The sequence below is a fragment of the Streptomyces sp. MBT53 genome (genome assembly GCF_016654115.1).
GTDB lineage: Bacteria > Actinomycetota > Actinomycetes > Streptomycetales > Streptomycetaceae > Streptomyces.
Genome location: NZ_JAEQAZ010000002.1, coordinates 55932 through 155124, shown reverse-complemented (window position 1 = coordinate 155124; position 99193 = coordinate 55932). Strand labels below are relative to the sequence as shown.

Sequence of the window (99193 nt, the reverse complement as noted above, 5' to 3'; positions counted from 1 at the left end):
CGGGGTGGGCTTCTTGCCTATCTTGATCGAGACCGAGGACCCGGTGGGCAGTACGGTGCCCGCGGTCGGAGACTGCCGACTGACCGTCTTGACGTGGTCGCAGTCGACGACGCTGCCGACGGCGCCCAGGACGTATCCGGCAGCCGAGAGATCCTGCCCGGCCTGCGTCTGCGATTCACCCACCACGTCGGGCACGGTCGTCACACCGACCACCGAGGCCGACACGGACGCCAGGCCCCGGCTGTATCCGGTGTCCGACGACATGTCGACGACCGTCACACTCCAGCCCACGGTCCCGGTCTGGTTGATGAACACCGACTGCGATCCGCCGCCGACCGGGAAGATGGTGGTCGTCGGGTCGAAGCCCGGCCCGACGATCTGCAGCGCGTCCTCGGCGGTATTGGACACGCAGTCCGCGCTCCACTGCACCAGCGCGTTGTGACCGTAGACCACGGGAGTGGGCGTCACCGTGATGCCGGCGGTCGCGGTGATCGCGCAGTTCAGCCCGGGATCGTCCGCGTAGGCGGGTGTCACGGCGAACGCGGTCGCCACCAGCGCCGCCACGACGAGCACCACCGCCTTCGGCGAGCGCGCCACCCGGACCGCCCACCTCCGCAACCCCGCACTTGCCCCGGCGAGCACGCGACGACGCGCCGGTTTCGATGCTTCTCTCACAACTCCCCCTAGGTGGTTGCACTCCACACACCGAGCGGCCCGGAGCCGTCGGCGACCGATGGCCAGCGTGCTGCACCCGCACCCGGAAGTCGCCCACGGATCCGCTCAGCGGAACGGCCACGGCCCCACCCTTTCCTCTTGACGCCCGTCACCACCGCACCTAGCCTCGAATGAACACGTCTAGACAGGTAGGTCGACGATGGCGGACTCCCAGACTTCCCAGTCCCGGCAACTTCAGGTCGAGACCCACGGCCTCGATGTGATCGGCGACGACGAACGCAAAGGCACCCCTCGCACGCTGTTCTGGCCCTGGTTCGGGGCCAACGTCTCGATCCTGGGCCTGAGCTACGGCGCCTTCGCGCTCGGCTTCGGGATCTCGTTCTGGCAGGCGCTGATCGCCGGTGTGATCGGCATTGTGTTCTCCTTCCTGCTCTGCGGTTTCATCGCGGTCGCGGGCAAGCGCGGCTCGGCGCCCACGATGGTGCTCAGCCGCGCCGCCTACGGCGTGCGCGGCAACCGGCTGCCGTCGGCGATCTCCTGGATCCTCACCGTCGGCTGGGAGACCGTCCTCACCGCCCTCGCGACCATGGCCACCGCGACCGTCTTCAGCAGACTCAGCTGGGGCGGCGGCACCGAGACCAAGGTGGTCGCGCTGATCATCGTCGGTGCGCTCATCGTCGTCGGCGGAGTCATGGGCTTCGACCTGATCATGCGGCTCCAGACGGTCATCACCGTGGTGACCGCCGTACTCACCGTCGTCTACATCGCCCTCGTCGCCGACCACATCCACTGGAGCACGGTCAGCGCCGTACCGGCGGGCTCCGCCCAGGAGTTCATCGGCGCGCTGGTGTTCATGATGACCGGCTTCGGCCTCGGCTGGGTCAACGCCGCCGCCGACTACTCCCGCTATCTGCCCCGGAGTTCGTCCAGCAGAGGCGTGATCGGCTGGACCACGTTCGGCGCCTCCGTCGCCCCGCTGCTCCTGCTGGTCTTCGGGCTGCTGCTCGCCGGATCCTCCAGCACGCTCAACAAGGCGGTCGCCGCCGACCCGATCGGCGCGCTGACGACGATCCTGCCCACCTGGTTCCTGGTCCCCTTCGTAGTGGTCGCGGTGCTCGGCCTGGTCGGCGGCGCGGTCCTCGACATCTACTCCTCCGGCCTCGCCCTCCTCTCCGCGGGCCTGCCGGTGCCGCGCTACCTCGCCGCACTCGTCGACGGCGTCCTGATGATCGCGGGCTCCATCTACATCGTGTTCTTCGCCGACAACTTCCTCGGCCAGTTCATGGGCTTCCTCACCACCCTCGGCGTCCCCATCGCCGCCTGGTGCGGCATCATGCTCGCCGACCTCGCCCTGCGCCGCCGCGACTACGACGAGGGCGACCTCTTCCGCCCGACCGGCCGCTACGGCGACATCCAGCTCACGCCGCTCCTCCTCACCCTCGGCGCCACCGCGATCGGCTGGGGCCTGGTCACCAACACGGCCGCCAGCTGGCTGACTTGGCAGGGCTACCTCCTCGACCCGCTCGGTCTCGGCGGCAAGTCCGGCGCCTGGGCCTACGCCAACCTCGGCGTCCTGGCCGCCCTCGCGATCGGCTTCCTCGGCACCCTCGCGCTGGGCCGCGCCCGCATCCGGCACCAGGAGCAGCAGGCCGCCAGCCCCGAGGCGGTGGCCGCCGTATGACCACCGCACCCGGCCACCTCGCCGTCATCGACATGCAGCGCGTCTTCGCCGAACCCGACAGCCCCTGGGCCACCCCCCGGTTCGAGGACGCGGCGGCAGGCGTACGACGACTGCTGCCGGCCTTCGGGGACGACGTCACCTTCACCCGCTTCATCGCCCCCGACAAACCCGAGGGCAGCTGGCGCGCCTACTACGACCAGTGGCCCTTCGCCCTCCAGCCGCCGGACGCCCCGCTCTGGCACCTGACCGACGAATTCGCCCTCCAGGCAAGGCACTTCGTGGACGCACCCACCTTCGGCAAGTGGACCCCGGAACTCGCCGAACGCGTCGCCCCCACCGGCCGCCTCGTCCTCGCGGGCGTCAGCACCGACTGCTGCGTCCTGTCCACGGCCCTCGCCGCCGCCGACGCCGGAGCAGAGGTCTTGGTCGTCGCCGACGCCTGCGCGGGTGTGGACGACGACTCCCACGCCAAGGCGTTGCACGTCATGGACCTCTACCGCCCCCTGATCCGGGTGGTCACCGCCGCCGAGGTGGTCGGGGAGGCGTCATGACCGGAGTCCGGCTCAAACACCAGCGCATCACCGAAGTCCTCGCCAAGGAGATCCGCAGCGGCCACCGCCCCGCCGGCGAGCAACTGCCCGGCGAACACGCCCTGGCCCAACGCTTCGGCGTCAGCCGTACGACCGTCCGCGCGGCCCTCGCCGAACTCAGCGAGGCCGGCCTGATCGCCACCCGCACCGGCAAGGGCTCCTACGTCCTCTTCGACGGCCGCCCACTGGACGACAGCCTCGGCTGGGCCCACGCGCTCGCCACCCAGGGCATCGACACCCGGGTCAGGACACTCGCGGTCGACGCTCGGCGGGACGAGGAACTGGCCCGTCAACTCACCCTGAACACCACCGAGTTCGTCTGCGTCGAGCGGATACGTGAACTGGTCGCGGACGCGGTCGTCGTGTCGTACGAACGCAGCTTCCTGCCGCCCGTGCCCGGAGTGCGGGACCTGCCGTCGCGCGGGCTCGGCCAGGACTCCCTGACCGATGTGATGCTGCGGGCCGGACTACGGCCCGACCACGGCGAACAGCGGGTCGGCGGGCGGCGGATCGACGGCCGGGAGGCTGAGCTGCTGCGCCGCGAACCGGGTGACTGGTTCCTCGACACGCGCCGCACCAGCCGGGCCGCCGACGGCTCCTTCGTCGAACACGTCGTGAGCCTCCTCGACCCCGACCACTTCCAACTCACCCTCGCCTTCGGCTGAACCGCCGAACCGCCGAACCCGCACCGGAAAGTACCCATGACCCTCCAGAGCCGCGCCACCGGAGCCCTCCACGGGCTCGCCCTCGGCGACGCCCTCGGCATGCCCACCCAAATGCTGTCCCGCCCACAGATCACCGCCCGCTACGGCCCCGTCCTCACCGGCTTCCACCCGGCCGACGCCGACCATCCGCTGGCCGCGGGCATGCCGGCCGGAGCCGTCACCGACGACACCGAACAGGCCCTGCTGCTCGCCAAGTTGCTGCTCGACAGCAAGGGGCGCGTGGACCCGGCGGAACTCGCCCGCCGCCTGGTCGCCTGGGAGGACGACATGCGGGCCCGCGGCTCCCTCGACCTCCTCGGCCCGTCCACCAAGCGCGCCGTGGAGCAGGTCCTCGCGGGCACCCCCGTCGACGAGGTGGGACGCTACGGCACCACCAACGGCGCGGCGATGCGCATCGCCCCCGTGGGCATCGCGGTCTCGGTCGCGGACCCGGCCGCGCTGGTGGACCGGGTGGTGGAGGCGAGCAGCCTCACCCACAACACCGGGGTCGCGCTCGCCGGTGCCGCGGCCGTGGCCGCCGCCGTGAGCGCGGGAGTTGACGGGGCGTCGGTTCCCGAGGCGGTCGAAGTGGCCGTGTCGGCGGCCCGGTTGGCGGCGGGGCGGGGCCACTGGGTGGCCGCCGCCGATGTCGCCGAGCGGATCGTGTGGGCGACCGGCCTGGTGCGGGGCCTCACCCTGGCCCAAGTCCCTGAGCGGGTCTACGGGTTGGTCGGGACGAGCCTGGCCACACAGGAGTCGGTCCCGGCCGCCTTCGCCGTCCTGGCGGCCTGCCCCGACGACCCCTGGCAGGCCGCGCTGCTCGCGGCATCCGTCGGCGGCGACTGCGACACGATCGCCGCGATCGCGGGAGCCGTCGGCGGCGCCTGCCACGGAGTGGACGCCTTCCCGGCCGACGCGCGGGAAACGCTCGTACGCGTCAACCCGGCGCTCGACCTGGACGCCACGGCGGCAGCACTGCTCGGCCTGCGGGAGGGGGCGTGAGCGGGCGGGTGTGGTGCTTCGGCAGCGTGGTCGTCGGCCCGGATGCCATGATCGCGGCTCTGCTCGGGCCTGCGGCAGTGGTCGTGAGCGGGGGGCTCCGGCACCTCGGCACTGTCGAGGTCGGCCTGGATGCCACGGCCATGGCCCCGCTCGGCTTGCGGGAGCGGACATGACCGTACGGCTCTGGCACCTCGGCAACGTCGTCGTCGACCTCGTCCTGGAGGTCCCCGCCCTCCCCGAGCGCGGCGGCGACGTCCTCGCCACCCGCACCGAACGCACCCCCGGCGGCGGCTTCAACGTCATGGCCGCCGCCGCCCGCCAAGGCCTGCCCGTGACCTACGCCGGAGCCCACGGCACCGGAGCCTTCGGTGACCGGGCCCGTGCCGCGCTGCGCGCCGAGTGCATCGACGTCCTCCTCGCCCCGCGCCCGGAACCGGACACCGGCTTCGTGGTCTGCCTGGTCGACGCCGACGGCGAGCGCACCTTCGTCACAAGCCCCGGCGCCGAGGCCACCCTCGCCGCCGCCGACCTTGTCGAACTCCGGCCCGGCGCAGGCGACTTGGTGTACGTCACCGGATACAGCCTGCTGTACGACAGCAACCGGGCCGCCCTGCTCGACCTCCTGCCCCGGCTGGACCCGGCCGTCACGCTGGTCGCCGACCCGGGCCCGTTGGTGGCCGAAATCCCGGGCGACGCCCTGGAGTCGCTGCTCGCCCGCGCCGACTGGTGGAGCTGCAACGCCCGTGAGGCCGCGCTGCTCACCGGCGTCGACGACCCGGCCGAGGCCGCCCGCGCCCTCCAATCCCGGCTGGGACGCGGCTCGGTGCTGGTCCGCACCGGTCCCGGCGGCTGTCTTGTGCACCAGGACGGACGGCTCGTCGAAGTCCCCGGATTCGCCGTGGAAGCCGTCGATCTCAACGGCGCGGGCGATGCGCACACCGGTGTCTTCATGGCCGCCCTGGCCCGGGGGCTCGACCCGGTGGCCGCCGCCCGCCGGGCCAACGCGGGTGCCGCTCTGGCGGTCACCGCGCCGGGCCCGGCGACCGCGCCGGACGCGGCACGACTGGACGCGTTCCTGAACTAGCCGTCCACAAAGGTCAGTTGCCGTCCCGGCGGGAGACCTCGACGTTCTCCAGGATGCCGATCGCGTCCGGCACCAGGACCGCCGCCGAGAAGTAGGTGCTCACCAGGTAGGAGATGATCGCCTGCTCGTTGATGCCCATGAACCGTACGTTGAGGCCCGGTTCGAGCTCGTCCGGGATGCCGGTCTGGTACAGCCCGATCACGCCCTGGTCGTCCTCGCCGGTGCGCATCGCGATGATGGACGACGTACGGGACGCGCTGACCGGGATCTTGCCGCACGGCAGCAGCGGTACCCCGCGCCAGGCCGGCAGATGGTGGCCGCCGACGTCGATGCCGCTGAAGTAGACGCCCCGCTTGTTGCACTCGCGGCCGAACGCGGCGATCGCCCGTGGATGCGCGAACAGGAACCGGGTGTCGCGCCGCATGCTGAGCAGCTCGTCCAGGTCGTCGGGGGTAGGCGGCCCGGAGTGGGTGGAGATCCGCTGGTCGTAGTCGGCGTTGTGCAGCAGCCCGAAGTCCCGGTTGTTGACCAGCTCGTTCTCCTGCCGCTCGCGCAACGCCTCCACTGTCAGCCGGAGTTGCTGCTGGGTCTGGTTCATCGGCTGGTTGTAGAGGTCGGTGACCCGGGAGTGCACCTTCAACACGGTCTGGGCGACGCTCAGTTCGTACTCTCGCGGCGCGAGGTCGTAGTCCACGAACGTGCCCGGCAGGTCCGGCTCGCCCACATGCCCGGCGCTGAGCGCGATCGCCGCCTCGCCGAAGGTGTTGAGCGGACCGGGCTCGTCCCCGGCGCGCGCCTCGACATGCGCGCGCAGCTCCGCGTGCCGGTCCGCGACGGCCTGGTAGGCCGCGTGCGGCAGCGTCAGCACCGTCGTGGCCGTCGCCGCGCGGGCCGTGAACTCCCAGGAACCGTCCGGTTCGGCGAGCACCTGGCCGCCGAAGGTGTCGCCGTTGGCCAGCAGCCCGACGACCGCCTCGTCACCGTAGGGACCCTCCCCGAGCTGCTCCACTTTGCCGTGCGCGACCAGGAACACCGAGTCGGCGGGCTGACCTGCTTGGACGATCAACTGCCCCGGGGCGTAGTCCCGTTGCTCGAACCGCTCGGCCAGCGCGCCGAGCGCGTCGTCGTCTTCGAAGCCGCGCAGCAGAGGGAGTTCCGTCAACTCGGCGGGGACGACCCGTACTTGCGCTCCGGTCTGCACGAACGTCACCCGTCCGTCGCCGCGCGTGTACGACAGCCGGCGGTTGACGCGATAGGTGCCGCCGGGCACGTTCACCCAGGGCAGCATGCGGGTCAGCCACCGGGAGCTGATGCCCTGCATCTGGGGTTCGGACTTGGTCGTGGTCGCCAGGGTGCGTGCCGCGGCGGTTCCGAGGCTCTGCTGTTCCCGCTCCTCGGCGCCCGCCTCGGGCGCGGTACCGGTCTCGACCGACATGGTGCCTTCTCTCCTGTCGCACGGATGACGGAATGCCTGCGTCCCGTCACGTTCCGTGCGTACAGCTACCCGTCTTCGGTCACGACGAGTGATGATCCCGGACGGCGGTCGAGGCACATGCCGATCGCACGTGCCTCCGCACGACCCCCGGTTGACCCGGCGTCACCCTTTCGGGGTATCCGCTCCACCGCTGTTCACAGCGTCTTGCCGGGATTGAGGATCCCGTGCGGATCGAAGGCGTCCTTGAGCCGCCGCTGCAACGCGTGGGCGGTGGGCCCGAGTTCGTCCGCCACCCACTGCCGCTTGAGTACGCCCACGCCGTGCTCGCCGGTCAGTGTCCCGCCGAGCCGCAGCGCCAGGGCGAAGATCTCGCCGGCCGCCTCCCAGGCCGCGTCCGGCAGCCGGTCCAGAGCGGGATCGACCACGATGATCGGATGCAGATTGCCGTCCGCCGCGTGCGCGAGCGTGTAGACCGGCACGGCATGGCGGGCCGAGATCGCGCGGATCTCGCGGACCGCCTCCGCGAGCCGGGAGCGCGGCACCGCGATGTCCTCGATCAGCGGCCGGCCCAGCCGCTCCAGCGCAGGCAGGGCGAGCCGGCGGGCGGCGAGCAGCGCCTCCGCCTCCACCGGATCCGCCGTCGTCTCCACGGTCGTGGCCGTCGCCGCGAGCACCCGCGCGACCTGCTCCGCCTCGGCGCCCGCCCCCGCCCCGTCACACTGCACCAGCAGCAGCGCCGCACCCCGCGCGCCCAGCGCCGGGTCCACGGCGTGCAGCACCGGCCCGTCGAGCAGCTCCGCGAGCGCCGGTACGACCCCGGCCCGCCCGATCGCGTACGACGCCTCGGCCGCCGCCTCGAACGAGTCGAAGTAGGCGGCGATCGTGGCCGTCGCCACCGGCACCGGCCGCAGCCGCAGAGTCGCCGAGGTGATGACGGCGAGCGTGCCCTCCGAACCGGTCAGCAGCGCGGTGAGGTCATAACCGGTGACCCCTTTGACGGTACGGCGGCCGGTCGTGACCACCGTCCCGTCGGCGAGGACGGCCTCCAGACCGAGCACGCTGTCCCGCGTCACCCCGTACTTCGCGCACCGCAGCCCGCCCGCGTTGGTCGCGATGTTCCCGCCGATCGTCGAGATCGCCGCACTCGCCGGATCGGGCGCGTACCGCAGCCCGTGCTCGGCCGCCGCCCGGTCCAACTCGGCGGTGATCACGCCCGGTTCGACCACGGCCAGCTGGTCGTCGACCGAGAGTTCCAGGATGCGGTTCATCCCGGACAGGTCGAGTACGAGCACGCCCTCACCGGCCGACGCTCCGCCCGACAGGCCGGTGCCCGCGCCGCGCGGCACCACCGGCACCCGCAGCGCGTTCGCGTGCCGGAGCGTGACGGTCACATCCTCGGTACGCCGGGCGTGCACCACGGCCAGCGGGACACCGTCCGGACGGGTGCCCGAACGGTCCGTGGCGTGCGCGGCCAACGTCCGTGGATCCGTGGCCAGTTGGTCGGGCGGCAGATCCCGGGCGAGCAGACCGAGGAGCCGGGCGGCGGCGGTGGGAGTGGTCGGGGGAGCTGTGGTCACGGGTTCCGTACCCTCACTGTGCGTGCCTTCACGGATTCAGCGCCTTCGTTCCGATCGCGAGCAGGGAGATGTCCTCCTGGGGCGCGTGCACGGGCGCGCACTGGATGTCCCGGAAGTGCCGCTCCAGCGGATTGCCGCGCGCGAGACCGGGATTCCCGAGCAGTCGTACCGCCAGCTCCACCGCACGCACACCGTGCCGGTCTGCCAACACCCTTGCCCCCAGGGCCTGTTCAGGGGCGTATGAGGTATCGCCTGCGTCGACGCGCGCCGCCCCGCCGAACACCAGCTCCTCGGCGGCGGTCAGCAGCACCTCGATCTCCCCGGCGGCCCTGCGGAACCGCTCCGTACGGGCCACCGGATGACCGAGGTTGGCGGGGACGCGCTCGTGGGCGAACGTGTGGAAGAAGGACTGCGCGGCCCGAGCGACCCCCAAGTACAGCGCCGCGAGGGGGAGATGGAGGGCCGCGCCCGCCCGGTTGTCCTGTTCGGCCGCCGCGCCGTACGGGCCGATGCCGATGACGTGCTCGTAGGGGATCTCCACGTCCCGGAACGTCACGTCGTGGCTGCCGCTGGCCCGCAGCCCCAACTGGTCCCAGCGACCCGTGACTTCGATACCGGGGGAGCCGCCCGGGACCAGGAAGGTGCCGACGCGCGGCTCCGGTTCGTCGGTGGTGGCCCACACCAGGAACCAGTCCAGGCCCTCCGCCCCGGTCACGAAGCGCTTGGTGCCGCTCAGCGACCAGCCGTCCGGCGTGCGCCGGGCGAGGGTGGAGGGGAGTCCGCCGCGTGCGGGGGAGCCCAACTCGGGTTCCACGCGAGCGTGGTTGACGAGCACCGGCCGTTCGAAGGACTCCTTGACGAGCCGCGCGTACAACTCCTCGGGCCAGTGCGGCTGTACGGCCTGCCGGGCGTGTGTGTTCAGGGTCATCGCCGCGATCAGGGCGACGGACGGGTCGCCCTGCCCGATCCGGTGCAGGATGCGCGCGCTCTCCTCGACCCGGGCGCCCTGGCCGCCGTACTGCTTCCCGATGGTCGCGGTGAGGAGTCCGGCCTCGTGGGCGGTGCGGAGGGACTCGGCGGGGAAGGCGCCCGACTGGTCGTAGCCTGCGGCCAGTTCGGCGATGCGGGCGGTCACAGGGCCTTCTTCAGGTCGGAGTTCAGTGCGGTGGTCCAGAAGGACTTCACGTCCAAGTGCTCCTTCAGCGCGCCGAGTTCGGTGAAGGCGTCGGCCACCTTCTGCTGCGAGGCGATCGTGTCGTCGCCGACCGTCCTGGCCTGGGTCGGGCGCTGCTTCTGCGCGGCGACCAGGTCCGACTTCGCCTGCGCCACCGGCTGGTGGGTGGCGTCGGCGGTGACCTTCGCGAAGCCGTCCACATGGCCGTCGCGGACGTAGGCGTACGCCTTGGTGATCCGGGCGATCAGATCGGCCGCGGCGGCCTTCTGGGCCGGGCTCTTCAGGACGCTGTCGCGCGCCGACCAGAGGAAGTTGCCGGACAGGATGTCCGCGCCGGAGCCGACCGTGCGGGCGCCCTGCTGGTGGGCCGTGATGATCGACGTGCCGTAGGAGGCGAAAGCGTCGATGGAGCCGCCGTTCAGGGCCGCGAGGCCGTCGTTGGGCAGCAGCGGCTTGGCGTCGATGTCCGACCACGTGAGGCCGGCCTGCTTCAGCAGTTCGTAGAGGAAGTAGTGGGCGGTGGTGTTCTGGACGTAGCCGACCTTCTTGCCCTTCAGACCGGCGATGTCCGTCACCTTCGAGCCCTTGGGGACGACGACTTCCTGGTTGAGGGTGGTGCCGCGCTGGACGGCGACGACCTTGAAGTTGGGCTTGCCGTCGGCGGCCGAGAAGATGGGCGGGATCTCGCTGGAGGAGGCGAGGTCCAGTGCTCCGGCGCGGACGGCCTGGAGCTGCTTGTCGCCGCCCGGGAAGAGGTTCCACTTCACCTTGTACGGGGTGTCGTCGAGGTGGGCGTACTTGAGGACGGCCTCGTCGACCTTCCAGCCGGTGTCACCGACCCGCAGGGTCACGGAGGAGACGTCGGAGGAGGCGGAGTCTGCCGTCGCGCTGCCTCCGCAGGCCGCGGCGAAGGGCAGGAGGAGGGCGAGGGCGGCGGTGGACGTGCGCAGGGCGCGGGGGAACAACACGGAGTCTCCATAGGGGTGTTCGCAATCAGCAGGTGAGGGACGGGTCAGGCGGCGTGCGAGGTGGTCGCCCGGTGGGCGAGTTCCTGGCGGACCAGGGGCAGGACGTGACGGGCGTAGTCGATCGCGTCGTTGAGCGGGTCGTAGCCGCGGATCGAGAGCAGGTCGCAGCCGATGTCGACGTAGTCGAGGAGCGCCTGGGCGACCGTTTCGGGCGTGCCCACAAGGGCGGTTGAGGCGCCGGCCGCGTTGGTGGCGACGGCGGGCGCGGTCCACAGGCAGCGGTCCTGGACCTCGCCGCGCTCGGCGATGTCGAGGAGGCGCTGCGATCCGACGTTCGCCGGGCGGCCGGTGGTGCGGTAGTGGCGGAGCAACTCGGTGTTCTTCGCCTGGTCCTTGAGGACACCGAGGGTGCGGTGGGCCTTCTCCCAGGCCAGTTCCTCGGTGGGCGCGATGATCGGCCGGAACGACACCCAGATACGGGGATGCGGGCGCCCGGCGGCGTCCGCGACCGCGTTGACGGCGGCGATCTGCTCGGCCGTCTCCTTCAGCGGCTCGCCCCACAGCCCGAAGATGTCGCCCTGCCGGCCGCCCACCCGGTACGCGTCCTGCGAGGAGCCGCCGACGGAGATCGGGACCAGGCCGGTCACCGGCTTCGCGTCGGAGTAGTAACCCTCGAACCTGAAGTACTTGCCCTCGTGCGAGACGGGTCCCTCCGCCTGCCACACCTTCCGCAGGATCTGGATGTACTCGTCCGAACGCTCGTACCGTTCCTCCTTGTTGAGGTAGTCGCCCTCCCGGCGCTGCTCCTCGTCGCTGCCCCCGGAGATGATGTGCAGGGTGAGCCGGCCGTTGCTGATCTGGTCCAGCGTGGCCAGGGCGCGGGCCGCGTGCGTCGGGAAGATCACGCCGGGCCGGTGGGCGAGGATCGGGCCGATCCGCTCGGTGTGGGTGGCGACGAACTGGGCGATCTGGAACGCGTCCGGCGAGGCCGAGTGGTAGGCGACCAGGGTGTGGTCGAAACCGCCGTCGTCCAGCGCGCGGGCGTACTTGCGGAGGTGGTCGACGTCGAGACCGGTACGGCTCGACGCGGCGGGACCCGAGGCCCCGGAGTCGGTGTGGACGGCGCTGATGAACTCGACAGGCATGAGCGAACTCCTAAGACGTGAAGGTCACTTGATCAGGGAGGCGTCGGTGGACTTGGCCACGTCCACGTTCGGGTCGAGGACGCCGATGCTGTTCATGAGGTCGGCGACCTGCTGGACGGTGGCGTTGACGTCCGAGGTGATCGGCAGCACCTGGCTGTAGGCGGCCGAGGCGAGGGCCTTCGCCACCGAGGCGTCGGCGCCGTTGCGCTGCTCGATGGCCTTGGCGTACGCGTCCTGGTGGGTGCTGGTCCACTTCAGCGCCGTGCTCAGGCGGTTGAGGAAGTCGCTCAGGGCGGACTTCTTCGCCGAGTTGGCGAGGGCCTTCTCGGAGGCGTTGACGAAGCCGATGCCGCTGACGCGGCCGTCCCCGCCGTCGACGAGCAGCCTGCCGCCCTGTTCCAGGCCGACGGCCTGGTAGACGCCGAAGGTCGCCCAGATCTTGATCTTCCCGGAGGCGAACGCGGCCTGCGCGTCGGTAGGCAGCAGGTACTGCACCTTGACGTCCTTGTAGCTGAGCCCGTTCTGCTTGAGGACGTTGGCCAGCAGATACTCCGAGACGCTGCCCTTCGCCGAGGACACCACGACCTTCTGGCCCTTGAGGTCCTTCACGCTGTCGATGCCGGAGTCCTTGCGGACGACGATCCCGACGTGCGTGCCGTCGTTCTTGAGAGCGGCGATGTTCTTGATCTTCACTCCGCCGCTGAGCGCCTGGAGCGCGGGCAGGTCGGCGGAGAACCCGGTGTCGGCGGCGTCCGCCTGCACGGCCTGGTAGAGCGGGGCCGCGCCCTGGAACTCGGCCCACTTCACCTTGTACTTGGCGCCCTTGAGCGCGTCGGAGGCGGCGATGATCGTCTGGAGGGTCTTGGCCTGGTCGCCGATGGTGAGGGTGACCTGTCCACCGGAGGCGGTGTCCGCCGAGGAGTTGCCGCCGCAGGCGCTCAGCGCCAGCAGGGCGGTCAGGCTCAGGGAGGCGGCGGCGATTCTGCGGATCACGAGGGGGTTCCTTCCAGGGTGCGGGTCACGCCGAGCCAGTTCAGGAGGCGGGCGCGCAGGGTCACGAACTCGGGGGCGGTCAGATCACGGGGGCGGGGCAGGTCGACGGTCAACTCGTGGGCGATACGCCCCTCGTCCATCACCAGCACGCGGTCGGCGAGCAGCAGCGCCTCCTCCACGTCATGGGTGACCAGGAGGATCGCGCACCCGTGCAGCCGCCACAGCTCGGCGACGAGCGCCTGCACCTTGCCCCGGGTCAGCGCGTCCAGGGCGCCGAACGGCTCGTCCAGAAGCAGCAGTTCGGGCTCACGGACCAGGGCGCGGGCCAGCGAGACCCGCTGTGCCTGACCGCCGGACAGCGTCTTCGGCCAGACGGTCGCGCGCTCCGCGATGCCGACCTCGTCGAGCGCCTTGAGCGCGAGCGCCCGGTCCGGGCGGCCCGGCAGCCCGAGCACGACATTGCGCCACACCTTCAACCAGGGGAGTAGGCGCGGCGATTGGAAGGCCGCGCTGCGCCGCGCGGGCACGGTCACCTCGCCGCCGATCTCTTCGTCGAGCCCCGCGAGGATCCGCAGCAGCGTCGACTTGCCGCAGCCGCTGTGCCCGAGCAGGGCCACGAACTCGCCCTCACGGATGTCCAGATCCAGCTCGTGCAGCACGGTGTTGCCGTCGAAGGCCCGCGAAAGGCCCCGTATCTCAACGGAGTTGGCCATGGCTACGCCTCGCCCTCGAAGTTGGCCCGCCAGGTCAGCAGGCGGCGCGACAGGATCCGTACGGCGAAGTCGCAGGCCAGCCCGAGCAGCGCGTACACGACGAGGCACAGCACGATGACGTCCGTGCGGAAGTACTGCTGGGCGTTGCTCATCAGATAGCCGAGCCCCGCGTCCGCGTTGATCTGCTCGGCGAAGACCAGCGCCAGCCAGGCGGTGGACAGCGCGTACCGCAGGCCCACGAGTGCCCCGGGCAGCGCGCTCGGCAGGATGACGTACTTGATCAGACCGAGCCGGCCGAGGCCCATCATCCGGGCGGCCTCGACGAGTTGGGCGTCGGTGGAGCGGATGCCGCCGTAGATGTTGAAGTACAGCGGGTAGGTCACACCGAGCGCGACCAGGGCGATCTTCGGGGTCTCCTCGATGCCGAACCAGACGATGAACAGCGGGATCAGACCCACCCAGGGGATCGCCCGGAACATGCCCATCGAGGAGTCGATGACGTCCTCGCCGAGCCGGAACAGCCCGGCCACCAGTGACAGGACGAGCGCGACGCTCGCGCCGATGAGGAATCCGATGGCGGCTCGGCGGCCCGACGCGGCGATGGCGCGCGGGAGTTCGCCGTCCTTCGTCAGGTCCACGGCCTGTCGGATGACGTCGACGGGGGAGGCCAGCACGGATTCGGGCAGCACTCCGGTGGCGGAGGTGATGAACCAGAGCAGCACGAGCCCGACCGGTCCGGCGGCCCGCCGCACGGAGCGCGGGACGGTGAAGCGGCGGGCGGTCTTCGCCGTGCCCCGGATGGTGACGCGGGCGGACTGCTCGGGAGCGCGTTCCGTCTGCTGCGGGAGCAGCGCCGCGTCCAGGGGTTTCGTCGTCATGGCTTGCCTCCCGTCGCCGCCGGGCGGGCGGGGTCGGCGGACCAGGCGGACCAGGAACCGGGGAAGAGCGTCGCCTCGAACCCGGCGATCTCCAGTGCCGCGATCTGATGGGCGGCGGTGACCCCGGACCCGCAGTACACGCCGATGCGTGACGCGGCCCCGGCACCCCGCTCCTCGAACCGCTTGCGCAGTTCCTCGGGCGAGCGGAACGTCCCGTCCGCCGTCAGGTTCTCGCCGGTCGGCGCGGACACCGCCCCCGGGATGTGCCCCGCGCGCGGGTCCACCGGCTCGACCTCGCCCCGGTACCGCTCTCCGGCGCGGGCGTCCAACAGCAACCCGGACACGGCGAGTTCGGCGGCACCATCGGCATCGGTGATCGGCAGCGCACCCGCCCGGAGTACGACGTCACCCGGTTCCGGATCGGCTGGGATCCCGGACTCCAGCGGCAGCCCCGCCGTGCGCCAGGCGCCCAACGCCCCGTCCAGCAGCGTCACTTCGCCGACATCGGCGTAGCGCAGCAGCCACCAGGCGCGGGCCGCCGCCGTGTTGCCCAGGTCGTCGTAGACCACGACGGGTCGCCCGCTCCCGATGCCCCAGCGGCGCGCCGATTCCTGGAGTTCCGCGAGGTCGGGCAGCGGATGCCGGCCGCCCTCCGGGCTTGCCGGTGCGGCCAGTTCGGTGTCCAGGTCGACATAGACCGCGCCGGGGATGTGTCCGTCGGCGTAGTGGTCGCGGCCGTAGGGATCGCCGAGGGCCCAGCGGACGTCGAGGAGCACCGGCGGCTGCTCGGAGCGGAGGAGTTCGGCCAGTTCGGGGACTGTGGTGGTCACGCGGCGGCTCATGTCAACTCCTCGGCGATCGCGGGGAGTTCGGGGGAGAGGCGGAGCCGTTCGAGGAAGAGGACGACCGTGGCGGCGACGGTCCGGTGCAGGGCGTCGTTGAGGACGTCGTGCCGGCCGTCCACGAAGGTCACGGTGTGCACGTTCGAATGACCGTCGTAGATGTTCAGTGCCCGGTCGAGCGGGCTGATCGTGTCGGTCTTGCCGTGCAGGGCCAGCACCGGGACCCGCACCAGATCCAGGCGCGGCTCAGGCAGTTCAGGGGTGTCGTCGATGGCGCCCCGGCGGAACTCGGAGTCGTTGGTGAGGCGCCCCTGATGGGTGGGGCAGGCGGTGCGCGCCGATGCCTCCTCCTCCCAACTCCCCGAAGTCCAGGCGCCGGTGGGCAGCCCGGCCAGGATCAGCGCGTCGATGCCCGCGGTCTGCTCGGCGGCGAGCTGGAGGGCGTAGCGCGCGCCGGTGTCGGAGCCGACCAGCACCTTCGGGCCCGGCAGCGACTCGTCGGCGAGCAGTTTGGCGGCTTGCTCCAGTACGGCGGGATCGGCGGCCGGGTCGCCGAGGGCACGGACGCGGTAGGCGTCGTAGCCGAGCCGGCGGCCGAACCGTTCGTAGACACCGCCGTGTTCGCCCCGCCCGGCCAGCACGATCAACGTGCCGCGCGCGGCGAGGCCTTCGGGTTCGTCCCAGGACGAGACGGAGTGAGAGGGCATGGGGTGACAACTCCCAACGAGGGGAAAGGGGAGGGGAATCCGGCGAGGGGGGCGGAAGCGAGCAGGCCGGAGCTGCCGTCACGTGTCAGTGCGCAGGGCGGACGTGATCAGCGAGAACTCGGGAAGGGTGCCGCGGAGAGGCGGTTGGTCAACGACAGCGCGCGCTGCACGCCACGCCGAAGTCGATGACTCGGCGCTGCGTCAGAAAGGCAGCGAAAGCGGTCGTGTGCAGCATGCGCTCATCATGACCGGCCCCGACCGATCGCGTCCAACGATGATTCCGCATCGAAATCGATCAGTTATCGCGATCGATGACCGGAACGGATACCGTCACCGGCATGCCCCAACCTGTCCTCGACATCGTGGCCCTGCGCAGCCTGACCGCGATAGCCGACTGCGGCGGCTTCCATCGCGCGGCCCGGGCCCTCGCCCTGAGCCAGTCCGCGGTCAGCCAGCATGTGCGCAGGCTGGAGAAGACGCTCGGGCTGCCGATCGTCGAGCGGGAGGGACGCGGCACCCGGTTCACGCCCGAGGGGCGACTGCTCCTCGAACAGGCCCGGCGGATCCTCGCCGTGCACGACGAGGCCGTACGCACCCTGCTCGACGTGGACGGCGACACCATCACCATCGGCTCCACCGAACACGCGGCCGACCAGTTTCTGCCACGGCTGACCGCGGCCGTCCAGGAGGTGCGGCCCGGCTGCCGGGTCCGCTTCCGCATCGACCGCTCGGCCCGCCTCGTCGAGGCCGTGGAACGCGGCAGCGTCGACGTCGCCGTGTACGTCACCGAGGCCGCCGCCACCGAGGGCACACCGGTCGGCGGCCTCCCGCTGACCTGGCACGCCACACCCGGCTGGCGGCCACCGGCCGCGCCCGCACCGGTCCCGCTGGTCGCCATCGAGGACCCGTGCGCGATCCGCCGCCGCGCCATCTCGACCCTCGCCGCGCACGGCGTACCCGCCGCGGTCGTCGGCGACGCCGGCTATCTCGCGGGTGTTCTCGACATCGCCCGCACCGGACAGGGCGTCGCCCTGCTCGCCGCCGTCGGCACCGCCCCGGACGGCCTGACCCCGTACGACGGACTGCCCTCGGTCACCCCGATCCCCATGAGCGCGCTGGCCCGCCCGGGCACCGACCCGGCGACGGTCGACGCGGCCTTCGCCGCCGTACGGGATCTGCTGCGCTGAGCCGGCCGGGAGCCGCGGACGGAGATCGGCCGGAACTGTCCCCCGCGGTGGGATAGTCCGGCCCGTTTCGGAGGAAAGATCCCCCGGGGAGATTCCGTGAGTCGGCGTCGATGCCGATTCCGATGCTGCAAGGGGGCGCGATCGTCGTGAGGGTCGTCCTGCTCGGTACCGCCGCCGGTGGCGGTTTCCCGCAGTGGAACTGCGCCTGCGCGCTGTGCGCCGCCGCCCGCGACGGGAAACTGCCCCCGCGCACCCAGGACTGCGTGGCCGTCACCGGCAACGCGCGCGACTGGTGGTTGCTCAACGCCTCACCCGACGTCCGCACCCAGCTCGCCGCCACCTCCGCGCTCTGGCCCGGCCCTGGCCCGCGCGACACCCCCGTGCGCGGCGTGCTCCTCACCGACGCCGAGCCCCATCACGTGGCGGGTCTGACCGCGCTGCGCGGGGCGACGGGCCTCAAGGTGTACGCCCCGCGGCCCGTCCTCGCCGCGCTCACCCCGGCCCGGACCGTCCTGGACCGCTACGCCCCCTGGGAGTGGGCCGACAGCCTTGCCGAGGACGGGTTCGTGCTCGCCGGAGGGCTGGTCGTCACGGCCCATGCGGTGGGCGAGAGGCCACCCGAGTACGTGCCGCCGGCCCGCCGTCCGGACGATCGCTGGGCGGTCGCGTACCGCGTCGAGGATCTGGCGACCGGCGGGGCGTTCGTCTACGCACCGCGCCTCGCCGCCTGGACGGCCGCCCTCGACGACCTGCTGGAGACGGCGGACTGCGCGGTGCTGGACGGCACCTTCTTCGAGGCCGACGAGGCGGGCACCGCACAACTGCCCGTCACCGGCCCCGACGGCAGCCTCACCGCCCTCGCCCGTCACCCCGGGGTCCGCCGGATCTACACCCACCTCGGCAACACGAACCCGCTGCTCGACCCCGGCTCGACGGCGCGGGCGCAGGTGAACGGAGCGGGGGTCGAAGTCCTCATGGACGGAGCCGAGTTCGTGGTGTGAGGCGGGTGGCGCCTAATCCTGCGTGTCGTCCAACATCCGTGCCAGGACGTCCCGTTGGAGCGGCAGCACCCGCGTGTGCAGATCGCGGCCCTTGCGGGTCAGCGCGACCCACACCCCGCGCCGGTCCTCGACGCACACGGAGCGTTCCACGAGACCGTCCTTCTCCAGCCGGCCGATGAGGCGGGAGAGCGCGCTCTGGCTGAGATGGACCCGACCGACCAGGTTCTGCACCCGGCACTGGTCGCCGTCCCGGGGCGCCTCGGACGCGAGCATGTCCAGCACCTCGAAGTCGCTCGCGCCCAGCCCGTGCGGGTGCAGCACGCGGTCGATCTCGCACATCGTGCGCGCGTGCACGGACAGGATGTCCCGCCACTGGTCCTCTAGCTGCCGGGCACCGGCCGACTTCACTGCCATACCTGCACGGTAACACCGATCCGGCCAATCGTTGAGTCTGCAACTAGTGCGCGTGCAAGTAGCGCGTACGGGTCGCCGGGCCGGTACGGCGACGGGGTCAGGCGGCCGGATTCTGGGTCAGCCCGACGAAGTTCCCGTCCGCGTCCTTCACGAAGGCGATCAGCTTGCCGCCGCCGACGTCCTGGACGTCCTGGACCAGCTCGGCCCCCGCCTCGACCAGCGCCGCCACCCGCGTCCGGATGTCGTCCACGGTCCAGTACGGCACCGGTCCGGTCATGCCCCGGGAGTGCCCGTTCGGGTCGAGACCGACGTCCTGGCCCGCGGCCTTGTAGCCGACGTAGTACGGCTCGTCCGCGTACGGCTCGACCCCCAGCAGGGCGCCGAACAGGGCCTTCGCGCGGTCCAGGTCCTTGACGGGGTAGATGATCGTGTTCAGACCGTCGGTCATGGCGAGCTCCTCCGTGAAGCGTGCTCCGGCGGATTTCGCCGGTGAATTCAGGCTAGGCCGGGGGAGCGGGCGGAGGCTTCTCCAATCCTGACCGGCTGCCGCGCGGGGCGGGTCCGGCACCTGATGCCCCGCCCGGCACGCCCGTCGGTGATTCCGGCCAATCCGCCGCCCGACCTGTTCCGGATTACGCGCGGACCCCCGATCCCGAGGGGGCGCGACGGGAGGCAGGCGATGGAGCGGACGGCTGGGACTTCGGGGCGGCGGACGGCCGTGGTGGGCTCCGGGGTGGCGGGACTGACCGCCGCGTACATCCTGGGCGGCGCCGGTCACGTCACCCTCTACGAGGCCGACGACCGGCTCGGCGGGCACGCGCACACCCACGAGCTGACCTCCCCGTACGACGGGCGGGTGCACCGCGTCGACTCCGGGTTCATCGTGCACAACCGGCGCACCTACCCGCGGCTGCTGCGGCTCTTCGACGAACTCGGCGTCGCCACACAGGAGTCGGAGATGAGCATGTCGGTGCGGTGCGAGGGCTGCGGTCTGGAGTACGCCGGTGCGCGCGGCCCGACCGGACTGTTCGCGCGGCCCCGCAACCTCGTGCGCGGCCCCTATCTGCGGCTGCTTGCCGAGGTGCCCGCCTTCCACCGCGCCGCCCGGCGACTGCTCGCCGAGGGCGGTGAACAGGGGCTCACCCTGGGCGAGTTCATGGACCGCGAGGGCTACTCCGCCTATTTCCGGAGCCACTTCATGACACCGGTGGTGTCGGCCGTGTGGTCCTGCGACGCCGTCACCGCCCAACGCTACCCGGCGGCCTACCTGTTCAGGTTCCTGGAGCACCACGGGATGCTGTCGGTGCGCGACTCGCCGGTGTGGCGGACGGTCACCGGCGGCTCCCGCGCCTACGTCGACCGGATCGCCAAGCACCTCGGCGGGACCGGCGAGATCCGCACCGGCACCCCCGTCCGCGCCGTGCGCCGCCACGCGGACGGCGCCGACATCACCGCCGAGGACGGCACCACCGAGTCGTACGACGCCGTGGTCGTCGCCGTGCACCCGGACCAGGCGCTCCGACTGCTCGCCGACCCGACCGCGCGCGAGCGCGAAGTGCTCGGCGCGTTCCGCTACTCCCGCAACACCACGCTCCTGCACACCGACACCCGGCTGCTGCCCCGCGCGTCCGGCGCCCGCGCCTCCTGGAACTACCTGATGCCGTCCTGCACGGCCGACTCCGGCCAGGTGCAGGTGAGTTACGACATGAACCGGCTGCAACGCCTCGACGCCGCCGAGACCTTCGTGGTCACCCTGGGCGGCGAGGACCGCGTCGATCCCGGCCGGGTCCTTGCCCGCATGGTCTACGAACACCCCGTCTACACGCCCGAGTCGGTGGCCGCGCAGCAGCGCCTGCCCGAACTGGCCCGTGACGTCTGCGTGTTCGCGGGCGCCTACCACGGCTGGGGATTCCACGAGGACGGCTGCCGGTCGGGCGTCGAGGCCGCCGCGGCACTGGGGGTGCGCTGGTGAACACCGAACCCGCCCTCTACGCCTGCACGATCGGCCATGTGCGGACCACACCCCGGCGGTACACGCTGCGCCACCGCACGTACATGTGGCTCGTCGACCCCGACCACCCGCCCCGACTGCCTTACCTGCTGCGCCCGTTGGCCCGCTTCGACCCGCGCGACCACTTCACCGGCGACCGGCCCTCGATCCGGGCCGGCCTCGACGACTTCCTCGCGGCGCACGGTGTGCACCTGGACGGCGGCCGGGTGCTGATGCTCACCCACGCGCGGGTGCTCGGGTACGTCTTCAACCCGCTGACCCTGTACTGGTGTCACGGCTCGGACGGCCAACCACGCTGTGTGGTGGCGGAAGTTCACAACACCTACGGCGGACGGCACTGCTACCTGCTGCACCCGGACGCCTCCGGCACCGCCCGCGCAGACAAGACGTTCTACGTCTCCCCGTTCTTCCCCGTCGACGGCGGCTACCGCATGCGGGTGCCGCAGCCCGGGGCCCGTCTCGACCTGGCCGTGCACCTGGACCGCGAGGGCGGCCGTGCCTTCACCGCGACCGTCCGCGGCACCCGGCGCCCCGTGAGCACCACGGCCCTGCTGCGGCTGGCGCTGCGCCACCCCTGGTCCACCCTCGCCGTGTCGGCCGCGATCCGCGCCCACGGCATCCGCCTCTACCTGCGGGGACTGCCCGTCCAGCCCCGCCCCGACCACCGCACCCCGGAGAAAGCCACATGAGGACAGCAGAACCCCGCGACGGCACCGACCGGCAGGCCACCCACAGCGACCCCACCCCCTGGCCGGACATCGTCGCCGTACCGTCCGCCTCCCGCCCCCGTACCGCCGTCACCGCCGCCCTCGTCCAACGGGCCCTCGGGCGGCTGCCGTTGCGGGCCCGGTTCGCCGGTTCCGGGGACATCGGGCTGGGCGGACCGCTGATCGAGGTGCGGGACCCCGCCGCCTTCCACGCCCGCATCGGGACCGGTGGCCTGGTCGGGTTCGGCGAGTCGTACATGGCCGGAGAGTGGGACGCCCCCGACCTGGTGGCCGCGCTCACCGTGCTCGCCGGGCACGCGGCCGAGCTGATCCCGGCCCCGCTGCAACGGCTGCGCGCCCTGTGGGCGCCACGCCATCCGCACGCCGAGCGCAACACCCCCGACGGCTCGCGCGCCAACATCAGCCGCCACTACGACCTCTCCAACGACCTGTTCGCCCTCTTCCTCGACGACACACTCAGCTACTCCTCCGCGGTCTTCCGGGGCTTCCCGGCGCACCGGGACCTGCTCGCCGCCGCCCAGCACCGCAAGATCGACCGACTGCTCGACCTGGCCGACGTCGGCGAGGGCACCCGGCTGCTGGAGATCGGCACCGGCTGGGGCGAACTCGCCCTGCGCGCCGGTGCCCGAGGCGCCCGGGTCACCTCGCTCACCCTCTCCGCGGAGCAACGGGAGTTGGCGCTGGAGCGGGTGCGCGCGGCGGGACTCGAAGACCGCGTCTCCGTCGAACTGTGCGACTACCGCGAGGCCCGGGGGACGTACGACGCGGTCGTCAGCGTGGAGATGATCGAGGCGGTCGGCGCCGAGTTCTGGCCGGTGTACTTCCGCGGGCTGGACCAACTGCTGGCTCCGGGCGGCCGGTTGGCGCTCCAGGCCATCACCATGCCGCACGACCGGATGCTCGCCAGCCGGGACACCTTCACCTGGATCCACAAGTACGTCTTCCCCGGCGGCCTGATCCCGTCCACCCGCGCGATCGAGGAGACCGCCCGCGACCACACCTCGCTGCGACTCGCCCGCCGTGACGCCTTCGGTGCCCACTACGCCGAGACACTGCGGCTGTGGCGCGAGCGGTTCACCGAGCGCGCCGACGAGGTCGAGGCGCTCGGATTCGACGCCGTCTTCCGCCGCCTCTGGACCTTCTATCTGGCCTACTCCGAGGCCGGGTTCAGGTCCGGCTACCTCGACGTGCACCAGTACCTGTTCACCAAGGAGAACCTCGCCGGAAGGGCCCGGCCATGAGCGGGTTCCCCTGGAGCGCCTTCGCGCTCAACCTCGCGTGGACCGCCGCCGCTGCCCTCGCGGTCATGCTCGTCACCTTCGTGGTCGCGGTCCGCACGGGCGTCCACCGGATCGTGGACGTGGCCTGGGGGATCGCCTTCACGGCGGTGGCCGTCGTGACCCTCGCGGCCTCCGCCGGGCACGGCGATGTCGTACGACGACTGCTGGTGACCGTACTGACGGCGGTCTGGGGGCTGCGGCTCGCCGCGCACATCGCCCGCCGGGGCCGGGGCCACGGCGAGGACCCGCGCTACGAGGCGCTGCTCGACAGAGCGCCGGGCGGCCGGAACGCGTACGCGTTCCGCGTCGTCTACCTGCTGCAGGGCGCGCTCGTCTGGCTGGTGTCGCTGCCCGTGCAGGCCGCGCAGTACGTGCCCGGCCCGCCGTCGGCCCCCGTCCTGGCGGCCGGTACGGCGCTGTGGGCGGTCGGGGTCGGCTTCGAGGCGGTGGGGGACGCCCAGTTGGCCCGGTTCCGGGCCGATCCCGCCAACCGGGGACGGATCATGGACCGTGGACTGTGGGCATGGACCCGGCACCCCAACTACTTCGGGGACTTCTGCGTGTGGTGGGGCCTGTTCCTGCTCGTCTGCGACTCCCCGGCAGCGGCGACCGTGTCCCTCGTCTCGCCGCTGGTGATGAGCGCGCTGCTGATCCGGGGCAGCGGGAAGCGGCTCCTGGAGCGGCACATGGCCGACCGGCCCGGGTACGCCGAGTACACGGCCCGTACGAGCGGCTTCTTCCCCCGCCCGCCCCGGAGGCCGGCCGGGAGAGGATCATGTCCGTGACCCGCGCGACGCGGGACGCAGAGGCAGGAACGTGGGACAGGGGGCACACCGTGGTGCAGCGGGACGAGACCGAACTTCCGCCGCCCGCGCTGCTGATCCGGCACCGTCCGGTCCGGCCACGGGCGGCTGTCCTCGTCCTGCACGGCGGCCAGGAGACGAGCCGGCGTCCCGCCAGGCCCTGGCAGCTCGCCGCGCTGCGGATGGCACCGTTCGCACGGGCGGTGTCCGGCGAGGACATCCTCGTCGCCCGGGCCCGCTACCGCGTGCGCGGCTGGAACGGCGAGCGTGCCGACCCCGTGCGGGACACCCACCGCGCGCTGGACGAACTCGCCGAACTGGCGGGCCCCGTACCGACCGTGCTGCTCGGCCACTCGATGGGCGGCCGGGCCGCCCTGCACGCCGCCGGTCACCCACAGGTGAGCGGTGTGGTCGCGCTCGCACCGTGGTGGCCGCCCGGCGAACCGGTGGAACAGACGGCCGGCCGACACATCCTCTGCCTGCACGGCGACCAGGACCGCGTCACCTCACCCACCGAGTCGGCGGACTGCGTGCGCAGGGCGCGGGCCACGGCGACCCGTGCCGGAATGGCCCTCATCGGTGGCGGCGACCACGCCATGCTCCGCCGCCACCGCCTCTGGCACGACACCGCAGCGGCCCTCGTCGCCCACCTCCTCGACCCCACCGGCACACCGGATCCACTGCCCGAGGAGTCCTACGGGACGGCCGGCTTCCCCGTGCTGTGACCGGACGGCCGAGCGACCGGCCCGGCCAGTTCGGCGGCGAACTGCGCCCCCGTGAGCAGCGCCAGGTTCGACAGCCACAGCCAGACGAGGAAGACGACGATGCCGGAGAGCGAGCCGTAGAGCCTGCTGTAGGCGCCGAGTGTCGAGGCGTACGACGAGAAGCCCGCCGAGACGGCCAGCCACAGCGCGGCGGCCAGGGCGCCGCCGGGCAGGGTGTGCCCGCGTCGGCGCGCCGAGGCCGGGCCGGTGTGGAAGACGACCACGACCAGCAGGACCACCAGGCACAGCAGCACCGGCCAGCGCAGCAGGTTCCACGCCACGGCCGCGGTGCTGCCCATGCCGAACATCCGGCCGACGACCTCCGCGAGCGGTCCGGTCAGCAGCAGGGTGAGTGAGCCGACCAGGAGCAGACCGAGCAGCACCAGCGCGGTGAGCACGATCCGGGGCGCCTTGCGCCAGGTCGAACGCCGGTCCTCCGTGCCGTGCATCCGGTGCAGGGCGCGGCGGAACACGGCGAGATAGCTGGACGCCGACCACAGCGCGCTGCCCGCACCGGTCACGAGCAGCGGCCAGGCCGTGCCGTCCGCCTTCAGCGCGTGGGACAGGACGGTGTGCAGGTCGGCGCCCGAGTCGGCCGGGGCGTAGGCGGCGACATGGCTGATGAACTCCTCCGCCGTGTCCGGGCTGATCATCCCGAACCCCAGGACCGTCGCCAGCATCGCGGGCAGCACGGCCAGGATCGCGTAGTACGTCAGCGCCGCCGCGTAGTCCGTGATGTCGTCGTTCCACAGCGCGACCGGCGTCCGCCGCAGCGCGGGCCACCAGCCGGCGGGCGGCCGGAACCCGACGACCCGGCGGGCCCGGCCCACGTACGGCCCCGCCGCCAACGCCGCGGCCGGCGGCTGGGGGCGCACCGCGCAGTCGGCGGGGGCGGGCAGGGCGAGGCGCCGGGCAGAGCCGAAGCGCAGCCGCCCGCGCTGTGGGGCGGCGCTCATCGGCGGTTTCGCTCGAACGCGTTCCGTACGTCCCGGACGCTGCCGCCGCCCTCGACCCAACGGCCCGCCGCCCAGCCCAGCGCGCCCAGCGCGGCGACCAGCAGGAAGGCGCCGAACCCGCCGAACCAGCCGGCGAACGCCAGGGCCATGCCCGCGATCATCCCAACGAACGATGTGCTCATGCCCATCCACCTCTCACCCGGATCCCCTTCTGCCCGTGACCGGCCGTACTAGTCCAGGGCCGGGAAACTCAGCAGGGCGACCGGGGCGGAGGTGGGCTCCGTCGAGCCGCCGTCCGGTTCGACGGTGACGCCCATGCCCGAGGCGCCGTCGACCGCGCCGCGCAGCAGGACGGCCTGGTCGGCGCGGCCGGGGTCCATCAGGCCGGCCGACCGCATGGTCCCGGCGTCGTCGAACCACAGCTGGTAGACCTTGCCGCCGGGCGGCCGGGCCATCCCCGAGACGACGAACACGGCCCGGTCCCGTTCCCGCGAGACGACGACGGTCCCGGTGGCGCCGCCGGCCAGGGCGGCGGCCCGGGTTCTGGCGTCCGGCGCGGCCAGCACTGCGGCGATCCCGTCCGTCGTCTGGCGCGAACTCCGCGCCTGGGCACGGGCGTTGTCGGCCTCCTGGTGCTGCCAGAGGGCCGTCCCGCCGAGCGCGGTGGCCGCCGCGAGGCAGACGGCGAGCGCCCAGCGGGACCGTGTGCGGGCACGCAGGCGGGCCCTTGCGGGCAGCGCCCGGACCGACGTCCTGCCGGGTGTGTCCTGGCGGACGGTGGTGATCCGGCGCAGTACCCGTTCGCGCAGTTCCGGAGCGGGCGTCGTGGTGACGGCGAGCGCCAACCGGGCGGCGGTGGCGGAGAGTTCGGCGGCCTCCTGGGCGCAGGCCTCGCAGCCCGGCAGATGACGTTCGAAGGCCGCGTTCTCCTCGTCGGACAGGGCGTGCAGGGCGTAGGCGCCGGTCAGCCGGTGCGGATCGATGGTCGTCACGCGGTCACCCCCAGGCAGTCGCGCAGCCGGATGAGTCCGTCGCGCAGTCGGGTCTTCACGGTCCCCAGCGGAAGCGCCAGCGCCTCCGCCACCTCGCGGTAGGTCAGCCCGCGGTAGTACGCCAGGGTCACGGCCTGGCGCTGCAGCTCGGTCAGCGTGCGCACACAGCGCCGCACCTGCTCCCGTTCGAGCCGGGCCTCGACGTGCTCGGCCACCTCGTCGTACTCGGGCAGCCGGTCCAGCAGCGCGGCCTTGTGATCGCGGGCCGCGGCGGCGTCCGCCGAACGCACCCGGTCGATGGCACGCCGGTGGGCCAGCGTGAGGATCCAGTTGATCGCCGTACCGCGATCGGACCGGTAACGGGGAGCGGTCCGCCACACCTCCACCAGCACCTCCTGCGTCACCTCCTCCGACTGCGCCTGATCGCGCAGCACGGCCCGTACGACGCCCAGCACCGGCCCCGCCACGACGTCGTAGACACCGGCGAACGCGTCCTCGTCGCCGAGCGCGACCCGGCCCACCAACTCCGCCAGGTCGGGACCCGTCGGCTCGCTTCTTCCGATACGTACTGCTTCTTTCACCGAGGGCCTCCGCGGTCGGGACATGTCCGGGCGTAATCCGTTCCTGCCGGGACCCCGGATTGGTTGCGGCGAGGACGAAATCGCCTGTTCCACGACTGTTCTGCGGCGGCGGAAAAGTCAAGGACTGTTAAAGAAGCGTCAAGAACATGTAAGGTTCACGAAGATCTTCGAGGAACAGGGGGACACGTCATGGGCACTCCACGCGTGAGCAGTACACCGTTGCCGGGGATCGGCGTCCGCTACGACCTGACGACACGTGAGCAGCGCGTTGTGTCGGTGGTCGCGCACCGGGACGGCGAGCGGACCCTGAACGCGTACCGGTCCGACGACCCGGACGCCTGCGCCCTGTCCGTACGGCTGACCACGGCGGAGACGGCCGCGCTCGTCGACGCCCTGCTGCCCGAGCACCACAGCCCGAACCTGCTGTCCACCACCGAACTGGGCCTGGTCGCCGAGCGCATCCAGCTGTCGGCGCTCTCCTACTGGAACGGGCGGGTCCTCGGCGAGACCAGGATGCGCACCGAGACCGGCGTCTCGATCGTGGCCGTGCTGCGCCGGGCCGAGGCCGTCCCCTCCCCGACACCGGAGTTCCGGCTGGCCGGCGGGGACACCCTGATCGTGATCGGCACCCGCGAGGGCGTCGAGTCGGCCGCCGCGATACTCGGGCGGGAGTGAGCGCGATGCACTCCTCCGCGAGGTTCCTGATCGAGTTCGGCGCGATCATCCTGGCCCTGGGCCTGCTGGGCCGGTTCGCCGCACGCTTCCAGTTCTCCCCGATACCGCTCTACCTCCTGGCCGGGCTCGCGTTCGGCGAGGGCGGGCTGCTGCCGCTGGGCACCAGCGAGGAGTTCGTCGCCATCGGCGCCGAGATCGGTGTCATCCTGCTGCTGTTGATGCTCGGTCTGGAGTACACGGCCAGCGATCTCGTCTCCAACCTCAAGACCCAGTACAGCGCGGGTCTCGTCGACGCCGCCCTGAACGCGCTCCCCGGCGCCGCCATGGCCCTGCTGCTCGGCTGGGGACCGGTCGCCGCGGTGGTGCTGGCCGGGGTCACCTGGATCTCCTCCTCCGGCGTCATCGCCAAGGTCCTCGGCGACCTGGGTCGCCTCGGCAACCGCGAGACCCCCGTCATCCTGAGCATCCTCGTCCTCGAAGACCTCTCGATGGCCGTCTACCTCCCGATCATCACCGCACTCCTCGCCGGCACGGGCCTCGCCTCGGGCAGCCTCACACTCGTCGTCGCCCTCGGCGCCGCCGCCCTGGTCCTGCTCGTCGCGGTCCGCTACGGCCGCCACATATCCCGCTTCGTCTCCAGCGACGACCCCGAGAAACTGCTCCTGGTCGTCCTGGGCCTGACCCTCCTGGTCGCCGGACTCGCCCAGCAGCTCCAAGTCTCCGCCGCCGTCGGCGCGTTCCTCGTCGGCATCGCCCTGTCCGGAGAGGCCGCGGAGGGCGCGCACAGCCTGCTCTCCCCGCTGCGGGACCTGTTCGCCGCCGTGTTCTTCGTCTTCTTCGGCCTGCACACCGACCCGGCGAGCATCCCGCCCGTCCTGCTGCCCGCGCTCGCCCTGGCGGTCGTCACCGCGGGCACGAAGATCGCCACGGGGTACTGGGCGGCCCGGCGCGCGGGCATCTCCGCCAAGGGCCGCTGGCGGGCGGGCGGCACCCTGGTCGCCCGCGGCGAGTTCTCCATCGTCATCGCGGGGCTCGCCGTCACCGCCGGCATCGAACCCTCGCTGGGCCCGCTGGCGACGGCGTACGTGCTGATCCTGGTGATCGTCGGCCCGCTCAGCGCCCGCTACACCGAGCCGCTGGCCACCCGCCTGACCGGGCGCCGACGGGACAAGGCCGCCCCCGTGGCCGACGCGAAGAGCACCGCGCCGGAGCCCCACGAGGTGGCGTAGGCCTGTGTGGGCGCCTCACCAGCCCGTCAGCAACAGGTGGTTGAGGAGCAGCGCCAGAGCGGCCTGCGCGGTCAGCCAGGCGCGGGGCCGGGGGAGGAACGCGCAGGCGGGCAGCAGCCACATCGCGAACGGCAGCCAGATGCGCTCCGTCTCCGCCTTGCTCATGCCGGAGAGATCCGCGACGAGCAGCGCGAGCAGCGCGGCGAACACCAGCAGGGCGAGCCGGGGTCGGGGCGCCGCCGTGCGCAAAGCGCCTCGCAGCTCCGGGAGTTGGGGCCGCACGGAAGCGGTGCCCGCCCGCCGCAGCCCCGCCACCGTCGCCGGGCCCACGATCAGCACGGTGCAGGCCAGGTTGGCCCACACCCAGTAGCCGTACGGCCGGGTCCCGCCGACCCCTTCGTAGTAGCGGGTAATCAACAGGCGGTACGCCTCCCACCAGTTGAAGCCCAGCAGCGTGAACACCACTGGTACGACGACGAGTCCGGCGACGACGTACGGGAGCGGGCGGAGCCGCCGCTGCCCGAGCAGCAGTGCGGCGCCCGCGATCACCGCGAACAGCGTCAGCCCGTACGACAGATACGCGGTGAGGCCGAGGAACAGCCCGGCGGCGAAACCGGTCGAGCGCGGCCGGTGTCCGGTCACCGCGAGGGCGAGGAACGCGACGGCCCAGGCGGCGACCGCCGCGAAGTAGCCGTCCGCCGAGGTGCCCACCCACACGGCGGCCGGGGCGAGGACGAGGAACGGGGCGGCGCGGCGGGCGAGTTGCTCACCGGCGAGCACGCGCACGGCGACGAGGACCGCCGCGCCCGCAGTCGCCCCGACGGTGATGCACCAGACGCCCGCCCAGGCCCCGCCGCCCAGCCCGATCCGGTCCAGGAGGACGAAGGTGACGGTGGCCGCCGGGGGATGCCCGGCGATGTGCGCGGGCCAGGGTGCGGGGGAGTGGCTGAGGATGTGGTGGGTGAAGTCGCGCAGGGTGGCGGGGATGTCGTGGAAGCGGCCGATGACCGTCAGGTACTCGTTCGTGGTCGTCAGCCGTCCCGCGATGCCTCGCTGCCAGCCGTCGACCAGGGCCAGCGAGAACGTCCACGCCATGGCGGTGCCCCAGGCGCTGAACAGCAGGGCCCGCCATGGCAGTTGGGCGGCGAGCACGGGACCGTAGGCCACCACGGCGACCGCGACGGCGAGCGCCGCCGGGGTGCCGGGACCGACGTGCGGTTCCCATTGGGCGAACACGGGCGGCCAGGCGACGAAGAGCGAGTGGTGGCGGTCCTGGATCGCGGTGCCGACGAGCACCGCCACCAGGACGAGCAGGGCGGCGGCGAGGGCGGCCGACAGATCGCGGACGCGGTCGCGCGGGCGGTCGCCCGGAGCGTCATGGGGACGGTCGGCGGGGCGGGCGCCGTGGTGGCGCTCGCGGTCGACGAGAAGATCGCGGTTCACATCGACACGCTAGGTCGGGGTGCGTCCTGCGGAGCCGCCGCCGAGGCAGACGTCAGGGTTTCGTCATGGTTTGCGAACCCGTTCGGGGGGTGTCCCCGGCCTACGGTCGGGGCATGCCACGCTCCCCCTCCTCGCCCGCCTTCTGGCGCAGCCCGCTGCGCGGCCCCTGGTTCACCTCAGTGCTGGGCATCGTGCTGCTCGTCGGGATCACCGTGCTGTTCGTGACGGGTCTGCTGTCGTACGCGGCCTACAACCCGGACCTCTCGCCGGTGAACGACCAGACCCCCGACAAGGGCCTCCTGGGCTTCTATCTCTTCGCCTGGCCGACCGACCCGTCCTGGCTGTACCGCCTCACCCAGGGCACGCACGTCACCCTCGGCATCGCACTGATCCCCGTCCTGCTGGCGAAGCTGTGGTCGGTCGTCCCCAAGCTCTTCGCCCTGCCGCCGGCCCGCTCCCTCACCCACGCGCTGGAACGCCTCTCGCTGCTGCTCCTCGTGGGCGGCGGCCTGTTCGAGTTCACCACGGGCGTCCTCAACGTCCAGCTCGACTACGTCTTCCCCGGCTCCTTCTACCCCCTGCACTTCTACGGCGCCTGGGTCTTCTTCGCCGCCTTCCTCGCCCACGCCGTCCTGAAGACACCGGCGGCCCTGCGCAACCTGCGCCACATCAGGGGCGAACACCCGGCAGAGGAAGGTGAGTTGGTGTCCCCGAACCCCGCCGAACGCACCGTCTCGCGACGTGGTGCCCTCGGCGTGGTCGGCGGCGGATCGCTGCTGCTGTTCGGCACGACAGTGGGCCGAGGCTTCGACGGACCACTGCGGGAGACCGCCCTCTTCGCACCGCACGGCGGACCCGAACCGGGCTCAGGACCCGGCGCCTTCCAGATCAACAAGACGGCGACGGCGGTCGGCATCGACGCCAGGGAGACGTCCGAGGACGCGTGGCGACTGGTCGTCGAGGGCAACGGCCGCACGGTCAGGCTGGACCGCGCCGCACTGCTCCAACTCCCGCTGCACAGCGCCGCGTTGCCCATCGCCTGCGTGGAGGGCTGGTCGACCTCCGACCAGTGGTGGCGAGGCGTACGGCTGCGGGATCTCGCGGCACTCGTCGGCTACGACACCGACACCGCCCCCGACGTCCTGGTGGAGTCCCTGCAACGGCACGGGGCGTTCCGCCGGTCCGCCCTGCGCGACAACCAGGTCCGCGACCCGCGCTCGCTGCTCGCCCTGTTCGTCAACGGCGCGGACCTCACCCCCGACCACGGCTACCCCGCCCGCGTGATCGTCCCCGCGGCACCCGGCGTGCTCAACACCAAATGGGTGGCCCGTATGACCTTCGGAGACCTGTGATGCGCGTTCCGTTCAGGAGGCCGTCCCTCGGCAGCCCGCTGCAACTCCTTCTGCTGGCCTGCTCGTTCGCGCTCGCGGCTTATGCGGGGGTGCGGCTGCTCGCGGACGACTGGTTCGGGGTGGCCCTGTGGTTGGTGGGCGCGGCGGTGCTGCACGACCTGGTGCTGGTGCCGTTGTACGCGGGCGCGGACAAGGCTCTCGCACGGGTGCTGGGCGCCGCAGGACACCGGGAGTGGACGAGGTACGTCCGGGTCCCGGCGCTGCTCTCCGGTCTTCTGCTGCTGGTGTGGTTCCCGCTGATCAGCGGGGAGGTCGCGGACCGCTACAGGTCCGCCACCACGCTCTCCGGCGACGGGTTCCTGTCCCGCTGGCTGTTGGTCACGGCGGCGCTGTTCGGCGGTTCGGCCGTGCTGCTCGTCCTGCGGTCGCTGCGGCTGCTGCGGTTGCGCAGGGCGAGGAAGGAGCGGTCGTCGGCCGTCCACTGACCCTCCGGGCGCCACCCGGCCCAGCCGGCGTGGCGCAACAGGGCCGGGGTGCCGAGACGGGCCCACGGGAAGGACGTACCGGAGGCTCCACGGCCGTCGGCGACCCGCACCCGTACCCGTTCGTCGACGTCGACCGGAGCGGTCTCGACAATCAACAGCCCTTTATCGGCGAGGAGTTGGGACATCCGCCGCAGCAGGGCGTGCGGGTCGCCGCCGATGCCGACGTTGCCGTCGATGAGGAGGGCGGTGTCCCAGCGGCCCTCGCCGGGGACGGCTTCGAAGACGGACCGGCGCAGTGCCTGCCCGCCCAGCCGGACGGTGTGCGCGACGGCGGCATCGCTGACGTCGATGCCCAGCACCGGCCGCCCCTGCGCGGCGAGCGCCGCGACGAGCCGCCCAGGCCCGCAGCCCACGTCGAGCACGGCCCCCTCGCACCGGCGCAGCACCTCCCGGTCCGCCGCGTCCGCCTCCGCGCACCAGCGCTCCACCTCCAGGGGCAGCAGCCAGCCGTCGGTACGGCGGAGGAAGAGCGGGCCGCGACCGGTGCGCAGGGCGTCGGTGTACGGGTCGGCGGACCAGGGGCGTGCGGGGGAGTCCGAGGGCGCACAGTCGACGAGGGTGGTTACGGGGCGCGCGCCCTCACCGGTCGGCACCGGACGCGCCGCCCTCACCTGCCGACTCCCGTCCTCAGCCGCGCCAGTTCCCTCGCGAACCGCCCCTCCGGCGCCTCGGCGGCGACCAGCTCGGCGTCGTACGCCGTGTCGACGTCCCGCAGAGGCGGAAGGTCGCGGACGCGCAGGCCCGCGGCGGTCAGCCGGGCGCGTTGTACGGCGCCGGTGGTCGGTGTCGACATCGGTACGCCCCGCAGGAGCGCCGGATCGGGGTCGGCGAGGCCGAGCGCCCAGAAGCCGCCGTCCTCGGCCGGGCCGAAGTACGCGTCGCAGTCGGCGAAGTCGACGGTGAGGAGCGCGGGCGTCACCTGCGGGGTGTCCATGCCGATCAGCAGCGCGGGCCCGTCACAGCCCGCGAAGGCGGCGGCGAGCCGTTCGTCGAGCCCGCCTCCGCACTGCGGTACGACGTCGAAGCCCGGCGGCAGCCAGGGGCCCGGCGTTCCGTCGAGCACCAGCACCCGGCGCCGTGCGGGCGTCGCCAGCAGTACGTGCAGGGTGTCGGCGAGCGAGGCCTCGGCGAGCGCGGCGGCCTCCTCGGGCGAGAACGGCGGAGTCAGCCGGGTCTTCACCCGTCCTGGGCGCGGTTCCTTGGCGATGACGAGAAGGGTGGTCACCGGGAATGGGCTCCTTGAGGTGAGGGGACGGCTGTCGGCGCTGTCGCGGGTTCGGCCAGTACCCGGCGCATGTCCCGTACCGCGTGCCAGGTGCCGCGCCAGGTCCCGGTGACCTTGGAGGCGCCGGTGCGCGGCAGATACGGCACGTCGTGCTCGGCGACGCGCAGACCGGCGTCGGCGGCGCGCACCACCATCTGGAGCGGATAGCCGCTGCGGCGGTCGGTGAGGCCGAGGGCGAGCAGCTCCGTGCGGCGGGCGGCCCGCAGCGGGCCCAGGTCGTGCAGCCGCAGTCCGGTGCGGCGGCGCAGCATCCGGGCCAGTGCGAGGTTGCCCGCCCGGGCGTGCGCGGGCCAGGCCCCGCGCCCCTGCGGGCGGCGCCGCCCGAGCACGAGATCGGCCTCGCCGTCGCGTACCTCGCGCACGAAGTCCACCAGCAGGGACGGGTCGAGCGAGGCGTCGCAGTCGCAGAAACACACGATGTCCGCGGTGGCGGCCAGCAGCCCGGCGTGGCAGGCGGCGCCGAACCCGCGGCGCTCCTCGCGCACGACGGTGGCGCCGAGGCTGTGGGCGAGGGCCGCCGAACCGTCCGTGGACCCGTTGTCCACGACCAGCGCGCGCCAGCCCCGCGGAATGCGGGCCAGTACCCAGGGCAGGGCCTCGGCCTCGTCGAGGCAGGGGAGGACCACGTCGACGGGCGCCGGGTCCGGATCTGGTGGGGGAGGTGTCGTCACGGCTTTCACCCTACGAGCGTGAATCCGGCATAACGGGCTTCGGTTCCTTACGAAACACGGACGTCGGGGCAGCGGATTCGGAAGGCGGGCGCGGCCGGTGGGACCCTTGATGACATGCAGCAGCCGTACGAATCCCCAGGTGCCGTGCCCGTCGAGAGCGGGCAGGCCCACCCGACGCGCGTCCTCGTGGTCGACGACGACCCGACCGTCGCCGAGGTCGTCTCCGGATACCTCGACCGCGCCGGATACGTCGTGGACCGCGCCGAGGACGGGCCGGGCGCGCTCGCCCGCGCCGCCGCGCACTGGCCGGACCTGGTGGTCCTCGACCTGATGCTGCCGGGCATGGACGGCCTGGAGGTGTGCCGTCGGCTGCGCGGCCACGGACCTGTGCCGGTCATCATGCTCACCGCGCGCGGCGACGAGGACGACCGGATCCTGGGCCTGGAGGTCGGCGCCGACGACTACGTGACCAAGCCGTTCAGCCCACGCGAACTCGTCCTCCGCGTGGAGTCCGTCCTGCGCCGCAGCGGCCCCCCGGCCGTGACCCGTCCCCTGCGCTCGGCGGGACTCACCGCCGACCCCGCCGCCCGCCGCGCCACCAAGAACGGCACCGAACTCGCCCTCACCCTCCGGGAGTTCGACCTCCTCGCCTTCTTCCTACGGCACCCCGGGCGCGCCTTCAGCCGGGAGGACCTGATGCGGGAGGTCTGGGGATGGGACTTCGGCGACCTGTCGACCGTCACCGTGCATGTGCGACGGCTGCGCGGCAAGGTCGAGGACGACCCCGCCAGACCCCGCCTGATCCAGACGGTGTGGGGCGTCGGCTACCGCTTCGAGCCCGCCCGCACCGGCTCCGTAGAGGAAGGCTGATCATGCGCGACATGGTCCTCATCGCCCTGTTCGCCTTTCTGGGCGCCGCCGGGGCCGGGGTGCTCGGCGCGGGCGCGCTCTGGCTGCTGCGCCGGCGGTCGCTCACCGCGTCCGTGTCCGTGGTCGCCGCGGTCGCGGTGACGGCGATGTTCGCGGGCACGCTGGCGGTGGCCCAGGCGATGTTCCTGTCCTCGCACGACCTGTCCGTCGTCACCACCGTCGTCGCCATGGCGGCCGTGGTCTCCCTGCTCACGGCGCTGCTGCTCGGCCGCTGGGTCGTCGCCGGCAGCCGTGAACTCACGCGCGCCGCACGGGACTTCGGCGACGGCGGCGACTTCTCGGCACCCGAGGGCGCGGCGACGGCCGAACTGGCCGACCTGAGCCGGGAGTTGGCCGCGACCAGCGCCAAGCTCGCCGAATCCCGGGACCGCGAACGCGCGTTGGAGTCCTCGCGCCGCGAACTCGTCGCCTGGATCTCCCACGATCTGCGCACCCCGCTCGCCGGACTGCGCGCGATGTCCGAGGCCCTGGAGGACGGCGTCGCCGCCGACCCCGACCGCTATCTGCGCCAGATCCGCACCGAGGTCGAACGCCTCAACGACATGGTCGGCGACCTCTTCGAACTCTCCCGCATACACGCCGGGACCCTCACGCTCTCCCCGTCGCGGATGTCGCTCTACGACCTGATCGGCGACGCCCTCGCCGGCGCGGACCCCCTCGCCCGCGAGCACGGGGTACGGCTGGTCGGCGACCGGATCGTGGCGGTGCCGGTCGAGGTGGACGGCCGCGAGATGAGCCGGGTGCTGGGAAACCTGCTGGTCAACGCGATCCGGCGGACACCGGCCGACGGCACGGTCGCGGTCGCCGCCGAGCGGTCCGCCGAGGGCGTGGTGCTGTCCGTGACGGACGGCTGCGGCGGTATCCCGGAGGAGGATCTGCCCCGAGTCTTCGACACGGGCTGGCGCGGCACCCACGCGCGGACGCCTCCGGCGGGGGCGGGCCTGGGCCTGGCGATCGTGCGCGGCATCGTCGAGGCCCACCAGGGCCGGGCCGCCGTACGGAACGTGTCCGGCGGCTGCCGCTTCGAGGTGACACTGCCGATGGCCGAGGGCTGAACACCGCAGGCTCCCTCGGCCGCCCGGCCGGACCGAGGGACAGCGCCAGGCCGGACCGGGAGCAGGCGTCGGATCGGACCGAGGGACAGCCGCCGGGCCGGACCGAGGGCCGGCGCCAGGTCAGGGCGGGGGCAGGCGTCGGATCGGACCGGAGACAGGCGTGGGATCGGACCGAGGGACGGCGCCAGGTCGGGCCGGGGACAGCCGCTGGCCAGGCCGAGGGGGCAGCCGCCCGGCAGGGCCGCGAGCGACAGTCGCCGGGCCGAGCCGAAAGACAGGCCGAGGGGCGGCCGCCGGGCGGCGAACGCAGGAGCGCCCCGGCCGCCCAGCCGCTACCGCTCCCCGCGCAGCTTCGACACCGCGAACTCCCGCATCCCCTCCGGGAATCCGACCTCCGCCTTCCAGCCCAGCTCGGCCCGCAGCCGGGACGAGTCCGCCGTGATGTGGCGGACGTCGCCGAGCCGGTACTCCCCGGTGACCACGGGCTCGGGCCCGCCGTACGCGGCGGCCAGCGCGTGCGCCATCTCGCCGACCGTGTGCGGGTCCCCGCTGCCGGTGTTGTACGCGGTCAGCGCCCCCGCCCGGGACTCGGACTCCAGCGCCGTCACGTTGGCCCCCGCGACGTCCCGTACATGTACGAAGTCCCGCCGCTGGCCGCCGTCCTCGAACACCTTCGGGGCCTCGCCACGGGCGAGTGCGGACCGGAAGAAGGAGGCGACCCCGGCGTACGGGGTGTCGCGCGGCATCCTCGGGCCGTACACGTTGTGGTAGCGCAGCGAGACGGCCGAACCACCCGTGGCGCGCGCCCAGTTCGCCGCCAGATGCTCCTGGGTCAGCTTGGTCGTCGCGTACACGTTGCGGGGATCGACCGGAGCGTCCTCGCCCACCAGTCCCGGCGTCAACTCCTCGCCGCAGCGCGGACATCGGGGCTCGAAGCACCCGGCGTCCAGGTCGGCCGCGGCTCGGGGCCCCGGCCGTACGGGGCCGTGCCGCTCGCAGGTGTAGGCGCCCTCGCCGTAGACGACCATCGACCCGGCGAGCACCAGTCGGCGCACCCCCGCCTCGGCCATCGCGCTGAGCAGCACGGCCGTGCCGAGGTCGTTGTGGGAGACATAGTCGGGCGCGTCGCCGAATCCCGTGCCCAGTCCGACCTTCGCCGCCTGATGGCATACGGCGTCGACGCCCGGCAGCGCGGACGCGACCGCCTGGGGATTGCGCACCTCGTGGCCGTCGCGCAGGTCGAAGACGACCGCTTCGTGCCCGCGTGCGGTCAGCGCCTCGACGACATGGGACCCGATGAACCCGGCACCGCCGGTGACCAGTACTCGCATGGGTCAGACGCTAGGACCGCGGACCCGGCGGGCGGCAGTGTCACGGCCGCCGTGTCATCGGTCCGTAAGACCTGCTCACGGGGTTCCCGTGAGGCCCGCGCGCTGCGCGATCAGGGCGGCCTGCACCCGGTTGTCGAGGCCGAGGCGGGTGAGGATGCGGTTGACGCGGCTCTTCACGTTCGCCTCGCTGAGCCCGAGGTCGGAGGCGATCCGGGAGTTGGAGAGGCCGCGCGCGACCAGGACGAGGACCTGCAGTTCGCGCTCGGTGAGCAGTTCCGTCAGCGCGGGCTCGCCGGGTGCCGGTGGCGTGTCCGGGGTGCCGGGGAGGAGCGCGGTGGGCACCGCGGTCAGGGTGTCGATGAGCCGACGCGTGACGCTCGGCGCGAGCACGGGCTCCCCGTCGACCGCCGCGTGGAGGGCGCGGGCGAGGTCGTCGGGACGGCTGTTCTTCAGCAGGAAGCCGGCCGCGCCCGCGCGAAGCGCCGCGTGCACGTACTCGTCCAGGTCGAACGTGGTGAGGACGACGACCCGCGGCGCGGGCCCCGGCCCGGGCCAGTCGCGGACGATGCGCCGGGTGGCCTCGACGCCGGTCGTGCCGGGCATGCGTACGTCCATCAGCACGACGTCGGGCCGGAGTTCGACCGCCCGCGCCACGGCCTGTTCACCGTCCGCCGCCTCGCCGACGACAGACAGGCCCTCCCGGCGGTCGATGACCAGCCGCAGCGCGGTCCGGACGATCTCCTGGTCGTCGACGACGAGCACACGTACGGTCATCCGGCCGCCTCCGCGGTTCGTGGCGCCGTCCCGCACAGGACGGCGCGCAGCCCCCAGCCGCCGTCCGCGCGCGGCCCTGCCGCCAGCTCACCGTCGAAGGCCGCCACGCGTTCCCGCATGCCGACGAGCCCCCGGCCGGATCCGGTGACGGACCGGTGCCCCGGAGCGGCCGGGTCGTTGCGCACCTCGATGACGAGGCCGCTGTCGTCGCCGCACACGCTGACCAGCACATCCACGGGCCCCGCGTGCTTGACCACGTTGGTCAGCGCCTCCTGCACGATCCGGTACGCCGAGACCCGCATCCCCGCGGACGGCGCCGCCCCCGCCCGGATCTCCGGCGCGTACGTCACCCGGCACCCCGCCGACCGGGCGGCGTCGATGAGGGTGTCGAGGTGGTCGAGGGACGGTTCGGGCGCGAGTTCCCGCTCCCGGAACGACAGCAGCCCGAGCAGGCGCCGCATCTCGACGAGCGCGGTGTCGGCGGTGGTGGCGATCAACTCGACCCCCTGAGCCGCGAGGGGCGGATCGTCGTCCATGACGTCCTGCGCGGCCCGGGCCTGTACGGCGATGGCGCTGACGTGGTGGGCGACGACGTCGTGCAGATCGCGGGCGATACGCGCCCGCTCGGCGATCGCCGCCTGCCGGGCGTTGAGCTCCTGCTCGGCCCTGAGCCGGCGGTTGAGGTCGCGCAGCCGGTCGGCGTCGGCGCCGATCCTGCGTCTGCCGTGTCCCAGGGTCCAGGCGAGGGCGAAGAAGAAGACGAACGTGGTGGCGCTGATCGGCTCGAGCGACCCGAGGTGCGGTGTCTGCCAGTGCCCGCTGAGAGCGTCGGCGGTCATGGCGGAGGCGAGGCACAGCAGAGTCCCCGGCACGCTGGCCGCGACCGGTTCGTACCGGGCGAGGGCGTACACCCCGATCATCAGCAGGAACGGGCCGGGGATCTTCCCCGGGATCGGCCCGAGCACCTGGAAGGCGACGTAGAGGACGGTCATCGCGGCCAGGACGGTACGGGGACGGGTCCGCCGCCACAGCAGCGGGACGGTCTGCGCTCCCCACAGGGCCACGGCCCATGCGCTCGGCGTGGGGCTGCGGCCGAGCACGGTGGCCATGTCGAACAGCGTCAGGCCGCCGCCGAGCGCGACATCCGTCAGTCGCGGCCGGGCGGCGAACCAGCGCTGTGCGGCCCGTGGCAGGGCCCTCGTCTCCATGACCATCTCAGTTCATCAGGCTAGGGCAGCGGCAGTTCGGCCGGATCCTCCGCCGGTCGCGCATCGATGGTTGCGCGGTCCCGCAGGAGATCGCCGCGGGGACGGAGGCGCCATGGGGTCCCGCACTCCTAGCGTCGTTCCCCATGACGAACCTCCCCGGAGAACAGACCCGCCCTTCTCCCGCCACGGCTGAGGTGACCAAGTCCCGTGACAGGAAAGGGAGTTCACGCCCAGCCGCGAGGTGGACCCTGCTCCTGCTCGGCACCGGGACCTCGCTGTTCGCGGTGGGCGGCCGGTGGGACGTCCCGGCCGCCGCCTGGATCTCCCTGGTGCTCCTGCTGCGCTTCACGCGGATCGGCCGTGCCTGGTCCGGGGCCCTGTGGATCTGGGCGGCGCACGCGGTGGCCGCCGTCTTCTGGGTCCAGGAGTCGGCGATCGGTTTCGGCCCGGTGGTGGTCGCGGGCGCCGTCGCGCTGGCCGCCCTGCAGACGCTGCCGTTCCTGGCCGACCGACTGCTGACCGGCCGACTGCGCCCGGGCGTCGCGGCCCTCGCCTTCCCGGCCGCCGTCGCCGCCACGGAGTTCCTGATCACGGTGGTGTCCCCGTTCGGCACGGCCTACGGCTCGCTCGCGGTCACCCAGTACGGCGACCTTCCGCTCCTCCAGGTCGTCTCCGTCACCGGCCCGTGGGGGATCGGTTTCCTGATCGCCTACTTCGCCAGCACCGTCAACCGCCTCTGGGAACGGCCCGGTTGGCGGGGCGGCCTGGTCTACGTGGCCGTACTGCTGACCGTCGTACTCGCCGGTGGCGCGCGCCTCGCCCTCGCCCCCTCCACGGCCTCCACCGTCCGTGTCGCCGGAATCAGCCCCGCCCGGGCCGTGACCGACGCCCAGCAGGCGGTGTTCTCCAAGGTCCTGGACATCGCCACCGCGCCCGCCGCGACGGTCGAACCCGCCATGACCGCCGTCGAGAACGACCTGCTGGTCGCCACCCGGCGCGAGGCCGCCGCCGGAGCGAAGATCGTCATCTGGCCCGAGGAGGCCGTCAAGGTCCAGGAGGCCCACGAGCCGGCCGCCGTCGCCGCCGCCCAGGACCGGGCCCGCCGGTCGGGCATCTACCTGGAGATCGGCGTCCGCGTCTACAGCCGGAGCGGACCCGCCCACGACAAGGACGAGGCGCTCCTCATCGACCCGCGCGGAAAGGTGCTGTGGACCTACCAGAAGGCCCACCCCATCCCCGGCTCCGAGAAGTTCACGCCGGGCGACGGCCGCGTGCCCGTCGCCGACACCCCGTACGGCCGGATCGCCAATGTCATCTGCTACGACGCCGACTTCCCCGCCATGATGCGGACCCGGGCCGACATCATGCTCGTCCCCTCCCACGACTGGCGGGAGTACGGAGCCGCACACACCGAGAAGGCGAGCCTGCGGGCCGTCGAGGGCGGCTACTCACTGATCCGCCAGGACGCGGAGGGCGTCTCGGCCGCCTACGACCACGAGGGCCATGTCCTCGCCACCACCGACTACTTCACGACCGAACAGCAGACCATGGTGGCCTACGTGCCCGTCCGCGGCGTCACCACGATCTACGACCGGATCGGCGACACCTTCGCCTGGCTCTGCCTGGCCTGCGTCCTCGCGCTCGCCGTCACCGCCCTCGCCCGGCCCCAGTGCCGGACCGTCCCCGCCGAAGAAGAAGCTCAGCACGACCGCGACGGTCGAGGCGGCCGCGAGCCGCAGACCCCAAGCGGCCGCTGAACCGTCCACGAGCACGGACGAGACGGCGGGCAGGCCGAGCAGGACACCGCTCAGGGGCAGCGAGCCCGCACCGCTCAACAGATAGACCCACAGCGGGGGTTCGTTGGAGACGACGAGGACCGAGGCGGCGAGGACCACGATCACACTGAGTACGACGGTGAGCGAAGTGATGTCCATGGCCACGAGCATTCCGGCCGACGGCCGGTGAATCGTCGGCGCGGCGGAGGATCGGCGTCTCTACCAAAGGGTATAGACACGCCTCCCACTACAACCTTCCGTATCGGCAGATCGTCTAACTCCCGCCCGGCACCGAGCACTTGCCGGGGTCACTGCTGTACCAACAATGGGGGATGTCATGAGATCTGTCTCCGTCCGGCGTCGCTTGCGTCGCGGAGCCTGTGCCGGCGCCGTGGGGGTGCTGGTCCTCACCGGTCTCGGGAGCGGGTCCGCCTTCGCCGACGACGAGCCGCAGACCGACAACCTGTGGATCCAGGCGCCGTACGACCAGTCGGTCACCGTGGCCCCGGCCGACGGCACGGCGATGTACCGGACGCTGAAGCTCGGGCTGTACCACGACAACGACAACTTCACCGTGACGGACGGTCACTTGACCGTCGACGTGTCCGGGCTCGCCGGGGTCGCGGAGGTGGCCTGGCCCGACAACTGCACGCCGAACGGCGCGGGCACCGTCGCGGTCTGCGACACCGGGGACGTGCCCACGCGCTACAGCGCGGAGGTGCAGCTCCAGGTGCGGGCCGTCGCGGGCGCCGCCGTGGGAGCGCAGGGCACGATCGAGTACTCCGCCGAGGCCACCGGCGGACCCGACGGCACCCTCACCGCTTCGGAGGGCAACGAGACCCCCGTCACCGTCCGCACCGGCCCGGACCTCGGCATCGAGGCCCAGCAGGACAGGGCCGGCGTCCCGGTCGGCACCGACATCACCGTGCCCTTCGCCGTCACCAACACCGGCAACGAGACCGCCCACGGCTTCACGGTCCAGCTGTACGCGACGTACGGCCTCGACGTCGTCACCCGCTACCCGCAGTGCACCTACACCGAGCCGGACGCCACTGGCACCTACATGCCCATGACGCACGCGACCTGCGCCTTCGACACCGACATCGCACCCGGCGCCACCGTCGAACTGCCCGCGCCGCTGCAACTCACCGTCAACGACCACGCGCTCTTCGAGCGGTTCGACTACGGCATCGAGCCCGTCGACGGCGTCACCGACCTGGACAGCTCGGACAACGGCCGCGCCTGGAACATCGACGCCGACAACACCGCCGACTTCGCCGCGCACGGCACCGAGGTGAGCGGCGCGGCCGGCGACACCGTCACCGCCGCCATCCGGTTCACCAACGACGGCCCGGCCTGGGTCGCCAACGCCGGCTCGGGCGACCCGGTCGCCACGGTCGACTTCTACCTCCCGGAAGGCACCACCGCCACGTCCATGCCCAGCACCTGCCACGGCGCCCGGTCGGCGGGCGACGACTCGACCGTCCCGCACTACGCCTGCGACCTGCCCATCTGGGCCGGACCCGGCGCGGACGTCAGCTTCCCGTTCCGGCTGCGCATCGACCGGGTCGTCCCCGACGCGACCGGCCACGTCATCGTCCACGCCCACGCCGACAGGCCCGCCGCCTTCGACCCGAACAGCGCGAACAACACGGCCGAGGTGACCGTCAACCCGACCGCCTGACGGCGGTGCGGAAGTGAGGAGGGGGGCGCGCCGACGGCTCGCCCCCCTCCTACGTCGACTCCCGCTTCACCAACTCCGTCGGCAGGATCACCGCCGACGTGTCCTCGCCGCCGATCTGCGCCAGCAGCACCCGCACCATCTCCGCGCTGATCCGGTCGAACGGCTGCCGCATCGTGGTGAGTTCGGGGCTGGACGCGAGCGCGGCGGGGGAGTCGTCGAAACCGCCGACCGCCACGTCCTCCGGCACCCGCCGCCCGGCCCGCTCCAGCGTGGTCAGCACACCCCGCGCCATCAGGTCCGAGGCGACGAACACCGCGTCCAGGTCCGGGACCTGGGCCAGCAGCCGCTCGGCGCCGCGCTCGCCGCTGAGCCGGCTGTAGTCGCCGGAGACGACGAGCCGGTCGTCCACCTCGACGCCCGCCTCGGCGAGCACCTCCTTGTAGCCGGCGAGGCGCTCGACACCGCCCGGGGTGTCCAGCGGCCCGGTGACCGTGCCGATGCGGCGACGGCCCAGGGAGAGCAGATGCCGGGTCATGTCCCGGGCACCATCCCGGTCGTCGGCGGCCACATAGCTGATCTTGGAGCCGAGCCCGATCGGCTTGCCGCACGCGACCAGCGGCACGCCCGCCTCGCTCAGCTCCTCCGCCACCGGGTTCCCGGAGTGGCTGGACACCAGCAGCACCCCGTCGACATGCCCGGAGGTGATGTACCGGGTGATGCGCCGCCGCTCGTCCTCGGTGCCGGCCAGCATCAGCAGCAGCGGGATGTCGTGCGCGGCCAGCGCCTGGGTGCAGCCGCGCAGCAGGATGTTGAAGTTGGGGTCCTCGAAGAACTTCTCCTGCGGCTCCGTCAGCAGGAAACCGACCGAGTCCGAGCGCCCGGTGATCAGCGAGCGGGCGTGCCGGTTCACGACGTAGCCCGTCCTGCGGATGGCCGCGTTGACGGCCTCCTGCGCGGCCGGGCTCACATAGTGCCCGCCGTTGAGGACCCGCGACACCGTGCCCCGTGAGACACCCGCCTCGCGTGCCACGTCATGGATCGTCGGTGGTCTGCGCCGACCCCCCGTATTGCTCATGGTCACGACTCTACGGCTCCCGGGCCCGGAGCCCGAAGCACCGCTGGAGGAGCACTATGGGAGCGTTCACAGCATTCACGGCAGAGAAACATCGGGGACACTTGTCAGCGGTCACGGACGTGCGGTTATGTTGGGGCAGCGCCTCAAGGCGTGCTGTGTGCACGTTCCCAAATGATCGACTACGGGAGAGATCCATGCCGGAGACCACACCCAAGGGGCTCACCAGGCTCGCCTTCGGTGGGGACTACAACCCCGAGCAGTGGCCGGAGAGCGTCTGGCAGGAGGACGTCCGGCTGATGCGGGAGGCCGGCGTCACCATGGTGAGCGTCGGGATCTTCTCCTGGGCCCTGCTGGAACCCGAGTCCGGTGTGTACGACTTCGGCTGGCTCGACCGCCTCCTCGACCTCCTGCACGAGCACGGCATCCGCGCCGACCTCGGCACCCCCACGGTCGCGCCGCCCGCCTGGTTCTACCGCGCCCACCCCGAGGCCCTCCCCGTCACCGCCGACGGCACCCGCTACGAGTTCGGCTCACGCGGCGCGATCTGCCACAGCAACGCCGACTACCGCGCCGCCGCCGCGAACATCACCACCCGCCTCGCCGAGCGCTACGGCACCCACCCCGCCCTCGCGCTGTGGCACGTCTTCAACGAGTACGGCGTCCCCGTCTCCGCCTGCTACTGCGACTCCTGCGCCGCCCACTTCCGCCGCTGGCTGACGACGACGTACGGAAGCGTCGACGGCGTCAACGAGGCCTGGGGTACGGCCTTTTGGGGCCAGCGCTACGCGACCCTCGACCAGATCAACCCGCCCCGCCTCACCCCGACCGCCGTCAACCCGGCCCAGGCGCTGGACTACACGCGGTTCGCGGACGCCACCATGCGCGAGAACTTCGTCGCGGAACGGGACATCCTGCACCGCCTCGCGCCCGGCATCCCGGTGACCACCAACTTCATGGCCGCCCTCAGCCAGTGCGAGTCCGTCGACTACTGGGCCTGGGGCCGCGAGGTCGACCTCGTCACCAACGACCACTACCTGATCACCGACGGACGCCGCACCCACGTCAATCTCGCGATGGCCGCCGACCTCACCCGCTCGGTGGCGGGCGGCGCCCCCTGGCTGCTCCTCGAACACTCCACCTCGGGCGTCAACTGGCAGCCCCGCAACCCCGCCAAGGCCCCCGGCCAGATGGCCCGCAACGCCCTCTCCCACGTGGCGCGCGGCTCGGACGGCGCGATGTTCTTCCAGTGGCGGCAGTCCCGGCGCGGCGCCGAGAAGTTCCACTCCGCGATGCTCCCGCACGGTGGCACGGAGACGCGCGTCTGGCGTGAGGTCGTCGAACTCGGCGCGTCCGTCGAGGAGTTGAGCGCTGTGCGCGGGACGCGCACACAGGCCGACGTGGCCGTCGTATGGGACTGGCAGTCGTGGTGGGCGCAGAAACTGGAGTGGCGCCCCAGCCAGGACCACGACGCCCGCGAGCGCGCGGACGCCTTCTACGAAGCCCTCTACGACCGCCACCTCACCGTCGACTTCTCCCACCCGGAAGCCGACTTGTCGGCCTATCCCCTTGTCGTCGTACCCGCCCTGTACCTGACGACGGAGGCGGCCGGCCGCAACCTTCAGCGGTACGTCGAGCAGGGCGGCACCCTCGTCGTCTCCTACTTCTCCGGCATCGTCGACGAGCACGACGCCGTCCACGAGGGCGCGTATCCCGGCGCGCTGCGGGACGTACTCGGCCTGACGGTCGAGGAGTTCTCGCCGCTGCTGGAAGGCGACCGGGTGCGCGTCACCGGCCCCGACGGCTCCGAACTCACCGGCGACGTATGGACCGAGTTCGTCGTCCCGCGCGGCGCCGAGACCGTGTGGACGTACGCCGAGGGCCTCACCGCCGACCACCCGGCCGTCACCCGGCACCGCCTCGGCGAGGGCACCGCGTGGTACGTGTCCACGCGGCTCGACGCGCACGGTCTCGACGCCCTGCTCGGCTGGGCCGCCGAGGACGCCCGGATCGCCCCGCGCGCCGAGCTGCCGTACGACGTGGAAGTCGTGCGCAGGGAAGGGGAGTCGGGGAGTTTCCTCTTCGCGATCAACCACAGTGCCTCGGACGTCAAAGTGCCGCTGGGCACCGACGGCACCGAACTGCTGACCGGCGAGCGGGCGGCGGGCGGTCTCGCGGTTTCCGCCGGTGCCGTGCGGGTCGTACGACTCGACGGCTGAGCCGACTCCCCTCCGCCCGCGAGAGCCGTGAGCCGCGGGCGGAGGGGGACGTCCGACGCCCGGCGCGCGTGCGTTCTTGTGCGGCTGTGGCAGTGTGGGTCAGTCAACTCCTGTTCTGGAGGCGGGAGTTCGTTCCCTGGCGGGTTACCGCGTCCCGTCCGTTGCGCTGCGCCTCGGCGTCGACGGCACCGAGCCGCTGGCCGGTGAACGTGCCGCGGGCGCGCGGCTCGATGGCGTTCGGCGCGCGTGCGTTCTTGTGCGGCTGCGACGGTGTGGTTCGGCCAACTTCGGTTGCGGAAGCCGGAGTTCGGTCCCGGCGGTCTCCGCGCGTCCCGCACGTAGCCCCATGCCCCAGCGGCGACCGCCGCGTCGAACAGGAACGGTCGGTCCCGGACAAGGGGCACCGAGTCCGGGACGCGGTGGACCGTGCTGCGGGAGAGTGGGGGGACGCGGCAAGCGGCGCGCAGGACGGAGGGGCACGAGATGCTGAGGACTCCGGCAAGTCAGCGGCGATTGGACATCCTGGAGTGGCTGAGAGATCCGGCCGCCCACTTCCCGGCGCACCGGTATCTCGCCGAGGCCGGGGTCAGCGCGGAGGCGGTGGCGGCCAAGCTGGGGGTGTCCCGCCAGGTGGCCGACACCCACCTCGAACTCCTCGCGTCCCTGGGCCTGTTGCGCACCCGGCGGATCCGGCTGCGTACCTACTACCAGCGCGACGAGGTCCGGATCGCCGAGGTGGCCCGGATGTTCGAGAAGGGCTGGTAGGCCGAGCGTCACGCCGTGTCCCGGCCGACGTCCGCTCCCTCCGGTGGTTCCGGTTGCGTGCGGAACGACGCGTCCGGGTCCCCGAACCGCTCGCACAGCAGCCTGCCCACCAGCGCGCCGCCGTAGAGCACGAACCCCACGCCGACCAGCCAGGACTCCACCACCAGCACCGTGCCGACCGGGCCGTAGCTGACCGCGTTGGTGACCAGGAGCGGGGTGAACACCAGGTACGAGAACCAGCGCAGGCCGACCAGGCCCGCCATCGTGGCGAGCGCGCCCGGCAGCAGATAGCGCCAGTGGACCTGGCGGCTGAGCAGGAAGTGCGGGCCCCACCAGAAGAACAGCAGACCGGCCGCCATGCTGAGCAGGATGCGGGGCGTGCCCGCGAGGACGTTGCGGGTCTGCACCTGCGCGTACAGATAGCCCATCAGCATGACCAGCCAGATCAGTTGGCGCCAGATGCGGTGCCAGGGCGCACCGGTCGGGCGCCACACGTGCTCGTATCCGCTCTGCACACTCGACGCGAAGGACAGCCCGAACAGCGCGAGCAGCGCCACGCTCCAGGCGCTGGTGGTGCCGATGACCTTGCGGGGCGGGGTGAAGACATCGGTGAGCGCACGGGCCGAGCGGCCGGACAGGTCCATGCCGTCAACCAGCCACAGCGCGAACCCGCCGTGCCCGATCGGGTCGGCCGCGGCCACCACGATCAGCAGCGGCGCCAGTGTCACGAGGGCGAGCGTCGCGAATCCCATGGCCCGGTGCAGCAGCTCCAACTCCCGCCCGCGCCGGTTGAGTTCGGCCAGGCCCAGGCGCTGCCACGCGGTGCGGACACGGTTCACCGGGGCGTTCCCGCGTGGCGGGCGGCCGACCACGTCATGCGAGGCCCCCTTCTCACTTCTCGCCTGTCGGCAGCGCGATCCGGGTCACCGGGAATACGCTCGGCAAACGTGACCGGGTGCGGCGATGACCGGGAAGAACAGCAAGCGTACGCGCGCCGGTCCCAACCGTGGAGGTGTTCGTGGACCGACCCGAGGCGCTGCTCGCCCGCCGCTACGTCGCGATCGGCGGCGTGGGTCCCGAGGACGTGGTGGCCGACGCCCGCGGCCGGGTGCTGACCGGCGTCGAGGACGGCCGCATCCTCCGTCTCGACGGGCTGATCGACCCCGAGGCGGTGCGGGTGGAGACCCTCGCCGACACCGGCGGACGGCCGCTCGGCCTCGAACTCCTCCCGGACGACGCCCTGTTGGTGGCCGATTCGGAACGCGGGCTGCTGCGCGTGGACTTGGGGGACGGAAGCGTACGCGTCCTCGCCGACTCGGTGGCGGGGGAGCCGCTGCGGGGCTGCAGCAACGTGGTCGCACTGTCGGACGGCAGCGCGTACTTCACCGTCTTCAGCCTCCGCTACCCGATCGATCAGTGGATCGGCGACATCGTCGAACACACCGGCACGGGACGGCTGTTGCGCCTCGCACCCGGCGCCGACAGCCCCGAAGTCCTCCTGGACGGACTCCAGTTCGCCAACGGACTCGCCGCGAGCGCCGACGAGTCCTTCCTGGTCGTCGCGGAGACCGGCGCCCGCCGGCTGACCCGCTACTGGCTCACCGGGCCGAAGACGGGCCTGAGCGAGTCCTTCGCCGACGACCTCCCCGGAATGCCCGACAACCTCTGGCGCGGCGGCCCGGACGGGCCGATCTGGGTGGCGCTGGCCGGCCCGCGCGTCCCGCCACTCGAACTCCTCCACCAGGCACCGCCCGCCGCGCGGCAGGCCGTAGCCCGGGTCGCCGTACGCGTGCCCTTCCGCCCCACCGGCATGATCGGAGCCATGGCGTTCGACGACGACGGAGCCGTCGTCCACCACCTCGTCGCGCACGGCTCGCCCTACCGGATGGCCACCAGCGTCTGCGAGGCGGCCGGGCACCTGGTGCTCGGCAGCGTGCGGGAGCGCGGGATCGCGCTGTGCGAGCCGCCCGCCCCGAAGTGACCCCGGCACGTCACCGGCGTTACCCTGATGCCCGGCCGCGAGCACTCCTCGCGGCGCGGCGGTGGGGCCCGCCGTACCCGAACCGCGGCAGAGGTGCCGCCAACGGTCCCTACTTGTAGAGGCGTGTGCCCCCAGGGCCCCCGACGAGTAGGAGACGTACGGCCATGACAGCTCCCGAGGCCGAGAGCGTCCGCGCCCGGCCACAGGCCCCACGCCCGTCCGTCTGGCGCGGTCAGGGACCCGTGGTCGCGGTGGTCGCGCTCGGCGGCGCCATCGGGGCCACGGGGCGCTACGCGGCCTCCCTGTGGTGGCCCGCGCAGAGCGGCGGATTCCCCTGGACGACGTTCTGGATCAATGTCGTCGGGTGTGCCGTGATCGGCGTGTTCATGGTGGTCATCACCGATGTGTGGGCCGCCCACCGGCTGGTGCGGCCGTTCTTCGGCACCGGTGTGCTCGGCGGCTTCACCACCTTCTCGACGTACGCCGTCGACATCCAGAAACTGGTCGACGCGGGCCATCCCCGCACCGCGCTGGCCTATCTCGCCGCGACCCTGCTCGCGGCCCTCGCGGCGGTGTGGCTCGCGGTGACGGCGGCCCGGCGCGTCCTGAAGTGGAGGCAGCGATGACCAGGCTGACCGGCAGCGCCCTGCGCGTGACCGTCTTCATCGGCGAGAACGACACCTGGCACCACAAGCCCCTCTACACGGAGATCGTCCACCGCGCGCACACCGCCGGGCTGGCCGGCGCCAGCGTCTTCCGGGGCATCGAGGGCTTCGGCGCCTCCTCCCTGATCCACACCACCCGGCTGCTGTCGCTCAGCGAGGACCTGCCGGTGGCCATCGTGATCGTGGACACCGAGGAGCGCGTACGGGACTTCCTGCCGCAGCTCGACGAACTCGTCACCGGGGGACTCGTGATCCTCGACGACTGCGAGGTCATCCGGTACGCGGGCCGTACGGATGCGTCCCGCACATCGGACGCGAAGGGTAAGAAGTCGTTGTGAACTGGCTGTTGGTCGTCGCGGGAGCCGTCGTCGGCGCCCCGCTCCGCTATCTCACCGACCGTGCCGTGCAGACCAGACACGACTCCGTCTTCCCCTGGGGCACCTTCGCGGTGAACGTCACCGGCTGTCTGATCCTGGGCACCCTCACCGGCGCCGTGTCCGCCGGTGCGGCGGGCTCGCATCTCCAACTCCTCGTCGGGACAGGCCTTTGCGGGGCCCTGACGACGTACTCCACCTTCTCGTACGAGACACTGCGACTGACCGAGACAGGGGCGGGGCTCTACGCTGCCGCCAACGTCGTCGGCAGCGTGATGGCGGGCCTCGGTGCGGCATTTGTCGGGGTGTCGATCGCGCAGGCCCTGTGGGCGTAAGAAATCGGGCGGATCCCGCGCCCGTACAGGACCGCCTCCAGCGCTATTGTCTACAGCACTGTCGACCAATCCCGAAGAACTGGATCTCATGAGCGTCATCAGCGTCGGTCAGGCCGCCGTCCTCGGAGTCGTCGAGGGGGTGACCGAGTTCCTGCCCGTCTCCTCCACCGGCCATCTGAAGATCGTCGAGGGGCTGATGAACATCCCCGTGGACGACGATTCCGTCGTCGGGTTCTCGGCCGTCATCCAGGTCGGCGCCATCGCCGCCGTGCTCCTGTACTTCTTCAAGGACATCGTGCGGATCGTCACCGCCTGGGGGCGCGGCCTGTTCAACAAGGAGGAGCGCTACCACCACGACTACAAGTTCGCGTGGTGGGTCATCTACTCGACCATCCCGATCGTGATCGTGGGCCTCGCCGCGAAGCCGCTCATCGACGGCCCGCTCGGCTCGCTGTGGGTGGTCGCCGCCTCGCTGATCGTCGGCAGCGGTGTCATGTGGGCCGCGGACCAGATGGGCCGGCACAAGCGCGGTGAGGACGACACCACCTTCAAGGACGCGATGCTGGTGGGCAGTTCACAGATCCTCGCGCTGCTCTTCCCCGGTTTCTCGCGCTCCGGCGCCACCATGTCCACCGGTCTCATCCTCGACCTGGACCGCCTCGCCGCCACCCGGCTCTCGTTCTTCCTCGGCATCCCGGCCCTGACCGGCGCCGGCATCTACGAGCTGAAGGACGCCCTGGGGTCGGGCGTCGGCGCCGCCCCGCTCGCCGTCGGCACGATCGTGTCCTTCGTGGTGGCCTACGCCTCCATCGCCTGGCTGCTGAAGTTCGTCGCGAAGCACTCCTTCAACGCCTTTGTGATCTACCGGATCATCATCGGCGTCCTGCTGTTCGGGCTGCTCGGCGCGGGTGTGCTCAACAGCTGACACCGCCGGGTCGATCATGACGGAGGGCGTGAAGCCGGATTTTCAGGCTTCACGCCCTCTGTATTTTTCTTTTCCGACCGCTTGACAGCACTGTCCCGTCACCCGCAGGATCACGTCCGTGAACCTGTCAGACAGCCAGACAGGTGGAGTCGGACCGCGGCGCGTCAGCGCCATGGAAGCGGTGCTCGTCCACCTCCGCGGCGCCATCGAGCGCGGCGACTACGCCATCGGCGACAAGCTGCCCTCCGAGGCCGAGCTGTGCCGCACCCTGGAGATCAGCCGACCCGTGCTCCGCGAGGCCCTGCGGGCCCTGCAGACCATGGGCCTGACCGTCTCCAAGACCGGCAAGGGCACCTTCGTGGTCGCCAACGCCGTGGAGGACCCCACCTTCGGCGACTACGCGGCCAGCGACCTGCTGGAAGTGCGCCGCCACGTCGAGATCCCGGTCGCCGGGTACGCGGCACTTCGCCGCACCCCGGAGAACCTGGACCACCTGGCCCACCTCCTGGACCGCATGGAACAGGAGACGGACACCACCGCGTGGGTCGCGATGGACACCCTCTTCCACCTCGCCGTGGCGGAGGCCGCGCAGAACCCGGTGTTCCGCCGGGTGATCGAGGAGATCCGCGACGCGCTGGCCCGCCAGTCCGCGTTCCTCAACGAACTCGGCGGCCGGCGCGAGCAGTCCAACCGCGAGCACCGGGCGATCGTCGAGGCGCTGATCGACGGCAGCGAGCCGGACGCCGTCGAGGCCATGTCCCACCACCTCGACCGGGTCGAGACGACCCTCACCGACATCGTGCGCCCCGCGCGCACGGACACCCCCACGGAAGGCGGACCCGAGGCGTGAGCGAGCAGTCCCTTCACGACAGTGAGCAGCCCCTGCACAACGGCGTGCAGAAACGATCCGGCCATGTCGACGCCGGAGACGCCGGCTACAGCAAGTCCCTCAAGTCCCGGCACGTCAACATGATCGCCATCGGCGGCGCGATCGGCACCGGCCTCTTCCTCGGCGCGGGCGGTCGCCTGGCCGATGCCGGCCCCTCCCTCTTCATCGCGTACGCGGTCTGCGGCCTCTTCGCCTTCCTCGTCGTCCGCGCCCTCGGCGAACTCGTCCTCTACCGGCCCTCGTCCGGCGCCTTCGTGTCGTACGCCCGTGAGTTCCTCGGCGAGAAAGGCGCGTACATAGCGGGCTGGATGTACTTCCTGAACTGGGCCACCACCGGCATCGCCGACATCACCGCGGTGGCCGTGTACACCCACTACTGGGGCATGTTCTCCGACATCCCTCAATGGTTGATCGCATTGATCGCCCTCGCGGTCGTATTGACGGTCAACTTGATCTCTGTACGGCTCTTCGGCGAGCTGGAGTTCTGGTTCGCGATCATCAAGGTCAGCGCGCTCGTCGTCTTCATGCTGATCGGCATCTTCCTGCTGGCCACCCAGCACCAGGTCGACGGCACGACCCCAGGACCGTCCCTGATCACCGACAACGGCGGCATCTTCCCCAACGGCATGCTGCCCATGCTCCTGATCATCCAGGGCGTCGTCTTCGCCTACGCCTCCGTCGAACTCGTCGGCGTCGCCGCGGGCGAGACCGAGAACCCCGAGAAGATCATGCCGAAGGCGATCAACTCGATCATGTGGCGCGTCGGCCTCTTCTACGTCGGCTCGGTGCTCCTGCTTTCGATGCTGCTGCCCTGGAACAAGTACAGCGCCGGCCAGAGCCCCTTCGTCACCGTGCTGTCGCACATCGGCATCCCGGCGGCGGGCGGCGTCATGAACCTCGTCGTCCTCACCGCGGCCATGTCCTCGCTCAACTCCGGCCTCTACTCCACCGGCCGCATCCTCCGCTCCATGGCGATGTCCGGCTCCGCCCCCAAGTTCACCTCGGTCATGAGCCGCAGCCAGGTCCCCTACGGCGGCATCCTGCTCACCAGCGGCATCTGCGTCCTCGGCGTCGGCCTCAACTACGTCGTCCCTGCGGACGCGTTCGAGATCGTCCTCAACTTCGCGGCGATCGGCATCCTCGCCACCTGGGGCATGATCATGCTCTGCCACTTCCTCTTCTGGCGGAAGACCGAGAAGGGCGAACTCACCCGGCCCAGCTACCGGTTGCCGGGTTCCCCCTGGACCGAACTCGTGACGCTGGCCTTCCTCGCCTCCGTCCTGGTCCTCATGTACGCCGACGGCGGCGCCGGACGCACCACCGTCCTGTGTCTCCCGCTGATCGCCGCCGCGCTGGTCGCCGGATGGTTCGCCGTCCGCCGCCGCGTGGCGAGCACGTCCACCACCGCACCCGACGCGTGAGACCCACGCCGTCCTGACCTGACAGGCAGTGATGTACAGCAGTCCCCTCGCGGACCCACCCCTCATCCGTGAACCCCTCCACGCACCCGTCGCCCACCTCATACGCGGCGGAATGATCGAGGGCATCCACTACGGCTCCGTCGTCGTCCTCGACGCCGACGGCCAGGTCCAGCTCCAACTCGGCGACATCGAGGCCGCGTTCTACCCGCGCTCGGCGATCAAGCCCGTCCAGGCCGTCGCCATGGTGCGGGCGGGACTGCCGCTCGACGGCGAACTGCTCTCGCTCGCCGCCGCCAGCCACTCCGGCGAGGAACGCCACCTCGCCGGGACCCGGCGCATCCTCGAACTCGCCGGGCTGACCGAGGACGATCTGCGCAACGTTCCGGATCTGCCCTTCGACCCCGTTGTTCGTGATGCGTGGGTCCGTGAAGGGCGGGCCCCGTCGCGGCTCGCGCAGAACTGTTCCGGGAAGCACGCGGCGATGTTGTACGTGTCGAAGCTCAATGGCTGGTCCCTCGACGACTATCTCGACCCCGCGCACCCGCTTCAGCAGGCGATCGCGGAGATCGTCGAGGATCTCACCGGGCAGCGGATCGCTCGGGTGAGTGTGGATGGGTGCGGGGCTCCGCTGTTCTCCATCTCGTTGCACGGGCTTGCTCGGGCCGTCTCGCGGATTACCACCGCTGCGCCCGGTACGCCCGAGGCTCGGGTCGCTGACGCGATGCGGGAGTTCGCCGAGATGGCGTCCGGGTCCGGGCGGGATGTGGCCGCGTTGATGCGGGCCGTTCCCGGGCTGTTGGCCAAGGACGGGTTCGAGGGTGTTGAGGTTGCCGCGTTGCCTGATGGGCGGGCGGTCGCGGTGAAGATCGCGGATGGGGCCAATCGGGCGCGTGTGCCGGTGGCTGCCGCCGGGCTTGCTCGGGCTGGCGTTGATCCGGTTCAGCTTGCCGAGTTCGCGGGGGAGTCGTTGCTGGGGGGTGGGGAGCCGGTCGGTTGTGTGCGGCCTGTGCGTGCATTGGACCCGGTGTCGCCGTTGTCTGCGTGTGCCTAGATCGGTTGTTGGGTCGCTGCGGGCCGGTTGTGGCTGGTCGCGCAGTTCCCCGCGCCCCTGAAGGGGCGCTCACCTGAACCCATTTGGAGAGTGAACCCTATGACCGTTGCCGTTCGCCGCGAACATGATCTGCTCGGGGACCGGGATGTGCCCGCCTCCGCCTATTGGGGTGTTCACACCCTGCGGGCCACGGAGAACTTCCCCATCACCGGGACGCCGATCTCCGTCTATCCGCACTTGATCAATGCTCTTGCCGCCGTCAAGGAAGCCGCCGCTCTCGCCAATGAGGAGTTGGGGCTGCTGTCGGCGGAGAAGACGGCCGCCATTGTCGGCGCCTGTCGGGAGATTCGGGGCGGGAGGCTGCACGACCAGTTCGTCGTGGACGTGGTGCAGGGTGGGGCCGGGACCTCCACCAACATGAACGCCAACGAGGTGGTCGCCAACCGGGCGTTGGAGTTGTTGGGGCACGGCAAGGGGGAGTACCAGTACCTGCACCCCAATGAGGACGTCAACCTCGGTCAGTCGACCAATGACGTGTATCCGACCGCGGTCAAGATCGCGACAGTCTTCGCCGTCCACGGGTTGATCGCGTCAATGGTTGTTCTTCAGGACGCGTTCGCCCGTAAGGCCGTCGAGTTCCGTGATGTGCTCAAGATGGGCCGTACACAGTTGCAGGACGCGGTACCGATGACGCTCGGTCAAGAGTTCTCGGCGTACGCGGTCATGATTGACGAGGACCGTCAACGTCTTGACGAGGCCGTCCAGTTGATCCATGAGATCAACCTGGGGGCCACGGCCATCGGGACCGGACTCAATGCGCCGGCCGGGTATGCGGAGTCGGCGCGCCGGCACCTCGCCGAGATCACCGGGCTGCCGCTCGTGACGGCGGCCAACCTGGTCGAGGCCACGCAGGACTGCGGGGCGTTCGTGCAGATGTCGGGTGTGCTGAAGCGGGTCGCGGTCAAGCTCTCCAAGAGCTGCAACGATCTGCGGCTGCTGTCCTCGGGGCCGCGCGCGGGGCTCGGGGAGATCAACCTGCCGCCGGTGCAGGCCGGTTCGAGCATCATGCCCGGCAAGGTCAACCCGGTGATCCCCGAGGTCGTCAACCAGGTCGCCTTCGAGGTGATCGGCAACGACGTCACCATCACGATGGCCGCCGAGGCCGGACAGCTCCAGCTCAACGCGTTCGAGCCGATCATCCTGCACTCGCTGTCGGAGAGCATCACGCATCTGCGGGCCGCCTGCCTCACGCTGGCCGAGCGGTGCGTGGACGGCATCACCGCCAACACCGAGGCGCTGCGCTCGAGCGTGGAGAACTCCATCGGTCTGGTGACCGCACTGAACCCGCACATCGGGTACACGGCCGCCACCGACATCGCCAAGGAGGCCCTCGCCTCCGGCCGGGGCGTGGCCGAACTCGTCCTGGAGAAGGGCCTGTTGCCCGCCGAGACCCTCGCGGCCCTGCTGCGGCCCGAGGTCCTGGCCGGCACCGGTCCCGTGGCCGTCTGACCGCGGACGCGCACCAGGACCGGCCCGGAGGCACAATGGTGATCATGTCCCCCTCGATGACCTTCCAGCCGGTCCTGGAGCGCATCGCCGGCGAGATCGAGCGGACCCCCGGCCGCGGCCGGCCCGCCGACTACATCCCGGCGCTCGCCGCCTGCGACCCGCGCAGCTTCGGCATGGCCGTCGCGGAACTGGACGGCACGGTGTACGGCGTGGGGGACTGGCGGCAGCCGTTCTCCACGCAGTCCATCACCAAGGTCTTCACCCTCGCCCTCGACCTGGCCCGCGAGGGCGACGAACTCTGGGAACACGTGGGCCGCGAGCCCTCCGGCAACCCCTTCAACTCCCTTGTCCAGCTGGAGTACGAGAGCGGCATCCCGCGCAACCCGTTCATCAACGCGGGCGCGCTCGTCGTCACCGACCGGCTGCAGACCCGTACCGGCGACGCGGCGGGCGAACTGCTGGCCTTCCTGCGCGCGGAGAGCGGCAACGCGAGCCTCGACTTCGACAAGGAGGTCGCCGCCTCCGAGTCCGCCCACGGCGACCGCAACGCGGCCCTCGCCCACTTCATGAAGTCCTACGGGAACATCGACAACGAGGTGCCCGTCCTCCTCGACCAGTACTTCCGGCAGTGCTCCATCATGGCGTCCTGCGCCGACCTCGCCCTCGCGGCCGGTTTCCTGGCCCGGCACGGCAGCCGCGCCGACGGAACCCGGCTGCTCACCCTCACCCAGGCCAAGCAGGTCAACGCGGTGATGCTGACGTGCGGGACGTACGACGCGGCGGGCGAGTTCGCCTACCGGGTGGGCCTGCCCGGCAAGAGCGGAGTGGGCGGCGGGATCATCGCCATCGTGCCGGGCCGGTGCACCCTCGCCGTGTGGAGCCCGGGGCTCGACGAGCGGGGGAACTCGGTGGCCGGTGTGGCCGCGCTGGACCGCTTCACGACGCTCACCGGGGTGTCGGTGTTCTGACGGACAGGGATAACTGACGGGTGTCCAGGCCCGATCACACGGAGGTCACGCGCAGTCCGCCGCACGGTGAGCGGGGCGTCGCTTTCCCGCCATCCGGCGTTGACACGCTGAACGAGTGTTGGCCATGGCTTTTCCCGTCGATCTCCGCCGCTGCCAGGTACTCGGTCTGGCCGGTACCGCCGTCCTCGCGCTGGGCGGCGAGACGGCCGGAGCACTTCCGTCCGCCGACCTCTTCTCCCCGGCCTCCGCACAGGCCGCGCTGGGGCTGGTCGGGGTCTACTTCGGTGTCGTCCTGCTGATAGCGGCCTGGCTGCTGCTGGGCAAGCTGATCCGCAGCGCCGAACCGCCGACCCCGCGCTCCCTGCTGCTGGTCCTCGCCGTGTGGGCGGCCCCGCTGCTGCTCGCGCCGCCGCTGTTCAGCCGGGACGTGTACAGCTATCTCGCGCAGGGCGCCATGGTCGACGCCCACATGGACGTCTACGCGCACGGCCCCGCCGCGCTCGGCGGCCCCCTCGCCGACGAGGTCGCCCCCCTGTGGCAGCACACCGGGGCACCGTACGGCCCGGTGTTCCTCGCCCTGGCCTCGGGGCTGTCCGGACTGACCCGGGGCCAACTCCCCGCCGGACTCTTCGGGATGCGGCTCGTCGCCCTGCTCGGGGTGGGTCTCATGGCCGCCGCCCTGCCCCGGCTCGCCCGGCAGTGCGGCGCGGACCCGGCCGCCGCGCTCTGGCTGGGCGCCCTCAACCCGCTGGTGCTGCTGCACCTGGTCGCGGGCGCGCACAACGACGCGATCATGCTCGGGCTGCTCGGCACAGGCCTGGTCGCGGCGCGCGGCCGGTGGCCGATCCTGGGCGCCGTACTCGTCACGCTCGCCGCTCTCGTCAAGGCACCCGCCGCGCTCGGGCTCGCCGCGGTCGTACTGCTCCAGATCCGCGCGGGCCGCAGCCCCGCCAAGGCCGTCACGACGACCGTCGTCGCGTCCGCGGTCACCACGGTCGCCGCCACGGCCGTCGCGGGCACGGGCTACGGCTGGATAGGCGCCCTCGACACACCCGTCTCGGCCCACAACTGGGCCCTCACCAGCCTCCTCGGCCGCGCCACCGGCGCCCTCCTGGAACACCTCGGCAGCGGTCTCGCCCCCTTCGCGATCCCGGCCTGGCACGCGCTCGGACTCGCGGTCACCGGCGCGGCCATCCTCGCCATATGGTTCCGCCTGCGCCCCAGCCCGGTCTACGCGCTCGGCCTGAGCCTCGCGGTGGTGGCCGCCTTCGGCCCGGCGATCCGCCCCTGGTACGCCCTGTGGGGTCTCTTCCTCATCGCCGCCGCCGCGCCCAGCACGTCCGTACGGCACCGGGTGGCCGCCGTGACCGGCGTCCTGGCCCTCGCGGTTCTCCCGAGCGGCGGCCCCGCCGACATCGGACAACTCGTGCTGGCCGTCTCCGGGGGTGTCCTCGCGATCGTCGTCCTGTGGCAGGCCCGCCAGGCGGCGGAAGCCCCGGCCCTGGGACGTACGGCATGAGAACACCCGCCACCGACCGCGGCCGGATCCTCCTGGTGCTGGCCCTCGCCACCACCGTGACCGTGTTCACCGCGACGGTCCCACTGCTGCGCGACTGGTTCGACCTGCGCGTCTACTACGGCACCGTCCACACCTGGCTCCACCACGGCGGCCGGATCTACGACTACCACGTGCCCGGCACGACCTACGGCTTCACCTACCCGCCGTTCGCCGCCGTCAGCATGGCCCCGATGGGCTACCTCGGACTCGGCGGCGCGATCACCGCCGCGCTGGTCCTCAACCTGGCGGCCCTCGCCGTCGTGCTGCGCATCCTGGCCGGTCCCGGATGGCGGCGCTACGGCTGGTTCGGGTGGGCGCTGGTGGCCTGCGGACTCGCGCTGTTCGAGCCGTTGCGCGACACCTTCAGCTTCGGGCAGGTCAACCTCCTGCTGCTGGCCCTCGTCCTCGGCGACGGCTGGCTGCTCTCCACCGGCCGGGGCCGCTGGGCGGGCGTCGGCATCGGCCTCGCGGCGGCCATCAAGCTCACGCCGGCGCTCTTCATCGGCCTGCTGCTGGTGGCCAGACGCTGGAAGGCCGCCGCGGTGGCGACGGCCGTGGCGCTCGCGGCGACCGGGCTCGCGGCCCTGGTGGTCCCGAGTGCCTCGAAGTTCTACTGGACCCAGGCGATGTGGGACACCACCCGCGTGGGCCGCCTCGACTACGTCTCCAACCAGTCCCTGCAAGGCGTCCTGGCCCGCCTCGGCGAGACCGGCCGCCCGCTGTGGGCGACGGCCGTCCTGCTCGTGCTGTGCGTCTGGGCGGTGCGGGTACGCCGTGCGGTCGTCGCGGGGGACTGGACGGCCGCCTTCGCGCTGACCGGGCTGACCGCGTGTCTGATCAGCCCGATCACCTGGGTGCACCATCTCGTGTGGCTGCTGCCCTCGTTCGCCGTGCTGGTCCGCGCGGGGCACCGGCGGACCGCGTTCGCCCTGTACGCGGTGATGTGCACCAGCGTCGTGTGGCTGTGGTTCGACGACTCCTCGGGCATCGACGGCTTTCTCGGCAGCAACACGTACACCTGGGTCACGCTCGGCCTGCTGCTATGGCTGCCGACCGGTCAGGCCCCTGGGAGCCGGCGGCTCTTGAACCGCAACGCCAGCACGACCGCTGCCGCGCCGAGCACGGCGGCCCCGGCGACCGCGGCCGTCTCCGCCCAGCCCGGACCGTCGTCGTCCGCCGCCGCGGTCACCGCCGCCACCGGTACGGCTGCGGGACCCGGCCTCGGGCTCGTCCGCAACGCGTCCAGCGAACCCACCGGATCGACCCGCCCGGCCGCCGCGAAACCCCAGTCGAGCAGCTCGCGCGCCTCCTCGTACACCGTGAAGCCGCCGCCCGCCTGAGGGTTCATCACCGTGACGACGAGCGACCGCCCGTCCCGACGCGCCGCCGCGACCAGCGTGTTGCCCGCGTGGGTGGTGTAGCCGTTCTTGACACCGATGAGCCCCGGATACGGCTCGACGCCGTCGTTGCCGGTCAGCAGCCGGTTGGTGTTCTGGATCGCGTACGACGATCCGTCACCCGGGAACTCGGCCTCGGCGGTGGAGCAGTACCGCGCGAAGTCCGCGTTGCGCAGTCCGGCCCGGCCGAACACCGCGAGGTCGAAGGCGGAGGACACCTGGCCGTCGGTGTCGTAGCCGTCCGGCGAGATGACATGCGTGTCGAGCGCGCCCAAAGAGCGCGCCTTGGCCTGCATCCGGGCGGCCGTGACGTCCCAGCCGCCGTTGAGGGCGGCCAGGACGTGCACGGCGTCGTTCCCGGAGTTGAGGAAGACCCCGCGCCACAGGTCGGCGACGCGGTAGGTGTGGCCCGCCTCGACCCCGACCAGGCTGCTGCCCTCGCCGATGCCGGCCAGGTCCTGTTCGCTGACGCGGTGCCGGAGCCCTCCGGGCAGGTTGGGGAGGACGGTCAGGGCGAAGAGGGTCTTCAGAGTGCTGGCGGGTGGGAGTCTGCGGTGGGCGTCGTGGGCGGCCAGTACCTCGCCGGTACGGGCGTCTGCGACGAGCCAGGACAGGGCGGAGACGTCCGGGAGTTGGGGGGCGCCGGGGTGGAGGTGGACCTGGGTGCTGGGATCCGGCCCGGTGTTGGCTGTCGCCGCGGTGGGGGTGAACGCGAGGATGCCTGTGAGGCACAGGGCGCAGGCCGACATGGCGATCCGGGGTGAGAATCCGATTGTCATACCGGCAAACGTAGGAACGGAGTCGTCGTAGACGGCGATGGCGGGGCCGGGCGGGGTGAGTGTGCACCCGGATGCGCTAGTGATTTGTCTGCGGGCCCGGTCGGGGCTGGTCGCGCCCACGCGGCGGAGCCGCATATCGATACAGCCCCGCGCCCCTAAGGGCGGCGGCTCGGGTCAGTTTGACGGCAGCGTCGGCTGGATGCGGCGCAGGAACGTCGCGTTGTCCGGGGTCTCTCGCATGCGCTCCAGCAGGGTTTCCGTGCTGCCCTGGCCGTCCCTGTTCTGCAGGACGCGGCGCAGGCCCCGTACCGCCGTCAACTCGGCCGGAGTGAGCAGGAGTTCCTCGCGGCGGGTGCCGGACGGGTTGATCTCGACGGCCGGGAAAACCCGGCGGGAGGCCAGCTCGCGGCTGAGGCGGAGCTCCATGTTGCCGGTGCTCTTCAGCTCCTCGAAGTAGAAGTCGTCGGCACGGGAGCCGGTCTCGACCAGGGCCGTCGCCAGAATGGTGAGCGAGCCGCCCTCCTCGGCGAGACGGGCGGCGCCGAAGAACTTCTTCGGGCCGATCAGCGCGGTCGCGTCGACACCGCCGCTGAGGGTACGGCCGCCGGAGGCCGCCGCGTTGTTGTGCGCCCGGCAGAGGCGGGTCAGGGAGTCGAGGAGGATCACCACGTCCTCGCCGGCCTCGACGAGCCGCTTGGCCCGTTCGATCACGAGCTCGGCCAGCGCGATGTGCTGCTTGGGGGCCTTGTCGAAGGTGGAGGCGTACACCTCGCCGCGCACGGAGCGCCGCATGTCGGTGACCTCCTCGGGCCGTTCGTCGAGCAGCACGACCATGAGGCGGGCCTCGGGGTGGTTGCCGGCGACGGCCGCCGCGATCTGCTGGAGCAGCACGGTCTTGCCGGTCTTGGGCGGGGCCACGATGAGTCCGCGCTGGCCCTTGCCGACGGGGGCGATGAGGTCGGCGACGCGTCCGGTGAGGCCGGCCGCCGGGTGTTCGAGGTGCAGCCGCTCGCGCGGGTGCAGCGGGGTGAGGTCGTGGAAGTGGCGTCGGCCGCGCAGTTCGTCGGGCGTACCGCCGTTGACGAACGCGACCTCGGTCAGGGCGCGCTGCCCGCCGCGGACGCCTTCCACGAGGTCGCCCTTGCGCAGGCCGTGACGGCGGATCAGCGCGGGGGAGACCTGGAGGTCGGTGGGCGAGGGCTGGCAGTTCAGCGCCCTCAGGTGCCCCTTCCCGTTGCCGTCGATGTCAAGGACACCGGTCGCGGTCTGGGTGCGGGGCTGTTCCTGTACGGGGGGTTCGAGTGTGGTGGTCATGATGGGTGGTCCTTTCAAGGACGGTTGCATGTGTCATGCGGAAGGAAGGGGGAGAAGCCGCAGAGGGAGGGCGCATGAGCGCGCCTCGGGGCGGCGGGAACATCACCTCGGGTGCGGCGGAAAAACGCCGGTCACGAAGTGGTGTGAAGAAGCCGTGTGCCGGTCGGGAATCGACGGGCCGGTCGGCGGAGAAGAAGTGGTGCTGGCACCGGCGCCCGGAACGGGGCGTACACAAGTGCTGACCGCACCGTAGCACACCCGGTGCGGTTCTGGATGTGAGGTGCGCCTCAGCGGCTCGCGAGGAGGCCGTAGAGGAGGGGGATCCGCGGCTCCGGCAGTCGCCACCAGCCGGTCGGGGTTCGCTCCATCCTCGGCCAGCGCGGCCACGGGAGTTCGTCGCTCTCGCGGAGCCTTCGGATGTTCAGTCCCGCTGTCGTCAACGCGTTGATGACCTCGTCTATTCCGTGCATCCACTCATAGCTGTCGGTCGCGTCCGCCACGGCCGGACCGTCGGTGTACGTGAACGTCGCGTCCCGGTGCACCGGACCGCCGCCGCCCAGGTAGTCGTGGCGCAGCAGGAGTTCCGGTCCCTCGCCCGGATGCGGCTTCGGGCCCAGGGAGTTGAGCAGGGGGTGGAACTCGACGATGTACAACAGGCCGCCGGGGCGCAGCAGTTGGGCGATCACGTCCGCCCAGCGCGGGAGGTCGGGCAGATAGCACAGGGCGCCCTTGCCGGTGTACACGACGTCGAACTGCCGTTGTCCCAGGGCCTCGACGGCGTCGTACACATTCGCCCGCACGTAGTCGACGTCGAGGCCCGCCTTCGCCGCGATGTCCGTCGCGGCCTTCACCGACGCCTCGGAGAAGTCGAGGCCGGTGGCGCGCGCACCGCGCTGCGCGAACGCGAGGGTCTCCGTGCCCAGGTGGCATTGGAGGTGGAGCACGTCACGGCCGGCCAGGTCGCCGAGGTCGTCCCACTCGAAGGCGGCGAACCAGCGGTCCGGGTCCGGGTCGCCGTCGAGGCCGTAGAAGCGGCTGGCGAGGTGGACGGGGGTGCGGGCGTCCCAGTTCGCCTGGTTGGCGCGCATCAGGCGGGCCTGGTCGTCGGTGCTCATGGGGACATCCTGCCGTGAAGCTGTGCACACTTCCCGGCTTCCCGCCTCATACCAGCCATACGAACCCCCGATGGCCCTTCGTCGACCCATTTCTTGTTCTGCTCAATGGCCGTACCTACGCTGCCACCACCGCACCACGGCGGCACGGGACAAGGGACTTGGCAATCATGGGTCGACTGGCCGGGAAAATCGCTTTCATCAGTGGAACGGGGGCAGGAATAGGGCGGGCCGCGGCGCAGATATTCGCGGCCGAGGGCGCCGAGGTTTTCGGCTGTGACATCGACGAGGACAGTGCGGCCGAGACCGTGGAACTCGTCGAAAAGGCCGGTGGAATCATGCGGTCCCTGGCACCCGTGGACCTGTCCACCCAGGACGGCGCCCGCGAGTGGATCGAGGCCGGGATAGCGGCCTTCGGCGGGATCGACATCCTCTACAACAACGCCTCCGCGCTGCGGAACGGCCCGTTCGAGACCATGCCCGCCGAGGACTGGTACTTCACCATCAAGAACGAACTGGACATCCCCTACTTCTGCACCCAGGCCGCCTGGCCGCACCTGATCGCCCGTGGTGGCGGGGCCGTCCTCAACGTCGCCTCCGTGGCCGCCGTACGCGGGGCGCCGTTCATGCCGATGGTGCCCCACGGAGCCGCCAAAGGCGGGGTGTTGGCGATGAGCATGCACCTGTGCGCGGCCGGCGCCCCGCACCGCATCCGCGTCAACACCATCGCCCCCGGCATGACCCGCACCTCCGCCACCGCGCCCTTCCTCGACGATCCGGACGGCCCCAAGGCCCAGTTGGAGGCGCGGATCCCGGTCGGACGGGTGGGACAGCCCGAGGACATCGCACGGGCCGCCGCCTTCCTCTGCTCCGACGAGGCGGCCTTCGTCAACGGCGCCAACCTCATGGTCGACGGCGGCGACAGCGCGATGGCGGGCTGAGCCGCCGTGACCGTCCGACTCGACCACGTGGGCGTCAACGTACGCGACCTGACCGCCCAAACCGCCTGGTACCAGGGGGCGTTCGGCCTGAAGACCGTCTTCGAGTTCCATCTCGAAGGGCCCGGTCTGAGGGGTGTCGTCCTGGAGCATCCGCGGGGCTGGCGCATCGAGCTGCTCGCCAGACCCGGCTCAGTCCCCGGCCTTCGCGCGCCGGACCCGATGACCGCCGTACTCACCGAGGGATACGGGCACTTCGCGGTCACCACCCCCGAACTCGATCCCGTCCACGAGGAGTTGTTGGCCCGTGGCGCGGGCGAGGTCATGGCACCCGGGCCGTCCCCCGAGCCCGGAGTGCGCATGGCCTGGGTCAGTGACCCCGAGGGAAATCTCATCGAACTCATAGAGAAAAACGCAGAGTGAGGGCACGCACGATGACGGATTCGATCTCCTTGAAAAGACTGGACCCCGGAACGCTCATAGCGTGCTGTCTCGCGGTCGCGGCGGCACAGTTGTGCATTACCGTTCCCTCGCCCATCAACGGGGAAATCCAGGCCGCATTCGGCGCCTCGGGTTCCCAGGTCGCCTGGGTCACCTCCGCCTTCATTCTCCCCACCGCGATTCTGGAACTGAATTTCGGTGTGGTGGGCGATCTCTTCGGCCGCAAGCGGCTGTTGGTGCTCGGCGGGCTCGTCCTGGCGCTCGGTGAACTGCTCAACGCCACCTCGCAGAACATCACCATGATGTGGACCGGGCAGGCCCTGGCCGGCATCGGCGCCGCCGCGCTCTTCCCCAGCTCCCTCGCGGTCATCGCGGCGGCCACACCGGACGGCAAGGACCGGGCGAAAGCCGTCTCCACCTGGGCGCTGTCGATCTCCCTGGCCTCCGCGCTCGGCCCGCTGTCCTCCGGGGTCCTCGCCACGGTCGCCGACTTCCGCTGGGCGTTCGTGCCGCCGGTCGCCCTCGGTCTGATCGTCGCCGTCGCCTCCTGGAAGCTCGTCACCGACTCCAAGGCGCCCGAGGGCCGCGCGCTGGACTGGCCCGGCCAGATCACCATCGCCATCGGCCTGACCGCCCTGCTCTGGGGCGTCATCGAGGGCGGCGACCGCGGCTGGGGCAGCGCGGCGATCGTGGGCTCGCTGACCCTGGCGGCCGTCGCGCTCGTCGGGTTCGTCGTCGCGGAGACCCGCGCGGCCTCCCCGATGTTCAACCTCGGCCTGCTGAAGATCCCCTCGTTCGCGGCGGCGGCCGTCGTCGCCCTGGCCGGCATGTTCGGCTTCATCGGCACCGCCTACTGCGTCTCGATCCGCCTCGGCGCGGTGATGCACCTGAGCCCGCTGCGGGCCGGAATGCCCTTCGTGATCCTCCAGTTGATCCCGCTGCTGCTGGCGCCGGTGCTCAGCCGGATGCTCACGAGGATCGACGCCCGCTGGCTGCTGATGGGCGGCCTGCTGCCCATGGCCGCCGGCCAGTTCTGGATCGCCGCACTGCCCATCACCACCACCTCCCTCGCCGCCTTCATCGGCCCGGTGCTGCTGCTCGGCGTCGGCTTCATCTGCGTGGTGTCCTCGCTGACCTCCGCCGCCGTGAACGCCGTACCGATCAACATGACCGGCATGGCAAGCGGCGCGACCAGCCTGGTCCGCGAGTTCGGCCAGGGACTCGGCCCGGCCGTCATCAGCACCATCGCGATGAGCGCCGCGTCCTCCGCCCTCGTCGGCAAGCTCAGCGGCGCCGACGCCGGGATGGAGAAGGCGGCCGGACCGCTCGCCGTCGTCAACGCGGGCAGCGCCTCGGCCAAGGCCGCCGCGCAGACCGCCCTCGGCCACGGCATGGCCATCGGCGTGGTGATCTGCGGCTGCGCCTCCCTGCTGGGCGCGGTCGTCACCCTGCTGCTGGTGCGCAAGAACACCGAACGCTCGACCGTGAACGCGGGGGAGCCGTCGGTGCAGGCGGCGACCGCGTAGGCCGTACGTCGTAGGAGGAGGCCGGGGCCCTGTCGCCCCGGCCTCTTCGTGTTTCCGAGGAAGTTTTCCGAAGGGGGTGTCGATCCGGCCCGGCCGTGTTCGTCGGTGGGGTGTAGGAAGCTCATGAGGACCGGGAGGATCCATGAAGTACATGCTGCTCGTGTGCGGCGACGACACCGCCGACGCCTCCGGTATGGCACCCGTCGAACCTTGGGTGGAGGAACTGGGCGACCGCGGCGTACGGCTGCACGGTCATCGGCTCGCCCTGCCCGCCGACGCCGTCACCGTAAGGGTGCGCGGCGGCGAGGTGCTCCGTACGGACGGGCCGTTCGCGGAGACCAAGGAGTACGTCGCCGGATTCGACATCCTGGAGTGCGACACCCTGGAGGAGGCCGTCGAGGCCGCCGCCAAGCACCCCGTGGCCACCATCGGCGCGATGGAGGTGCGCCCCTTCTGGCCGATGGACGGCGAGGAGGACGGCGAGACGCAGATCCGAGCCCTCGACGCCGAACGGCCCGGGACCGCCGCCTTCCGCAAGGCCGTGGAGGACGTCCTCGGGGGCGTGACCTGGCCGCTGACCCGCGAGGTGCTGGAGTTCCACGTCCACGTCGACGAGTCCGTCGCCTTCGGCCACGCCCTCGTCCGGCTGCGTGGCACCCGCACCGACGGCCGACCCCTGGACGACGTACTGCGCGTGACCACCGGCTACCGCAACACCGGACTGCGCTGGGAGATCATCCACGAGCACATCTCGCCCGCCACCGAGAAGACCGGGGAGTAGCCATGAAGTACGTCCTGCTGATCTGCACCCCCGTCGACGGCGAGGAACTCAGCCCCGCCGAGATCGCCGACGACCCCCGCTTCACCTCCTACATCGAGGAGGTCCGCGGCCGTGACCTGATGCGCGGCGGGGCCCGCCTGCGGCCGTCCTCCGACGCCACCACCGTCCGCGTCCAGGGCGACGAAGTCCTGCTCAGCGACGGGCCGTTCGTCGAGTCCAAGGAGTACGTCGCCGGCATCGACATCATCGAGGTCGCCGACCTGGACGAGGCGATCTCGCTCGCCTCCCGGCACCCCGCCGCGCTGGCCGGCGGCTCGGTCGAGGTGCGGCCGGTCTGGGAGTGAATGTGCCGGACGTCGAGGAGGCCGTCGCCGCCGCCTTCCGCGAAGAGTGGGGCCAGGTCGTCGCCACCCTGATCCGGGTGACCGGCGACTGGGACCTCGCCGAGGAGTGCGCGCAGGACGCCTTCGCCCAGGCGCTCGACCGGTGGCGGCGCGACGGAATCCCGCGCCGCCCCGGCGCCTGGCTGACCACCACGGCCCGCAACCGCGCCCTGGACGTCCTGCGCCGGGAGGCGGTCGGGGCGGCGAAACTCCGGGAGGTCGCGGTGCTGGGGCGGGACGAGGGACCGTACGACCCGGAGTACGACGGTGACGACAGCGGCGTCGAGGACGACCGGCTGCGGCTGCTCTTCACCTGCTGCCATCCCGCGCTGCCGATCGAGGCCCGGGTCGCCCTCACCCTGCGCACACTCGCGGGCCTGACCACCCCCGAGATCGCCCGCGCCTTCCTCGTCCCCGAGGCGACCATGGCGCAGCGGCTGGTGCGCGCCAAGAAGAAGATCCGCAACGCGGGCATCCCGTACCGGGTACCGCCCGCGCATCTGCTGCCCGAGCGCACGACGGGTGTGCTCGGCGTGGTCTACCTCCTCTTCAACGAGGGGTACGCGGCCACGTCAGGCGTCGACCTGGTCCGTACGAACCTGTGCGCGGAAGCCGTCCGACTGGCCCGTGTGCTGGCCCGGCTGATGCCGGACGAGCCCGAAGTGCTGGGCCTGCTCGCGCTGTTGCTGCTGCACGACGCCCGCCGTGGCACCCGGGTGGACACCGCCGGTGAACTCGTCACCCTGGAGGACCAGGACCGTACGGCCTGGGACCGGTCGGAGATCGACGAGGGCGCCGCGCTCCTGGAGACGGCCCTGCGCCGGGGCCGCCCCGGGCCGTACCAGATCCAGGCCGCCATCGCCGCCTGCCACACCACCGCACCCACCGCCGCCGACACCGACTGGGCCGATATCGCCGCCCTGTACGGCGAGTTGGAGCGCTTCGTGCCCTCGGCCGTGGTGCGCCTCAACCGCGCGGTGGCCGTCGGCATGGCCCAACACCCGGACGCGGGGCTGGAGTTGGTGGCCGAGTTGGAACGGTCGGGCGAACTGGCCGACTACCACCTCCTGCCCGCGACCCGCGCCGATCTGCTGCGCCGCAGCGGTCGTACGACCGAGGCGGCCGAAGCGTACGGGCGGGCGCTGGAGTTGGTGGCGAACGACGCGGAACGACGCTTCCTGGAACGGCGGTTGAGGTCTCTGTCCTAGTCCCGCTTCGTGCCCAGGTCGACCCCGTGGGCCTCGGCGTCGGCGGTCACGATCCTGGTCGCCAGATGTGACAGCCGTGCGCGGTCGGCCTCGGGCAGCGGCGCGGTGTACCTCTCGATCTGCTCGGCGAACCGCGCGGCGACCTGGGTCGCCATCTCGCGGCCCGTATCGGTGATCGACACCTGGAACGAGCGGCGGTCGACGGTACTGACCGTGCGCGTGACCAGCCCCCGGCGCTGCGCCCGGTCGACGAGGCCGGTGATCGAGGACTTGTCGAGGCCGAGGTGGCGGCCGAGCTGGTTCATCGTCGGTTCCCGATCCCGCAGGATCCCGAGCAGCCGGGTCTGGGTGAGCGACAGGTCGTACTCGCCGGCGATCCCGGCCAGAGCGTTCTGCACCAGGAACGACAACTGGGCGAGGGCGTCGACCAGGCCGAGGTCGTCGGGCGCCGGGGACTGCACGTCGTGCGGTGAGGTCATGACCGGGATCCTACTTGCAAAGGTACGTGGCACCTACTAATTTAATTGGTGCAACGTACTTTCTGTTCCACGTACTTTCCGTGTCGCGTACTTTCCGTGTCCCGCACCACAGCCGAGGAGAACTCTCATGGACGTCCATGCCGCCGTGGTCCGCTCGTTCGACGCCCCGCCCCGCTACGAGCCGTACGACCTGCCCGCCCCCACCGACGAGGACCAGGAACTCGTCGACGTCCTGGCCGTGGGCCTGCACCCCCGCGTGCGTACCGGCGCCTCGGGCAGCCACTACACCAGCACCGGAAAGCTGCCGATGGTGCCCGGAGTCGACGGGGTCGGCCGACGCGCGGACGGCCGGCTGGTGTACTTCGTCGCCGATGACGAACTGGCCGGCTCGATGGCCACCCGGACCGTCATCGACAGCCGCCGCAGCGTCCCGCTCCCCGACGGCGTGGACGTGGTGAAGATCGCCGCCGCGATGAACCCCGCGATGTCGTCCTGGGTGGCACTGCGCCGCCGCGTCCCGATCGAGGCCGGGCAGTCCGTACTGATCCTCGGCGCGACCGGCAACGCCGGCCAGATGGCCGTCCAGGTCGCCAAACGGCTCGGCGCCGGGCGGGTCGTCGGGGCGGGACGGGACCTGGCCCGCCTCGCGACCCTGCCGGGAATCGGCGCGGACGCGACCGTCGCGCTCACCGACGACGCCGACGCCACCGCGACGGAACTGGCCAAGGAAGCCGCCGAAGTCGACCTGGTCATCGACTACTTGTGGGGCAAGCCGGCCGGTGACGCGATCATGGCGCTGCTCCGGGCCCGCGCCGACCGCAGCCGCGCCCTGAACTGGATCCAGATCGGCTCCATGGCCGGCCCGACCCTCGAACTCCCGTCAGCCGCACTGCGTTCGGCGAACTTCCGGCTCCAGGGCAACGGCCAGGGCGCGGTGTCCACCAGGGCGTATCTGGAGCAACTCCCGTCTCTCGTCGAGGAGATCGAGAACGGTGGCATCGCGGTCACCGCCGCGCCGGTACCTCTCGCCGACGTCGAGAGCGCCTGGAACGCGCCCGAGGCTCCCGGCGTACGGACCGTCCTGGTGTCCTGAGACGGCCATGTCTTGTAGAGGGGCCGCCGTCACGAAGCGTCGAGCGCGTTCGTGATCGCCTTCACCCCGCCGTGCGCCGCGTACCCGCCGTCCACGGTGATCTCCGCGCCGTTGACGTACGACGCCTCGTCCGACAGCAGATAGACGACCAGCGGCGCCACCTCGTCCACCGTGCCCGCCCGGCCCTGCGGGGTCAGCGACAGGTGGGCCTGTACGAACACCGGGTTCGCGGACGCCATCAGCGGGGTCTCGATGTAGCCGGGGTGGATCACGTTCGTACGGATGCCGCGCGGTGCCAGCTCCAGCGCGGCCACCTTCGACAGCCCGCGCAGCGCCCACTTGCTCGCGGTGTACGCGACCGCGTGATGCGCGGTGAGACCCGCGACCGAGCCGACGTTCACGATGGACGAACCGGCCGGCATCAGCGGGCTGAGCGCCTGGATGCCGAGCAGCGCGCCGGTGGTGTTCACCGCGAACGCCCGGTTCCAGTCGGCGAGTTGGACGTCACCGAGCCGCGCCCGCATGGGGATGCCCGCGTTGTTGACGAGTCCGTGCACTTCGGTGAGGGAAGCCGCGAGGTCCGCCCAGTCGTCCTCGGACGACACGTCCAGGTGCCGATAGGTGACGTCCAGGCCGTCGGCGCGCAGGGACGCGGCGAGCTTCTCGCCCGTCTCGTCCAGGACGTCGGTCGCGACCACCGTCGCCCCCTCCCGGGCCGCGGCCGCCACCTCGGCGGCGCCCTGGCCCTGCGCGGCCCCGGTGACGACGACGGTACGACCGGCCAGACGCGTGCGGCTCACGGTTCCTCCAGGGGGTGCGGGCTGTCTCCCGTCCACGCTAGGAAGCCGCGGTCAGCTCCGGAAACGCACGATCGGCATGGGTGGCATCCGCGCCGACGATCTCGTCGGCGACTTCTTCAGCGATTTCGCGCACCACTGGGTCGTCCAGCGACGCGCCCACCTTGCGGACCGTCTCCCGCAGCCAGCGGTGCGCCGGGTCCGCGTGCCGGTTGTGGTGCCAGTACATGGCCTCGACGAGCGGTACGTCCGGGAAGGGCGTCGGTACGACGGCACAGCGCGCGAAGCCCTCGTAGCGCCGGGCGAGCCGCTCGGGGACCACGGCGACCAGGTCGGTGCCGCTCACCAGGAACGGCAGTACGTTGAAGCCGGGCGTGCTCACCTGCACCCGGGGTGTGATGCCGAGGGTCTCCAACTGCCGGTCGGCGGGCGTGAGTTTGCCGACGGCGCAGGCCGCGTGCGGCATCTCCGCGAGGTCGCGCAGCGAGAGTCGGCCGTCCACCAGACGCGGGTTGTCCGGGTCGACGAGACACACGAACCGGTCGTGCATCACGGCCTCGCTCACGCCCGGCAGCTGATAGCCGAGCGGCACGATCATCAGGTCGTGGCAGCGCAGATGCGTCTCCGTCTCCAGTTGCCCGATGACGATCGGGTGGAAGTCGATCCGGATGCCCGGGGCCTCCTGCGCGAGCGCCCGCAGCAGCGGTTCCACGAACACCGTCATCACGTAGTCGGACATCACGACCGAGAACCGCTGCCGGCTGCGCGAGGGATCGAAGTGCCTGGTCAGCGACAGCGCCTCCTCCGCCTTGTGCAGGGAGGACTGGACGACCGGCAGCAGCCGCTCCGCGAGCGGGGTCAGCTCGTACTCGCGGCCCACCCGCACCAGCAGCTCGTCGTTGAAGTGCCGCCGCAGCCGGGCCAGGGAGCCGCTCATCGCGGACTGGCTGGTGGACAGCCGCACCCCCGCGTGGGTGACGTTCTTCTCCTCCAGGAGGGCTTCCAGAGCCACCAGAAGATTCAGGTCGATTGCTCCCAGACCCATGCGCCTGTCCTTCCGGCCGCGTCGTTGAAGCTCGGTGAAACCGGAGCGTAACGACCGCCTTCCCACCGAGGAAGAGTCCGGGAGGGAAGTCACAGGGATCCGATAGCTGCCATCGGATCCCCGGATGTGTGCAGGTCGGAAGGGTTGGCCGTCCGGTCTACGGCCTTGGGGTCCGGCCGCGCTTGCGGGCCCGCGGCAGGTACACGTCCGTACGGCCGGGCACCACGCGGTTGGAGAGGGTGCCGAGGCGCTCCACCGCGAGGGTCACCTCGTCGCCGGGCTTGAGCGGCGGCGGGGTGCGCTCGCCGACCCGGCCCCAGAACTCGGCCAGGGCGCCCCAGCCGCAGGTGCCCGAGCCGAGGATGTCCCCGGGGCGCACCCAGGCGTCCCGGGAGGCGTAGGCGATCATCTCCTCGAAGGTCCAGGAGACGTTGGCGAGGGTGTCCCGGCCGATCAGCTCTCCGTTGAGGGTGACGGTCATCTCCAGGTCGAGGAAGCCGTCCGGATCGCGCCGGTCCTCGACCTCGTCGGCGGTGACCAGACAGGGGCCGAGCGTGTTCGCGAAGTCCTTGCCCTTGGAGAAGCCGAGTCCGAGGTTCTTCTCCGGCTTCTGCAGGTCCCGCGCCGACCAGTCGTTGAAGACCAGATAGCCGACGATGTGCTCACGCGCCCGCTCCGGCGTGAGGTCACGTCCGGCGCGGCCGATGACCACCCCGACCTCCAACTCGAAGTCGAGCACCGAGCAGCCCGCCGGGATCGGCACCTCGTCGTGCGCGCCGTACGCCGCGTGGGGGTTGGTGAAGTAGAAGTTCGGCGCCCGGTACCACTCCTCGGGCACGTGCTCCAGTCCGTCCAGGGACTTCGAGACCCCCTCGATGTGCGCCTCGAACCCGACGAAGTCCCGGATGGACGGCGGCTTCAGCGGCGGCAGCAGCCGCACCTGATCCATCGTCAAGTCACTTGGCTGCCGCAGCGCTTCGGTGCCGGCCGCGTGCAGCACCTCCTGCTCCAGCAGGGTCAGTACGGTGACGCCCTCTGGCAGTGGATGGACGGTCCCGTCCCGGACGACCCCGGCGCGTTCCACGCCCTCGTACTCGTATGTCGCGAAACGCATCGCTCACTGCTCCCAGTGGTTGGTGTTGGTGACGGTCCCCGCGCTCAGATAGCCGGCGAAGAGCCCCTTGGGGTCGCGGGCGGCCCGGATCTCCCGCAGCCGACGCCACTGTTCGTCGCCCATGAACCTCAACTGCCGCACGGTGAAGTCCGAGTCGCCGAGGTACTGGCCGGCCGTGACCGGCTGCATGTCCGCCATCGCGCTGTCCAGCCAGGCGCGCAACTCCGTGTCCCGCGCGGGGTCGTCGTGAATGACGTAGGTGGCGCAGTAGATCTCCGACTGCAACGAGAAGGCCATGTCGGGGAGTTGGCGCAGCGGGGCCATCGAGAACCAGATGGTGAAGGTCTGCCGGGTGGGCTGCTCGGTGAAGGCCCTGCGGATCGCCGGCACGACCTCGTCGGCGGGGCCGGTCAGCCAGGCGTTGTCGACCAGGTAACGGTGGCCCTCGGGGTTGGCGGTGCGCTGGCCCGCCAACTGCTCCGCCAGCGTGGTCTGTTGGGCCTCGACGCGGAACAGGGCCCGGTCCGCGTACGGGTTGGCATGCAGCGGCGCCAGCGCCTCCGCGGCCTGCTCGGCGGTGTCGGTCATCGACACGCCCGTGACCAGCAGCACCGGCTCGTCCAGGTCGGGCGGTGTCTGCGTGAGCGCGACGATCTCCACCAGGTCCGAGACCGTGTGGTGCATGCCGTGCAGCCAGGTCATGACGTCGTCGAACAGGTCGAGCGGGTACGCGTGCACGGTGTGGCCGAGGTACCTCGGCAGCGGGCGGGTGCGGAGGTGGAATCGGGTGACGATGCCGAAGAAGCCCGGGCCCGCGCCGCGCGCCGCCCAGAACAGGTCGCTGTGGTGGGTCTCGTCGGCGCGCACCAACTCGCCCTCGGCGGTGACGACATCGATCGCCACGATGTTCTCCGCCGCCCAGCCCCAGCCCCGCGCGTTCCAGCCCTGCCCGCCCTGGAGCAGAAAGCCGCCGATGCCGACGGACGGGCAGTGCCCGCCGTTGAAGAAGCGGCCGAACTCCCCGAGATACGGGTTGAGTTCGTCGCCGCCCTTGACGCTGGGAGTCGCCGTCACGATCTCGGTCCCCGGGTCGTACGCCATCTCGCGGAAGCCCCCGAGGTCGATCAGCAGCGCGTCCTCGCGCACCGACCACGCGGCCCAACTGTGGCCGCCGGAACGGACGGCGACCTGCCAGCCCCGCTCCAGAGCGAGTCGTACCCCCTCCACGACGTCCTGCTCCGACTCGGCCATCAGGACGGCGGCCGGTGAACGGTCGTACGGGCGGCGGGCGTTGAAGACCCGGCCGAAGCAGGCCGTCCCGAAGTCCTCGTCGTCGGGGAGGTGGAGGGTGCCGGAGAAGCGGTTCCCTTGTGGGGGTTCGGGGGTCATCCCCCGATTGAATGCAGTCACGGGCGTACTCACTTGATCGCGATCGGGTTGACGGGGGCGCCCACCGCACCGGTGACCGGCAGCGGTGCGGCGACCAGCAGGAACTCGAAGACACCGTCGGCCGCGCAGTCCTCGGCCAGTGCCTCCAGGTCCCACATCTCGCCCAGTGGGAGGCCCATGTTGGGGATCGCTATCTGGTGCAGTGGGGACATCGCGGGCTGCGGAAACTCGTAAGGTCGTACCTCAAGTCCCCAGGTGTCGGAGGCGATCGCCGCGATCTCGGTGCGGTGCAGCCAGCCGAGGGTGGTGAAGGAGAGGCCAGGTGCGTCCCCGGCCGCGTATCCGCCCCATGCGCCGAGCCGCCGTACGCGGCCCAGTTGGCCGGTGCGGATCAGGACGAGGTCGCCGCGTCGGACCGAACTCGTCGCGCCCTGCGCCTCGATGGTGGCGCGCAGATGTTCCTCCAAGATGGGGAAGCCGTCAGGGAGTTCACCGTTCTCGTCGCCGACCGCGCGGCCCACGTCGAGCAGGACCCCGCGACTGGTGAAGGCGTCCTTCATGTGCTCGATGCCGGTGACCGAGTCGCCGTCGCCGTTGACGATGGTGCACGGACGGCCGTTCCACGCCTGCTTGTTGTCGTAGATGTGGCCGAGGCCGTCCCACTGAGTGGAGGCCTGCAACGGCATCACGATGTGGTCGTCGGCGCCGCCGAAGCCGTGCGGGAAACCCTGGGTGCCGGCCGCCGCGTCGGAACCGGTGTCCTTCATGTAGTGCACCGGGTTGATCCGGCCGCGGAAACCGCGCTGCGGGCCCGACTCGTTGAACTCCTGGGCGAGCGAGAAGGACCGCCCGCGCCGCACCAGGCCCACCGCGTGGGCGCGGATCGCGTCGTCGATGAAGTTCAGCGTGCCGAGCACGTCGTCCTCACCCCAGCGGCCCCAATTGCGGTAGGCGGAACGGGCCTTGGCGAGCTCTTCCTCGATCGGACCGAGGGCGGGGCGGGTCGTCATCGGGTGTGTCCTTTCAACAGCAGGTCGAGAGCGTTGCCTCCGGCGATCGCGGCCCGGTCGGTGGGAGCGAGCCCGGCCGCGTCCAGGCGGGCCACCGGGTCGTCGACACCCATGTCGAAGGGGTGGTCGGTACCGAGGACGACCCGGTCCGCGCCCACCTCCTCGACGAGTTGGCGCAGTGCGCGCGAGGTGTACACCAGGGCGTCGAACCACATCCGCCGCAGATAGGAACTGGGCAACTCGGCGCAGCCGCGCGCGTCCTCGCGTACCCGCCAGGCGTGGTCCGAACGGCCGATGTACGTCGGCAGATAGCCGCCGCCGTGCGCCGCCACCAGCTTCAGGCGCGGGAAGCGGTCCAGGACTCCGGTGAAGATCAGATGTGAGAGCGCGACCGTCGTCTCCACCGGCTGACCGACCGTGTTTCCCAGGTAGTCGGTCGCCAGGCGTTCGCCGAGGGAGCAGCCCCAGGGGTGGATGAACACGACCACGCCCAGCTCCTCCGCGCGCTGCCACACCACGTCGTGCGCGGGGTCGGCCAGTTCGCGGCCGTCGACCGTCGTGGAGACGCTGATGCCGTACAGGCCATGGTCGTTGACCGCCTGGTCCAGCAACGCGACCGCCAGGTCCGGGTGTTGGAGCGGGACGGTGCCCAGGCCGAACAGCCGGTCCGGCGCGGTGGCGCAGTGGGCGGCGACGGCCTCGTTGACGGTACGGGCGAGCCGGATCGCGAGATCCTGGTCCGCCCAGTAGTGGTGCATCGGCATCGGTCCGACCACCTGGATGTCGACGCTCATCGCGTCGAGGTCCGCGAGGCGGGTGGTGACGTCCGTCAACTTGGGCGCCAACCGCTGGAGTTGGGCGCGGTTGACGGCCAGGGACGCGGGGGAGTGGGCGCGTTGCTCGGCCGCGAGTTCGGCGGCAAACCCCGGGGTTCCCGCCACCAGGGCGTCGGCGGCGGGGACGGCGAGGTGGCCGTGGAAGTCGACCACGGGCGAGGCGGTCACGCCGCCGCCGTCAGGTTGTCGAGCGTCTCCGACATGATGCGGGCCGGGTCGGCGCCTGGTGTGCCGGGATGGATCTCCCAGTCGGCGAGCTGGAGGGAGTTCTCCAGGACCATCCGCACCCGGGGCAGTCGCCGGGCCATGAAGGTCTCCAGGGCCTTCTCCGTCGACTCGGCCCCGGTCACCAGCTCCGCCAGCAGCACCGCGTCCTCCATGCACATCGCCGCGCCCTGCGCGATCAGCGGCGGACAGGCGTGCACGGCGTCACCGATGACCATCGCACGGCCCCGGTGCCAGGGCTCGTCGACCAGGATCGCCTCGATCCACCGGTAGTCGACCGCCGTGTCGTCGGGCAGCGAGGCGAGGATCTTCCCCCAGGTCCCGCCGTACCCGGCGCCGCGCTCGCGCAGCAGGGAGAGCGGGGCGCGCGGGCCGATCAGCGAGGTGTCGAGGTTCTCGTCGAGGAGGTAGGCGTAGCACTGGTCCGGCGAGATCGGGCTGTAGCCGGCCTTGAAGCGCGGACCGCCGTAGTACACCTCGGCGCAGTCCATCTCGGCCGGACGGTCCGCTACGACCCGGAAGATCGACATGCCGACGGGACGGGGCTTGGCATCGATGCCGATCAGGGCGCGCATCGCCGAGTTGATGCCGTCGGCGCCCACGACGAGGTCGTAGCGGCCGGTCGATCCGTCCGTGAAAGCGACGTCCACATGGGCGGGCGACTGGTCGAGCCGCTCCACGCTCAGTCCGAGGCGCACCCGTACCCCGTGCCCGCGCACCGCGTCGCACAGCGCGTCCTGCAGATCCGAGCGCAACGCGCCCGCCGTGGACGGCAGTTCGGGCCCGCCGGTGTGCGGGGTGTTCAACTCGGTGATCAGCCCGCCGTCGGCCGAGCGCAGCCGCATGATGTCGAACGGCACCGCCCGGGCCAGCACCCGGTCCAGGACACCCACGGAACGCAGCGCCTTGAGCGCGTTGCCCTGGACGGTGATGCCATGGCCCACACCGAACCACTGCGGAGAGATCTCGACGAGCTCCACCTCGGCGCCCCGCTGGGCGAGCGCGAGACACAGCACGCTACCGGTGATGCCGCCGCCGACGACGAGCACCTTCTGTACGGGCATGGGCGATCCTTGCGAACGTAGACAGCGGAGTGGGGGTTATCGGGAGAAGCGGGCGCCGAGTTCGTGGAAGTGCTCGACGGCCGGCGGCTCGGCGAAGAACGGTCCGACCAGGGCCCGCCAGCGCGCGAAGGGCTCGGACTCCCGGAAGCCGACCATGTGTGCCTCGACCGAGTCCCAGCCGACCAACAGCAGGAAGACTCGCGGCCGTTCGACGCCTTGCAGCAGTTCGGCCCAGCGGAACCCGTCGGCCTCGGCCAGCACCTCGCGGGCCTTGCCGAACACCTCCGCGAACTCCCGCTCCCGACCCGCCTCGACGGTCAGCTCGGCATGCTCGACTATCACGTTCTTCTCCTCGGGAAAGTGGGTGCTCCGAGCCTGCGTGGGCGGTCGATCCACGGTCAACGGATCGAGGCATCGGCAAGGGGGACGTCATGCATCCCGTACGGCGATGGAGTCGTGGTCGAGCGGCCGGCGGGCCCGCCGCGCAACGGCATGGCGGGCAGGGACGGCCGGTGATGGCAGGCATCGCGGATCGCCATTTCCGCCGGGTCCCCGGGCTGCCTAGCGTCGAGGGCGAGCCCCCACCCGTACGAGGAGAGCGCCGTGCCCGATCCACAGCCCACCCATGCCGGACCCTTCGCACTCGGTACGTTCGCTGCCGGCGCGGCGGTCTTCCCCGGCCTGGTCACCGGTTCCCGAGTGCGCGACCTCTCCGACCTCGTGCCGTCGGTCCGGGAGCTCGTCGAGGAGTGGGGCGACTGGCTGCCCCGGCTGGCCGACCTCGCCGGGTCCTCCGACGGCACCTGGCACGACCTGGCTGCGCTGCGCGTCCTGACCCCTCTCGAGCCCGGCCAGATCCTCCAGAGCGGCGCCAACTACCGCAAGCACGTGGTCGATCTGGTCGCCGCCGAGAAGGAGAGCGTGCACGGCGCCACCCCCGAAGAGGCCCGCGCCGACGCCGAGCTGATGATGGACGAGCGTGCTCGCAACGGCGTTCCGTACGTCTTCCTCGGCTCCCCGCGCGCGATCAGCGGCCCCTACGACGACATCGTGCTTCCCGCGCTCGGCGAACAGCACGACTGGGAACTCGAACTCGCCCTCGTCATCGGGAAGTCGGGCAAGAACATCCCGGCCGAGGAGGCGATGGACCACGTCGCCGGATACACGATCTCGAACGACCTCACCACCCGCGATCGCCTCTACCGGCCCGACCTCAAGGCCATCGGCACCGACTGGTTCACCGCCAAGAACGCCGACACCTTCCTGCCGACCGGGCCCTTCCTCGTACCGGCCGCCTTCGTCGGCGACCCCGGGGACCTGCGGATCACTCTGCGCCACAACGGAGTTGTGCGCCAGGACGAGTCGACGAAGGACATGATCTTCGACATCCCGCGGCTCATCGCCTATGTCTCCACGACCACCACCCTGCGCCCCGGCGACCTGCTGCTCACCGGCTCCCCGGCCGGCAACGGCGCGCACTGGGGCGTCTTCCTGAAGCCCGGCGACGTCGTCGAGTCGGAGATCACCGGCCTGGGCCACCAGCGCAACACCGTCAGGAGCGGACAGTGACCTTCCAGCCCATCACCCATCTGCGCCATGTCGACCTGGCCGTACCGGACTTCGCCCGCCAGCGCGCCTTCTACGGCACCACCTGGGGCCTGACCGAGGTCGCCAACGACAGCGGTGTCGCCTTCTTCGCCGCCGAGGGCAGCCCCGAGCAGTACATCGTCCGCATCCGCGAGGACGAGCGGAAGCGGATGGACCTGGTCGCCTTCGGGGCCGTCTCACCGGAGGCTGTCGACGAGTTGCACGGACGGCTGGGGCGGGCCGGGGTCCAACTCCTCGGCGAGCCCGGTGCGTTGGACACCCCGGGTGGTGGCTACGGCTTCCGGTTCTTCGACCCGGACGGGCGGGTCGTCGAGGTCTCCGCCGACGTCGCCACCCGCGCCCACCGGAAGATCGAAGAGCGCGAGGCGATCCCCGTGCGGCTCTCGCACTGTGTGGTCAACTCCCAGAATCCGGAAGGGCTTCGCGACTTCTACGTACAGCACCTCGGGTTCCGGCTGACCGACACCCTGTACTCGACGCACATGGGCGACCTCATGTACTTCCTGCGGTGCAGCCCGCTCCATCACTCCTTCGCGATCGCCCGGGGACCCCATGTCTCCCTGCACCACGCCTCGTTCGAGATGCGCGGGGTCGAGGAGTACATGCGGGGCACGGGACGGGCGCTGCGCGCCGGGACCCGGCTGACCTGGGGGCCCGGCCGGCATCTCGCGGGCGACAACACCTTCTCCTACTTCCACGACCCGCACGGCAACACCGTCGAGTACACGACCGAACTCGCCGTCCTCGAAGAGGACTTGTGGCACCCGGGCCGCCATGACGTCGACGACCCGATCACCCAGGACCAGTGGGGCACCGCCGACCCGATGAGCGAGTCGGTCGCCAAGGAGCAGTTCAACGACCCCGACGTGCTCTTCGTGGCGCCCCCTGTCTGACACCCCCTTTGTCGCGAACCACCCGCAGAAAGGCCGCAGTTGTGGCAACGATCCTGAAGCACGCCGTGCCCAAGTCGGAGGTGGCCGCCTCCCTCGACCAGGTGCGGGAGACCGTGACCGGCGTCATCGCGGACATCCGTGAGCGCGGCGACGAGGCCGTGCGCGCCTACTCCGAGAAGTTCGACAAGTGGAGTCCCGACTCCTTCCGACTGTCCGACGCGGAGGTCGAGAAGATCGTCGCGTCGGTGCCGCAGCAGGTCATCGACGACATCCGCTTCGTCCAGGACCAGGTGCGCACCTTCGCCCGCCACCAGCTCGACTCCTTGCGGGAGTTCGAGGTGGAGACCCTGCCGGGTGTGCGCCTCGGGCAGAAGCACATCCCCGTGCAGGCGGCCGGCGCCTACATCCCCGGAGGCCGCTACCCGCTCACCGCCTCCGCCCACATGACCATCGTCACCGCCAAGGTCGCCGGCGTGCCCCGGGTCGTCGCCTGTACGCCGCCCATCCACGGCGAGATCCCGGCCGCCACCGTCGCCGCCATGCACCTCGCCGGCGCCGACGAGATCTGGCTGCTCGGCGGAGTGCAGGCGGTGGCCGCCATGGCCGTCGGGACGGACACGATGCGACCGGTGAACCTCATCGCCGGACCCGGCAACGCCTATGTCGCCGAGGCCAAGCGACAGCTCTTCGGGGAGATCGGCATCGACCTGTTCGCCGGACCGACCGAGATCCTCGTCCTCGCCGACGAGCAGGCCGACCCGTTCGTGTGCGCCGTCGACCTGCTCTCCCAGGCCGAGCACGGCCCGGACTCCCCGGCCGTCCTCATCACCACCTCCCGCGAGGTCGCCGAGCAGACCATCGCCGAGGTGGAACGCCTGCTGCCCGGCATGCCCACCCGCGACTTCGCCGGGCCCGCCTGGCGCGACCACGGCCAGGTGCACGTCGTCGACACGCTCGACGAGCTGTACGCCCTCGCCGACGAGTTCGCCTTCGAGCACGTGGAGGTGCTGACCGCCGAACCCCGCCTCGCGCTGGAGCGCATGACCCAGTACGGCGCCCTGTTCCTCGGCGAGGGCACCTGTGTGTCGTTCGGCGACAAGGTCATCGGCACGAACCATGTGCTGCCCACACGTGGTGCCTCGCGCTATACCGGCGGCCTGTGGGTGGGGAAGTACCTCAAGACGGTGACCTACCAGGAGGTCACCGACACCGACTCGCAGACACTGCTCGGCCGACTGTGCGGACGGGCGGCCCGCGTCGAACTGTTCGAGGGACACGCCCGCTCCGGTGACGTACGCGCCGCCAAGGCCGCGGGCGACGAACTGCCCTGGAACACCGCATGACGCTGGACGGTCGTACGGCACTGATCACCGGCGGCGGCGGACCGCTGGGCCGTGCCTTCGCGCTCGCCCTCGCGGACGCCGGTGCCCGCGTGATCCTCGTCGGGCGCAACGAGACGGCGCTCGCGGAGGCGGCGGCACATGTGGGGAAGGACGGCGGACAGGCCCGTACGGCCGTGTGCGACATCTCCGCCCCCTCCGCTGTCGGCGCCCTGGCCGCCCAACTCGCCGACGAGGACGTGTCGTTGCTCGTCAACAACGCCGGAGTCGCGGGCCCCGTCCGGCCCCTGGTCGACATCGAGCCGGACGAGTGGGACGACGTGTTCGCCGCCAATGTCCGGGGCGTCTATCTGATGTGCAGGGCCTTCCTGCCGCCGATGCTCGCGGCCGGACGCGGTGACATCGTCAACGTGGCCTCGGTCAGCGGCAAGCGTCCGCTGCTCAACCGCACCCCGTACACCGCCTCCAAGATGGCGCTGCTGGGACTGACGCGGACGCTGGCCGGGGAGGTCGGACCGCGGGGGATCGCGGTCAACTCCCTTTCCCCGGGCCCGGTTCGGGGACCGCGCATGGACCGCAACTTCCGGCTCACCGCCGAACTGACCGGCTGCACGGTCGCCGAGGCCGAACGCGACTTCGCCTCCCGGGCCGCCCTCGGCCGGCTCGTCGAGGAGCACGAGGTCGCCCAGGCGCTGGTGGCGATGCTCGCGATGCCCGGCCTGTGCGGGGCCGACATCGACCTGTCGGCGGGGATGATCGCCCCGGCGTAGCGGAACCGCGTGCGGAAAACGGTGAGGTGGACGGCCGACGGGCCGCCCGCCTCACCGGCATGTCCGAGCCCGCCCACCCGCTATGACAACTCTGTGTGACCGCCATGAAATGGTCGGCGTGATCCGAGGCATCGGACTCCCATATGTGTGTGCCGCCCGCCTGTTCCCTGGTTCTCGGGGCTGCTTAAGTCGTCCCTCGTGCGCACCTTCGGTGCCGCCGCCGGGCCCGTCCGCATACCGCGTTCGACGGCCGGCCGGTCACACTGCGCAACGGCGCATCGATCCCTGGGAAGGCAAGCAATGACGCTGATCACCCGACGCTCGGTCCTGATCGCCGGTACCGCCACGGCCGGAGCCGTACTGGTGCCGGCGGTCTCCGCCACCGCCGCGCCGACGGCCAAGAAGGCTTCGGGCACGCGGATCTCGGTCGGATCCGGTGAGACGTACACGGTCGCCGCGACGACCCGCGTGAGCGAGCTGACCATCGCGCCCGGCGGGAAGATCGTCGCCCCGGACGGCTCCAGCCTCTCGCTGACCGTCGACGGCGTGGAGACCGGCCAGCTGCTCACCGCCACCGGCGCCACGGCCACCCTGATCCAGGCCGGCACCTACCGGGGCGACGTCGTCCTGACCGTCGCCGCGGCCAACGAGGTGACGTACCAGACGCTCACCTTCCCGTTCCGGCAGGCGGTGTACGTGGACGGCGACGGCGTGGTCAAGGACAAGTCCGTCCTCGCTGCCGTCCTCGGCGGCAAGCTCACCGACGCGTACGCCAGGAACGTGTCGATCACCTCGACCGGCGAGTGCTTCGACGGCGTGTACGTCCAGGACGCCACCTACACACTTGACCGGCCGTCCATCTCCCTCACCGGCAACGGCCGTTCGGACTTCGCGGGCTACGGCGCCGCCGTCGTCGGCGACGGTTCCTCGACCACGCTGGTCCTCGACGGTGCCCGCATCGATACCAAGGGAGTCGTCCGCACCGCCGTCATCGCCGACGACGGTGCCAACGTCCTCGTCAAGGACTCCGTCCTCCGCACCCGCAACGGCCTACTGCCCGCCGACTACCAAGCCACCGTGGAAACGCCCTACATGGAGTCCGTGCCCTGGATGCTCGGCCTCGACGGCAACGTCCGCGCCACCAACCTGATCGGCGCCAACAGCAAGGCCACCTACCTCAACTCCACGATCTTCTCGGAGACTTGGGGCGCCCTGTCGGTCGAGGGCGGCAGCGGACTCAAACTGACCGCGATCAACAGCCACTTCGGCAACACGGGGGAGTACGGCTACGGCACCTACGCCATCGGCGACGCGACCGTGCGGGTGCTCGGCTCCCGGCTCGACGTCGGCAGCTACGCGACCATCATCGCGGGCCCGGCAGCTGTCGTGCACTACGGCGACAGCACCAAGGCCGCTGTCTCCGCGCTCAACACCGAGCTGGAACTCGGGCTGTCCAAGGGTGAGTTGGCGTCGATCCCGGTGCGCAGGACGGTCGTGAACTCCGGGCACTTCGGCTACATGTTCTTCGGGACCGGCCAACTCACCCTCGACGGCGGCACGCAGATCAACTCCGAGCGGGCCACCTTCCTCAACAAGGGGCAGCAGACCACGATCAGCGTCGACGGCTCCCAGGGCGCCCGGCTCAACCCGCGCGACGGGATCATCCTCCAGATGATCGAGCTGGACGACCCGGGCCCGGTCCCGGTCAACGGCAAGATGATGAACATCGGCGTCTACACCGAGCCGACGGGCGACCCGGCGAAGGACGCGAGCTTCGACCCGACCGCCGTGCACACCACGGACGGAGCCGCCACCTTCAACTCCATAGCCTTGAAGGGCGACTTCTACAACGGCATGCGCAAGGGCAAGAACATGGTCCTCACCTTCGAGGACACGAGCGTCGAGGGCGTCATCTCCGCGACGACGGCCAAGCACCGCGTCTCCAGCATCGACGCGTCGACCTTCTACGAGCTGGGCATCGTCAGCAACACCGTGGGAGCCGCCGTCAACAACGGCGCGATCGTGCAGCTGAACAGCGGCTCGACGTGGACGGTCACCGGCACCTCGTACCTGACCCGGCTCGCCCTCGCCGCCGACGCGACCGTCAGGGCGCCCCGGGGCAAGAAGGTCACGCTGACGGTCGACGGGACGGCCACGGCGATCACGGCCGGCCAGACCTACACCGGCGCGCTCACACTGACCGTCGGGTAGGTCACGCCGGAGGCGCGGTCCTCACCCGAGCCGCGCCTCCGCCTCCTTGGCGATCTGCTCGAACTGCGCCGCCATGGCCTCCTGGAGAGCCTGGGCGCCCGACAGCGGACGGACCATGACCGTCAACTCGTCGATCAGGCCCGCCTCGTTGACGTGGATGAAGTCGCAGCCGGTCAGCTCACGGTCGCCGACCCGGGTACGGAACACCAGCGCGTGGTCGGCGCCGTCCGGGTCGCCGATCTCCCGCTCGTACCGGAAGTCCTCGAAGACCCGCGCGACGGCGTGCAGGATCGCCGCCGTGATCGCCTTCCCGGGATACGGCTTGAACACGACCGGGCTGGTGAAGACCACGTCCTCCGCCAGCAGCGCCTCGACGGCGTCCATGTCCTGCGCCTCGACCGCCTCACGGAACGCACGCATCGGCTCACCTCATAGTCAATTTGTTGAGTAGGTGTGGATGAGACTAATCAACCGCTGTTAGCGTGTCCACATGTCCCTCAAGTACGCGGTCCTCGCGGCCCTCCTGGAAGGCGAGGCCTCGGGCTACGAACTGGCCAAGACCTTCGACGTGTCGCTGGCGAACTTCTGGCCCGCGACACCGCAGCAGCTCTACCGCGAACTGGAACGCCTCGCCCAGGACGGGCTGATCGAGGCACGGGTCGTACAGCAGGAACGCAGGCCCAACAAAAGGATGTTCACGCTCACCGAGGTCGGCCGGCGCGACCTCGACACCTTCGCCGCCGAGCCGCCCAGGCGCCCCACCGCCATCCGCGACGAGTTCCTCATCAAGATCCAGGCCATGGACGGCACCGACCCCGCCGTCATCCGCGAGCTGGTCGAGGAGCGCAGGTCGTGGGCGCGCGGCAAGCTCGACCGCTACGAGCGGGTACGGGACCGGCTCCTCGACGGGCGGACCGAGGAGGAGTACCTCCGGGACGCCGACCGCATCGGGCCGTATCTCACGCTGATGGCCGGGATCACCTTCGAGGAGGAGAACCTGCGCTGGTGCGAACGCGTTCTGGCGATCCTGAAGCACCGGGTTGCCCTAGGCTGACCCGGATGTTCAGCCCCGAAGGTCCCAGTCTGCGTGAACTCGCCGTCCAGGCACTGTCGTCCGTCGAGCACGGCTACGACCTGCTGGCGCCCAAGTTCGACCACACCCCTTTCCGGACACCGGCCTCGGTGCTCGACGCGGTCGCCTCGGCACTGCGCGGCATAGGGCCCTTCGACGACGGACTCGACCTGTGCTGCGGCACCGGGGCGGGCGCCGAAGCGCTGACGACCGTGTGCCAACGGAGCGTCACCGGCGTCGACTTCAGCGCGGGCATGCTCGCGGTCGCGCGAGAGCGCGTGAAGAGCGACGAACCGAGCGTTTCGTGGGTGCGCGGTGACGCGCGGGCCCTGTCGTTCGGGGCGGACTTCGACCTGGTGGTCAGCTTCGGCGCGTTCGGGCACTTCCTGCCCCGTGAACTGCCGGGGCTGTTCGGTCAGGTGCACTCCGTGCTGCGGCCCGGCGGACGCTTCGCGTTTCCCCTCCTGGCGCCGCCGCGCCCCACCTCGCCCGCGTACTGGATGCTGTCCGGCTTCGACGCGGTGATGAAGGTCCGCAACGCCGTGTGGCGACCGCCCTTCGTCATGTACTACCGGGACTTCCAACTCGGCTTCGTGCGCCGGGAGTTGCAGCGGATCGGCTTCGCCGTCGACCTCTACGCCCTGCCCGAGTTCGGGGACCGCGGCGACGGCAGCCCCCGCGTCCGCATGGTCGCGGCGCGACGGCTGCCGTAGCGGCTGGCGCGGGCGTCAACTCGTCGCGGACGCCGCCGACTTGATGACCTTCGTGACCAGGTCGGGGTGGGAGATCATCACCACGTGCGAGGCGTCCACCACGACGGTGTGCGAGCCCGCCCGCTTGGCCTCGAAGCGTTCCAGGTCGGGTGCGATCGCCCGGTCCTGCGCCGCCACGACCGCCCACGACGGGATGTCGTGCCAGGCCGCCGCCGTGGTGACGTCCGTGAACGCCGCCGAGCTGATGGGGCGTTGAGAGGCGCCCAGCAGCGCGGAGGTGGACTTCGGGAGGTCGGCGGTGAAGACCGCGTGGAACTTCGCGGTCTGGATGGCCAGATCGGTACCGCCCGAGCCGTCGGGCAGCGGCTGCAGCGCGTCGTTCAGCTGTGACCCGGGGAACCGCGCGGCGAGTTCGCCCAGTTGCTCGCCCTTGTCGGGCACGAAGGCCGCGACGTACACGAGCGCCTTCACGCTCGGGTCGCCCGCGGTCGCCTGGGTGATCACCGCGCCGCCGTAGGAGTGCCCTACGACGACCTTCGGGCCGTCGATCGTCTTGAGGAGCGCGGAGAGATAGGCGGCGTCCGAGGTGAGTCCGCGCAGCGGATTGGCGGGGGCCACGACCGTGTAGCCCGCCTTCTGCAGTCGGGAGGTCACGGCCGACCAGCTGGACGCGTCGGCGAACGCGCCGTGCACCAGGATCACGGTCGGCTTCGGTGCGGGGTGCTTGCCTCCGGTGGCGGGTGCCGCCGAGGCGGGGAGAGCGGTGGCCGCGAGGGTGCCTGCTGCGGCAACTGCCCCCAGCAGTAAGGGTCTACGGGACATCGTCATCGGTCAGCTCCAGAGGAGGTCGAGGAGATCGGCGTAGAACGCTTGCTCGTAGGTGTCCGTCCGGAAGTTCAGGCGTAGCGGCGCACGAACGACAGGGCGGTGTCGGCGACTTCCTGCCAGCCGCTGTCGATGGTCAGCGCGTGGCCCCGGCCCTTGATCTCGGTGATCTCGGTGACGCCCTTGTTGTGCTGCTGCTTCTTGTAGGAGGCGTTGGCGATCGACCAGGGCACGGTGTGGTCCTTCTCGCCCGAGATGATCAGGAGCGGCCCCCGCTCGGGGTTCTCCGTGTCGACCTTGGCCTCGGTCCACGGGTTGAGGTTCGCCGTGGCCGCCTGGAACAACGGGGCACCGGGCGCGGGCACCGCGTACGTCTCGTACAGCTCCCGTGCCTCCTCCTCGCTGACGGCGTTGGCGAATCCGTAGCGGAACTGGTCGTAGGTCAGGGGGACCGCGCGATTGCGGTTGGCGGGGTTGCTGAGGACCGGGGCGGAGGAGCGCAGCGCGGACACCGGCAACGGCAGCACGCCCCGGAAGGGCGCCGGGTCGATGGCCACGGACACGGCGGACAGCCCGCGTCCGGCGAGGATCTGGGTGAGCAGTCCGCCGAAGGAGTGGCCGACGATCGCCGGTTTGCGCGTCAGCGTGCCGATCAACTGCGCCAGATGGTCGGCGACTTGGCCGACCGTCTTGCCCGCCATGACCTCGGGGTGCTCGTTGGCCTCGGCGACCGTCTCCGGGTCGTCGGGCCAGGACAGGGAGACCGGCGCGTACCCGGCCTGCTCGAAGTGGGCTGCCCAGCGGTCCCAACTGCTCGGCAGCAGCCACAGACCGTGGACGAAGACGACCGGCGTACGTTCGACGGCGTTCGCCTTTTCGATCTGTTGTACGTCGATGTGGGTCATGTTCGGAAGTATGCGTCGACGGGTGTGCCGGAGTCCCGCATATGACAGCACTGGGCGGAGGGGGACGCCATTGTCGCGGCCTGGGTGATCTCCTACGCTGAACGGCGTGTGGCCAAGAGTGCTGTCCGGGAACGGAGTTGCGCATGCTCAGCAAGGGTGAAGCCGGCGAGGCGGTCCGCCTGGCCAAGGTCAAGACCGGTGTCACATGGGCCCAGTTGGCCGAGGCCGTCGGCAGACCGCTCGCCTGGACCACGGCGGCGCTGCTCGGCCAGCACCCCATGACCAAGGACGAGGCGGCGACGGCCGCCGCCCTCCTCGAACTCGGCGAGGACGCCGCCCTCGCCTTCCAACTCCAGCCGACCCGTGGCGCGTTGGACGCGGCGGTGCCCGTGGACCCGACGATCTACCGGCTCTACGAGGTCATCCAGGTCTACGGCCCCACCATCAAGGAACTGATCCACGAGCAGTGCGGTGACGGCATCATGAGCGCCATCAACTTCCGCCTCGACGTCAGCCGGGTGCCCGATCCGGCGGGGGACCGGGTCGTCATCACCCTCGACGGGAAGTACCTCCAGTACCAGTGGGAGTGACCACGAGGTGCTCCTCGGCCCAGACGGCCAGCGCGGCGAGCGGGATCAGGAAGGCGTCGCCGTGCGGGGTGAGGGCGTAGGAGGAGCGCAGCGGCGGACCGTGGTGCACGGTGCGGGTGAGGAGGCCGGCGACGGCCAGTTCGTGGAGGCGGTCGGCGAGCATGCGGTCGCTGATGCCGGGCACCCGCTCGCGTACTTCACCGAACCCTGCGGGGCCCTTGGCCAGCGCGGCGAGGACCAGGCCGCTCCAGCGTTTGCCGAGCAGGGCGAAGGCGCCGGTCAACGCGTCGATGGGCGGCGGGAGTTGGGGGCGCTGAGGCGCCGCTGAGGTGGGCTGGTTCGTCATGCTGGGCTCCGGCGGCGCGAAGACCGCGTCCGCGGTCTTCGCGCCGGTTCGATGTCGTGGTGCCTGACTGTGTGGGTTCAGCCCATGTGGATCGGGGCGGCGCCTTCGGTGTGTTGCTGTCGGCCGGCGTTCACGGCGAACACGGTCACGGCGGCACCGGCGACGAACACCACCCCGGCGGCGACGAACGCCATCGTGTAGCCGTGCGTCAGTGCGTCCCCCGCCTTCGATACGAGCCCCAAGTCCTTTGTGGCCAGGCCCCGATAGAGGGCGCCGGCCGCACGGGGCAGCTTGTCGTCGGCCGCCGAGTTCGAGATCGTCGACAGGACGGCGAGGCCCAGGGCGCCACCGATCTGCTGGGCCGTGTTGAGCAGGGCCGAGGCGATGCCGGTGTCCTGGTGGGCGACACCGCTCACCGCGCCGAGCGTCATCGGGACGAAGCTCATGCCCAGGCCGAGGGCGGTGACGAACATGGCGGGCATGAGATGCCCGGCGTAGGACGAGTCCGGCTCCAGGGTGGCGAACCAGAACATGCCGACTGCCGCGACCAGTAGGCCCGGTGCCGCGATCGACCGGGGCGCGATGTGGGCGACGAGCTTGGAACTGATGCCCGCTGCCGCTGCCATGCCGAAGCTGAACGGCAGATACGCGAAGCCGGTCTTGATGGGGCTGTAGCCCAGGATCAGCTGCATGTAGAGCGTCAGGAAGTAGAAGAACGCGAACATGCCGGAGCCGATGAACAGCATGGTGGCGTAACTGCCCCACCGATTACGGTCGTTGAACAGGCGCAGCGGCATCATCGGGTCCGGCGTACGGGACTGGAGGAACAGGAACGCCGCCAACAGGACGGCCGCGACCGCGAAGCAGCCCAGCGTGAGGCCGTTGGTCCAGCCGTGCTCGCCGCCGCGCGTGATGCCGTAGACCAGGGAGATCAGGCCGCCGGTTCCGGTGACGGCGCCGGGGACGTCGAGGCGGCCGGGGTGGCGCTGTGCCTCGACGAGGCTGCGGGTGCCGGCGAGGACGGCGAGGCCGATCGGGATGTTGACGAAGAACACCCAGCGCCAGTCCAGCACATCGGTGAGCAGGCCGCCGAGCAGCAGACCGACCGTGGCACCGAGGCCGCCCATCGCGGCGTACACGCCCATCGCCCGGTTGCGGGGCCTGCCCGCGGGGAACGTGGTCGTGATCAGCGCCAGCGCATTCGGTGCGGCGAGGGCCGCGCCGACGCCCTGGAGGATGCGCGCGCCGATCAACAGGCCCTCGTTCGGGGCGAGTCCACCGAGCAGGGACGCGAGGGTGAAGACGGCGACGCCCACCTGGAAGATCCGGCGGCGGCCGAACAGGTCCCCGGCCTTTCCGCCGAGCAGCAGGAGACCGCCGAAGGCCAGCGCGTACGAGTTGACGATCCACGCCAGATTCGCGTCGGAGACACCGAGGTCGGTCTGGATGGCGGGCAGGGCGATATTCGTGATGGTGGCATCGAGGATGACCATCAGCTGGGCCGCCGCGATGACGAACAGGGCGAGACCGAGATGTCGGTCTCCGGGGGCGGTGCCGGAATGCTCCGGTGCCGTGGAAGTGACGGTGGCCACGCTCTCAGCAGACATGGTTCAAGAACTCCAGGGAGTGCCGCGAACAGGGAAAGGTGAGAGTGAACGGAATCCGGTGAGAAGCGGAACACTCGCTGTGCAATCCGAGGTCGGGGCACCGGACACGGCACATCGCTCGACCTCGGGACGAGTGCTCACCGTAGCAGCGATTCACCGTCGGTCGTGACCCGACAACTCCCTTTCCGGTGTTGCCAATATCGCCCTTGACGAAATCATCATTGGTGTGGGCAACGGGAATTCGAGACGCTCGGCAATTGCCCACACTTTCCGGGAAAAAGCAAACAGTTCAAGCGGACCGGAGGGTATTGAGCCGGGCGGCCTGGCGGGTCAGATGGTCGCGCTCGGCGAGATTGGGGGCCTTGTGTGCAGCCTCCGCGTACAGCCGTGCCGCCGTCTTCAGGTCGCCGTCGCGCTCGTGGAGGTACGCCGCCACCGCCGTATGGCGGGGGAGCGAGTCGTCCAGGGCCGCGAGTGCGGTCAGACCCGCGCGCGGGCCGTCGGCCTCGCCGACCGCCACCGCGCGGTTGAGGCGGACCACCGGACTGTCGGTCAGGCCGACGAGTTCGTCGTACCACTCGACGATCTGCACCCAGTCCGTCTCCTCGGCCCTGGGCGCGTCCGCGTGCAGCGCCGCGATCGCGGCCTGCGCCTGGAACTCGCCCAACCGGTCCTGGGCGAGGGCGAGTTGGAGGATCGTGACGCCCTCGGCGATCAACTTGGTGTCCCACCGCTCGCGGTCCTGCTCGGCGAGCGGCACCAGGCTGCCGTCCGGCGCGGTCCGGGCGGCGCGGCGGGCGTGGTGGAGCAGCATGAGGGCGAGCAGGCCCGACACCTCGGGGTGGTCGATCACGCCCGCGACCTGCCGGGTGAGCCGGATGGCCTCGGCTGCGAGGTCGACATCGCCGGAGTAGCCCTCGTTGAAGACCAGGTAGAGGACGCGCAGCACGGTGGCCACATCGCCGGGCTGGTCGAAGCGCACACCGGACACGGTGCGCTTGGCCCGGCTGATGCGCTGTGCCATCGTCGCCTCGGGCACCAGATAGGCCTGGGCGATCTGCCGGGTGGTGAGCCCGCCGACCGCGCGCAGCGTGAGCGCGACCGCCGACGACGGCGTCAACGACGGGTGGGCGCACAGGAAGTAGAGCTGGAGCGTGTCGTCCGTCGCGGGCGCGGGGCCGGGAGCCGGCTCTTCGTCCACCCGGTCCTCGCGTCTACGGCGGGCCGTGTCCGCCCGCGTCGCGTCGAGGAACCGCCGCCACGCCACCGTGACGAGCCACCCCTTCGGATCGCGCGGCGGATCCTCGGGCCAGACCCGGACCGCCTCGACGAGCGCGTCCTGTACGGCGTCCTCGGCCGCCGCGAAGTCTGCTCCGCGGCGGACGAGGATGCCGAGCACGCTCGGCGTGAGGCTCCTCAGCAGGACCTCGTTCACTTGAAGGTGCAGTCCGTGGTGGTGGAGTGCACGCCCAGGAACGGGCGCAGCTCCAGCCACTCGTGGATCGGCTTGCCACCGGCACCGGGGGCGGCCGACAGCTCACCGGCCAGCTCCACAGCCCGCTCGTAGCTGTCGACGTCGATGATCATCCAGCCGGCGATGACGTCCTTGGTCTCGGCGAACGGGCCGTCGGTGACCGGCGGGCGCCCCTCGCCGTCGTAGCGGACGAACGTCCCCTCGGGCGAGAGGGCCTGGCTGTCGACGTACTCGCCGGTCTTCTCGAGACGGGCCGCGAAGTCGTTCATGTACTGCACGTGGGCCGTGATCTCCTCGGGCGTCCACTGGTCCATGGGGACGTCGTTCACGGCGGCGGGGGCGCCGCGGTAGTGCTTCAGCAGCAGGTACTTGGCCATGGTCGTTCTCCTCGGTGCCGGTGCGAGCCATTGTGGTCGCGTTCACCTCGGGGACGGAGCCGGGCGCGGGTTCTCGACATCGGCGGGCAGGTTTTTTCGCCGCGAGTTTCGCGAGGGCTGTGGGGGATGGCGGAAAGGGAGGCGTGTCCACTCCTCTTCCCTTCTTAACGTATAGCGCACCGGGGGGCTTGCGGCAAGGCCCCCGTCGTACCGCAGAATGTCCGGCCTGAGGGCATGACCTGCGGAAATGGGAGTCGCGGAATGCGTGTGCTGTTGACGACGTGGGGATCGCGCGGGGATGTCGAACCCGTCGCGGGACTCGCGGCCCGACTGCTGGAACTCGGCGCGGAGGTGAGCGTGGCCGCGCCGCCGGACGAGGAGTTCGTGGAGCTGCTGGACCGGGCCGGGGTGCCGCTGCTGCCGCTCGGGCCGTCGGTGCGCTCGGTGGTGACCGGGGCGAAGCCGCCGACGGCGGCGACCGCGTTCCGGCTCGCGCCCGAGCTGGTGGCCGCCCGGTACGAGACGCTGCTGCCGGCGGCCGAGGGGTGCGATGTGCTGCTGGCGAGCGGTCTGATGCCGACCGGTGCCCGCTCGGTGGCCGAGAAACTGGGCATCCGCTATGTGTTCGCCTGCTTCCACACGGCCGGGCTGCCGTCGTCGAAGTACCGGCCGATGTCGCGGCCCGGCCACCAGTCCTCGGCGGAGGAGACCGACATCAAGGTGCTGTGGGAGGAGGACGCCCAGCGGGTGAACGCCCTGTACCGCGAGGCGGAGAACCGGCACCGGGCGGCGATCGGCCTGCCGCCGGTCGACAACGTCCGCGACCACGCGTTCACCGAGCGGCCGTGGCTGGCAGCGGACCCGGACCTGTTCCCGTGGCAGGACCAGACGGATCTCGACCTGGTGGTGACCGGACCGTGGATCCTGCCCGACGAACGCCCGCTCCCCGCGGATCTGGAGGCGTTCCTGAAGGCGGGCGAGCCGCCGGTGTACGTGGGCTTCGGCAGCATGGCCCTACGTACCTCGCCGGATGTCGGCAGGGACGCCATCGCGGCGGTGCGGGCGAAGGGCCGCCGGGTCGTCCTCGGCCGTGGCTGGGCGCAACTGGCCGCCGTCGACGACCGGGACGACTGCTTCGTGGTGGGTGAGGTCAATCACCAGGCGCTGTTCGGGCGGGTGGCAGCCGTCGTACACCACGGTGGGGCGGGCACCACGACGGCGGCCACCATGTCCGGCGCGCCCCAGGTGGTCGTGCCGCAGATCGTGGACCAGCCATACTGGGCGGCACGGGTGGCCGAGCTGGGCATCGGCGTCGCACACGACGGTCCGACACCGACCTACGACTCCCTGTCGGCCGCGCTCACCACCGTCCTGGCCCCCGAGATCCGGGACCGGGCACGGACTGTGGCCGGCCTGCTCCGCACCGACGGGACGACAGTGGCCGCGAAGATGCTCCTCGACCCGGCCGGCGGGGAAAGGCCGCCCACGCGCGCGTGAACCGGCCGAACCCCGCACACGAGAAGCCGAACCCCGAACACGAGAACCCGTACGCACCGGTCCCCACGGCCTGCCGCCCGCACGGCCGTGAGCGACCTCAGAACGGAATTGATGCCGTGAACCCCCTGACCACCAGCGCCTTCGACCTCCCCGACCGGCTCTCCGCCAAGGCCGCCCCGGCGCTGATCGCCGGTGACGAGCAGCACTTCGTGGCGATCGCGGAGTGCCTCGACCAGTCGATCGCGGAACTGACCGAGCAGCTCGACGCCGAGCGCAGGGCGCCCGGTGGCATCGGCCGGGCGGCGATGGACCGGGACACGGAGATCCACCGGCTCACCACACGGCTGCGGACCCTACGACGCTTCGGCCTGGACCTGTGTCTCGGCCACATGGTCGATGCCAACACATCCGAGCCCGTCTACATCGGGCGGCTCGGTCTCACGGACAGCACGGGCCGACGGCTGCTGCTGGACTGGCGGTCCCCGGCGGCCGAGCCGTTCTTCGGCGCCACCCACGCCAACCCGATGGGGCTGGCGAGCCGCCGCAGTTACCGCTGGACGCGCGGTCGGATCAGCGACTACTGGGACGAGGTGTTCACGGCGGACGGCTTCGTCGGGCACGCCGCGCTCGACGACCAGTCCGCGTTCATCGCGAGCCTCGGCGGCAACCGCTCGGGCCGGATGCGCGATGTGCTCGGCACCATCCAGGCCGACCAGGACGCCATCATCCGCGCGGGATCACGCGGTGCGCTCGTCGTCGACGGTGGTCCCGGCACCGGCAAGACCGTCGTCGCCCTGCACCGCTCCGCCTACCTCCTGTACTCCGACCCGCGCCTGGGTCATCGCAGGGGCGGTGTCCTGTTCGTCGGTCCGCACCGGCCCTACCTGGACTACGTCGCCGACGTCCTCCCCAGCCTCGGCGAGGAGGGCGTGCAGACCTGCATCCTGCGGGACCTCGTGGCGGAGGGGGCGGCTGCGGGCATCGAGGCCGATCCGGAGGTGGCCCGGCTGAAGTCGTCCGTGGAACTGGTGCGGGCGATCGAACCCGCCGTCCGGTTCTACGAGGAGCCGCCCACCAAGGGCATGAACGTCACCACCCACTGGTCCGACATCTGGCTCAGCGCGGAGGACTGGGCCGTGGCGTTCGAGGCGGCCGAACCCGGCACCCCGCACAACGAGGGACGCGAGCAGGTCTGGCAGGAACTGCTCACCATCCTGGTCGAGAAGCACGAGGACACCACCCCCGCCCAGGACGGCGCGGTCACCCCCGCCCTGCTCCGCAAGTCGCTGCGCCAGAACCGCGAACTGCTCACCGCCTTCAACCGCGCATGGCCGCTGCTCGAAGCGGCCGACCTGGTAGGGGACTTGTGGACGGTGTCGGCCTATCTGCGCAAGTGCGCCCCCTCGTTGAGCCGCGAGGACGTCCAGCGGTTGCAGCGCGCGGACGCCCAGGCCTGGACGGTGTCCGACCTGCCGCTGCTCGACGCGGCGCGACAGCGGCTCGGCGACCCGGAGTCGGCGCGCCGCAAGCGCCGGCAGGAAGCGGCCGTAGCCGCTGAACACGCTCGTCGTACCGACGTCATCGACAGCCTGCTGCAGAACGTCGAGATCGACGAGAGCGAGGGCGCGATGGGGATGCTGCACGGACAGGATCTGCGCGACGCCCTGATCGACGAGGCGGCCCAGCCCGGCATCGAACCGGACCTGCTCGCCGGGCCGTTCGCGCACATCGTCGTGGACGAGGCCCAGGAACTCACCGACGCGGAATGGCAGATGCTGCTGCTGCGCTGCCCGTCCCGCAGTTTCACCGTCGTCGGTGACCGCGCCCAGGCCCGGCACGGCTTCACCGAGTCGTGGCAGGAGCGGCTGAAGCGGATCGGGCTCGACCGGATCAACTTGGCGTCCCTGACCATCAATTACCGCACCCCGGAAGAGATCATGACGGAGGCCGAGCCGGTCATCCGTGCGGTCCTCCCGGACGCCAACGTACCGACCTCGATCCGCGGCAGCGGCATCCCCGTCGGCCACGGACCCGTCTCGGACCTGGAGTCGGTCCTCGACACCTGGCTCGCCGCACACACCGAGGGGATCGCCTGTGTGATCGGGGACCCCGCCTTCCGGGCGACTTCGCGTGTCCGGTCGCTGACTCCCGAGCTGTCCAAGGGACTTGAGTTCGACCTGGTCGTGCTCGTCGACCCGGAGAAGTTCGGCGAGGGCATCGAAGGGGCCGTCGACCACTATGTGGCGATGACCCGGGCGACTCAGCAGCTCGTCGTGCTGACGAGCGCGTAACGCTGGTCGGCGCGCGGCGAGTTCGGGACCGGGTCCGCCGCGCGCCATGTTCCGCCCCGGGGTTCAGTCCGCCGACGGAACCGTGAACTCGTAGATCAGAGCGTCCTGTTGGGCCTCCACCACCAGATCGGTTATCTCCAGCGGGCGCGCGTACTGGTCGTGCACGCGGCGGGTCACCCGCACCGAGGGCGCGTTCGGGACCTGGGTGATGGCGTCCCGGTGGTGCAGGGTCAGACCGGCCCGGCGCATCCAGTCGTAGGCGCGCCGGAGTTGGGCGGAGGCGGAGCCGTCGGCGCGGTCGCGGTAGCGGGCGAGTTCCTCCACCTCGGCCAGCGCCACCGCCGAGAAGGACGTGACGGCCGTGCGCAGTCCGCTGCCGTCGGCCGCCGCGGACGCGTAGCGGTGCACCAGGGTCGGGCGGTGCGGGGCGATCCGCAGGGCCTCGGCGTGCTCGGGCGGGGGCGTCTCCCAGGTCACCGAGGTCCGGTCGAAGCCGGTCGGGTCGGTGCTGCGGGCGCCGACCGGGAAGGTGAGGGAGGACGGGGTCTCGACGGGCAGACCGGGCAGTGTGGCGTGGCTGCCACGCCGGTCGGTGGCGACCAGGCCGTCCCGGCGCAGCACCTCCAGCGCCTGGCGTACGGTCTCCCGGCTGACCTGGAAGTGTTCGGCCAACTGCCGCTCGCCGGGCAGGCGTTCACCTGGGGGGATGGTGCCGTCGTGGAGTTCGGCGAGCAGTTCGGTGGCGACCTTGCCGTAGAGGGGCTGGTCGTCGGCGGTCGGGTGGTGGGGGGTGGTGCGGGCCATGCCGCGCCTCCTGAGGGTGACAAGACTGAGGGCAGAACTGGTGACGAAACGTAGCCGTGCGGGCTCGTTGCGCGACCAGATCTAGCATTGGTCTAAACCACCAGGGAAGAGCGGCAGGGCAGTTAGGCCGAAACCGACCCGCGCCGATCACTCCTCACAGCGCCCCGTACAGGGCGTCGATCAGCGCCGACTTCCTTGGGTCGTCGGCGATATGAGGCCCCATGCGGTTCATCACGTAGCCCAGCGACACCCCGGCGTCCGGGTCGGCGAGACCGCAGGAGCCGCCGAACCCGTCGTGTCCGAAAGCCCTCGGGTCGGGACCGTACGAGCCGTTCGGGCCGCTGAGCCACAGGCCGAGCCCGATCTCCGTCTCGTGCGCGAAGCCCGCGCCCAGCACCAGGTCACGGCAGCTGCCCTGGCCCTCGCGCACCCGCTCGGCCGCCTCGGGGGAGAGGACGCGGTGGCCGCCGTAGGAGCCGCGTCCGGCGAAGACGCCGTAGAGCGCGGCGACCGCACGCGCGGTGCCGTGGCCGTTCGCCGCCGGGATCTCCGCCGCGCGCCACTCCGGGGTGTTGGCCTCGGCCGCGCCCGCGATCGGGTTGGTCAGCGCGGCGATGGCGGCGGGTGCCAACTGGCTGAAGATCGCGGCCTGTTCACTGCTCGACGCGACGGGCGGATGCACCAGCTCGGCCGCCCGGCCCGCCTCCTTCTCCGGCAGTCCGATGGTGAAGTCGATCCCGAGCGGGCCGGTGACCTCCCGCTCCAGGAACGCCCCCGGGAGCAACCCCGAGACGCGGCGCACGACTTCGCCGACGAGGAAGCCGTAGGTGAGCGCGTGGTACCCGGACCGCGTCCCCGGCTCCCACCAGGGCTCCATGGCGGCGAGCCGCTGGGTCGTCAACTCCCAGTCGTAGAGCTGCGCGAGGGAGTGCGGCTCGCGCAGGCCGGCCAGTCCCGCGCGGTGCGAGAGCAGGTGTCGTACGAGAATGTCCTCCTTGCCGGCGGCTGCGAACTCCGGCCAGTACGTGGCCACTCGGGCGTCGAGGTCGAGCAGGCCCCGGTCGGCGAGGATGTGGGCGCACAGGGCCACCGGGCCCTTGGTCGTGGACCAGACGTTGACCAGCGTGTCCCGCTCCCAGGGGCGGGTCCGTGCCGCGTCGGCCCAGCCGCCCCACAGGTCGACCACAGTCTCGCCGTCGAGGGTGACGGTCACGGCGGCGCCCAGCTCGTCGCGGTCCCGGAAGTTCTCCTCGAACGCCGTGCGGACCGCCGTGAAGCGGGGGTCGCAGTGGCCGTCGATGGCTGGCTGGTGCTCGGACATGGTGCCTCCGTGGTCCGCCGTGGCTCCGGGCCGCGACGCTGCGACCCGGACCCCCTGAACATACCGACTGGTCGGACTGGGTGGAAGGTGTCGTACGTTCAGTCGAGGAACAGCGTGCCCGAAGGCTCCCGGTGACCCGGTTCCGTGTGCCAGTAGTCGCGGGTCTCCACGGCCAGCCCGGCCGCGTCGAAGCGCACGAAGACGCAGCCGGCGAGCGTGGACGGCTCACCGTCCTCCTCGGCCAGGACCCTGAACTCGGCTACTGCGACGCCGTGTTGCCCGACGACCGGCGCCGAGAACCGCACGTCGCCCACCCGCTCCGCCGCGAACGACCAGCGCAGATACGCGGCCAACTCGGCCCGCCCCCGGTGCGGTTCGCGGAACGGCATCGAGCGGTGGACGCAGTCCTCGGCATACAGCTCCAGCAGCGCGTCCACGTCGTGCTCCGCCCAGGCGCGGGTCCAGACGCGCACGAACCGCCCGGCGGCCTCGTCGGTGGCCATGTCCATAGGGGCGCCTCTCAGACGTACGACCGCAGCCAGTCCAGCTTGGCCGCCTCCTGGTAAGGGCCGCCGCCCTCATGGTCGTTGAAGTCGTAGACCTCGATCTTCTTGTCCTCGTGCGCCCAGGCGTTGAACGCGGCGAACACGGTCGAGGGCGGGCAGGTCTCGTCCTCCAGGCCGGTCGAGAAGAGGGCCGGGGCGCGGCCACGGGCCGCGAAATGGACGCCGTCGAAGTACGAGAGCGTGCGCAGCACCTCCTCGGTGCGGCCACGATGGGTCTTCAGGTAGTTGCCGATCTCCCGGTACGGGTCGCGGTTCGTGAGGGTCACCGCGCGCGGGTAGTCGCACAGGAACGGCACGTCCGGCGCGATCCCGGCCAGGTCGCCGACCAGCCCGCCCACGGCGACGGTGATGCCGCCGCCCTGGCTGGCGCCGAGGGCCACCGTGCGCGCGGGGTCGACCGACGGGTGCGAGCGGGCCGCCTCCACGGCACGCACCCCGTCCGTGAACACCCGGCGGTAGTAGTAGTTCTCGGGGGCGT

98 protein-coding genes and 1 pseudogene (1 of these 99 running past the window's edge) are annotated in these 99193 nt (G+C 71.3%); 50 read left to right on the top strand and 49 right to left on the bottom strand.

Annotated features, from left to right (window positions below):
• A partial coding sequence (locus JHN45_RS54310; RefSeq protein WP_201047708.1) for a PASTA domain-containing protein occupies window positions 1-597 on the bottom strand: 597 nt, incomplete at its 3' end.
• A gap of 277 nt (window positions 598-874) precedes the next feature.
• Between JHN45_RS54310 and JHN45_RS01810 the strand changes: the two genes are divergently transcribed.
• From JHN45_RS01810 to JHN45_RS01790, 5 genes are all read left to right on the top strand, one after another.
• Window positions 875-2356, top strand: coding sequence for a cytosine permease (locus JHN45_RS01810; protein ID WP_201047707.1), 1482 nt, complete (start codon window positions 875-877; stop codon window positions 2354-2356).
• Window positions 2353-2907 carry a cysteine hydrolase family protein gene (locus tag JHN45_RS01805; protein ID WP_201047706.1) on the top strand — a complete coding sequence of 185 codons (555 nt, stop codon included), beginning with the start codon at window positions 2353-2355 and terminating at the stop codon, window positions 2905-2907. Before JHN45_RS01810 ends, JHN45_RS01805 begins: the two co-directional genes overlap by 4 nt.
• A complete protein-coding gene (locus JHN45_RS01800) occupies window positions 2904-3611 on the top strand; it encodes a GntR family transcriptional regulator (RefSeq protein WP_200713794.1) in 708 nt (235 codons plus the stop codon). Before JHN45_RS01805 ends, JHN45_RS01800 begins: the two co-directional genes overlap by 4 nt.
• 36 nt (window positions 3612-3647) lie before the next feature.
• On the top strand, window positions 3648-4652 hold the full coding sequence (locus tag JHN45_RS01795; protein ID WP_201047705.1) for an ADP-ribosylglycohydrolase family protein: 1005 nt from the start codon (window positions 3648-3650) through the stop codon (window positions 4650-4652).
• A gap of 169 nt (window positions 4653-4821) precedes the next feature.
• Window positions 4822-5736 carry a PfkB family carbohydrate kinase gene (locus JHN45_RS01790; RefSeq protein ID WP_201047704.1) on the top strand — a complete coding sequence of 305 codons (915 nt, stop codon included), beginning with the start codon at window positions 4822-4824 and terminating at the stop codon, window positions 5734-5736.
• A 13-nt stretch (window positions 5737-5749) separates the two neighbouring features.
• On the opposite strand, the gene JHN45_RS01785 is transcribed toward JHN45_RS01790, so the two are convergent.
• The 10 genes from JHN45_RS01785 to JHN45_RS01740 form a co-directional block, all read right to left on the bottom strand.
• Window positions 5750-7171, bottom strand: a complete 1422-nt coding sequence (locus JHN45_RS01785) for a family 2B encapsulin nanocompartment shell protein (protein ID WP_201047703.1) — start codon at window positions 7169-7171, stop codon at window positions 5750-5752.
• Between the two features lie 194 nt (window positions 7172-7365).
• On the bottom strand, window positions 7366-8748 hold the full coding sequence (locus tag JHN45_RS01780; RefSeq protein WP_200713798.1) for an FAD-binding oxidoreductase: 1383 nt from the start codon (window positions 8746-8748) through the stop codon (window positions 7366-7368).
• Window positions 8749-8776: 28 nt separating this feature from the next.
• On the bottom strand, window positions 8777-9883 hold the full coding sequence (locus JHN45_RS01775; protein WP_201047702.1) for an acyl-CoA dehydrogenase family protein: 1107 nt from the start codon (window positions 9881-9883) through the stop codon (window positions 8777-8779).
• Entirely contained in the window at window positions 9880-10890 is a 1011-nt protein-coding gene (locus tag JHN45_RS01770) for an ABC transporter substrate-binding protein (RefSeq protein ID WP_201047701.1), read from the bottom strand. Before JHN45_RS01770 ends, JHN45_RS01775 begins: the two co-directional genes overlap by 4 nt.
• Before the next feature lie 44 nt (window positions 10891-10934).
• Complete coding sequence (locus JHN45_RS01765) at window positions 10935-12035, bottom strand: LLM class flavin-dependent oxidoreductase (RefSeq protein ID WP_201047700.1); 1101 nt, start codon at window positions 12033-12035, stop codon at window positions 10935-10937.
• 24 nt (window positions 12036-12059) lie between these two features.
• The gene (locus JHN45_RS01760) at window positions 12060-13028 is read right to left on the bottom strand and encodes an ABC transporter substrate-binding protein (RefSeq protein ID WP_201047699.1); all 969 of its coding nucleotides are present in this window, start codon (window positions 13026-13028) and stop codon (window positions 12060-12062) included.
• A complete protein-coding gene (locus tag JHN45_RS01755; RefSeq protein ID WP_201047698.1) occupies window positions 13025-13741 on the bottom strand; it encodes an ABC transporter ATP-binding protein in 717 nt (238 codons plus the stop codon). The genes JHN45_RS01760 and JHN45_RS01755 overlap by 4 nt, the downstream gene beginning before the upstream one ends.
• A 2-nt stretch (window positions 13742-13743) precedes the next feature.
• Window positions 13744-14619 (bottom strand): ABC transporter permease, encoded by an 876-nt coding sequence (locus JHN45_RS01750; RefSeq protein WP_201047697.1) that lies wholly within the window; start codon window positions 14617-14619, stop codon window positions 13744-13746.
• The gene (locus JHN45_RS01745) at window positions 14616-15461 is read right to left on the bottom strand and encodes a sulfurtransferase (RefSeq protein ID WP_201047696.1); all 846 of its coding nucleotides are present in this window, start codon (window positions 15459-15461) and stop codon (window positions 14616-14618) included. Before JHN45_RS01745 ends, JHN45_RS01750 begins: the two co-directional genes overlap by 4 nt.
• A complete protein-coding gene (locus JHN45_RS01740; RefSeq protein ID WP_201047695.1) occupies window positions 15458-16168 on the bottom strand; it encodes an alpha/beta hydrolase in 711 nt (236 codons plus the stop codon). The genes JHN45_RS01745 and JHN45_RS01740 overlap by 4 nt, the downstream gene beginning before the upstream one ends.
• Window positions 16169-16506: 338 nt before the next feature.
• Here JHN45_RS01740 and JHN45_RS01735 point away from each other — a divergent pair, with 338 nt between their 5' ends.
• A complete protein-coding gene (locus tag JHN45_RS01735) occupies window positions 16507-17355 on the top strand; it encodes a LysR family transcriptional regulator (protein WP_200713807.1) in 849 nt (282 codons plus the stop codon).
• A gap of 110 nt (window positions 17356-17465) precedes the next feature.
• Entirely contained in the window at window positions 17466-18356 is an 891-nt protein-coding gene (gene pqqB, locus JHN45_RS01730) for a pyrroloquinoline quinone biosynthesis protein PqqB (protein WP_236583067.1), read from the top strand.
• Between the two features lie 12 nt (window positions 18357-18368).
• Here pqqB and JHN45_RS01725 read toward each other — a convergent pair whose 3' ends face one another.
• Window positions 18369-18770, bottom strand: a complete 402-nt coding sequence (locus JHN45_RS01725; protein ID WP_201047694.1) for a MarR family winged helix-turn-helix transcriptional regulator — start codon at window positions 18768-18770, stop codon at window positions 18369-18371.
• Between the two features lie 97 nt (window positions 18771-18867).
• Window positions 18868-19218 (bottom strand): VOC family protein, encoded by a 351-nt coding sequence (locus tag JHN45_RS01720; protein WP_019075909.1) that lies wholly within the window; start codon window positions 19216-19218, stop codon window positions 18868-18870.
• A gap of 231 nt (window positions 19219-19449) precedes the next feature.
• Here JHN45_RS01720 and JHN45_RS01715 point away from each other — a divergent pair, with 231 nt between their 5' ends.
• From JHN45_RS01715 to JHN45_RS01695, 5 genes are read left to right on the top strand one after another with little or no spacing between them, the layout of a single operon-like run.
• Window positions 19450-20742, top strand: coding sequence for an NAD(P)/FAD-dependent oxidoreductase (locus JHN45_RS01715; RefSeq protein ID WP_201047693.1), 1293 nt, complete (start codon window positions 19450-19452; stop codon window positions 20740-20742).
• Complete coding sequence (locus JHN45_RS01710; RefSeq protein ID WP_201047692.1) at window positions 20739-21470, top strand: DUF1365 domain-containing protein; 732 nt, start codon at window positions 20739-20741, stop codon at window positions 21468-21470. Before JHN45_RS01715 ends, JHN45_RS01710 begins: the two co-directional genes overlap by 4 nt.
• Complete coding sequence (locus JHN45_RS01705; protein WP_201047691.1) at window positions 21467-22750, top strand: cyclopropane-fatty-acyl-phospholipid synthase family protein; 1284 nt, start codon at window positions 21467-21469, stop codon at window positions 22748-22750. The genes JHN45_RS01710 and JHN45_RS01705 overlap by 4 nt, the downstream gene beginning before the upstream one ends.
• The gene (locus tag JHN45_RS01700; protein ID WP_201047690.1) at window positions 22747-23574 is read left to right on the top strand and encodes a DUF1295 domain-containing protein; all 828 of its coding nucleotides are present in this window, start codon (window positions 22747-22749) and stop codon (window positions 23572-23574) included. The genes JHN45_RS01705 and JHN45_RS01700 overlap by 4 nt, the downstream gene beginning before the upstream one ends.
• Window positions 23565-24317: an alpha/beta hydrolase gene (locus tag JHN45_RS01695; RefSeq protein WP_236583066.1), complete on the top strand. Its 753-nt coding sequence runs from the start codon at window positions 23565-23567 to the stop codon at window positions 24315-24317. Before JHN45_RS01700 ends, JHN45_RS01695 begins: the two co-directional genes overlap by 10 nt.
• Here JHN45_RS01695 and JHN45_RS01690 read toward each other — a convergent pair.
• The 4 genes from JHN45_RS01690 to sigK form a co-directional block, all read right to left on the bottom strand.
• Entirely contained in the window at window positions 24287-25204 is a 918-nt protein-coding gene (locus JHN45_RS01690) for a YihY/virulence factor BrkB family protein (RefSeq protein ID WP_200717601.1), read from the bottom strand. The genes JHN45_RS01695 and JHN45_RS01690 overlap by 31 nt on opposite strands.
• Before the next feature lie 104 nt (window positions 25205-25308).
• Complete coding sequence (locus JHN45_RS01685; RefSeq protein WP_201047716.1) at window positions 25309-25494, bottom strand: hypothetical protein; 186 nt, start codon at window positions 25492-25494, stop codon at window positions 25309-25311.
• 48 nt (window positions 25495-25542) lie between these two features.
• On the bottom strand, window positions 25543-26304 hold the full coding sequence (locus tag JHN45_RS01680; protein ID WP_201047689.1) for an anti-sigma factor domain-containing protein: 762 nt from the start codon (window positions 26302-26304) through the stop codon (window positions 25543-25545).
• Entirely contained in the window at window positions 26301-26885 is a 585-nt protein-coding gene (sigK, locus tag JHN45_RS01675) for an ECF RNA polymerase sigma factor SigK (protein ID WP_201047688.1), read from the bottom strand. The genes JHN45_RS01680 and sigK overlap by 4 nt, the downstream gene beginning before the upstream one ends.
• Before the next feature lie 189 nt (window positions 26886-27074).
• Between sigK and JHN45_RS01670 the strand changes: the two genes are divergently transcribed.
• Window positions 27075-27560, top strand: coding sequence for a cation:proton antiporter regulatory subunit (locus JHN45_RS01670; RefSeq protein ID WP_200716550.1), 486 nt, complete (start codon window positions 27075-27077; stop codon window positions 27558-27560).
• 5 nt (window positions 27561-27565) lie between these two features.
• The gene (locus tag JHN45_RS01665) at window positions 27566-28789 is read left to right on the top strand and encodes a cation:proton antiporter (RefSeq protein WP_200716549.1); all 1224 of its coding nucleotides are present in this window, start codon (window positions 27566-27568) and stop codon (window positions 28787-28789) included.
• A gap of 15 nt (window positions 28790-28804) precedes the next feature.
• On the opposite strand, the gene JHN45_RS01660 is transcribed toward JHN45_RS01665, so the two are convergent.
• Window positions 28805-30232, bottom strand: a complete 1428-nt coding sequence (locus tag JHN45_RS01660) for a hypothetical protein (RefSeq protein ID WP_201047687.1) — start codon at window positions 30230-30232, stop codon at window positions 28805-28807.
• A 113-nt stretch (window positions 30233-30345) separates the two neighbouring features.
• On the opposite strand from JHN45_RS01660, the gene JHN45_RS01655 reads away from it, so the two are divergent.
• Window positions 30346-31584 carry a molybdopterin-dependent oxidoreductase gene (locus JHN45_RS01655; RefSeq protein WP_201047686.1) on the top strand — a complete coding sequence of 413 codons (1239 nt, stop codon included), beginning with the start codon at window positions 30346-30348 and terminating at the stop codon, window positions 31582-31584.
• Window positions 31585-31906: 322 nt separating this feature from the next.
• Here the strand turns inward: JHN45_RS01655 and JHN45_RS54305 are convergent, their stop codons facing one another.
• The 3 genes from JHN45_RS54305 to JHN45_RS01635 are packed head-to-tail and all read right to left on the bottom strand — an operon-like array spanning window position 31907 to window position 34094.
• Window positions 31907-32740 carry a methyltransferase domain-containing protein gene (locus JHN45_RS54305; RefSeq protein WP_201047685.1) on the bottom strand — a complete coding sequence of 278 codons (834 nt, stop codon included), beginning with the start codon at window positions 32738-32740 and terminating at the stop codon, window positions 31907-31909.
• The gene (locus JHN45_RS01640) at window positions 32737-33354 is read right to left on the bottom strand and encodes a DUF2064 domain-containing protein (RefSeq protein ID WP_201047684.1); all 618 of its coding nucleotides are present in this window, start codon (window positions 33352-33354) and stop codon (window positions 32737-32739) included. The genes JHN45_RS54305 and JHN45_RS01640 overlap by 4 nt, the downstream gene beginning before the upstream one ends.
• On the bottom strand, window positions 33351-34094 hold the full coding sequence (locus tag JHN45_RS01635; RefSeq protein ID WP_201047683.1) for a glycosyltransferase family 2 protein: 744 nt from the start codon (window positions 34092-34094) through the stop codon (window positions 33351-33353). Before JHN45_RS01635 ends, JHN45_RS01640 begins: the two co-directional genes overlap by 4 nt.
• A gap of 105 nt (window positions 34095-34199) precedes the next feature.
• On the opposite strand from JHN45_RS01635, the gene JHN45_RS01630 reads away from it, so the two are divergent.
• Window positions 34200-34955, top strand: a complete 756-nt coding sequence (locus JHN45_RS01630) for a response regulator transcription factor (protein WP_201047682.1) — start codon at window positions 34200-34202, stop codon at window positions 34953-34955.
• Window positions 34956-34957: 2 nt separating this feature from the next.
• Window positions 34958-36070 (top strand): sensor histidine kinase KdpD, encoded by a 1113-nt coding sequence (locus JHN45_RS01625; protein ID WP_201047681.1) that lies wholly within the window; start codon window positions 34958-34960, stop codon window positions 36068-36070.
• 332 nt (window positions 36071-36402) lie between these two features.
• On the opposite strand, the gene JHN45_RS01620 is transcribed toward JHN45_RS01625, so the two are convergent.
• From JHN45_RS01620 to JHN45_RS01610, 3 genes are all read right to left on the bottom strand, one after another.
• A complete protein-coding gene (locus tag JHN45_RS01620; RefSeq protein WP_201047680.1) occupies window positions 36403-37401 on the bottom strand; it encodes an NAD(P)-dependent oxidoreductase in 999 nt (332 codons plus the stop codon).
• Window positions 37402-37476: 75 nt separating this feature from the next.
• Entirely contained in the window at window positions 37477-38175 is a 699-nt protein-coding gene (locus tag JHN45_RS01615) for a response regulator transcription factor (RefSeq protein WP_201047679.1), read from the bottom strand.
• Complete coding sequence (locus tag JHN45_RS01610) at window positions 38172-39383, bottom strand: sensor histidine kinase (protein ID WP_236583063.1); 1212 nt, start codon at window positions 39381-39383, stop codon at window positions 38172-38174. The genes JHN45_RS01615 and JHN45_RS01610 overlap by 4 nt, the downstream gene beginning before the upstream one ends.
• Before the next feature lie 143 nt (window positions 39384-39526).
• On the opposite strand from JHN45_RS01610, the gene JHN45_RS01605 reads away from it, so the two are divergent.
• Entirely contained in the window at window positions 39527-41140 is a 1614-nt protein-coding gene (locus JHN45_RS01605; RefSeq protein WP_236583062.1) for a nitrilase-related carbon-nitrogen hydrolase, read from the top strand.
• A gap of 355 nt (window positions 41141-41495) precedes the next feature.
• The gene (locus JHN45_RS01600; protein ID WP_236583061.1) at window positions 41496-42842 is read left to right on the top strand and encodes a hypothetical protein; all 1347 of its coding nucleotides are present in this window, start codon (window positions 41496-41498) and stop codon (window positions 42840-42842) included.
• Between the two features lie 49 nt (window positions 42843-42891).
• Here the strand turns inward: JHN45_RS01600 and JHN45_RS01595 are convergent, their stop codons facing one another.
• Window positions 42892-43923: a LacI family DNA-binding transcriptional regulator gene (locus JHN45_RS01595; protein ID WP_200716149.1), complete on the bottom strand. Its 1032-nt coding sequence runs from the start codon at window positions 43921-43923 to the stop codon at window positions 42892-42894.
• 188 nt (window positions 43924-44111) lie between these two features.
• Between JHN45_RS01595 and JHN45_RS01590 the strand changes: the two genes are divergently transcribed.
• On the top strand, window positions 44112-46133 hold the full coding sequence (locus JHN45_RS01590) for a beta-galactosidase (RefSeq protein ID WP_201047677.1): 2022 nt from the start codon (window positions 44112-44114) through the stop codon (window positions 46131-46133).
• 483 nt (window positions 46134-46616) lie between these two features.
• The gene (locus JHN45_RS01585) at window positions 46617-46898 is read left to right on the top strand and encodes a helix-turn-helix domain-containing protein (RefSeq protein WP_200708782.1); all 282 of its coding nucleotides are present in this window, start codon (window positions 46617-46619) and stop codon (window positions 46896-46898) included.
• Window positions 46899-46906: 8 nt separating this feature from the next.
• Here the strand turns inward: JHN45_RS01585 and JHN45_RS01580 are convergent, their stop codons facing one another.
• Window positions 46907-47737 (bottom strand): ribonuclease BN, encoded by an 831-nt coding sequence (locus tag JHN45_RS01580; RefSeq protein ID WP_201047676.1) that lies wholly within the window; start codon window positions 47735-47737, stop codon window positions 46907-46909.
• Window positions 47738-47916: 179 nt separating this feature from the next.
• Between JHN45_RS01580 and JHN45_RS01575 the strand changes: the two genes are divergently transcribed.
• The 12 genes from JHN45_RS01575 to JHN45_RS54300 all read left to right on the top strand — a co-directional run bounded on the left by JHN45_RS01575 (window position 47917) and on the right by JHN45_RS54300 (window position 59914).
• Complete coding sequence (locus JHN45_RS01575; protein WP_201047675.1) at window positions 47917-48879, top strand: SMP-30/gluconolactonase/LRE family protein; 963 nt, start codon at window positions 47917-47919, stop codon at window positions 48877-48879.
• Between the two features lie 164 nt (window positions 48880-49043).
• Entirely contained in the window at window positions 49044-49505 is a 462-nt protein-coding gene (crcB, locus tag JHN45_RS01570) for a fluoride efflux transporter CrcB (RefSeq protein WP_201047674.1), read from the top strand.
• A complete protein-coding gene (locus JHN45_RS01565; protein WP_201047673.1) occupies window positions 49502-49882 on the top strand; it encodes a DUF190 domain-containing protein in 381 nt (126 codons plus the stop codon). The genes crcB (JHN45_RS01570) and JHN45_RS01565 overlap by 4 nt, the downstream gene beginning before the upstream one ends.
• Complete coding sequence (gene crcB, locus JHN45_RS01560) at window positions 49879-50253, top strand: fluoride efflux transporter CrcB (protein WP_200708777.1); 375 nt, start codon at window positions 49879-49881, stop codon at window positions 50251-50253. The genes JHN45_RS01565 and crcB (JHN45_RS01560) overlap by 4 nt, the downstream gene beginning before the upstream one ends.
• Window positions 50254-50341: 88 nt before the next feature.
• Window positions 50342-51178, top strand: coding sequence for an undecaprenyl-diphosphate phosphatase (locus tag JHN45_RS01555; RefSeq protein WP_200708776.1), 837 nt, complete (start codon window positions 50342-50344; stop codon window positions 51176-51178).
• A gap of 172 nt (window positions 51179-51350) precedes the next feature.
• Window positions 51351-52028 (top strand): FadR/GntR family transcriptional regulator, encoded by a 678-nt coding sequence (locus JHN45_RS01550; protein ID WP_200686341.1) that lies wholly within the window; start codon window positions 51351-51353, stop codon window positions 52026-52028.
• Window positions 52025-53488 carry an amino acid permease gene (locus JHN45_RS01545; RefSeq protein WP_201047672.1) on the top strand — a complete coding sequence of 488 codons (1464 nt, stop codon included), beginning with the start codon at window positions 52025-52027 and terminating at the stop codon, window positions 53486-53488. The genes JHN45_RS01550 and JHN45_RS01545 overlap by 4 nt, the downstream gene beginning before the upstream one ends.
• A 31-nt stretch (window positions 53489-53519) precedes the next feature.
• Window positions 53520-54539: an asparaginase gene (locus tag JHN45_RS01540; protein WP_200708774.1), complete on the top strand. Its 1020-nt coding sequence runs from the start codon at window positions 53520-53522 to the stop codon at window positions 54537-54539.
• 99 nt (window positions 54540-54638) lie between these two features.
• Window positions 54639-56048: an aspartate ammonia-lyase gene (aspA, locus tag JHN45_RS01535; protein WP_201047671.1), complete on the top strand. Its 1410-nt coding sequence runs from the start codon at window positions 54639-54641 to the stop codon at window positions 56046-56048.
• 35 nt (window positions 56049-56083) lie between these two features.
• Complete coding sequence (locus JHN45_RS01530) at window positions 56084-57016, top strand: glutaminase (RefSeq protein ID WP_201047670.1); 933 nt, start codon at window positions 56084-56086, stop codon at window positions 57014-57016.
• 124 nt (window positions 57017-57140) lie between these two features.
• Window positions 57141-58535 carry a polyprenol phosphomannose-dependent alpha 1,6 mannosyltransferase MptB gene (mptB, locus tag JHN45_RS01525; RefSeq protein ID WP_200708771.1) on the top strand — a complete coding sequence of 465 codons (1395 nt, stop codon included), beginning with the start codon at window positions 57141-57143 and terminating at the stop codon, window positions 58533-58535.
• Window positions 58532-59914, top strand: a complete 1383-nt coding sequence (locus tag JHN45_RS54300) for a glycosyltransferase 87 family protein (protein ID WP_201047669.1) — start codon at window positions 58532-58534, stop codon at window positions 59912-59914. The genes mptB and JHN45_RS54300 overlap by 4 nt, the downstream gene beginning before the upstream one ends.
• Window positions 59915-59973: 59 nt before the next feature.
• On the opposite strand, the pseudogene JHN45_RS01515 reads toward JHN45_RS54300, so the two are convergent.
• The 3 genes and pseudogenes from JHN45_RS01515 to JHN45_RS01505 form a co-directional block, all read right to left on the bottom strand.
• Window positions 59974-60720 (bottom strand): annotated as a pseudogene (locus JHN45_RS01515) (D-alanyl-D-alanine carboxypeptidase family protein); the annotation flags it as partial.
• Between the two features lie 204 nt (window positions 60721-60924).
• The gene (gene rho / locus JHN45_RS01510; RefSeq protein WP_201047668.1) at window positions 60925-62064 is read right to left on the bottom strand and encodes a transcription termination factor Rho; all 1140 of its coding nucleotides are present in this window, start codon (window positions 62062-62064) and stop codon (window positions 60925-60927) included.
• A 287-nt stretch (window positions 62065-62351) separates the two neighbouring features.
• Window positions 62352-63179, bottom strand: coding sequence for a class I SAM-dependent methyltransferase (locus tag JHN45_RS01505; protein ID WP_201047667.1), 828 nt, complete (start codon window positions 63177-63179; stop codon window positions 62352-62354).
• A 167-nt stretch (window positions 63180-63346) separates the two neighbouring features.
• Here JHN45_RS01505 and JHN45_RS01500 point away from each other — a divergent pair, with 167 nt between their 5' ends.
• The 6 genes from JHN45_RS01500 to JHN45_RS01475 all read left to right on the top strand — a co-directional run bounded on the left by JHN45_RS01500 (window position 63347) and on the right by JHN45_RS01475 (window position 68453).
• Complete coding sequence (locus tag JHN45_RS01500) at window positions 63347-64117, top strand: SDR family NAD(P)-dependent oxidoreductase (RefSeq protein WP_200708767.1); 771 nt, start codon at window positions 63347-63349, stop codon at window positions 64115-64117.
• A gap of 6 nt (window positions 64118-64123) precedes the next feature.
• A complete protein-coding gene (locus JHN45_RS01495; RefSeq protein ID WP_200708766.1) occupies window positions 64124-64537 on the top strand; it encodes a VOC family protein in 414 nt (137 codons plus the stop codon).
• Window positions 64538-64566: 29 nt separating this feature from the next.
• Entirely contained in the window at window positions 64567-66081 is a 1515-nt protein-coding gene (locus JHN45_RS01490; protein WP_234467469.1) for an MFS transporter, read from the top strand.
• Between the two features lie 142 nt (window positions 66082-66223).
• Window positions 66224-66862, top strand: a complete 639-nt coding sequence (locus tag JHN45_RS01485) for a YciI family protein (protein WP_200708764.1) — start codon at window positions 66224-66226, stop codon at window positions 66860-66862.
• Window positions 66863-66864: 2 nt separating this feature from the next.
• A complete protein-coding gene (locus JHN45_RS01480; RefSeq protein ID WP_200708763.1) occupies window positions 66865-67206 on the top strand; it encodes a YciI family protein in 342 nt (113 codons plus the stop codon).
• Entirely contained in the window at window positions 67203-68453 is a 1251-nt protein-coding gene (locus JHN45_RS01475) for an RNA polymerase sigma factor (RefSeq protein ID WP_201047666.1), read from the top strand. The genes JHN45_RS01480 and JHN45_RS01475 overlap by 4 nt, the downstream gene beginning before the upstream one ends.
• Here the strand turns inward: JHN45_RS01475 and JHN45_RS01470 are convergent.
• The gene (locus JHN45_RS01470; protein ID WP_200708761.1) at window positions 68450-68932 is read right to left on the bottom strand and encodes a MarR family winged helix-turn-helix transcriptional regulator; all 483 of its coding nucleotides are present in this window, start codon (window positions 68930-68932) and stop codon (window positions 68450-68452) included. The genes JHN45_RS01475 and JHN45_RS01470 overlap by 4 nt on opposite strands.
• Window positions 68933-69059: 127 nt before the next feature.
• On the opposite strand from JHN45_RS01470, the gene JHN45_RS01465 reads away from it, so the two are divergent.
• Window positions 69060-70025, top strand: a complete 966-nt coding sequence (locus JHN45_RS01465; RefSeq protein WP_201047665.1) for a zinc-binding alcohol dehydrogenase family protein — start codon at window positions 69060-69062, stop codon at window positions 70023-70025.
• 29 nt (window positions 70026-70054) lie between these two features.
• Here JHN45_RS01465 and JHN45_RS01460 read toward each other — a convergent pair whose 3' ends face one another.
• From JHN45_RS01460 to JHN45_RS01425, 8 genes are all read right to left on the bottom strand, one after another.
• Window positions 70055-70825, bottom strand: a complete 771-nt coding sequence (locus tag JHN45_RS01460) for an SDR family NAD(P)-dependent oxidoreductase (RefSeq protein WP_201047664.1) — start codon at window positions 70823-70825, stop codon at window positions 70055-70057.
• A gap of 37 nt (window positions 70826-70862) precedes the next feature.
• Window positions 70863-71867 carry a LysR family transcriptional regulator gene (locus JHN45_RS01455; RefSeq protein WP_200708758.1) on the bottom strand — a complete coding sequence of 335 codons (1005 nt, stop codon included), beginning with the start codon at window positions 71865-71867 and terminating at the stop codon, window positions 70863-70865.
• Between the two features lie 157 nt (window positions 71868-72024).
• Window positions 72025-72981 carry a fumarylacetoacetate hydrolase family protein gene (locus tag JHN45_RS01450; protein ID WP_201047663.1) on the bottom strand — a complete coding sequence of 319 codons (957 nt, stop codon included), beginning with the start codon at window positions 72979-72981 and terminating at the stop codon, window positions 72025-72027.
• Window positions 72982-72984: 3 nt separating this feature from the next.
• Window positions 72985-74370 carry an FAD-binding oxidoreductase gene (locus JHN45_RS01445; protein ID WP_201047662.1) on the bottom strand — a complete coding sequence of 462 codons (1386 nt, stop codon included), beginning with the start codon at window positions 74368-74370 and terminating at the stop codon, window positions 72985-72987.
• 29 nt (window positions 74371-74399) lie between these two features.
• Window positions 74400-75380 carry a cyclase family protein gene (locus JHN45_RS01440; protein ID WP_200708755.1) on the bottom strand — a complete coding sequence of 327 codons (981 nt, stop codon included), beginning with the start codon at window positions 75378-75380 and terminating at the stop codon, window positions 74400-74402.
• Window positions 75377-76384 (bottom strand): amidohydrolase family protein, encoded by a 1008-nt coding sequence (locus JHN45_RS01435; RefSeq protein WP_201047661.1) that lies wholly within the window; start codon window positions 76382-76384, stop codon window positions 75377-75379. The genes JHN45_RS01440 and JHN45_RS01435 overlap by 4 nt, the downstream gene beginning before the upstream one ends.
• Window positions 76381-77505: an FAD-dependent monooxygenase gene (locus JHN45_RS01430; protein ID WP_201047660.1), complete on the bottom strand. Its 1125-nt coding sequence runs from the start codon at window positions 77503-77505 to the stop codon at window positions 76381-76383. The genes JHN45_RS01435 and JHN45_RS01430 overlap by 4 nt, the downstream gene beginning before the upstream one ends.
• A 36-nt stretch (window positions 77506-77541) precedes the next feature.
• On the bottom strand, window positions 77542-77847 hold the full coding sequence (locus tag JHN45_RS01425) for an antibiotic biosynthesis monooxygenase (RefSeq protein ID WP_201047659.1): 306 nt from the start codon (window positions 77845-77847) through the stop codon (window positions 77542-77544).
• A gap of 261 nt (window positions 77848-78108) precedes the next feature.
• Between JHN45_RS01425 and JHN45_RS01420 the strand changes: the two genes are divergently transcribed.
• From JHN45_RS01420 to JHN45_RS01400, 5 genes are all read left to right on the top strand, one after another.
• Complete coding sequence (locus JHN45_RS01420) at window positions 78109-79074, top strand: fumarylacetoacetate hydrolase family protein (protein WP_201047658.1); 966 nt, start codon at window positions 78109-78111, stop codon at window positions 79072-79074.
• Entirely contained in the window at window positions 79071-80006 is a 936-nt protein-coding gene (locus JHN45_RS01415) for a VOC family protein (RefSeq protein WP_201047657.1), read from the top strand. Before JHN45_RS01420 ends, JHN45_RS01415 begins: the two co-directional genes overlap by 4 nt.
• 41 nt (window positions 80007-80047) lie before the next feature.
• The gene (gene hisD, locus JHN45_RS01410; RefSeq protein WP_201047656.1) at window positions 80048-81349 is read left to right on the top strand and encodes a histidinol dehydrogenase; all 1302 of its coding nucleotides are present in this window, start codon (window positions 80048-80050) and stop codon (window positions 81347-81349) included.
• A complete protein-coding gene (locus JHN45_RS01405; RefSeq protein ID WP_201047655.1) occupies window positions 81346-82116 on the top strand; it encodes an SDR family NAD(P)-dependent oxidoreductase in 771 nt (256 codons plus the stop codon). Before hisD ends, JHN45_RS01405 begins: the two co-directional genes overlap by 4 nt.
• A 300-nt stretch (window positions 82117-82416) precedes the next feature.
• Complete coding sequence (locus JHN45_RS01400) at window positions 82417-84327, top strand: hypothetical protein (protein ID WP_201047654.1); 1911 nt, start codon at window positions 82417-82419, stop codon at window positions 84325-84327.
• 21 nt (window positions 84328-84348) lie between these two features.
• On the opposite strand, the gene JHN45_RS01395 is transcribed toward JHN45_RS01400, so the two are convergent.
• Window positions 84349-84747 carry a nuclear transport factor 2 family protein gene (locus JHN45_RS01395; protein WP_200708746.1) on the bottom strand — a complete coding sequence of 133 codons (399 nt, stop codon included), beginning with the start codon at window positions 84745-84747 and terminating at the stop codon, window positions 84349-84351.
• 70 nt (window positions 84748-84817) lie between these two features.
• Between JHN45_RS01395 and JHN45_RS01390 the strand changes: the two genes are divergently transcribed.
• Both JHN45_RS01390 and JHN45_RS01385 read left to right on the top strand, forming a co-directional pair.
• Window positions 84818-85381, top strand: a complete 564-nt coding sequence (locus JHN45_RS01390; RefSeq protein ID WP_201047653.1) for a PadR family transcriptional regulator — start codon at window positions 84818-84820, stop codon at window positions 85379-85381.
• Window positions 85382-85386: 5 nt separating this feature from the next.
• Window positions 85387-86112, top strand: coding sequence for a class I SAM-dependent methyltransferase (locus tag JHN45_RS01385; protein WP_201047652.1), 726 nt, complete (start codon window positions 85387-85389; stop codon window positions 86110-86112).
• 15 nt (window positions 86113-86127) lie between these two features.
• Here the strand turns inward: JHN45_RS01385 and JHN45_RS01380 are convergent, their stop codons facing one another.
• Together JHN45_RS01380 and JHN45_RS01375 are read right to left on the bottom strand one after the other, a co-directional pair.
• Window positions 86128-86940 carry an alpha/beta fold hydrolase gene (locus JHN45_RS01380; protein ID WP_234467467.1) on the bottom strand — a complete coding sequence of 271 codons (813 nt, stop codon included), beginning with the start codon at window positions 86938-86940 and terminating at the stop codon, window positions 86128-86130.
• Between the two features lie 68 nt (window positions 86941-87008).
• Window positions 87009-87842, bottom strand: a complete 834-nt coding sequence (locus JHN45_RS01375) for an alpha/beta hydrolase (protein ID WP_201047651.1) — start codon at window positions 87840-87842, stop codon at window positions 87009-87011.
• A 143-nt stretch (window positions 87843-87985) separates the two neighbouring features.
• Here JHN45_RS01375 and cynS point away from each other — a divergent pair, with 143 nt between their 5' ends.
• Entirely contained in the window at window positions 87986-88432 is a 447-nt protein-coding gene (gene cynS, locus JHN45_RS01370; RefSeq protein WP_200679243.1) for a cyanase, read from the top strand.
• On the opposite strand, the gene JHN45_RS01365 is transcribed toward cynS, so the two are convergent.
• The 4 genes from JHN45_RS01365 to JHN45_RS01350 form a co-directional block, all read right to left on the bottom strand.
• Entirely contained in the window at window positions 88392-88778 is a 387-nt protein-coding gene (locus JHN45_RS01365; protein ID WP_200708742.1) for a helix-turn-helix domain-containing protein, read from the bottom strand. The genes cynS and JHN45_RS01365 overlap by 41 nt on opposite strands.
• 77 nt (window positions 88779-88855) lie before the next feature.
• Entirely contained in the window at window positions 88856-90385 is a 1530-nt protein-coding gene (locus JHN45_RS01360; protein ID WP_201047650.1) for an MFS transporter, read from the bottom strand.
• Window positions 90386-90674: 289 nt separating this feature from the next.
• Window positions 90675-91820 (bottom strand): RNA polymerase sigma factor, encoded by a 1146-nt coding sequence (locus tag JHN45_RS01355; RefSeq protein ID WP_201047649.1) that lies wholly within the window; start codon window positions 91818-91820, stop codon window positions 90675-90677.
• Window positions 91817-92236 (bottom strand): YciI family protein, encoded by a 420-nt coding sequence (locus tag JHN45_RS01350; protein WP_200708739.1) that lies wholly within the window; start codon window positions 92234-92236, stop codon window positions 91817-91819. Before JHN45_RS01350 ends, JHN45_RS01355 begins: the two co-directional genes overlap by 4 nt.
• Before the next feature lie 261 nt (window positions 92237-92497).
• Between JHN45_RS01350 and JHN45_RS01345 the strand changes: the two genes are divergently transcribed.
• Both JHN45_RS01345 and helR read left to right on the top strand, forming a co-directional pair.
• Window positions 92498-93733, top strand: coding sequence for a glycosyltransferase (locus JHN45_RS01345; RefSeq protein WP_201047648.1), 1236 nt, complete (start codon window positions 92498-92500; stop codon window positions 93731-93733).
• 116 nt (window positions 93734-93849) lie between these two features.
• Window positions 93850-96024, top strand: a complete 2175-nt coding sequence (gene helR, locus JHN45_RS01340) for an RNA polymerase recycling motor ATPase HelR (RefSeq protein ID WP_201047647.1) — start codon at window positions 93850-93852, stop codon at window positions 96022-96024.
• Window positions 96025-96087: 63 nt separating this feature from the next.
• On the opposite strand, the gene JHN45_RS01335 is transcribed toward helR, so the two are convergent.
• The 4 genes from JHN45_RS01335 to JHN45_RS01320 all read right to left on the bottom strand — a co-directional run.
• A complete protein-coding gene (locus tag JHN45_RS01335) occupies window positions 96088-96828 on the bottom strand; it encodes a GntR family transcriptional regulator (protein ID WP_200708736.1) in 741 nt (246 codons plus the stop codon).
• Window positions 96829-96982: 154 nt separating this feature from the next.
• Entirely contained in the window at window positions 96983-98149 is a 1167-nt protein-coding gene (locus JHN45_RS01330) for a serine hydrolase (protein ID WP_201047646.1), read from the bottom strand.
• A 98-nt stretch (window positions 98150-98247) separates the two neighbouring features.
• Entirely contained in the window at window positions 98248-98652 is a 405-nt protein-coding gene (locus tag JHN45_RS01325; RefSeq protein ID WP_201047645.1) for a nuclear transport factor 2 family protein, read from the bottom strand.
• A 17-nt stretch (window positions 98653-98669) separates the two neighbouring features.
• Window positions 98670-99193, bottom strand: the 3' portion of a protein-coding gene (locus JHN45_RS01320; protein ID WP_201047644.1) for an acetylxylan esterase. 445 nt of this gene lie beyond the right edge of the window; the window shows 524 of its 969 coding nt (coding positions 446-969); its start codon lies beyond the right edge, outside the window; the stop codon is at window positions 98670-98672.

What these genes read in the sequence shown, in the direction of transcription:
- JHN45_RS01810 (WP_201047707.1), top strand. Translation starts at nt 875, where the DNA reads ATGGCGGACTCCCAGACTTCCCAGTCCCGGCAACTTCAGGTCGAGACC.
- JHN45_RS01805 (WP_201047706.1), top strand. Translation starts at nt 2,353, where the DNA reads ATGACCACCGCACCCGGCCACCTCGCCGTCATCGACATGCAGCGCGTC.
- JHN45_RS01800 (WP_200713794.1), top strand. Translation starts at nt 2,904, where the DNA reads ATGACCGGAGTCCGGCTCAAACACCAGCGCATCACCGAAGTCCTCGCC.
- JHN45_RS01795 (WP_201047705.1), top strand. Translation starts at nt 3,648, where the DNA reads ATGACCCTCCAGAGCCGCGCCACCGGAGCCCTCCACGGGCTCGCCCTC.
- JHN45_RS01790 (WP_201047704.1), top strand. Translation starts at nt 4,822, where the DNA reads ATGACCGTACGGCTCTGGCACCTCGGCAACGTCGTCGTCGACCTCGTC.
- JHN45_RS01785 (WP_201047703.1), bottom strand. Translation starts at nt 7,171, where the DNA reads ATGTCGGTCGAGACCGGTACCGCGCCCGAGGCGGGCGCCGAGGAGCGG.
- JHN45_RS01765 (WP_201047700.1), bottom strand. Translation starts at nt 12,035, where the DNA reads ATGCCTGTCGAGTTCATCAGCGCCGTCCACACCGACTCCGGGGCCTCG.
- JHN45_RS01755 (WP_201047698.1), bottom strand. Translation starts at nt 13,741, where the DNA reads ATGGCCAACTCCGTTGAGATACGGGGCCTTTCGCGGGCCTTCGACGGC.
- JHN45_RS01750 (WP_201047697.1), bottom strand. Translation starts at nt 14,619, where the DNA reads ATGACGACGAAACCCCTGGACGCGGCGCTGCTCCCGCAGCAGACGGAA.
- JHN45_RS01745 (WP_201047696.1), bottom strand. Translation starts at nt 15,461, where the DNA reads ATGAGCCGCCGCGTGACCACCACAGTCCCCGAACTGGCCGAACTCCTC.
- JHN45_RS01740 (WP_201047695.1), bottom strand. Translation starts at nt 16,168, where the DNA reads ATGCCCTCTCACTCCGTCTCGTCCTGGGACGAACCCGAAGGCCTCGCC.
- JHN45_RS01735 (WP_200713807.1), top strand. Translation starts at nt 16,507, where the DNA reads ATGCCCCAACCTGTCCTCGACATCGTGGCCCTGCGCAGCCTGACCGCG.
- pqqB (WP_236583067.1), top strand. Translation starts at nt 17,466, where the DNA reads ATGCCGATTCCGATGCTGCAAGGGGGCGCGATCGTCGTGAGGGTCGTC.
- JHN45_RS01725 (WP_201047694.1), bottom strand. Translation starts at nt 18,770, where the DNA reads ATGGCAGTGAAGTCGGCCGGTGCCCGGCAGCTAGAGGACCAGTGGCGG.
- JHN45_RS01720 (WP_019075909.1), bottom strand. Translation starts at nt 19,218, where the DNA reads ATGACCGACGGTCTGAACACGATCATCTACCCCGTCAAGGACCTGGAC.
- JHN45_RS01715 (WP_201047693.1), top strand. Translation starts at nt 19,450, where the DNA reads ATGGAGCGGACGGCTGGGACTTCGGGGCGGCGGACGGCCGTGGTGGGC.
- JHN45_RS01705 (WP_201047691.1), top strand. Translation starts at nt 21,467, where the DNA reads ATGAGGACAGCAGAACCCCGCGACGGCACCGACCGGCAGGCCACCCAC.
- JHN45_RS01700 (WP_201047690.1), top strand. Translation starts at nt 22,747, where the DNA reads ATGAGCGGGTTCCCCTGGAGCGCCTTCGCGCTCAACCTCGCGTGGACC.
- JHN45_RS01695 (WP_236583066.1), top strand. Translation starts at nt 23,565, where the DNA reads ATGTCCGTGACCCGCGCGACGCGGGACGCAGAGGCAGGAACGTGGGAC.
- JHN45_RS01685 (WP_201047716.1), bottom strand. Translation starts at nt 25,494, where the DNA reads ATGAGCACATCGTTCGTTGGGATGATCGCGGGCATGGCCCTGGCGTTC.
- JHN45_RS01670 (WP_200716550.1), top strand. Translation starts at nt 27,075, where the DNA reads ATGGGCACTCCACGCGTGAGCAGTACACCGTTGCCGGGGATCGGCGTC.
- JHN45_RS01665 (WP_200716549.1), top strand. Translation starts at nt 27,566, where the DNA reads ATGCACTCCTCCGCGAGGTTCCTGATCGAGTTCGGCGCGATCATCCTG.
- JHN45_RS01655 (WP_201047686.1), top strand. Translation starts at nt 30,346, where the DNA reads ATGCCACGCTCCCCCTCCTCGCCCGCCTTCTGGCGCAGCCCGCTGCGC.
- JHN45_RS01630 (WP_201047682.1), top strand. Translation starts at nt 34,200, where the DNA reads ATGCAGCAGCCGTACGAATCCCCAGGTGCCGTGCCCGTCGAGAGCGGG.
- JHN45_RS01625 (WP_201047681.1), top strand. Translation starts at nt 34,958, where the DNA reads ATGCGCGACATGGTCCTCATCGCCCTGTTCGCCTTTCTGGGCGCCGCC.
- JHN45_RS01620 (WP_201047680.1), bottom strand. Translation starts at nt 37,401, where the DNA reads ATGCGAGTACTGGTCACCGGCGGTGCCGGGTTCATCGGGTCCCATGTC.
- JHN45_RS01615 (WP_201047679.1), bottom strand. Translation starts at nt 38,175, where the DNA reads ATGACCGTACGTGTGCTCGTCGTCGACGACCAGGAGATCGTCCGGACC.
- JHN45_RS01610 (WP_236583063.1), bottom strand. Translation starts at nt 39,383, where the DNA reads ATGGAGACGAGGGCCCTGCCACGGGCCGCACAGCGCTGGTTCGCCGCC.
- JHN45_RS01605 (WP_236583062.1), top strand. Translation starts at nt 39,527, where the DNA reads ATGACGAACCTCCCCGGAGAACAGACCCGCCCTTCTCCCGCCACGGCT.
- JHN45_RS01600 (WP_236583061.1), top strand. Translation starts at nt 41,496, where the DNA reads ATGAGATCTGTCTCCGTCCGGCGTCGCTTGCGTCGCGGAGCCTGTGCC.
- JHN45_RS01590 (WP_201047677.1), top strand. Translation starts at nt 44,112, where the DNA reads ATGCCGGAGACCACACCCAAGGGGCTCACCAGGCTCGCCTTCGGTGGG.
- JHN45_RS01585 (WP_200708782.1), top strand. Translation starts at nt 46,617, where the DNA reads ATGCTGAGGACTCCGGCAAGTCAGCGGCGATTGGACATCCTGGAGTGG.
- crcB (WP_201047674.1), top strand. Translation starts at nt 49,044, where the DNA reads ATGACAGCTCCCGAGGCCGAGAGCGTCCGCGCCCGGCCACAGGCCCCA.
- JHN45_RS01565 (WP_201047673.1), top strand. Translation starts at nt 49,502, where the DNA reads ATGACCAGGCTGACCGGCAGCGCCCTGCGCGTGACCGTCTTCATCGGC.
- JHN45_RS01555 (WP_200708776.1), top strand. Translation starts at nt 50,342, where the DNA reads ATGAGCGTCATCAGCGTCGGTCAGGCCGCCGTCCTCGGAGTCGTCGAG.
- JHN45_RS01550 (WP_200686341.1), top strand. Translation starts at nt 51,351, where the DNA reads ATGGAAGCGGTGCTCGTCCACCTCCGCGGCGCCATCGAGCGCGGCGAC.
- JHN45_RS01540 (WP_200708774.1), top strand. Translation starts at nt 53,520, where the DNA reads ATGTACAGCAGTCCCCTCGCGGACCCACCCCTCATCCGTGAACCCCTC.
- aspA (WP_201047671.1), top strand. Translation starts at nt 54,639, where the DNA reads ATGACCGTTGCCGTTCGCCGCGAACATGATCTGCTCGGGGACCGGGAT.
- JHN45_RS01530 (WP_201047670.1), top strand. Translation starts at nt 56,084, where the DNA reads ATGGTGATCATGTCCCCCTCGATGACCTTCCAGCCGGTCCTGGAGCGC.
- mptB (WP_200708771.1), top strand. Translation starts at nt 57,141, where the DNA reads ATGGCTTTTCCCGTCGATCTCCGCCGCTGCCAGGTACTCGGTCTGGCC.
- JHN45_RS54300 (WP_201047669.1), top strand. Translation starts at nt 58,532, where the DNA reads ATGAGAACACCCGCCACCGACCGCGGCCGGATCCTCCTGGTGCTGGCC.
- rho (WP_201047668.1), bottom strand. Translation starts at nt 62,064, where the DNA reads ATGACCACCACACTCGAACCCCCCGTACAGGAACAGCCCCGCACCCAG.
- JHN45_RS01505 (WP_201047667.1), bottom strand. Translation starts at nt 63,179, where the DNA reads ATGAGCACCGACGACCAGGCCCGCCTGATGCGCGCCAACCAGGCGAAC.
- JHN45_RS01500 (WP_200708767.1), top strand. Translation starts at nt 63,347, where the DNA reads ATGGGTCGACTGGCCGGGAAAATCGCTTTCATCAGTGGAACGGGGGCA.
- JHN45_RS01485 (WP_200708764.1), top strand. Translation starts at nt 66,224, where the DNA reads ATGAAGTACATGCTGCTCGTGTGCGGCGACGACACCGCCGACGCCTCC.
- JHN45_RS01480 (WP_200708763.1), top strand. Translation starts at nt 66,865, where the DNA reads ATGAAGTACGTCCTGCTGATCTGCACCCCCGTCGACGGCGAGGAACTC.
- JHN45_RS01470 (WP_200708761.1), bottom strand. Translation starts at nt 68,932, where the DNA reads ATGACCTCACCGCACGACGTGCAGTCCCCGGCGCCCGACGACCTCGGC.
- JHN45_RS01465 (WP_201047665.1), top strand. Translation starts at nt 69,060, where the DNA reads ATGGACGTCCATGCCGCCGTGGTCCGCTCGTTCGACGCCCCGCCCCGC.
- JHN45_RS01455 (WP_200708758.1), bottom strand. Translation starts at nt 71,867, where the DNA reads ATGGGTCTGGGAGCAATCGACCTGAATCTTCTGGTGGCTCTGGAAGCC.
- JHN45_RS01450 (WP_201047663.1), bottom strand. Translation starts at nt 72,981, where the DNA reads ATGCGTTTCGCGACATACGAGTACGAGGGCGTGGAACGCGCCGGGGTC.
- JHN45_RS01445 (WP_201047662.1), bottom strand. Translation starts at nt 74,370, where the DNA reads ATGACCCCCGAACCCCCACAAGGGAACCGCTTCTCCGGCACCCTCCAC.
- JHN45_RS01440 (WP_200708755.1), bottom strand. Translation starts at nt 75,380, where the DNA reads ATGACGACCCGCCCCGCCCTCGGTCCGATCGAGGAAGAGCTCGCCAAG.
- JHN45_RS01430 (WP_201047660.1), bottom strand. Translation starts at nt 77,505, where the DNA reads ATGCCCGTACAGAAGGTGCTCGTCGTCGGCGGCGGCATCACCGGTAGC.
- JHN45_RS01405 (WP_201047655.1), top strand. Translation starts at nt 81,346, where the DNA reads ATGACGCTGGACGGTCGTACGGCACTGATCACCGGCGGCGGCGGACCG.
- JHN45_RS01400 (WP_201047654.1), top strand. Translation starts at nt 82,417, where the DNA reads ATGACGCTGATCACCCGACGCTCGGTCCTGATCGCCGGTACCGCCACG.
- JHN45_RS01395 (WP_200708746.1), bottom strand. Translation starts at nt 84,747, where the DNA reads ATGCGTGCGTTCCGTGAGGCGGTCGAGGCGCAGGACATGGACGCCGTC.
- JHN45_RS01390 (WP_201047653.1), top strand. Translation starts at nt 84,818, where the DNA reads ATGTCCCTCAAGTACGCGGTCCTCGCGGCCCTCCTGGAAGGCGAGGCC.
- JHN45_RS01385 (WP_201047652.1), top strand. Translation starts at nt 85,387, where the DNA reads ATGTTCAGCCCCGAAGGTCCCAGTCTGCGTGAACTCGCCGTCCAGGCA.
- JHN45_RS01380 (WP_234467467.1), bottom strand. Translation starts at nt 86,940, where the DNA reads ATGACGATGTCCCGTAGACCCTTACTGCTGGGGGCAGTTGCCGCAGCA.
- JHN45_RS01375 (WP_201047651.1), bottom strand. Translation starts at nt 87,842, where the DNA reads ATGACCCACATCGACGTACAACAGATCGAAAAGGCGAACGCCGTCGAA.
- cynS (WP_200679243.1), top strand. Translation starts at nt 87,986, where the DNA reads ATGCTCAGCAAGGGTGAAGCCGGCGAGGCGGTCCGCCTGGCCAAGGTC.
- JHN45_RS01365 (WP_200708742.1), bottom strand. Translation starts at nt 88,778, where the DNA reads ATGACGAACCAGCCCACCTCAGCGGCGCCTCAGCGCCCCCAACTCCCG.
- JHN45_RS01360 (WP_201047650.1), bottom strand. Translation starts at nt 90,385, where the DNA reads ATGTCTGCTGAGAGCGTGGCCACCGTCACTTCCACGGCACCGGAGCAT.
- JHN45_RS01350 (WP_200708739.1), bottom strand. Translation starts at nt 92,236, where the DNA reads ATGGCCAAGTACCTGCTGCTGAAGCACTACCGCGGCGCCCCCGCCGCC.
- JHN45_RS01345 (WP_201047648.1), top strand. Translation starts at nt 92,498, where the DNA reads ATGCGTGTGCTGTTGACGACGTGGGGATCGCGCGGGGATGTCGAACCC.
- JHN45_RS01335 (WP_200708736.1), bottom strand. Translation starts at nt 96,828, where the DNA reads ATGGCCCGCACCACCCCCCACCACCCGACCGCCGACGACCAGCCCCTC.
- JHN45_RS01330 (WP_201047646.1), bottom strand. Translation starts at nt 98,149, where the DNA reads ATGTCCGAGCACCAGCCAGCCATCGACGGCCACTGCGACCCCCGCTTC.
- JHN45_RS01325 (WP_201047645.1), bottom strand. Translation starts at nt 98,652, where the DNA reads ATGGCCACCGACGAGGCCGCCGGGCGGTTCGTGCGCGTCTGGACCCGC.